At 62.6% G+C, this 112,482-nt stretch carries 105 protein-coding genes and 7 pseudogenes (2 of these 112 cut by a window edge); 61 read left to right on the top strand and 51 right to left on the bottom strand.

Features of this window, described 5'->3' with window-relative positions:
• On the bottom strand, positions 1–390 hold the 5' portion of the coding sequence (locus OKW41_RS19665; protein WP_429573678.1) for a UPF0182 family protein. 2,364 nt of this gene lie to the left of the window's left edge; the window shows 390 of its 2,754 coding nt (coding positions 1–390); the start codon lies at positions 388–390; its stop codon lies beyond the left edge, outside the window.
• 295 nt (positions 391–685) lie between these two features.
• On the opposite strand from OKW41_RS19665, the gene OKW41_RS19660 reads away from it, so the two are divergent.
• A complete protein-coding gene (locus tag OKW41_RS19660) occupies positions 686–1,273 on the top strand; it encodes a glutathione binding-like protein (protein WP_429573677.1) in 588 nt (195 codons plus the stop codon).
• Positions 1,274–1,332: 59 nt separating this feature from the next.
• On the opposite strand, the gene OKW41_RS19655 is transcribed toward OKW41_RS19660, so the two are convergent.
• Both OKW41_RS19655 and OKW41_RS19650 read right to left on the bottom strand, forming a co-directional pair.
• On the bottom strand, positions 1,333–2,265 hold the full coding sequence (locus OKW41_RS19655; protein ID WP_429573676.1) for a hypothetical protein: 933 nt from the start codon (positions 2,263–2,265) through the stop codon (positions 1,333–1,335).
• Between the two features lie 228 nt (positions 2,266–2,493).
• On the bottom strand, positions 2,494–3,537 hold the full coding sequence (locus OKW41_RS19650; RefSeq protein WP_429573675.1) for an AraC family transcriptional regulator: 1,044 nt from the start codon (positions 3,535–3,537) through the stop codon (positions 2,494–2,496).
• Between the two features lie 488 nt (positions 3,538–4,025).
• Between OKW41_RS19650 and OKW41_RS19645 the strand changes: the two genes are divergently transcribed.
• The 3 genes from OKW41_RS19645 to OKW41_RS19635 all read left to right on the top strand — a co-directional run bounded on the left by OKW41_RS19645 (position 4,026) and on the right by OKW41_RS19635 (position 6,096).
• Complete coding sequence (locus tag OKW41_RS19645) at positions 4,026–4,190, top strand: hypothetical protein (protein WP_167368794.1); 165 nt, start codon at positions 4,026–4,028, stop codon at positions 4,188–4,190.
• Between the two features lie 237 nt (positions 4,191–4,427).
• Positions 4,428–5,144, top strand: a complete 717-nt coding sequence (locus tag OKW41_RS19640; RefSeq protein WP_429573674.1) for a transposase — start codon at positions 4,428–4,430, stop codon at positions 5,142–5,144.
• Between the two features lie 364 nt (positions 5,145–5,508).
• Positions 5,509–6,096, top strand: coding sequence for a BPSL1445 family SYLF domain-containing lipoprotein (locus tag OKW41_RS19635; protein ID WP_429574345.1), 588 nt, complete (start codon positions 5,509–5,511; stop codon positions 6,094–6,096).
• An 86-nt stretch (positions 6,097–6,182) separates the two neighbouring features.
• On the opposite strand, the gene OKW41_RS19630 is transcribed toward OKW41_RS19635, so the two are convergent.
• From OKW41_RS19630 to OKW41_RS19615, 4 genes are all read right to left on the bottom strand, one after another.
• Entirely contained in the window at positions 6,183–7,406 is a 1,224-nt protein-coding gene (locus tag OKW41_RS19630; RefSeq protein WP_429573673.1) for a polysaccharide pyruvyl transferase family protein, read from the bottom strand.
• Positions 7,381–8,406 (bottom strand): lysylphosphatidylglycerol synthase domain-containing protein, encoded by a 1,026-nt coding sequence (locus tag OKW41_RS19625; protein WP_429573672.1) that lies wholly within the window; start codon positions 8,404–8,406, stop codon positions 7,381–7,383. The genes OKW41_RS19630 and OKW41_RS19625 overlap by 26 nt, the downstream gene beginning before the upstream one ends.
• 336 nt (positions 8,407–8,742) lie before the next feature.
• Positions 8,743–8,940: a hypothetical protein gene (locus OKW41_RS19620; protein ID WP_429573671.1), complete on the bottom strand. Its 198-nt coding sequence runs from the start codon at positions 8,938–8,940 to the stop codon at positions 8,743–8,745.
• 109 nt (positions 8,941–9,049) lie between these two features.
• Positions 9,050–9,592, bottom strand: coding sequence for a phasin family protein (locus OKW41_RS19615; RefSeq protein ID WP_429573670.1), 543 nt, complete (start codon positions 9,590–9,592; stop codon positions 9,050–9,052).
• A gap of 480 nt (positions 9,593–10,072) precedes the next feature.
• On the opposite strand from OKW41_RS19615, the gene OKW41_RS19610 reads away from it, so the two are divergent.
• A complete protein-coding gene (locus tag OKW41_RS19610; protein WP_429574344.1) occupies positions 10,073–10,837 on the top strand; it encodes a DUF3047 domain-containing protein in 765 nt (254 codons plus the stop codon).
• 147 nt (positions 10,838–10,984) lie between these two features.
• Here OKW41_RS19610 and OKW41_RS19605 read toward each other — a convergent pair.
• Together OKW41_RS19605 and OKW41_RS19600 are read right to left on the bottom strand one after the other, a co-directional pair.
• Positions 10,985–11,326 (bottom strand): annotated as a pseudogene (locus OKW41_RS19605) (NAD(P)/FAD-dependent oxidoreductase); the annotation flags it as partial.
• Between the two features lie 12 nt (positions 11,327–11,338).
• Complete coding sequence (locus OKW41_RS19600) at positions 11,339–11,674, bottom strand: hypothetical protein (RefSeq protein ID WP_429573669.1); 336 nt, start codon at positions 11,672–11,674, stop codon at positions 11,339–11,341.
• A 158-nt stretch (positions 11,675–11,832) separates the two neighbouring features.
• On the opposite strand from OKW41_RS19600, the gene OKW41_RS19595 reads away from it, so the two are divergent.
• Entirely contained in the window at positions 11,833–12,141 is a 309-nt protein-coding gene (locus tag OKW41_RS19595) for a hypothetical protein (RefSeq protein WP_429573668.1), read from the top strand.
• On the opposite strand, the gene OKW41_RS19590 is transcribed toward OKW41_RS19595, so the two are convergent.
• Together OKW41_RS19590 and OKW41_RS19585 are read right to left on the bottom strand one after the other, a co-directional pair.
• On the bottom strand, positions 12,138–12,794 hold the full coding sequence (locus tag OKW41_RS19590; protein ID WP_429573667.1) for a DUF2252 family protein: 657 nt from the start codon (positions 12,792–12,794) through the stop codon (positions 12,138–12,140). The genes OKW41_RS19595 and OKW41_RS19590 overlap by 4 nt on opposite strands.
• A 70-nt stretch (positions 12,795–12,864) precedes the next feature.
• A pseudogene (locus OKW41_RS19585) lies at positions 12,865–13,005 on the bottom strand (DUF2252 family protein); the annotation flags it as partial.
• A 526-nt stretch (positions 13,006–13,531) separates the two neighbouring features.
• Here OKW41_RS19585 and OKW41_RS19580 point away from each other — a divergent pair.
• On the top strand, positions 13,532–15,274 hold the full coding sequence (locus OKW41_RS19580) for an alpha/beta hydrolase (protein WP_429573666.1): 1,743 nt from the start codon (positions 13,532–13,534) through the stop codon (positions 15,272–15,274).
• 71 nt (positions 15,275–15,345) lie between these two features.
• Here OKW41_RS19580 and OKW41_RS19575 read toward each other — a convergent pair whose 3' ends face one another.
• Positions 15,346–16,074: a FadR/GntR family transcriptional regulator gene (locus OKW41_RS19575; RefSeq protein ID WP_429573665.1), complete on the bottom strand. Its 729-nt coding sequence runs from the start codon at positions 16,072–16,074 to the stop codon at positions 15,346–15,348.
• Positions 16,075–16,488: 414 nt separating this feature from the next.
• Here OKW41_RS19575 and OKW41_RS19570 point away from each other — a divergent pair, with 414 nt between their 5' ends.
• From OKW41_RS19570 to OKW41_RS19555, 4 genes are read left to right on the top strand one after another with little or no spacing between them, the layout of a single operon-like run.
• The gene (locus tag OKW41_RS19570; protein ID WP_429573664.1) at positions 16,489–17,616 is read left to right on the top strand and encodes a sugar ABC transporter substrate-binding protein; all 1,128 of its coding nucleotides are present in this window, start codon (positions 16,489–16,491) and stop codon (positions 17,614–17,616) included.
• Positions 17,617–17,651: 35 nt separating this feature from the next.
• Positions 17,652–19,202, top strand: a complete 1,551-nt coding sequence (locus OKW41_RS19565; RefSeq protein ID WP_429573663.1) for a sugar ABC transporter ATP-binding protein — start codon at positions 17,652–17,654, stop codon at positions 19,200–19,202.
• Positions 19,199–20,179 (top strand): ABC transporter permease, encoded by a 981-nt coding sequence (locus OKW41_RS19560; RefSeq protein ID WP_429573662.1) that lies wholly within the window; start codon positions 19,199–19,201, stop codon positions 20,177–20,179. The genes OKW41_RS19565 and OKW41_RS19560 overlap by 4 nt, the downstream gene beginning before the upstream one ends.
• Positions 20,176–21,162, top strand: coding sequence for an ABC transporter permease (locus OKW41_RS19555; RefSeq protein WP_429573661.1), 987 nt, complete (start codon positions 20,176–20,178; stop codon positions 21,160–21,162). Before OKW41_RS19560 ends, OKW41_RS19555 begins: the two co-directional genes overlap by 4 nt.
• 83 nt (positions 21,163–21,245) lie before the next feature.
• Here OKW41_RS19555 and OKW41_RS19550 read toward each other — a convergent pair whose 3' ends face one another.
• Positions 21,246–21,470, bottom strand: a complete 225-nt coding sequence (locus tag OKW41_RS19550) for a hypothetical protein (RefSeq protein ID WP_018422453.1) — start codon at positions 21,468–21,470, stop codon at positions 21,246–21,248.
• Between the two features lie 587 nt (positions 21,471–22,057).
• Between OKW41_RS19550 and OKW41_RS19545 the strand changes: the two genes are divergently transcribed.
• On the top strand, positions 22,058–23,389 hold the full coding sequence (locus OKW41_RS19545) for an NRAMP family divalent metal transporter (RefSeq protein WP_429573660.1): 1,332 nt from the start codon (positions 22,058–22,060) through the stop codon (positions 23,387–23,389).
• 39 nt (positions 23,390–23,428) lie between these two features.
• On the opposite strand, the gene argE is transcribed toward OKW41_RS19545, so the two are convergent.
• The 4 genes from argE to OKW41_RS19525 are packed head-to-tail and all read right to left on the bottom strand — an operon-like array spanning position 23,429 to position 27,062.
• Positions 23,429–24,592 carry an acetylornithine deacetylase gene (gene argE / locus OKW41_RS19540; protein WP_429573659.1) on the bottom strand — a complete coding sequence of 388 codons (1,164 nt, stop codon included), beginning with the start codon at positions 24,590–24,592 and terminating at the stop codon, positions 23,429–23,431.
• Positions 24,585–25,262 carry a DUF1028 domain-containing protein gene (locus OKW41_RS19535; RefSeq protein ID WP_184024164.1) on the bottom strand — a complete coding sequence of 226 codons (678 nt, stop codon included), beginning with the start codon at positions 25,260–25,262 and terminating at the stop codon, positions 24,585–24,587. Before OKW41_RS19535 ends, argE begins: the two co-directional genes overlap by 8 nt.
• Before the next feature lie 10 nt (positions 25,263–25,272).
• Positions 25,273–25,704 carry a RidA family protein gene (locus OKW41_RS19530; RefSeq protein ID WP_429573658.1) on the bottom strand — a complete coding sequence of 144 codons (432 nt, stop codon included), beginning with the start codon at positions 25,702–25,704 and terminating at the stop codon, positions 25,273–25,275.
• On the bottom strand, positions 25,704–27,062 hold the full coding sequence (locus tag OKW41_RS19525) for a flavin-containing monooxygenase (protein WP_429573657.1): 1,359 nt from the start codon (positions 27,060–27,062) through the stop codon (positions 25,704–25,706). Before OKW41_RS19525 ends, OKW41_RS19530 begins: the two co-directional genes overlap by 1 nt.
• A gap of 178 nt (positions 27,063–27,240) precedes the next feature.
• Here OKW41_RS19525 and OKW41_RS19520 point away from each other — a divergent pair, with 178 nt between their 5' ends.
• From OKW41_RS19520 to OKW41_RS19490, 7 genes are all read left to right on the top strand, one after another.
• Positions 27,241–28,164, top strand: coding sequence for a LysR family transcriptional regulator (locus tag OKW41_RS19520; protein ID WP_429573656.1), 924 nt, complete (start codon positions 27,241–27,243; stop codon positions 28,162–28,164).
• 124 nt (positions 28,165–28,288) lie between these two features.
• Positions 28,289–29,440 (top strand): SRPBCC family protein, encoded by a 1,152-nt coding sequence (locus OKW41_RS19515; RefSeq protein ID WP_429573655.1) that lies wholly within the window; start codon positions 28,289–28,291, stop codon positions 29,438–29,440.
• 43 nt (positions 29,441–29,483) lie between these two features.
• Positions 29,484–30,689 carry an ABC transporter ATP-binding protein gene (locus tag OKW41_RS19510; protein WP_429448400.1) on the top strand — a complete coding sequence of 402 codons (1,206 nt, stop codon included), beginning with the start codon at positions 29,484–29,486 and terminating at the stop codon, positions 30,687–30,689.
• 2 nt (positions 30,690–30,691) lie between these two features.
• A complete protein-coding gene (locus OKW41_RS19505) occupies positions 30,692–31,747 on the top strand; it encodes an ABC transporter substrate-binding protein (protein ID WP_429448402.1) in 1,056 nt (351 codons plus the stop codon).
• Between the two features lie 133 nt (positions 31,748–31,880).
• On the top strand, positions 31,881–33,044 hold the full coding sequence (locus tag OKW41_RS19500) for an ABC transporter permease (RefSeq protein ID WP_429573654.1): 1,164 nt from the start codon (positions 31,881–31,883) through the stop codon (positions 33,042–33,044).
• Between the two features lie 66 nt (positions 33,045–33,110).
• Positions 33,111–33,938 (top strand): ABC transporter permease, encoded by an 828-nt coding sequence (locus OKW41_RS19495; protein WP_429573653.1) that lies wholly within the window; start codon positions 33,111–33,113, stop codon positions 33,936–33,938.
• Positions 33,939–34,171: 233 nt separating this feature from the next.
• Complete coding sequence (locus OKW41_RS19490) at positions 34,172–34,621, top strand: SET domain-containing protein (RefSeq protein ID WP_429573652.1); 450 nt, start codon at positions 34,172–34,174, stop codon at positions 34,619–34,621.
• 157 nt (positions 34,622–34,778) lie between these two features.
• Here the strand turns inward: OKW41_RS19490 and OKW41_RS19485 are convergent, their stop codons facing one another.
• Positions 34,779–35,555 (bottom strand): maleate cis-trans isomerase family protein, encoded by a 777-nt coding sequence (locus tag OKW41_RS19485; RefSeq protein WP_429573651.1) that lies wholly within the window; start codon positions 35,553–35,555, stop codon positions 34,779–34,781.
• Positions 35,556–35,866: 311 nt separating this feature from the next.
• Here OKW41_RS19485 and OKW41_RS19480 point away from each other — a divergent pair, with 311 nt between their 5' ends.
• The 10 genes and pseudogenes from OKW41_RS19480 to OKW41_RS19435 all read left to right on the top strand — a co-directional run bounded on the left by OKW41_RS19480 (position 35,867) and on the right by OKW41_RS19435 (position 46,876).
• Positions 35,867–37,069, top strand: a complete 1,203-nt coding sequence (locus tag OKW41_RS19480; RefSeq protein WP_429573650.1) for a branched-chain amino acid ABC transporter substrate-binding protein — start codon at positions 35,867–35,869, stop codon at positions 37,067–37,069.
• Positions 37,070–37,094: 25 nt separating this feature from the next.
• Positions 37,095–37,994 carry a branched-chain amino acid ABC transporter permease gene (locus OKW41_RS19475; RefSeq protein ID WP_018422469.1) on the top strand — a complete coding sequence of 300 codons (900 nt, stop codon included), beginning with the start codon at positions 37,095–37,097 and terminating at the stop codon, positions 37,992–37,994.
• 3 nt (positions 37,995–37,997) lie between these two features.
• Positions 37,998–39,806: an ABC transporter permease subunit gene (locus OKW41_RS19470; RefSeq protein ID WP_429573649.1), complete on the top strand. Its 1,809-nt coding sequence runs from the start codon at positions 37,998–38,000 to the stop codon at positions 39,804–39,806.
• Positions 39,794–40,525, top strand: a complete 732-nt coding sequence (locus tag OKW41_RS19465) for an ABC transporter ATP-binding protein (RefSeq protein WP_429573648.1) — start codon at positions 39,794–39,796, stop codon at positions 40,523–40,525. The genes OKW41_RS19470 and OKW41_RS19465 overlap by 13 nt, the downstream gene beginning before the upstream one ends.
• Positions 40,526–40,693: 168 nt before the next feature.
• Positions 40,694–41,539, top strand: a complete 846-nt coding sequence (locus tag OKW41_RS19460) for an urea carboxylase-associated family protein (RefSeq protein ID WP_429573647.1) — start codon at positions 40,694–40,696, stop codon at positions 41,537–41,539.
• Positions 41,540–41,646: 107 nt separating this feature from the next.
• On the top strand, positions 41,647–42,891 hold the full coding sequence (locus OKW41_RS19455; RefSeq protein ID WP_429573646.1) for a D-amino acid dehydrogenase: 1,245 nt from the start codon (positions 41,647–41,649) through the stop codon (positions 42,889–42,891).
• Between the two features lie 559 nt (positions 42,892–43,450).
• A complete protein-coding gene (locus tag OKW41_RS19450) occupies positions 43,451–44,977 on the top strand; it encodes a glycosyltransferase family 39 protein (RefSeq protein WP_429573645.1) in 1,527 nt (508 codons plus the stop codon).
• Positions 44,974–45,321 (top strand): annotated as a pseudogene (locus tag OKW41_RS19445) (UbiA family prenyltransferase); the annotation flags it as partial. The gene OKW41_RS19450 and the pseudogene OKW41_RS19445, both read left to right, overlap by 4 nt.
• A 114-nt stretch (positions 45,322–45,435) precedes the next feature.
• Entirely contained in the window at positions 45,436–45,792 is a 357-nt protein-coding gene (locus tag OKW41_RS19440) for an STAS/SEC14 domain-containing protein (RefSeq protein ID WP_429573644.1), read from the top strand.
• A gap of 181 nt (positions 45,793–45,973) precedes the next feature.
• Positions 45,974–46,876: an NAD-dependent epimerase/dehydratase family protein gene (locus OKW41_RS19435; protein WP_429573643.1), complete on the top strand. Its 903-nt coding sequence runs from the start codon at positions 45,974–45,976 to the stop codon at positions 46,874–46,876.
• Positions 46,877–47,169: 293 nt separating this feature from the next.
• Here the strand turns inward: OKW41_RS19435 and flgM are convergent, their stop codons facing one another.
• Complete coding sequence (gene flgM / locus OKW41_RS19430) at positions 47,170–47,481, bottom strand: flagellar biosynthesis anti-sigma factor FlgM (protein WP_429448421.1); 312 nt, start codon at positions 47,479–47,481, stop codon at positions 47,170–47,172.
• Positions 47,482–48,331: 850 nt separating this feature from the next.
• Between flgM and OKW41_RS19425 the strand changes: the two genes are divergently transcribed.
• Positions 48,332–48,799, top strand: coding sequence for a CBS domain-containing protein (locus OKW41_RS19425; protein ID WP_429573642.1), 468 nt, complete (start codon positions 48,332–48,334; stop codon positions 48,797–48,799).
• A gap of 31 nt (positions 48,800–48,830) precedes the next feature.
• Complete coding sequence (locus tag OKW41_RS19420; protein WP_429573641.1) at positions 48,831–50,846, top strand: acyl CoA:acetate/3-ketoacid CoA transferase; 2,016 nt, start codon at positions 48,831–48,833, stop codon at positions 50,844–50,846.
• A gap of 72 nt (positions 50,847–50,918) precedes the next feature.
• Here OKW41_RS19420 and OKW41_RS19415 read toward each other — a convergent pair whose 3' ends face one another.
• On the bottom strand, positions 50,919–53,309 hold the full coding sequence (locus tag OKW41_RS19415) for a filamentous hemagglutinin N-terminal domain-containing protein (RefSeq protein ID WP_429573640.1): 2,391 nt from the start codon (positions 53,307–53,309) through the stop codon (positions 50,919–50,921).
• A 496-nt stretch (positions 53,310–53,805) separates the two neighbouring features.
• On the opposite strand from OKW41_RS19415, the gene OKW41_RS19410 reads away from it, so the two are divergent.
• Positions 53,806–55,029, top strand: coding sequence for a YeeE/YedE family protein (locus tag OKW41_RS19410; protein ID WP_429573639.1), 1,224 nt, complete (start codon positions 53,806–53,808; stop codon positions 55,027–55,029).
• A gap of 18 nt (positions 55,030–55,047) precedes the next feature.
• Here OKW41_RS19410 and OKW41_RS19405 read toward each other — a convergent pair whose 3' ends face one another.
• Entirely contained in the window at positions 55,048–55,221 is a 174-nt protein-coding gene (locus tag OKW41_RS19405; RefSeq protein WP_429448431.1) for a hypothetical protein, read from the bottom strand.
• A gap of 582 nt (positions 55,222–55,803) precedes the next feature.
• Here OKW41_RS19405 and OKW41_RS19400 point away from each other — a divergent pair.
• Positions 55,804–56,310 carry a Crp/Fnr family transcriptional regulator gene (locus tag OKW41_RS19400; protein WP_429573638.1) on the top strand — a complete coding sequence of 169 codons (507 nt, stop codon included), beginning with the start codon at positions 55,804–55,806 and terminating at the stop codon, positions 56,308–56,310.
• Between the two features lie 42 nt (positions 56,311–56,352).
• On the opposite strand, the gene OKW41_RS19395 is transcribed toward OKW41_RS19400, so the two are convergent.
• Together OKW41_RS19395 and OKW41_RS19390 are read right to left on the bottom strand one after the other, a co-directional pair.
• Positions 56,353–57,255: an ATP adenylyltransferase family protein gene (locus tag OKW41_RS19395; RefSeq protein WP_429573637.1), complete on the bottom strand. Its 903-nt coding sequence runs from the start codon at positions 57,253–57,255 to the stop codon at positions 56,353–56,355.
• 51 nt (positions 57,256–57,306) lie between these two features.
• A complete protein-coding gene (locus OKW41_RS19390) occupies positions 57,307–57,792 on the bottom strand; it encodes an adenosine-specific kinase (RefSeq protein WP_018422486.1) in 486 nt (161 codons plus the stop codon).
• 413 nt (positions 57,793–58,205) lie between these two features.
• Between OKW41_RS19390 and OKW41_RS19385 the strand changes: the two genes are divergently transcribed.
• The 3 genes from OKW41_RS19385 to OKW41_RS19375 all read left to right on the top strand — a co-directional run bounded on the left by OKW41_RS19385 (position 58,206) and on the right by OKW41_RS19375 (position 60,789).
• Positions 58,206–59,513 (top strand): tryptophan leader peptide, encoded by a 1,308-nt coding sequence (locus OKW41_RS19385; RefSeq protein ID WP_429573636.1) that lies wholly within the window; start codon positions 58,206–58,208, stop codon positions 59,511–59,513.
• Between the two features lie 67 nt (positions 59,514–59,580).
• A complete protein-coding gene (locus tag OKW41_RS19380; protein ID WP_429573635.1) occupies positions 59,581–59,910 on the top strand; it encodes a hypothetical protein in 330 nt (109 codons plus the stop codon).
• 33 nt (positions 59,911–59,943) lie between these two features.
• Positions 59,944–60,789, top strand: coding sequence for a GNAT family N-acetyltransferase (locus OKW41_RS19375; RefSeq protein ID WP_429573634.1), 846 nt, complete (start codon positions 59,944–59,946; stop codon positions 60,787–60,789).
• An 88-nt stretch (positions 60,790–60,877) separates the two neighbouring features.
• Here OKW41_RS19375 and OKW41_RS19370 read toward each other — a convergent pair.
• Both OKW41_RS19370 and OKW41_RS19365 read right to left on the bottom strand, forming a co-directional pair.
• Positions 60,878–61,247 (bottom strand): annotated as a pseudogene (locus OKW41_RS19370) (methyl-accepting chemotaxis protein); the annotation flags it as partial.
• Positions 61,248–61,351: 104 nt separating this feature from the next.
• Positions 61,352–62,248: a LysR substrate-binding domain-containing protein gene (locus OKW41_RS19365; RefSeq protein ID WP_429574343.1), complete on the bottom strand. Its 897-nt coding sequence runs from the start codon at positions 62,246–62,248 to the stop codon at positions 61,352–61,354.
• Positions 62,249–62,427: 179 nt separating this feature from the next.
• On the opposite strand from OKW41_RS19365, the gene OKW41_RS19360 reads away from it, so the two are divergent.
• From OKW41_RS19360 to OKW41_RS19350, 3 genes are all read left to right on the top strand, one after another.
• A complete protein-coding gene (locus OKW41_RS19360; RefSeq protein WP_429448442.1) occupies positions 62,428–63,594 on the top strand; it encodes a mandelate racemase/muconate lactonizing enzyme family protein in 1,167 nt (388 codons plus the stop codon).
• A gap of 146 nt (positions 63,595–63,740) precedes the next feature.
• Positions 63,741–65,111, top strand: a complete 1,371-nt coding sequence (gene dctA, locus OKW41_RS19355; RefSeq protein WP_429573633.1) for a C4-dicarboxylate transporter DctA — start codon at positions 63,741–63,743, stop codon at positions 65,109–65,111.
• Positions 65,112–65,172: 61 nt separating this feature from the next.
• Positions 65,173–66,720, top strand: a complete 1,548-nt coding sequence (locus tag OKW41_RS19350; protein WP_429448446.1) for a methyl-accepting chemotaxis protein — start codon at positions 65,173–65,175, stop codon at positions 66,718–66,720.
• A 34-nt stretch (positions 66,721–66,754) separates the two neighbouring features.
• Here the strand turns inward: OKW41_RS19350 and OKW41_RS19345 are convergent, their stop codons facing one another.
• The 4 genes from OKW41_RS19345 to OKW41_RS19330 form a co-directional block, all read right to left on the bottom strand.
• The gene (locus tag OKW41_RS19345) at positions 66,755–68,278 is read right to left on the bottom strand and encodes an ATP-binding cassette domain-containing protein (RefSeq protein ID WP_429573632.1); all 1,524 of its coding nucleotides are present in this window, start codon (positions 68,276–68,278) and stop codon (positions 66,755–66,757) included.
• Positions 68,275–69,201: a branched-chain amino acid ABC transporter permease gene (locus tag OKW41_RS19340; protein WP_429487546.1), complete on the bottom strand. Its 927-nt coding sequence runs from the start codon at positions 69,199–69,201 to the stop codon at positions 68,275–68,277. The genes OKW41_RS19345 and OKW41_RS19340 overlap by 4 nt, the downstream gene beginning before the upstream one ends.
• 23 nt (positions 69,202–69,224) lie before the next feature.
• Positions 69,225–70,100 (bottom strand): branched-chain amino acid ABC transporter permease, encoded by an 876-nt coding sequence (locus tag OKW41_RS19335; protein ID WP_429573631.1) that lies wholly within the window; start codon positions 70,098–70,100, stop codon positions 69,225–69,227.
• Between the two features lie 91 nt (positions 70,101–70,191).
• On the bottom strand, positions 70,192–71,457 hold the full coding sequence (locus OKW41_RS19330) for an ABC transporter substrate-binding protein (RefSeq protein ID WP_429448453.1): 1,266 nt from the start codon (positions 71,455–71,457) through the stop codon (positions 70,192–70,194).
• A 470-nt stretch (positions 71,458–71,927) separates the two neighbouring features.
• On the opposite strand from OKW41_RS19330, the pseudogene OKW41_RS19325 reads away from it, so the two are divergent.
• The 3 genes and pseudogenes from OKW41_RS19325 to OKW41_RS19315 form a co-directional block, all read left to right on the top strand.
• Positions 71,928–72,467, top strand: a pseudogene (locus OKW41_RS19325) (carbohydrate ABC transporter permease); the annotation flags it as partial.
• A pseudogene (locus OKW41_RS19320) lies at positions 72,467–73,319 on the top strand (carbohydrate ABC transporter permease). The pseudogenes OKW41_RS19325 and OKW41_RS19320, both read left to right, overlap by 1 nt.
• 181 nt (positions 73,320–73,500) lie before the next feature.
• The gene (locus OKW41_RS19315) at positions 73,501–74,187 is read left to right on the top strand and encodes a phosphatidylinositol-specific phospholipase C domain-containing protein (RefSeq protein WP_429573630.1); all 687 of its coding nucleotides are present in this window, start codon (positions 73,501–73,503) and stop codon (positions 74,185–74,187) included.
• A 914-nt stretch (positions 74,188–75,101) separates the two neighbouring features.
• Here OKW41_RS19315 and OKW41_RS19310 read toward each other — a convergent pair.
• Positions 75,102–75,656: a hypothetical protein gene (locus OKW41_RS19310; protein WP_429573629.1), complete on the bottom strand. Its 555-nt coding sequence runs from the start codon at positions 75,654–75,656 to the stop codon at positions 75,102–75,104.
• 46 nt (positions 75,657–75,702) lie between these two features.
• Here OKW41_RS19310 and phbB point away from each other — a divergent pair, with 46 nt between their 5' ends.
• The 4 genes from phbB to OKW41_RS19290 all read left to right on the top strand — a co-directional run bounded on the left by phbB (position 75,703) and on the right by OKW41_RS19290 (position 77,453).
• Positions 75,703–76,446 (top strand): acetoacetyl-CoA reductase, encoded by a 744-nt coding sequence (phbB, locus tag OKW41_RS19305; RefSeq protein WP_429448464.1) that lies wholly within the window; start codon positions 75,703–75,705, stop codon positions 76,444–76,446.
• Positions 76,447–76,541: 95 nt separating this feature from the next.
• A complete protein-coding gene (locus tag OKW41_RS19300) occupies positions 76,542–76,700 on the top strand; it encodes a hypothetical protein (protein ID WP_018436194.1) in 159 nt (52 codons plus the stop codon).
• Between the two features lie 122 nt (positions 76,701–76,822).
• On the top strand, positions 76,823–77,017 hold the full coding sequence (locus OKW41_RS19295; RefSeq protein ID WP_429448466.1) for a hypothetical protein: 195 nt from the start codon (positions 76,823–76,825) through the stop codon (positions 77,015–77,017).
• Between the two features lie 181 nt (positions 77,018–77,198).
• Positions 77,199–77,453 carry a hypothetical protein gene (locus OKW41_RS19290; RefSeq protein WP_429448467.1) on the top strand — a complete coding sequence of 85 codons (255 nt, stop codon included), beginning with the start codon at positions 77,199–77,201 and terminating at the stop codon, positions 77,451–77,453.
• 119 nt (positions 77,454–77,572) lie between these two features.
• Here the strand turns inward: OKW41_RS19290 and OKW41_RS19285 are convergent, their stop codons facing one another.
• Positions 77,573–77,950, bottom strand: a complete 378-nt coding sequence (locus OKW41_RS19285; protein WP_429448468.1) for a DUF3022 domain-containing protein — start codon at positions 77,948–77,950, stop codon at positions 77,573–77,575.
• Positions 77,951–78,175: 225 nt separating this feature from the next.
• On the opposite strand from OKW41_RS19285, the gene OKW41_RS19280 reads away from it, so the two are divergent.
• Together OKW41_RS19280 and OKW41_RS19275 are read left to right on the top strand one after the other, a co-directional pair.
• Positions 78,176–78,643, top strand: coding sequence for a hypothetical protein (locus OKW41_RS19280; RefSeq protein ID WP_429573628.1), 468 nt, complete (start codon positions 78,176–78,178; stop codon positions 78,641–78,643).
• A 48-nt stretch (positions 78,644–78,691) separates the two neighbouring features.
• Positions 78,692–78,961 carry a hypothetical protein gene (locus OKW41_RS19275; RefSeq protein WP_429448472.1) on the top strand — a complete coding sequence of 90 codons (270 nt, stop codon included), beginning with the start codon at positions 78,692–78,694 and terminating at the stop codon, positions 78,959–78,961.
• 104 nt (positions 78,962–79,065) lie between these two features.
• On the opposite strand, the gene OKW41_RS19270 is transcribed toward OKW41_RS19275, so the two are convergent.
• A complete protein-coding gene (locus OKW41_RS19270) occupies positions 79,066–79,929 on the bottom strand; it encodes an alpha/beta fold hydrolase (protein WP_429573627.1) in 864 nt (287 codons plus the stop codon).
• Positions 79,930–80,037: 108 nt separating this feature from the next.
• Between OKW41_RS19270 and OKW41_RS19265 the strand changes: the two genes are divergently transcribed.
• Positions 80,038–80,889 (top strand): LysR substrate-binding domain-containing protein, encoded by an 852-nt coding sequence (locus OKW41_RS19265; RefSeq protein ID WP_184069590.1) that lies wholly within the window; start codon positions 80,038–80,040, stop codon positions 80,887–80,889.
• Between the two features lie 186 nt (positions 80,890–81,075).
• Here OKW41_RS19265 and OKW41_RS19260 read toward each other — a convergent pair whose 3' ends face one another.
• Entirely contained in the window at positions 81,076–82,206 is a 1,131-nt protein-coding gene (locus tag OKW41_RS19260; RefSeq protein ID WP_429573626.1) for an MBL fold metallo-hydrolase, read from the bottom strand.
• A gap of 84 nt (positions 82,207–82,290) precedes the next feature.
• Here OKW41_RS19260 and OKW41_RS19255 point away from each other — a divergent pair, with 84 nt between their 5' ends.
• Entirely contained in the window at positions 82,291–82,905 is a 615-nt protein-coding gene (locus OKW41_RS19255) for a TetR/AcrR family transcriptional regulator (RefSeq protein WP_429448478.1), read from the top strand.
• Between the two features lie 542 nt (positions 82,906–83,447).
• On the opposite strand, the gene OKW41_RS19250 is transcribed toward OKW41_RS19255, so the two are convergent.
• Together OKW41_RS19250 and OKW41_RS19245 are read right to left on the bottom strand one after the other, a co-directional pair.
• Positions 83,448–84,431, bottom strand: a complete 984-nt coding sequence (locus tag OKW41_RS19250; RefSeq protein ID WP_429573625.1) for a hypothetical protein — start codon at positions 84,429–84,431, stop codon at positions 83,448–83,450.
• A gap of 185 nt (positions 84,432–84,616) precedes the next feature.
• A complete protein-coding gene (locus OKW41_RS19245) occupies positions 84,617–84,973 on the bottom strand; it encodes an STAS/SEC14 domain-containing protein (RefSeq protein WP_429573624.1) in 357 nt (118 codons plus the stop codon).
• Positions 84,974–85,486: 513 nt separating this feature from the next.
• On the opposite strand from OKW41_RS19245, the gene OKW41_RS19240 reads away from it, so the two are divergent.
• Positions 85,487–85,660 (top strand): hypothetical protein, encoded by a 174-nt coding sequence (locus OKW41_RS19240; protein WP_429448482.1) that lies wholly within the window; start codon positions 85,487–85,489, stop codon positions 85,658–85,660.
• A gap of 134 nt (positions 85,661–85,794) precedes the next feature.
• The gene (locus OKW41_RS19235) at positions 85,795–86,382 is read left to right on the top strand and encodes a winged helix DNA-binding protein (RefSeq protein ID WP_184023986.1); all 588 of its coding nucleotides are present in this window, start codon (positions 85,795–85,797) and stop codon (positions 86,380–86,382) included.
• A gap of 71 nt (positions 86,383–86,453) precedes the next feature.
• On the opposite strand, the gene OKW41_RS19230 is transcribed toward OKW41_RS19235, so the two are convergent.
• The 9 genes and pseudogenes from OKW41_RS19230 to OKW41_RS19190 all read right to left on the bottom strand — a co-directional run bounded on the left by OKW41_RS19230 (position 86,454) and on the right by OKW41_RS19190 (position 94,463).
• Positions 86,454–87,767 (bottom strand): Rieske 2Fe-2S domain-containing protein, encoded by a 1,314-nt coding sequence (locus OKW41_RS19230; RefSeq protein ID WP_429573623.1) that lies wholly within the window; start codon positions 87,765–87,767, stop codon positions 86,454–86,456.
• 119 nt (positions 87,768–87,886) lie between these two features.
• Positions 87,887–89,242: a purine-cytosine permease family protein gene (locus tag OKW41_RS19225; protein WP_429448486.1), complete on the bottom strand. Its 1,356-nt coding sequence runs from the start codon at positions 89,240–89,242 to the stop codon at positions 87,887–87,889.
• Positions 89,243–89,372: 130 nt separating this feature from the next.
• A pseudogene (locus OKW41_RS19220) lies at positions 89,373–89,717 on the bottom strand (methyl-accepting chemotaxis protein); the annotation flags it as partial.
• A gap of 170 nt (positions 89,718–89,887) precedes the next feature.
• On the bottom strand, positions 89,888–90,253 hold the full coding sequence (locus OKW41_RS19215) for a BON domain-containing protein (RefSeq protein WP_429448488.1): 366 nt from the start codon (positions 90,251–90,253) through the stop codon (positions 89,888–89,890).
• Between the two features lie 40 nt (positions 90,254–90,293).
• A complete protein-coding gene (locus OKW41_RS19210; protein WP_429448490.1) occupies positions 90,294–91,037 on the bottom strand; it encodes an SDR family NAD(P)-dependent oxidoreductase in 744 nt (247 codons plus the stop codon).
• Between the two features lie 20 nt (positions 91,038–91,057).
• The gene (locus OKW41_RS19205) at positions 91,058–91,657 is read right to left on the bottom strand and encodes a bacteriohemerythrin (RefSeq protein WP_429573622.1); all 600 of its coding nucleotides are present in this window, start codon (positions 91,655–91,657) and stop codon (positions 91,058–91,060) included.
• Complete coding sequence (locus OKW41_RS19200) at positions 91,582–92,127, bottom strand: cupin domain-containing protein (RefSeq protein ID WP_429448494.1); 546 nt, start codon at positions 92,125–92,127, stop codon at positions 91,582–91,584. Before OKW41_RS19200 ends, OKW41_RS19205 begins: the two co-directional genes overlap by 76 nt.
• 28 nt (positions 92,128–92,155) lie before the next feature.
• The gene (locus OKW41_RS19195; RefSeq protein ID WP_429573621.1) at positions 92,156–93,271 is read right to left on the bottom strand and encodes an alcohol dehydrogenase catalytic domain-containing protein; all 1,116 of its coding nucleotides are present in this window, start codon (positions 93,269–93,271) and stop codon (positions 92,156–92,158) included.
• A gap of 118 nt (positions 93,272–93,389) precedes the next feature.
• Complete coding sequence (locus OKW41_RS19190; RefSeq protein ID WP_429573620.1) at positions 93,390–94,463, bottom strand: porin; 1,074 nt, start codon at positions 94,461–94,463, stop codon at positions 93,390–93,392.
• Positions 94,464–94,938: 475 nt separating this feature from the next.
• Here OKW41_RS19190 and OKW41_RS19185 point away from each other — a divergent pair, with 475 nt between their 5' ends.
• Genes OKW41_RS19185 through OKW41_RS19170 form a run of 4 tightly spaced genes read left to right on the top strand, consistent with a single transcriptional unit; the run spans position 94,939 to position 100,113 of the window.
• On the top strand, positions 94,939–96,288 hold the full coding sequence (locus OKW41_RS19185) for a Rieske 2Fe-2S domain-containing protein (RefSeq protein WP_429573619.1): 1,350 nt from the start codon (positions 94,939–94,941) through the stop codon (positions 96,286–96,288).
• 25 nt (positions 96,289–96,313) lie between these two features.
• Positions 96,314–97,336 carry an FAD-binding oxidoreductase gene (locus OKW41_RS19180; protein ID WP_429573618.1) on the top strand — a complete coding sequence of 341 codons (1,023 nt, stop codon included), beginning with the start codon at positions 96,314–96,316 and terminating at the stop codon, positions 97,334–97,336.
• A gap of 34 nt (positions 97,337–97,370) precedes the next feature.
• Complete coding sequence (locus OKW41_RS19175) at positions 97,371–98,696, top strand: M20 family metallopeptidase (RefSeq protein WP_429573617.1); 1,326 nt, start codon at positions 97,371–97,373, stop codon at positions 98,694–98,696.
• 19 nt (positions 98,697–98,715) lie between these two features.
• Positions 98,716–100,113, top strand: a complete 1,398-nt coding sequence (locus OKW41_RS19170; protein ID WP_429573616.1) for an amidase — start codon at positions 98,716–98,718, stop codon at positions 100,111–100,113.
• 22 nt (positions 100,114–100,135) lie between these two features.
• Here OKW41_RS19170 and OKW41_RS19165 read toward each other — a convergent pair whose 3' ends face one another.
• The 4 genes from OKW41_RS19165 to OKW41_RS19150 all read right to left on the bottom strand — a co-directional run bounded on the left by OKW41_RS19165 (position 100,136) and on the right by OKW41_RS19150 (position 104,056).
• On the bottom strand, positions 100,136–100,708 hold the full coding sequence (locus OKW41_RS19165; protein ID WP_429573615.1) for a winged helix DNA-binding protein: 573 nt from the start codon (positions 100,706–100,708) through the stop codon (positions 100,136–100,138).
• A gap of 521 nt (positions 100,709–101,229) precedes the next feature.
• Positions 101,230–102,525 (bottom strand): RNA polymerase sigma factor, encoded by a 1,296-nt coding sequence (locus tag OKW41_RS19160; protein ID WP_429573614.1) that lies wholly within the window; start codon positions 102,523–102,525, stop codon positions 101,230–101,232.
• Positions 102,522–102,890, bottom strand: coding sequence for a YciI family protein (locus OKW41_RS19155; protein ID WP_429448509.1), 369 nt, complete (start codon positions 102,888–102,890; stop codon positions 102,522–102,524). The genes OKW41_RS19160 and OKW41_RS19155 overlap by 4 nt, the downstream gene beginning before the upstream one ends.
• Before the next feature lie 284 nt (positions 102,891–103,174).
• Positions 103,175–104,056 (bottom strand): LysR substrate-binding domain-containing protein, encoded by an 882-nt coding sequence (locus tag OKW41_RS19150; RefSeq protein WP_429574342.1) that lies wholly within the window; start codon positions 104,054–104,056, stop codon positions 103,175–103,177.
• On the opposite strand from OKW41_RS19150, the gene OKW41_RS19145 reads away from it, so the two are divergent.
• Complete coding sequence (locus tag OKW41_RS19145) at positions 103,952–104,200, top strand: hypothetical protein (RefSeq protein WP_429574388.1); 249 nt, start codon at positions 103,952–103,954, stop codon at positions 104,198–104,200. The genes OKW41_RS19150 and OKW41_RS19145 overlap by 105 nt on opposite strands.
• A gap of 11 nt (positions 104,201–104,211) precedes the next feature.
• On the top strand, positions 104,212–105,153 hold the full coding sequence (locus OKW41_RS19140) for an alpha/beta hydrolase fold domain-containing protein (protein ID WP_429573613.1): 942 nt from the start codon (positions 104,212–104,214) through the stop codon (positions 105,151–105,153).
• A gap of 142 nt (positions 105,154–105,295) precedes the next feature.
• Here the strand turns inward: OKW41_RS19140 and acnB are convergent, their stop codons facing one another.
• Entirely contained in the window at positions 105,296–107,881 is a 2,586-nt protein-coding gene (acnB, locus tag OKW41_RS19135; protein ID WP_429573612.1) for a bifunctional aconitate hydratase 2/2-methylisocitrate dehydratase, read from the bottom strand.
• Positions 107,882–108,226: 345 nt separating this feature from the next.
• Between acnB and OKW41_RS19130 the strand changes: the two genes are divergently transcribed.
• On the top strand, positions 108,227–108,829 hold the full coding sequence (locus tag OKW41_RS19130) for a DUF1326 domain-containing protein (protein WP_429573611.1): 603 nt from the start codon (positions 108,227–108,229) through the stop codon (positions 108,827–108,829).
• Between the two features lie 2 nt (positions 108,830–108,831).
• Positions 108,832–109,623 carry a DUF2182 domain-containing protein gene (locus OKW41_RS19125; protein ID WP_429448825.1) on the top strand — a complete coding sequence of 264 codons (792 nt, stop codon included), beginning with the start codon at positions 108,832–108,834 and terminating at the stop codon, positions 109,621–109,623.
• 34 nt (positions 109,624–109,657) lie between these two features.
• Here the strand turns inward: OKW41_RS19125 and OKW41_RS19120 are convergent, their stop codons facing one another.
• Together OKW41_RS19120 and OKW41_RS19115 are read right to left on the bottom strand one after the other, a co-directional pair.
• Positions 109,658–110,608 (bottom strand): alpha/beta fold hydrolase, encoded by a 951-nt coding sequence (locus OKW41_RS19120; RefSeq protein WP_429573610.1) that lies wholly within the window; start codon positions 110,606–110,608, stop codon positions 109,658–109,660.
• Positions 110,609–110,742: 134 nt separating this feature from the next.
• Positions 110,743–111,300 (bottom strand): TetR/AcrR family transcriptional regulator, encoded by a 558-nt coding sequence (locus tag OKW41_RS19115; protein ID WP_429573609.1) that lies wholly within the window; start codon positions 111,298–111,300, stop codon positions 110,743–110,745.
• Positions 111,301–111,559: 259 nt separating this feature from the next.
• On the opposite strand from OKW41_RS19115, the gene OKW41_RS19110 reads away from it, so the two are divergent.
• On the top strand, positions 111,560–112,482 hold the 5' portion of the coding sequence (locus tag OKW41_RS19110; RefSeq protein WP_429573608.1) for a CHAD domain-containing protein. It continues 607 nt past the right edge of the window; the window shows 923 of its 1,530 coding nt (coding positions 1–923); its start codon is at positions 111,560–111,562; its stop codon lies beyond the right edge, outside the window.

The raw sequence follows: 112,482 nt of genomic DNA, 5'->3' as shown, positions 1-112,482 counted from the left end.
AACCAACCCCAAGACGACCGCGGCGCAGGCAATACTGGAGCGCCAGGGAACGTGCGGCGCGATCAGTTCAGACAGTTCAACGGCAACTTCCGTCGGACCCGATGGATCAGCTGTTTGCGCTCGCAAGATATCGACGCGCCTCGCGTAACGATGCGCCAAAATCCCAGACAGCCATATCGCGCACGCCGAGACTGCGAACACCGCGGCAAACAGCAGCGCTCTCGCGGAAAGGATGGTCCAGAAAACGCCACCATAGCCGATCGAAGAGAGCCACAGCCAGTTGACCAGGATGCCGGTGATGCGTCCGACGACAAGCAGGCCGACGATGACGGCCGTCACCGTGATTGCATAACGTCTCAGGCGCACGCCGGACTTCACTTCCGACCGCATGGTCTCTCCTGTGCTGGCCGTCGCCCTGCCCTGCTGCGATTGCGATCCGGGTTCGGATGGCTACATTAATTCAAGCTATCTGAAGCCGATCCGCGAACCCTGACGAAAGACCCTTGTGGATGTGGCGCGAGTCAAAACGGACCGTGCCCGGCGCAGCGATGCGGCAATTATGCCAAAGTTCATCCATCGCAATCGACGCTCGACGTCGAACTCTCGTTCCAGGTGTCGACGGCGGCGGCACGCCCTTTGCTGCGTTGAAACGGTTCAGTTCATCTCACGAAAAGGGACCCCTATCATGAAGCTCTACTATTCGCCTGGTGCCTGCAGCCTCGCCGACCATATCGCAATGCATGAGGCCGATCTCACTTTCGAAAGGATTCGCGTCGACCTCAAGTCCAAGGAGACCGAGACTGGGGAGCAGTTCAATCGGATCAATCCAAAGAGTTACGTCCCAACCCTCGAAATGGATGATGGTCAACGGCTTACCGAGAATATCGCGATTCTTTCGTGGGTCGCACAGCGCAAGCCCGCCCTTGCGCCGAATAGCGAACCCGGCAGCCTGCGCCTGCTCGAGATGCTCGCGTTCATTTCGACGGAAATCCACAAACAGTTCGGCCGTGTTTTCAAACCCACTTCGGATGCTGAAGCAACGGCAGCGCGCGAGAAGCTCGGTCAACGCTTCCAGTTGATCGCCACCATGTTCAAGGGCGAATACCTGTTCGGCAGCGAAGCGGGTGTGGCGGACGCCTATCTGTTCACGATGCTGCTCTGGGCCAAAAAGGTAGGCATCGAAGTGCCGGAGAAATTGCGAAACTTTGCCGAACTGATGCGCGCGCGTCCGGCCGTCCAGCTTGCCATGAAGCACGAGGGACTCGACTGGTGAAACGCAGATCCTCGCCGCGCGCACCTTTAGCTGGATGATTCGTGCGCGTTCGGGCTCGCTCAATGCAGTGTGGCGAGTGCGGCCCGGATACGCATCCCCTGCTCTTCGGAGACGAGCCGATCGAGCACTTCCGCGAAATGGGGGTGATGCATACCGGAATGGAGGTACTGCCACCGGTAAGCATGGTGGAAATTGGCTTCGATCGACATGGCTTCTGCCTCGACGACGGCACGCCCGCAGTTCGCGATGAAATACCGCGAGTCCGCTGTCGCCTGCCCGCGCAAAATGCCATCGATCGCAATCATCAGTTCGATGAACTCGTTGACCGCGTTGTCGCGCGCCGCATCTGTCAGCGTAGCGTCGTGCCGCTTCCATTCCAGCTCATCGAGAATGGCGTGCTGACTTTCTTCCTTCCAGTGGTACAGAAATACATCCTTGAACAGCTCGGATAACTGATCGTCAGGATGAATGCTCTGGCGGTAGTGAATTTGCGAGAAGAGTTCAATATGCAGCGTCATGGCCAGCACCGCCCAGGTGCTCTTGCCGAGGACCACGGCGGCAAGCGCATCGGGATCGACGTCGAAGCGGTAACCCGCGGGCAGCGTTTCGCCGATCATTTTTTCGATGCGGCGAAACAGCGCCTGGTGTTTAAGCTCTTCGTCGCTGAAACGCACGAGCGCTTCGAGTGCCACCTGATCGCCGAGCCAGTAGTCGCGGCTCACTTCCAACACCTTGGCGTTAATGAAGCGCTCGACGAGCCCGAACACGTTCGCGTATGTGCGCCCCTGAATCTGGCTGACGAACCGCTTCTCAGCCTCCGAGAGCATGATGAAATCCGGCACCAGCGAGAGTCCGTCCGGCAAATACTTCTGGGACATGTCGAAGGTACGGCCTCCAATCACGTCACGGTCGATGTCCCAATTGACCATCTTCGAAGCGCGAATGCATCGGGCGTAGCGATCGCGATCGGACAGCCGCAATATTGCGTTCATGGAAGTTCTCCCAATATGGACCGCCACGCGGTCTAGCGTTGAGTGTCGATTCACCGGGCAGAGCCAGTCGAATGATCTGGCTTTCCGGCACGCTCAATTTACGATTGGGAGTCTTGAAGTTCTATGATCGAGTCGCCGGACGATATGACTGAAACGCCGTTTCGTCACGTTGGTCGCACAGGTCGACAATTGAGTGGGTAGAGACAGCGCGGCGCGTCACGGCAGGCATCACTGATCCCCCAGTGCGGCAACGCCACGCGCAGGTTGCGCGTGCTGCGCTGATGTGGCCACGCCGTTCGACTTTCCTTTGCTCTTGCGCCAGCCAGCCGGCGGCATGCCGAATTCGCGTCTGAACGCGCGACTGAATGCGGCTTCCGACTCATAGCCAATCTGTTCCGCAACAGCGTTGAGCGGCTTGCTACCGATCAGAAGTTCGTGCGCCGCAATCTGCATGCGCCATTTCGCGAGGTATTGCATGGGCGGCTGCCCCAGAAGATCGGTAAAGCGTTGCGCCAACGCGGAACGCGACAGGCCCACTTTGCGCGCAAGTTCCTCGACGGTCCACGCATGCGCCGCCTGCGCATGAAGCAGCGAGAGCGCGCGTCCAACGTAGCGGTCACGCACGCCGGCGAGCCACCCGGTCTGGTTATCAGGTAGCGCTTCAATACAGCTACGGATTGCTTCGACAAACAGCAGTTCCGATAGCCTGGCAAGCACGATCGTGCCGCCCGCGCGCGAGTCGGCCGCTTCAGCGGCAGCAAGTTCGAGAGACGACTCGAGCCATGCCGCACGCGGATCCTGGCGCATGTCGATCTTGAACAGTCGCGGCAGCGATGAGAGCAGCGGATTGTTCAAAGTATCGTCGCAGGCCAGAAAGCCGCACACGATGCGCGTCACAGCGCCCCCGCCGCCATAGGACAGCGTCATCACTTCACCGGGTGCTGTCGCCATCTGCCCCGCCAGTAGCGAGTCCGACGGCACAGGGGAAATATCGATCGCGCTGCCGATGATGTGCGTTTCACCCTGAGGCACCACGATCAGTTCGCCGGCATGGACGTGAATCGCCGAACCGGGATCGTCGGCCAGCTTCGTCCAGCAACTCCCCTCCATGATCAGATGATAAGAAACGACGCGCTCGGAAGGCGGCAAGTAAGCGCCGCAGAGCGATGCATCGGTGCGACCGATCAGACACCACGGCGCGGTGAATGTCCCGTTCAGAAACACGGCGCCGCTCAGACGAACAGCGCGCAGAACATCAGAGACTGCATCCATGGATAGCTCGCGTGAAATGCGATTTCCCGGGCGAGAAACCTGGCCGCCGTTCATTCTTCAGGATGGCCAAGGGCTCCATGTTATACCCGCAACCTCACTTGATGACAATTCCCTTACTGACGTTTTTCGCGAGGCTTATGAAACGCTTTGCGGGTCCGTTGAATACTCGCGTCTGGCAAAAAGCGCACCACGGAACGGGCGCTTCGTCAGGATGACAGGACGATCTTTGTGGACGCCCGCACTGCGCCCGCGAAGCATCGGCACGAAATGGACGATCGGTCAAGAAAGATCGACGCACGGACAGGACGGCCATGGCTTGCCGCGGGCAGAGTTCGTGACAGGAAGGAACATCACGGATCGGCGTCATCCGTACTTCGCAAACAAGCCTTCCTCGGACTCTGGAAACCTGGCGCATCACCCAACTTGCACGAATCGGTTCAAGTACAGCAACTGACCGCTTCGCGCAAACACAGTAGCGTGAGACACCGATGAAACGTCTGATAAGCCGTGCGATGTACCACCCGATCATTGCGCTATCCGTTTTCTATCTGGCCGACGTTATGCATCACGTCGATTACAGCATCGCTGGTGCATTGCTGGTTCTGACCGCGAAAACGATCTCGCGTGTTTCAAGTCTGTTCGACAAGGGATAGAGCTGCGATGCGAAGCGTTCGTCGATGAACTTCCGAGCGCGGCGCTGCAATTCAGCATTGGCATAAGAGACACTGGCTGCGATCGGCAAATCGACGAACAGAGGCCATAAAAAAGGCCTGTTCGTGATGCAAATGCACGAACATGATCGATAGAATTTCCTCTAGCACGTTTCACACGGTCCCGCGTCCGATATCTGTCGGACCGCTTTCTCACATCGGATCTCCGGTTAATTCAGCATGGCACGGCTTGCACGGCACTACGTCCCCGATCAACCGCAGCACGTTATCTTGCAAGGACTCGCGGGGCCCGCTTTCATGGACGAAGGAGACTACCTGTACTTCCTCGCCTGCGTGGCAGACGCAGCGCGCGTCGCCGATCTGGCGGTCCATGCGTGGGTGCTCATGCCTCATGCGGTACAGTTCCTCGTCACGCCTTCGTACGAGTCGAGCGTCGCCATGGCAATGCAGGCGGTTGGCCGTCGCTATGCCGAGACCTTCAACCGCCGCCATGGACGCCGCGGTGCGGTATGGCGTGGCGAGTACCGGGCGACCCTGATTGAGCCCGACCGGTATTTCCTGCTCGCGAGCCAGGTCATCGATCAGGCGCCGGTGCGCAATGGCCTGGCGGCCGAGCCGGGAAACTACCCGTGGTCGAGCTGCGCGCACCACATCGGGCTGCGTGTCGATAGGTTCATCAGGGACCATCCACTGTACCGGGCGCTCGGCAATACGCCGTTCGAGCGCCACCAGGCTTATCGCGATCTGGGCGCACAGCCTGTTGACGAACGCGAGATCAATAACCTGATGCAGTCGACGCTCAACGGCTGGGTGCTCGGCAGCCCCGCGTATTGCGAATGGGCGGCGCAGACAGCCAATCGGCGCTTCATGCCACTGCTGCTGCGCGACCGGCCGTCCACGGTTCGCACCACACGCTCGCTCGTACACGTGGACTAAGCAAAGGAAAAACAAGCGAGGAAACCTTGCTTGTTTGAGAGATGCTGCGGGCGCACTTCTTTGAAGTGCCGCTCCAGATGATGAATTCCGGGCGCGACCAGCGCATACATCAGCGTCTTCCACGAGACGTTCCAGACAAGCGGCTACGACACTTCATCTTCTGCGTACTTACTTCATGCATGCCGGCTACGTCGATTCGCAGATTGCGCGAATCGACGCAGGTCAACGCAAAACCAGTGCTGCCCCTTACATACAATAGCGCGGTCATCTTCTACGATCAAATGGTGACTGAATGCACGTTTCTTTGGGTCGTTCAACAATTGCAGCATCACGGGTTCGACCATGAACCACGATGGAGGCAACCATGCGCAGAAGAAACTTCTTACAAACAGGTGCCGCGGTTCTGGCGGTCGCGGGTGTTGCGCTGAGCGGGTCTGCGGCGACGATGAATGACGCCGTTGCCGGCGAGTCCAACGCATCGAAGCGGCAGGTAATCGATGCCGAGGTCAACGAGACCCTGTCGCGGCTGTTCGAGACGGTCAAAGGTTCAAGAGAACTCGTCGACAAGGCGAACGGCGTACTCGTGTTCCCGTCCGTGATCAAGGTTGGCTTCATCGCGGGCGGCCAATACGGTGAAGGCGCTCTGCGGGTGGGCGGGAAATCGGTTGGCTACTTCAAGACGATCTCGGGGTCATTCGGCTTGCAGGCAGGTGGACAGTCGAAGGCCATGATCTTTCTGTTCATGACGCAGCACGCGCTCGACAGCTTTCGCAAATCCAACGGTTGGTCGGTCGGTGGCGAAGGTTCGGTCGCGCTCGTGAAGGTCGGAGCAAACGGAACGATCGATACGACAACGGCCACTGAACCCGTCCAGGCGATCGTGCTGACAAATGCAGGTCTGATGGGTGACGTGTCACTTGCCGGCACAAAGGTTTCCCGACTGAAAATCTGACGACATTGCTAGCAGGGTTTGTCTGATAGGGCTTCGCGAGATTACGCGACCGCGCCGACACCGCTCGTCGCGCGAGGCCCTGCATTTCACGCAGAACACATTGCCGCTCGCGTCTGCGCGAATCCCTCGCGATAGCGAGCGGTGAGGTGTGTGGCCGTCCGCCACAGCAACGTCCGGTCGATCGTCAGGGCATGGAGCATTGCCTGCGAAAGTGCCTCGATCCCGACGCTGCCCGGCACGCACGCTGGCTCCCACGTCGCGGCAAACGCGGACTGTTTCGTCGTGTCGTTCGCGCGCGCCGGATGGAAGAAGTTCACCCGCGGCAAGCCGAACGCCAGCGCGACGATCCGTCCGTGCAGGCTGCTTCCCGCGTAGGCCCTGGCATCTGCGATCAGTGCGCAGATGTCCCATATCTCCAGCGAACGGAAGAGTTGCGTACGTGAGACCTTCATCCGTGCCGCAATCCGCTCGTAGCAGGCCATATCGTCATGCCAGGGCGCCGCACCCGCTCGAAAGAAAACAATACCAAGCCCGCTCTCGTTCGACACGCGATCGAGCTCGCGCGCAAGCACACCGAGCGTTCCGTCGTCGCCGAAATCCGCACTGAACTGCACGGCGACATACCCGTCGGGAAACGCGCTTTGCAAATCCGCCACGCCGCTTCGTTCCTTGCACGCACGAATGTTCGCGCCGAACAGCTCCGTCACCATCACCGCCGGATCCGGCACCAGCCGCGCGAGAATGCCTGCTGCGGCGAGCCCGTTCTGGGTGTGGATGTCACGCACGCTGACGTCGTCGGCTTGCGCGAGCTTCGACAGGACTTCTGCTCGCATCCCGGGATCCAGTCGCTCCACATCGACGCCGCCGGCCGCTTGATAGGTGACGCTCGACGCACAGGGAAACATCTCGCGAGACGTCATGTAGGGGGCAAGCGCATCGAGACCCGTCAGCGCACGTGCCCACGCGCGTCGCTCGTCGTTGTGCGTTTCAAGTCGCGCGACGACCTTCTGTGCCTGGTCCCACGGCAGCAGCATCACCGCCGCCTCCCAGTCGCCGCAAGTCAGGATCTCGCCGCCTGCGTGCACGATATGCACACGGTCCTTGCCGCGTTCGGCGGCCAGTTGCGCGAGCGCCTGAACAGCGTGGCCGCCATGGACGCGCAGGTCGCGCTTCGCGAGCCCGGCGAAGATCACGTCGTCGCACGCAAGCAGTTTTGCGACGACGTGAGGGAACAGCAGGTCACCCAGGTTGTGGCGATCGAAGGCGCCGAACACCACGACCGCATCATGTTTTCCTGTGTCTCGCGTCATGATTCGGGCCCCGACCTCCCTCGGTACGAACTCGCCGCTGGTCGCGCCACTCCTCCACCTGCCAGGCGATGAGTCCAGGCAGAAAGACGATGATGTCACGAATACGGCGCGCACCCGCGAGCGCGAGGCAAAGCTGCGGATGGAAACCAAGCACCGTGCCGATCAGCAGAAATCCACCTTCCTGAACGCCGAGTGCGCCAGGCACAAAGAACGCGACGCTACTGAGCGCCTGGATGAGCGACTCGAGTACGACTGCCTGCAGGAAACCTGCTTTTGCCGACAGAAAATAGAGCGCGAGCCATAGCTCGAGCGCCGTCGCGATGCATTGGAGTGATTGCCAGATGAGCAGGTAACGGATGATGACGCCGGGCCGATGCCAGAGGTCACTGATCGATTGATCGATGTGCACCGACTCGCCGACGAGCGAGCGGAACTTGCCGCTCGTGATGCGATTGAAAAGTTTCGTGAGCCGCGCGAACGGACTCGCTCGCTGCACGAACGAAAACGCCAGGAGCAGAACCGCCAGAATGGCGATGCCGCCTCCGAGCCTGGCTGCGAGGTGCAACGCCCTGGAGCCGGCATGGGCGATCAGATAGCCGATGGCCGCGATGGCGAACAGCATTTCGCTGATGAGCGTGAGCTGGAGGTCGACGACGAGGCTCGCCATGGCTGGGGCAGGCTCCATGCCCCATTTGCGCATCATGCGAAACGTCACGACTTCACCGCCCACTCGGGCAACGGGCAACATGCCGTTCACGGACTCCCGAATCCAGACGAGACGCAGTACCGCGAACAGCTTCGGGCGTATCGCGCCGCGCATCAGCATTTGCCAATTCCTTGCGTTGGCGAGCATCGGCAGAACGTGGACCATCCCTGCAAGCGCGAGCCCGGCGCCGGCCGCGCGCATCAAACCGAGCACCTTCTGCGCGTCGACGTGCCAGACGAGCCAGACCGCGATGGCCAGGCCAGCAAGTGCGGCAGCCCGGGCGAGATATTTCATAAGCTGGCGCGAGCGTAGTGTCAGTCGCTTTGAAGCGGCAGCAATAGACTTTTGCGTCCACTTCGGAGATTGAGCCGCAGCTGCGGACTCTCCCGATAACTTTTCACCGAGAATCTGGCATATCGCACCTCCGGCCTCTATTCGAGGTGTCGCATAACTCGTTCCCCGCGCGGGGAGAATGGTGTGTGATTAGCGACCGTGACGAAGTCCCCGCTGCGCGCTGCGGTGCTCAGCGACAGTCACCGGCGAAGCTGTTCGTGCACACGATTGCCGAGCGACGGCGAAGGCGGCCCACCCAACGTGTATAGGTCGTCAGATACGTTGTCTGCGCACCGGTCAGCGGACCCGTGCGAACGCACGCAGCACGGCGTCGCCGCGCGGCGTCACGCGAGGTAACCGGAAGCCCGGCCCAGCTGGCTCATTCGCAATCAACTGCAGATCGCGGAGCGCGCCAAGCTCTGCCCGATCCGAATCAATTCGTTCAGGCGCATCCTTCAACAGCAACAACGTGGCCACTTCGTGCGGGCTCAACATGTCGTTTACCTCACGGCGGGAACGAAGAACGGGCGACCAGATCCGGCCACGGCTGCATCGGCAGCACGCGAATACCGGACCCGGCAGGATATTGGTGGAAGCCTGTCGCCTATCGGGTTGACGAGCGACGTGCGCGAGGCGGACCTCGTCGTTCCGCCGTGTCAGGCGTCGCCTTTTCGACGCGCTCGAGAAAGGCGCGGACCATTTCTCCCACCTGTGCCTCGGCAACGGACTCGCCGTCCGGCTGCACTTCCGGCGCCACGGCCGCGCGCGTCATCGCGTCGACGCCCGTTGCGCAGGCCGGCAGGCCAGCGGGCATGGTGTCCTCGTGGAGCTCACGTCCGTCGTCGTGATCGTCGCCGGCGTGGCACGGTCTGATTGTTTCAGACGCGATGTCCATCCAGCCGCGGGTGTATCCGGCGAACTGCAGGGTGAGCCAAGGCATCACATCCGCTTGACGTCTGATGAACTGTTCAGGCGTCTGGGCGCGCAATACGCTTTCCCAGTGCAGCGCGGCACCCGTGACTGCGGATCTGCACGTATCCACGTTCAGCCGTATCAGCGCGCAATAACCGGCGAGGAACTGGTTGGGCAGTTGCGACACGTCGGTCGGAACGGATAGGGTAAATGGCATCTGTTTTGGGCTGCTCACGGAATATCTCTCAGGTTCTCGCGGGCACGGCGATCGCTGCCACTGCGATTCGTGAAGGTCGTTCCCACACCGGGCCGTTGGCCAGGCAGACGGTCTGAAGCCGTCTTAGAGCAGCAATTCTAACTTCGTTAAGTCGGATTACGATTTTTACCAGCCAGGGAGTTTCCCCAATATGTGGGAAATTGACACTGTGATGTGTGGGCTACACGCGAGGGACTCGAGCGCATGCCTCGACTGGGGTCGCGGCGGCGGCTGGGGCGGTGGTCACTTCATGAGTGGCGGCGACCATGGTCATTGATAGCGACCCCTTCGCGCGCCGCACGACGTGACGGGAATACCGCGCGGCGCGTTGCCATCCTCGCCATGCAAACGCTACGACGCAGCAAACAGAACCTCAACCGTCGGCGTGAAAGCTCCGCTGAAATGTCGCCAGAGGAGCCCATTACAATGACGCTATCCAAAATACGAATGCGATCTTCCATGCATCTTCCCTCGCGCCGTCGAGCGCAAAAACGAACAGCCCCGTCAGCCTGGATCGCCGCATGCGTCGCGCTTCTTTTGTTGTCGCCACCCATCCTTGCCCAGGACGAAAAGCCCGGTATCGCCTTTTCCTCGATCGAGCCCGGCGCATCGCTGCCCGCGGGCTGGAAGAACCTGCCGGTCGTGCGCGGCAAGCCCATCACGCAATACACGCTCGTTCACGACGACCACACCACTGTGCTGCAGGCGGACGCGAACCGCTCTGCTTCCGCGCTGATGCACGAGGGTGATATCGACCTCGCTCGCACACCCGTCGTGGCATGGCGCTGGAAAGCGGATAGACCGATCGAAGGCGCCGATAACCGCCTGGCGTCGAAGGAAGACGCGCCAGCGCGGCTGGTGTTCATGTTTGCCGGAGACAAGAGCAAGCTGTCGCTTTTCGACCGGGCGAAGATGGGACTGGCCAAGCAACTGAGTGGCGAACATCTGCCCTATGCCACGTTGATGTACGTGTGGTCGACCACCGCCGCGCCGGGTACCGTCATTGCCAACCCTCGCACGAACCGCGTACAGATGATCGTGGTCTCCGGTCTGCCTGGCGATGCGGGTCAGTGGCAAAGCCTGCGCCGCAATATCGTGCAAGACTATGAGCGGGTCTTTCACGAACCGCCAGGACGAATCACAGGGCTGCTGACCGATACCGACAATACCGGTGCCACGACACACGCCTGGTACGGAGACGTCCAGTTCCTTCCCGGGCCTTGATAACCGGGTGCCATCGAGTTGATCGAGCCCGTCGGCGCGGCGTGGCCGGCTGAGTGTCCCGCGCGCTTTCGTAAGCGGAGATGACGCGCCTTGCCGATCACCGGCTTGCTTTGGGGCGCAGCCATCGACCCTTCATTCCTCAGGCGCTCAGATGAGTTCCCGCAGTTTGTAGTACCACATGCCCAGAATCAAAGCCTGGGTGCGCAGCATCTTGCCGCCCGGGAACCGTCGATGCCTGATGCGGCTGAACACGTCGAATCGAGAAGCGTCGCCACCGATCGCGTTCGCGAGAATTTTGCCGGCCATTCCCGCGAGCACCAGCCCATGTCCGGAGAAGCCTTGCACATAGTAGAGGTTGTCGCCGGTACGGCCAGGATCCGGCGCGCGGTTCATCGTGACGTCGACAAAGCCGCCCCATGCATAGTCGATGTTCACGCCGTCGAGCTGCGGAAAAACGCCCGTCATGCGCCTGCGCATGCGGCCGATGACTTGCCCGCATCGCTACCGAATCCGGTGCCGATGCGCGTCCGCAGGCCAATGCCGTTCATGTGTACCCCATCGTGGTTCCGCCGGCTGCATGCCCTCTTCCACGAACGCGTCGACGGACCACGTATCGACGAACTCGTTTCGCGCCTTGCGGCGTTTGGCGATCTGGAAGTCCCGTTCCGCCACCTGAATCGCCTTGATGTTCAGCCGGTGCGCGAGCGCCGCGTCACGAAGATCGGGGGAATGGCCACGAGCGCAGCCGCGCTGCGGGCCGAGACGATGGTTGCCGCGCGGGAACGCGCGTTGCTCGATGTGCATCGTCAATACGAAATGCATAACGGAGACACCCATGGGCTGCGCGTTTTTCGCGGCCGAACGGCGCGACCAGCGGGGCGAGCGTCTATGTCCCGGTCGCGGACGAGATCGACTATCCCGCCGATCTGGAGGCCGCGCGCAACCGCCGGCAAAGCAGACGTACGTGGCAAGCGTTCAGTTGTGGGAGAAAAGCGATGTCCATTCAGGAATATGCGCCGTATCGCGGCTGCAATATCGAGGTGAACGTTACGCTATCGAAGACGCATTGGCTCGGTGGCAAATATCGCCGTTATCGCGTGTCATGGACCGTGACGTTGCCCGGCAATCCGGATCAGGAACTGCTGAGTTTTCCGGAACAGTTCGATTTTCTGACCGAGCATGAAGCGTTCAAGTATGGAGAAAATCGGGCGCACACCTTTGTCGATTCGATGTTCTCGACGCCTTCTCAAAGGCGCAGGCTCCGCGACGCGGTCGCTCGGCCCGCAACGCGCCAGGAGGTTTAATGGCTCGCGCCGGCGCGCGCCCTTTCGGAGCGGTATGGCGCGTCGCCGCGTTTGCCTATGATCCCTTCGAGCTTCGTGCGGCAGACAGAAGCGACCGGAGACACCGGGTCTTCCGGGAAGTCTTCCGACAATCGCAACACCATCTCCTTGATGTCGACAAGGCAGGGTGGCCCGCCAGCAGAACATTCTCCATCGATGTCCAGCAGTACGGCGTACCGGCGCCGCCCCAAGGAACTGCACCCCTTCACCCAGAAAGCCGCGTCCAGCACCTCGATTCTCGTGTCGCCTGTCGTCGCCGGGCCCAGCACCCCGCGCATATCCAGACCCGATTGCGGCTCAAAGAGGGAGCAGACAGCCTTCGCTTCGTCTTCTAATAGCGGCCAGAAACGCTCACCGAGAGGAATGCGCGGCACCACGCCCTCGATCGTCTGCCGGTCCAGTTTGCGCCGAGACTGGTGTTGCGCTTTTTTCATCGCGACTTGCACGACCGCCGGGCGTTGCGTCCTTTTCGTTTCGTTGGTGCGGGCGTCGTCGAATGCGTGTTCGTACCCGTCGACGAGCGCTTCCGCCATACGGCTGGTGATCACGCCCGGCAAGTCCGCGCTGCGCGCCGCGGTGGCCAGCGACCGTCCCAGCCGAAGCAGATCGTGCACAGGATTGCCCGATCACGCATTGATCCAGATCCCTGATCTGGACTGCCAGGTGGCCCGCTGCATCCGCGACCGGGCCGAGGTTCCCGAGATGGCAGTCGCCGCAAATCCACACGGGCGGGCCATCGGGCAACGCGCCGGGAGCCTGGCTGTCAAGCCACGCATAAAAGCGCCTCGCGCTTCCACGTACGTAGGCGTGCGCCGATCGAGCCATTTTGTGCCGGCGAAGCGCTGCCAGAAGGGGCGCCCGGTGGTCAGGAACCGGCAGATTTTTTAGGGACGCTTTTTTCACGACGGTATTCCTTGCTACAACGGCCATCTGCCACAACGGCGTAGCTAAAATCGTGCGGCGCTCGTCTTGACCGGGTCGCAGTAGCGCTGGCTCCGTAAAGCCACTCGCTCGGGCGACGTCGCCACCGACAGGCCGGTTCATCGATGTTTGAACACGATGCGCGCAGAGCGACGATGTTGTTCGGGGGACAGAAAGGTAAATACAATGCGACGCATGGCCGGTTTATCGTTGACGTTTTTTCGACGCAGGAGAAACATCGCACGAGATCGGAGCAGCCCCGTCCATTCCGCTGCCCCCATGTGTCGTGCTGCGCGCGGTAATCAGGAAAACATCGTCGTGGCTGATCATGCGGCGGCATCTTCCATTACTGCCCTCCTGGTGGAGTCTGAATCAAGGCTGGTCGCGTCATCAACTCCTTTGCGGGTGACCCGCGGAAACGAGGTGCGAGTTGTGCCAATCCGAGCGAGCACGCATGCGGGACTCCCATGAGCCGGTAGCCGCCGGGCTTCGAAGCACGTCCTGGACGCCGACGCTCAGCGGCTCGCTGCTCGCGCTCGTGTTCTGGTGGCAGTCACTGACGCCGACACTGATTCCGCGGTCGTGGGGAACGCAAACCGTGGTCGGCGCGTTCTGTCTGGCCATCGGCTATGGGATAGGCACATTGATCGGCCGCGGCGTGCATCGGCTACTGGAGCGATGGGGGCGCGTGGCCGGCAGCGAGATCCGACGGCGCAGCTGGATCGTTCTGGCAGCGGCGTGGCTCATTGCACTATTCGTTGGCTCGAAGCTATGGCTCGGCTGGCAGAACGAGCAGCGTAGTTTCATGGGGATGGCGCCGATCGCCTGGTTCGACGCCGTGCTGGTGATCGTCCTGTCGCCGTTCAGCGCGGTGTTGCTGGTAGTCATCGGGCGATTGACGGCGCGCGGTGTCGCCGCAGTCAAGCGGGTCATCGAGGGCCACGTGCCCCCGATCGTTTCGGTGCCGGCAACAGCGCTGCTCATCATCGTGATTGGCATGGCGCTCGGTCGCGGAGTGGCCTTTCCCGCCCTCACCACGGTCTCCAACTTCGTCCACGGGCGGGTGAACGAGAACACGACCGAGGGAATCGTGGCCCCCACGTCGCCGGCGGTGTCCGGCAGCGGCACGTCGTTCGTCGCATGGGACACCTTGGGCCGCATGGGGCGCGGCTTCGTGGCGACAGCGACAAACACGCAAGAGCTTGCGAAGTTCCACGGGACTGATGCGAGACTGGTCGATCCGGTGAGGGTCTACGTGGGAGTGCGTTCCGCGGACTCCCTCGAGCAGCGTGCGCAGATTGCGGTCCGCGAGCTCGAGCGCGCGGGCGGGTTCGAGCGGAAAGTGCTGGTCGTGTGGATACCCACCGGCACGGGCTGGATAGTCCCCAAAGCCGCGGCTTCGCTGGAGCAACTGCACCGTGGCGACACGGCGATCGTGGCGATCCAATACTCGTTCCTGCCTAGCCGACTCGCCATTTTCATGGATGCTGGTCTCGCGAACGAGGCGGGTATCACGCTCTTCAACGCGGTTCGCGCACGATGGTCGATGCTCCCGCCGAAACGACGGCCAAAGCTCGTTCTGTTCGGCAAAAGTCTCGGCGCCGCAGGGGTGGAAGCGCCTTTCGTTGGGAAAGACGCCTCTGCCTCGGTGGCCAACATGATGGCCCGAACGGATGGCGTGCTGATCGTCGGCGCCAAACAAAGCAACCCGATCCATTCGCAACTCACTCACGAGCGCGATAGCGGGTCGCCCTTCTGGCAGCCGATCTTCAATGGGGGGCGTTCGGTACGGTTCTTGAACCGCGATCCGCATCAGGTGGCATTGCACGCCGACTGGCCGGCCCCGCGAATCGTGTACCTTCAGCATCCGGCAGATCCGGCCGTGTTCTGGAGTGCCAGTGCGTTCTGGTGGCCGCCCGAATGGATGGCTCGGCCACGTGGCTTCGACGTGCCTGACGCCATGCATTGGTTTCCCATCGTTTCGGGCGTGCAGGCGGTGGGTGATCTGATTCACCAACTCGGCGTGCCGGCGGGTTTTGGTCACAACTACTCGTCGGAGGACTACGTCAACGGTTGGGCCAGCGTGGTGCCTCCCGAGGGCTGGACGCACGCCGATACCGAACGACTGGCCCGGTTCCTCGACCAGATTGCCGGCGATGAATCAGAGCCGTGACCGAGCTGAAGGCGAACGGATTGGGGCAGTGCCGTTGCAGCTTGCGGCGCGCACCGCAGAACATGGTCCAGCTAACGCCAGGCTCGTGTGAACTCGCCAACCACGCGCGCCAGATGCGCCTGCATCGCCGTGCGCGCGGCGGTCGCATCTCGCGCCATGATGGCCGCAAAGATGCGCTGATGGTCATCCTGTGACGCCGCCCGCAATGCGGGCGTATGAAAGTGCTCCTCGATCTTTTTCCACAACGGGTCGGCACGGGAGTTGTCCCACATCGCTGTCACCACGAGCCGGAGCATTTCGTTTCCCGTCGCCCGCGCGATCGCCAGATGGAAATCACGGTCAGCGGCCTCGTTCGCAGCCTTGTCGTCCATGTTTTCGCGCATCGCGCGCAACGCGGCGAAGAGCCGGTCGAGGTCTGAATCTTTGCGCTCGGTAGCGGCTAAGGCCGCGATCCCGCTTTCGATCACCGCCCGCGCGCGCAGCGTCTCGATCGGGCCCAGTCCGCGCGGCAGTTTAAACATGGCGGCGCGCGCCTCCGGCGCTTCTGCCACATAGATGCCCGAGCCGACACGGACCTCGACCACGCCCTGCACTTCCAGCGCGATGATCGCTTCCCTCACCTGCGTGCGGCTCACGCCAAAACGCTCGGCCAGCGTGCGCTCGGAAGGCAGGCGCTCACGCGGCCCGACGTCGCCGGCGACGATCAGATCGTAGATCTGCTTCGCGAGCCCGACATAGGAACGGTCGGTCGCGTCCTCATCGGCGGCGCGGCCGGTTGGCGTGTGCGAAAGATCGGCCATTCAGGATTCCAGAAAGCTTCGAAGCCGCCCAAGGATTGGCTCGAGTTCGCCAAAATGGTACACCAATTGCCGGTGTCAGCCTGCATCGGCCTGACGCCGCGCTTGCCGCCCATCGAACCAGTACAGCAGCAGTTTCAGACTACTCGAATCCGCCCGCGGCGCCGTGGTAAACCACTATCGCGCGCGGATTGGTATGCCAGTACTGTCAGACGTGACTGCGTTCGCGCCGGACCTTCGTTTTGCTTCGAGGGGGCGCCGTTGAAGAGGTCATCGCGCTGCTTCGGCGAGTCCGAGTCAGCCCCGCTGCAGCACATTCCGCAAGATTCCCTGCTTCACGCACAGAATTCGGCGGCGATCCATGGCCGCCATGTTCGCCGGCAATCGGCAAGTTCAATCCAACAAAAAGGAGACGACATGCTTTCAGGAATCCAGGTGCTTCGAGCGGCGGCGACCGCGGCATTCACGCTGTGCGCAAGCGCGGCTTTCGCGCAGGCATCGATCGTTTCAGGACCGTCCAGTGAACCAACCTGCATGGTCCCCTGGAAGAGCGACACGAAGTTCATCAAGTATCCGAAGAAGAACGGGCCCTACCGGATCGCACTCGTGAACGGCTATATCGCGAACACCTGGCGTATCCAGATGATCAAGACAGCCAAGGCCTATACGGCGCAGCCTGCCGTCGCCGCCAAGCTCAAGGAATTCAAGGTCGTCTCGACCGGCGAGGACGTGCCGGCGCAGATCTCGGCCGTCAACAACTTCATCGATGCCGGCTATGACGCGGTCATCGTGGACGCGCAAAATCCCGCCTCATTCGGCCCCGCGATCCGCCGCGCGAAGAAAGCCGGCGTCGTGCTGATCGCGTTCGACAACATCCTCGACAGCGAAGACGCGATCAACGTCAACGTCGACCAGTACGGGCTCGGCGTGCTGTGGGCCAAGTGGCTCGCGAGCCACCTGTCGAACGGAGGCAAGGTGCTCGAGGTTCGCGGGGTGGCGGGCACGTCGGTCGACACGGACCGGCACAATGGTTTCCTGAAAACGTTGGACGACACCGGCAAGAAGTGGAACGTCGTCCAGGTCTACGGCAAGTGGGACGACGGGGTCGCGCAAAAGGCCACCGCCGACGCGATTGCCGTGCAGGGCCATTTCGATGGAATTTCGGCGCAAGGCGGCGACACGGGAGTCGTGCGCGCGATGATCGATGCGAAACATCCGTTCGTGCCTTTCGGCGGCGAGACCGAGAACGGCTTTCGCAAATTCTGCGCGCAGTATGGGAGCGAGGGCCTGAAGTGTACGTCGGCTGGCACCGGTCCCGCGCAGGTGGCCGTGGCGATCAAGACGGCGCTCGCCGCGCTGGACGGCCAGACGATCCCGGTCTCGATCAAGCTGCCTCTCGACGTCACCGACGATTCGAAGCTGAAGGCGGGCGTCAACTATTTCCCGAACGACTCCGACAACTTTTTCGTCGGCAACTCGTTTCCGACTTGCGGCATCAATTTCTCTGCGCAGGAAATCATGAAGCAGAGCCAGGGCAACCAGTGATCGGATGATGGCCGGGATGTGACGGGAGACGAAGCATGCTGCAGGATGCAGAGCAGCCGTTCTTTCAGATGTCTGGCGTGTCGAAAAGCTACGGCGGCGCCGTCGCGCTGGATCACGCTGAGCTCACGGTGCGCCGGGGCCGCATTCACGCAATCCTCGGCGAGAACGGCGCGGGCAAGTCCACGTTGCTGAAGGTGATGTCCGGCGTCGTACAGCCGGACGAGGGCACGATGCACTTCGATGGCCGGCAGGTCTCGTTCGCGTCGCCGGCCGAGGCGAACGCGGCCGGCATCGTCTGCGTCTATCAGGAGCTGTCGCTGATCCCCGACTTGAGCGTGGCGGACAACATCTTCGCTTCGCACCCGCCGCGACGTTTCGGCATGATCGACCGCCGGGCCCAGCGCCGCCAGGCCGAGGAGGCGCTCGCCCGGGCGGGCGCCGCCGACATCAATCCGCTTGCGAAGGTCCGGGACCTGCCGCTGTCGCGCCAGCAGATGGTCGAGCTCGCGAAGGGGCTGGCACACGCGCCGCGCATTCTGATCCTCGACGAAGCCACCTCGGCGCTGACCGCGGCCGACGTCGCGCGCGTGATCGAGGTGCTCAAGCGCCTGCGCGAAGAGGGGCTCGCGCTGCTGTTCATCTCGCACCGGATGCACGAGGTGAAGGCGCTCGCGGACGAATGCACGGTCTACCGGAACGGCCGTCATGTGATGAGCTTCGAGGCAGGCACGCGCTCCGACAACGAGGTCGTCGAAATGATGATCGGCCGGAAGTACCAGCATGCGTTTCCGGCCAAACCCGCCCGCGACCGCAGTGCCGCTCCGGTTCTCGCCTGCCGGGATCTCGCGTGGAACGACACGCTGCAAGGCATCAGCTTTTCGTTGCAGCCCGGTGAAATCCTCGGACTGGGCGGCCTCGACGGACAAGGCCAGCGCGAACTGCTGCTGGCGCTGTTCGGCGTGTTGCGCGGGTGCGCGGGCAAGATCGAGATCGACGGCAAAGCCGTGTCGATCGGCAGTCCGTTGGCCGCGCGTGCCAACGGCATCGGTATGGCGCTGATACCGGAGGACCGCAAGACCGAAGGCTTGATGCTGCCGATGTCGGTACGCGAGAACCTGTCGTTTGCCGCGCTCGATCGCATGTCCACCGCCGGCGTAATCGATCGCGACCGCCAGCAGTCGCTCGTCGACCGGATGATGGAACTGCTTGCGATCAAGTCGTTCAGCGTCGACGCGCCCGTGAGCTCGCTGTCGGGCGGCAACCAGCAGAAGGTGGTCATCGCGAAGTGGCTGATCCGGCAGCCGAGGATCCTGCTGCTCAGCGACCCGACGCGCGGTATCGACGTCGGCACCAAGCAGGAGCTCTATCAGTTGCTCAGGCGCCTCGCCGACGAAGGCGCCGCGATCGTGTTCTATTCGACCGACTACGACGAGCTGATCGGCTGCTGTGACCGCGTGCTCGTGCTGTACGAAGGCAGAATCAAGAAGGAACTCGTCGGCTCGGCGATCACCGAGCAGAACCTGATTGCCAGTGCACTGGACCTGCCCGTCGGACAGATTTCGCCTTCCACGGGAGTCGCGCTATGAGCGGGCTGCGTTACTGGTATGCGGAGAATCGCGGGGCCGTATTCGCGTTCGGCCTGTTCGTGCTGATGTTCGCGATCTACCTGGTCAACTATCCGTCGGCGTTGTCGGCCAACGTGTTTCAGACGGCAGCGAACAAGGCGGTGCTGCTCGCGCTCGTCTCGATGGGGCAGGCGCTCGTCGTGCTGACGGCCGGCATCGACCTGTCGATCGGCATGACACTGGTGCTGACGAATTGCATCGGCTCGTGGATCGTCACGGGTGACACGCTGCACAGCGCGCTCGGCATCGCCGGCGTGCTCGCGGCGGGCGCGCTGTGCGGCGCGCTGAATGCCATGATCATCATTTTCGGCCGGCTGCAGCCGATCGTGACGACGATCGCGACGGGCGCCGTCTACTACGGCCTGGCGCTGCTGCTGCGCCCCGTGCCCGGCGGCTCGATCAACGAGGACCTCGCCGACGCACTGACCGGCAAGGTCGCCGGCGTCCTGCCGGCGAGCTTGCTGATTCTGCTCGCGGCGACGCTGATCGTCTGGATTCCTTTCAAACGCTCGGCGGTCGGGCGCGCGGCGTACGCGACCGGTTCGTCCGAACCCGCGGCTTTTCTGTCCGGCATGCCGATCCGCCGCGCGAAGTTCGCCAGCTATACGCTGGCCGGCCTGCTCACTGCGATCGGCGGCCTATTCCTGACGTTCTTCACCGACACCGGCGAAGCGAGCCTCGGCAGCGCCAACTCGTACACGCTGTTTTCGATCGCCGCGGTGGTGATAGGCGGCGTGTCGCTGCTCGGCGGCAAGGGCAGCGCGATTGGCGCGATCTTCGGCGCATTCGCGTTCCGCTCGATCGGCGACCTGCTGTTCGTGTTCAACGTCGATGCGCTGTGGCAGCCGCTATTCCAGGGTGTGATTCTTCTGCTCGCTGTCGCGATCGGCGCATGCGGGCTGTTCAGGGTACGCAACCGTCTGGAGTGGTTTCAATGAGCCACGTTTCAGCAAACAGCCGGACCACGTTCGTGTCGAGGCTCGCGCGCGGAATCGACAAACCGATCTTGATCGCGTTCGCGTGCATCGTCGCGCTGCTGCTCGTCGGCGGGATGTATTCGCGCAACTTCACGTCGCCGGAGTACATCCTGCTGCAACTGAAGGTCGGCGCGTTCCTCGGCATCATCGCGACCGGCCTGATGATGGTGATCCTGCTCGGCCACATCGACCTGTCGCTGCCGTGGACCATCACCGTCGGCGCAATGATGGCGTGCGCGGTAGCGGGGCACGGCGAACTCGGACGGATCCTCGCGATACCGGTCGGGATTGCTTGCGGCGTGCTGATTGGCGTCGTCAACGGCATCCTCGTTGCGCTGCTGCGCATTCCGTCGATGATCGCCACACTCGCGACCAATGCGGTCGCACAGGGCATCATGATCGTCTATACCGGCGGATCGTCGCCGCAGGATTCCGCGCCACAGGTGATGCGATGGCTCGCGGCGGGCTGGCTCGTACCGGGCGTGCCGAATGCCGTCGCCCTATGGCTCGTGATCGGCGGCGCCACGGTGTTCCTGTTGTCGCGTACGACCTTCGGCCGCACGCTGTACGCGATCGGCAATACCGAACGCGCGGCGTATCTGTCCGGCATCAATACGCGGCTCGTGATCGTGGCCGCATTCGCCGTGTGCAGCGCCTTCGCGGCGTTCGGCGGCGTATTGCTCGCCGGTTATGCGTCGAAGGCAGCGCAGTCGATGGGCGATGCCTACCTGTTGCCGGCGATCGCGGCAGTCGTGCTCGGCGGCACATCGATTCTGGGTGGACGAGGTTCATACCTCGGCACCGTGGCTGGCGCGATCCTCATCACGCTGCTGCAGTCGATCCTTTCAGTCGCGCAGATGCCCGAGGCGGGACGTCAGATCATCTACGGCGTGGTGATAGCGGCAATGTTGCTGCTGTATGGGCGCAGTAAGCGGGAAGCGTAGTTTGAGTCGATCCGCTGGCGCGTCCTCCCGGCCCACCAACGGCAACGGCTCCAAGCCTCTCGACTACCCTGCCAAGCGCAAGCTCATCCATGAGCATCCACCCACGCGCGCGCCCAGTCCAGGCCTGCATGGTGGGCTTCCTCCTCGCTATCGAATAGTCCCAGAATGCCTGATGCCTCGATCAGCTTTCCGCCTCGCGTAATGGTTCCGCTCGCCGCATAGCGCTCCGGTTGCAGGATGCCTTCGCCTTCCTGCTGAAGGATGGCATGCCCCCACAACGTGTACCCGTCGTAGTCGATCGTTTCCATTAGCGCACGACCCTGACGGATGCGGCGCGAGTCGTCACTCGAAGCATGTTCGCGCGTGCCTCTGGTGGATTCCAGACCTCAGCGTAGTCCGATGCGTGCGCGCCCGTGCAACGCGTCATGATCAGAACCGTGAATCCTGTCTTTTTCAAGATTGCTCCTTTCCAGCGATTTTCTTCAGCGGCTCGTCGCAACTCTCACTTTGTCCGGCACATCCAGCATCCCTACCGAAGCAGGTCCGGAATTCAGGCAAACAGAACTAGTCAGCGGCGGTGCAGTATGGCCGAGTGTGTCATTCACCGCTTTGAATCCGTTTCGATCGCCGCAGCGCGGAAAAGACGCCTGGGCATTGAGACCTCACTTGCGGGGAGCTATCGCGGAGACTGGTCGTTCGCTCGCCGCGGTCGACGAGCGTTTCGCGCTGGTCGGCGCGGGTTGAAGATGTGACATTGTATCGTCAGCCTGAGGGAGTCCTGATAGTCGCCCCCGATAGCGTCACATCCGCTGAATATGTAAGCCGCGAAGCGAGTCGACGAAGGAACGTTTCGTGCGAGCGCTACAGCATCCCTGGTTTCCCGACGGTCAGGCGAATGCACTCTTCCCCCGACAGGGGCACCGCGCCCCGCGCCGCACAAGGTAGTACGCACGCTGCCTCGTCGCAGCCCGCCCGCTCGTGGGCCGCCGATCTCGGGCCGGGGCTGGCAAGTCTCGGCTGCGATAACGATCCCAGCGGTATCGCCACATATTCACTCGCGGGCGCGTGGTATGGCTATGACCTGCTGTGGACCTGCGTGCTGTCGTATCCGTCGATGGTCGCGTTGCAGCTGGTCTCGGCGCGTGTCGCCGCCGTCACTGGACATGGCCTGACCGCGAACATGCGCGCCCACTATTCGCCGGTGTTCTTCTATTTGGCGGTGGCGCGGTTCGTGATTGCGAACACGCTGAATATCGCCGTCAATGTGATGGCGATGGCCGCGGTCGTGCAACGCTTCACTCATGGGCCGCTTTGGTTGCTTGCCCTCGCATGCGGTTGCACGTCGATTGCGTTGCAGTGGTTCATTCCCTATGCGCGCTATGCGCAGGTGCTCAAATGGTTGATGCTGCCGATGCTCGCGTATGCCAGCGTGCTGCTGATCGTCGATGTGCCGTGGCACACGGTCGTGCTGCGCTCGTTCGTGCCGCACGTCGAGTGGAAAGAAGATTTCGTCACGATGCTGATGGCCGTGCTCGGTACGACGATGAGTCCCTATCTGCTTTTTTCGCAGGCCGAGCAGGAAGCACAGGAAGAACATCGACAGCACGAACAGCACGCGGCGCGGGGCGATCGACGTTCGTCAGAGCAGCTTCGCCGGTTGCGCATGCAGACCTTGACGCGCACCGCGCTATCGAGCGTGGCCGCATTGTGCATGATGATTGCGGCTGCGGCGACGCTGCATGGTGCACAGACGCGGCCCGGCGAGCCCATGGAGCTTTCCAGGGTGCTCGAACCGCTAGTGGATGGCTACGCCGGCACACTGCTTGGGCTTGCACTGATCAGCTCGGCGCTACTCGCACTACCTTCGCTTGCGGGTTCCGCTGCGCAAGCGGTCGCGAGTTCGTTCGACTGGCCCCACGGCCAACGGCGTGATCGGCGCATTGCTGTTCTGCTCGTTGCGCTCGCGGGGCTCGGGACGCTGCTTGGCGTTGCGCTCTGCCTATGGCACGTCGACCCTGTCAAGGCGCTGTACTGGAGCGCCATCGTCAACGGTATGACGATTACGCCCGTGCTGGTGCTTCTGGTGCTGCTGAGTGCGAAACGAGAAGCGGTCGGCGAAATCGTCGCGCACTGGTCGTTACGCGCGCTCTGCTGGCTCGCGACCCTGATCACCGGTGTGGTCGTGGTCGCGCACTTCGTGCTCGAAGTGGCGGAGCGCGTGTCCTGATGAACCCCTCACGCCCGATTTGCACCGCAGACGCGCAGGCTACCTCACGCTTTTGAGATGTTCAGCGAGGCGAGCGAACATCGCGTCACACCGGTTCAGTTGTTCGATCGTGATGAACTCATCCGGCTTGTGGCCCTGATCCATGCTGCCAGGTCCACAGACCACGGTCGGAATGCCCACCTGCGCGAACAGGCCGCCTTCGGTGCCAAAGGCGACCGTTTCGTATTGCTTCGATCCGCTCAACATCTCGACCAGGCGTGCCGCGTCGCTATCGGGTGAAGTCGCCAGCCCAGGATAGGCATTCAGCATCTGCACACTGACATCGGTATCGGGCTGCACCGCGCGCATCTTCGGCAGCAATTCGGCTGCTGCATAGCTTCGCAGTTGCTCCACCACCCGGTTGGGATCAAAGCCCGGCACGCCGCGCACTTCGAAATCGAACTCGCATTCGGCGGGAACGATATTCAGCGCGCGTCCGCCCTTGATGACGCCTGTCTGCACCGTCGAGAACGGTGGATCGAAACGCGCGTCGTGATGTTCCGGCCGCGCGAGTTCGTCGCCAATCTCTTCCAGTCGGTTGATCAGCCGCGCCGCGTATTGAATCGCATTGACACCGTGCGGCGCGTACGCGGAATGACATGGCGCGCCTTTCACGTGACAGCGCATCGCAAGCTTGCTCTTGTGTCCCAGCACAGGCTTCAACCCGGTCGGTTCGCCAATCAGACACATGCGCGGCTTATGCGCGCGCTTTTCGAGTTCGGCCAGCATCGGCCGCACGCCGAGACAGCCTACCTCCTCGTCATATGAAAACGCGAGATGCACCGGCACTTCGAGCTTCGGCTTCAGGAAAGCCGGCACTGCCGCCAACACGGACGCGATGTAGCCTTTCATATCGGCTGTGCCGCGTCCGTACAGTCGCCCTTCTTTTTCGGTGAGACGAAACGGGTCGACGGTCCAAGCCTGACCGTCGACGGGCACCACATCGGTATGCCCGGACAGCACGATGCCACCACGGTCTCGCGGACCGATCGTGGCGAACAGGTTAGCCTTGGTACGCTCGGCGTTATAGAACAGCTCGCTGTCCACACCTAGATCCGCGAGGTATTGCTGCACGAAGCCGATCAGTTCCAGATTGGAGTCGCGGCTGACAGTCGCAAAACCGATCAGCCGTTCGAGCAGCGCACGGCTCGACAACTCACTCATCGCCGGGCACTCCGTAGCTCGGCGCCGCGGTTGGATTCAACGCGCGTGCGATGTAGTCCCGCATCTGCGGCCGATACGCTTGCCATAGCGCGGCAAGTTTGCCGATCGGATCGTCGTCGGCCCAATCGACACGCAGATCGACGATCGGCCAGACGTGTGTATCGACGATCTTCAGAGCCGCCGAATGCACGGGCCCTGCTTCTCCGCCAGCTTCGGCGGCCGCATGCATCGCGTGTAGCAGACGATCGGCGAGCGCGCCTTGTGCGCTCTCGAACGCTTTCACCATCGCGTCGATCACCGGCTTGCCGGCGAGCAGATTGCCCGCTGCCACACACTGATTTCCCGCGACGGCATGATGCACGCCGAGTGCTTCCTTGCCGGTGAACATCGCGGTTCGCCCCTCACTGTCGACCACCGTCACCTGCCGGTATTCGCTCCATTCGCTCGCGCCTAGCGCCCGTTCGAGCGCCGTATCCGCCGCGATACGCCCGCTTTCCAGCAGATCGAGAATCTGCGGCCCGAGCGCGGGCTGCGTCACGTTCTGCGTCGCCACCGCACCGACGCCCGCGCGCGCCCACGGACACCTCGCACCCACCGCAATGCTCGACGAACTGATCGCGATACCGAGCTGACCGGTCTTGCCACAACGTCCAACGATCGAGAATGTCATGGGTAGATCCTCACGCCTGAGATGGCTTCCAGTTGTCCGGAATCACGGCGATCACGTCGATTTCCATCAGCCATTGCGGCTGGCCGAGCGCGCTGACGCACAGCCCCGTCGAAATCGGATACACGCCCTTCAGCCACTTGCCGAGTTCCTGATACACCGGCTCGCGATAACGAGGATCAGTGATGTAAGTCGTCGTCTTGACGATATGCGACAGGTCGCTGCCCGCTTCCTCGAGAAGTTGCTTGACGTTCTTCATCGCCTGCTCGGCCTGCGCGCGCGGATCGCCGAGACCGACCAGCTTGCCGTCGAAATCCGTACCGACCTGGCCGCGCACATAGACCGTATTGCCCGCGCGAACCGCCTGGCAAAGATCGTTATCGAGCGACTGGTTCGGGTACGTATCCTTCGTATTGAACATGCGGATGCGGGTATGCGTAGGCATCAGTTCACTCCCACTTCTTTGGTCTTCGGCGCGGGCGATTCGTCGCACGCGGTATCGGTTGGATTCGCGCCGTGCACGCCGCGCGCGTCCTGCCGACGCTGCGACGCGTCGCGATACGCGAGGTATTTGCGCTGCGTGACGATGTGATCGGCGATGTGCTTTGCGTCGTGCCAGACGCCCCAGATAAACGACGACGCGCGCCGCGACAACCACGGCAAGCCGAGGAAATACACACCCGGTTCCTTCGATACACCGCGCTGATGCTGCGGCTTGCCCTTATCGTCGAATGCGTTCACGTGCAGCCAGCTGAAATCGACGGCATAGCCGGTGGCCCAAATGATCGTGCTCACCCCCGCCTTCTTCAGATCCAGTTCCGGGAGCGGATGCGTCACGCACGCCGGGTCTGGTGGAATCAGGCGTGCGTCGGGGTCTTCCGGCAGGTCCACGCCGTTGCGCTCGACGTAGTCGTCGGCCGCGTCCAGTAGCGACATCAGGTTTTCGTCGCCACGCTTCAGATTGGCGGCGAGGTCCTGTTCGAAGGTCGCGACGCCATTCGCGAACGATCTCGTCGTGCCGACCAGCGTCATGCCCTGATGAGCGAGCCTGCGAAAATCGATGGTCTGGCCGCCGTACGCGCCGCTGACGGCAATGGTCACATGCTCGCGTCCCGGCACGGCGACTTCCTTGTCCCATTCGCCGAGTACACCCAGCCACCAGCAGAAATCGCGACCGCGATAGGCGCGCGGCGGACGGTCATGCGCACCGACGGACAGATAAACCTTGCGGCCCGCGCGTTGCAGTTCGTCCGCGATCTGCACGCCGGACGACCCCGCGCCAACCACGAGCACCGCGCCTTCGGGCAACTGCGCCGGGTTCCGATAGTGGGCCGAATGAAGCTGCGTGAGCTCGACGCCCTGTGGCGCGATGGGGGGAATGACGGGACGCTGGAACGGCCCCGTCGCAACGACCACGCGACGGGCTTCGATCGTGCCATCGGACGTTGCGACCGTAAATCCTGCCCGGCCCTTCAGACGCTCGACGCTCGTGACTTCGACGCCCGTGCGGATCGGCGCATCGAACTTGCGCGCATAGGCCTCGAAGTAATCGGCGACCTGATCCTTGGCGGCGAACCCATCAGGATCGAGTCCTTCGAACTCCATATTGGGGAAGCGGTCGTGCCAGGCGGGACCATTGGCGACCAGTGAATCCCAGCGGCAGGTACGCCAGCGTTCGGCAATGCGGTCGCGCTCCAGCACGAGATGGGGTACGCCGAGTTTGCTCAGGTGTTCGCTCATTGCCACGCCAGCCTGACCCGCGCCTATGACCAGCGTGTCGATCGACAATTTTTCAGCCGACATGGCCTTCTCCTTCTGAAAAGCGCTCTGGATTCAGGTCACTCTCTCTCTTCGGTCGGACAGAATGTACGCCGCGTGGCGGGCAACAAAAACTATATTTTAAAAATGCTTTGCATCGTTTTTCGCTATGCAATCGACAATTGGCGAGCGACAATCGGTTCGACCGAACACGGAGCAACTGATGGACGGCAACTCGATACGCTACTCGTTGCGTCAGCTCAGGTATTTTGTCGTCACGGCCGAGACGCTTTCGTTCACCGCCGCGGCAAAGCGTCTGCACATTTCGCAGCCGTCTATCTCGACGTCGCTCGCGGATCTGGAGGAATCGTTCGGCGTCCAACTGTTCATCCGCCATCACGCCAGCGGGCTGTCGCTCACGCAACCGGGCCGCGATCTGCTCGGCCACGCTCGCAATCTGCTTCAGAACGCCGAAGAATTGCAGTTGACCGCGAAGGAAATCGACGGCGGCATGTCGGGCTCCATCTCGCTGGGCTGCATGGTGTCGCTGGCCCCGCCGCTGATGCCAGGCATCATCAGCCGCTTCGTGCAGGACTATCCGGCGGTCACCTTCCGTACGACGGAAGCGCATCAGGACACGCTTTTGAGCGGCCTGCGCGACGGCTCGCTCGATATCGCGCTGACCTACAGCCTCGATATCACCGATGGAATCGCGTTTACCCCGCTGCTTTCGCTGCCACCGTATGTCATCCTGCCTAAAACACACAGGCTTGCACGGGCCCGCAAAGTGTCGCTGGCCGATCTGCTGCCCGAGCCCTATGTGATGCTGGACCTTCCGCATAGCCGCGAGTACTTCTCCGCGCTGTTCGACGCAGTCGGCAGCCGCCCTACCGCGGCTTTCCGGTCGTCACAGCCTGAAGTGGTGCGTGGCATGGTCGCCAACGGCCTAGGTTACAGCATACTCAACTTCCCGCTGAAGTCGACCCGAACAGTGGACGGCGAAGACTTCGTGATTAAACATTTCAAGGAAAGCGTCAATGCGACGACGCTTGGCATCGCACTATCGGGCACCGTCAAGCCGCGCGAGGTTGTGAAGCGCTTCTCGGCATTCTGTGAAACGTACATTCGGCGCCTCCACATCGGTTAGCGGCCCGGAAAGCCTCTCGGCATAGGCATGAGCTATGCACTGCATGCAAAAACAATATTTTACCTAGCAATTTGGATTGTTAGATTGGTGCTCATCGGATGCACACACTGATGGGGGGCCCCCTATGTCAGCCATTCTTCAGTCGACGGACACTGAGCTCGACATCGTTCGCGCCCTGCGCGAGAACTGCGAGCGTCCGTTCGGGCATGCACACGCAATGCCGCCGGCCGTCTACACGTCGGAGGCGTTTCTCGCGCTCGAACGGCGCGACGTGTTTCGCAACGAGTGGTTGTGCGTGGGCCGCGCGAGCGCGCTCGCACAGAGCGGCGACTATCTGACCGCGCAAATCGACGACCAGCCGGTGTTCGTGCTGCGCGATGCGAGCGGTGCGTTGCGCGCATTCTCGAATGTTTGCCTGCACCGGATGTCGGTATTGCTTGAAGGGCGCGGCAACGTGCGCCGGATCGTGTGCCCCTATCACGCATGGAACTACACGCTCGATGGTTCGCTCGCGGGCGCGCCGTTGATGGATCGGCAGCCGGGCTTTTGCAAGGAACAATACAAGCTGCCTGCCGTGCGCTGCGAGACGTGGCAAGGCTGGATCTACGTAACGCTCAACGCGCACGCGCCTTCGGTGGAATCACATTTGTCCGGGCTGACGAAGCTGATCGAGCCGTACGGCATGAGCAACTACGTCGAGACCTTCCACGAAGAGCACGTGTGGGACACCAACTGGAAGATCCTCGCGGAAAATTTCATGGAGAGCTACCATTTGCCGATGCTGCATCGCGCAACGGTCGGGCCGCACTCGAAGCTCGAAGAAATGGAATGTCCGCCGGGCTGGCCTGCGTTCAACTATCACTGGATCACCAAGGAAGCGTCGCTGCCGATCGGCAACGCGCATCCCAGCAATACACGTCTGCAAGGGCACTGGCGCCGTACCACCGCGCTGCTGGCGATCTACCCGACACACCTGATCACGCTGACGCCCGGCTACTTCTGGTATCTGATCCTGCAGCCGCGGGGCGTCGGCCGCGTGCATATCCGCTTCGGCGGCGGCCTCGCACCGGATTTCGTCGACGATCCGCGGGCCGCCGATTACATGGCTACGCTGAAGACGCTGCTCGACGAAGTCAACGCCGAGGACCGGCGCGGCGTCGAGGCCGTGTTTCGCGGCGTGCACGCGCCACTCGCGAAGCCTGGCCATCTGAGCCCTCTGGAACGGCCGAATTACGACTTCGCCCGCTATCTGGCGGGACGCCTGGGCGCGAAGTGATTTGCCGCCCCACGTGGACCGCCAACACTCTGCCGAGTTACCCATGTCAAGCCAACCATTTATTTCGTTCGACGGCGTCAGCAAGTCATACGACGGCGTGCATAGCGTCGTCGAGGGACTCGATCTCGATGTCGCGCACGGTGAATTCGTTTCGCTGCTCGGTCCGTCCGGTTCCGGCAAGACCACGACACTGATGATGCTCGCGGGATTCGAAGCGCCGACGCGCGGCGAGATCCGCCTCGCCGGCAAGCGTCTGGACGACAAGCCGCCGCATCGGCGCGATATCGGCATGGTGTTTCAGAACTATGCGCTGTTCCCGCACATGACGATTGCCGAAAACGTCGCGTTTCCGCTGTCGGTGCGCAAGATAAGCCGTAGCGAACAGAAAACGCGCGTGACGCGCGTGCTGGACATGGTGGAGTTATCGCATCTGGCGGCACGGCGTCCGTCGCAACTGTCCGGTGGCCAGCAGCAGCGCGTTGCGCTTGCCCGCGCGCTGGTTTTCGAGCCGAGCGTGGTGCTGATGGACGAGCCGCTTGGCGCTCTCGACAAACGCCTGCGTGAAACCATGCAATACGAAATCATGCGGCTGCATCGCGAACTGTCGCTGACGATCGTCTACGTGACCCACGACCAGAACGAAGCGTTGACGATGTCGGACCGCGTCGCCGTGTTTTCCGATGGACGCATCCAGCAGGCCGCCGCACCGACCGAACTCTACGAAAACGCGGCGAATGCGTTCGTTGCCAATTTCGTCGGCGAGAACAATGGACTGACCGGTCGCGTCAATTCCGACGGCGGAGAATGGGCCGCGATGCAGTTGGCCGATGGCAGCACTGTGCGCGGACGCCCAGGCGCCGGGCTCGCGTCGGGCGACACGGCGGTGCTGGCGCTGCGTCCCGAGCGCGCGCACATCGCGGCGACGCCGGACGCCGTGCAGGAAGCGACACGGCAGAACATGAACGTCGTGCACGCGCTCGTCGAGGAACTCGTCTACTGCGGCGATCATCATCGCGTGCATTTGAAGCTCGGTCATGGCGAAAGCATGGTGGTCAAGGTGCCGAACACACAGCACCATGATCTGCCCGCACTGGGCCGTCAGACCGCCGTGACCTGGCGGCGTGACGACTGCAAGGTGCTGCCCGTCATGGCGCCCGCGCCGCATTCCGCCGCCGCGTCCGGCGGCGCCGACTATTCCACTGTTGCCGTTCCCTCGTCCGCCTCGCCACTTATCGCAGGAGCCAACTAGAAATGAAGACCAAGTTCTCGTCATTCCGGACCACCCTCACGGCTTGCGCACTCGGGGTGTTTGCCACCGCCACGGTTCACGCGGCCGATACGATTTCCGTCGTCACCTTTGGCGGTGCGTACGAAGCCGCCGCCAAAAAAGCCTGGTTCGAACCGTTCACCGCGAAAACCGGCGACCAGTTCTCCACCGAGTCCTACGATGGCGGCCTTGCCAAGCTGCAAGCGATGGAACAGTCGAAGAACCCGACCTGGGATCTGATCGACCTCGAAACCAACGACGCGATCACCGCATGCGACGAAGGCCTCATCGCCAAGTTCGACAAAAAGGCGCTCGGCAACACCAGCGATTTCCTGCCCGGGTCGATCAGTGATTGCGCCGTCAGCGCGATGGTGTGGTCCACCGTCTATGCGTATGACACCAGCAAACTGAAATCCGCGCCTACTACCATCAACGACTTCTTCGACCTCAACAAGTACCCGGGCAAGCGCGGCATGCGCAAATCGCCGAAGGTCGCGATGGAATGGGCGTTGATAGCCGATGGCGTGGCGCCCAAGGACGTCTACAAGACGCTCTCCACGCCGGCTGGCGTCGATCGCGCGTTCAAGAAGCTCGACACCATCAAGCCGAGCATCGTCTGGTGGGAGGCGGGTGCGCAGGCGCCGCAACTGCTCGCCGACGGCGCGGTCGTGATGACGCAGGCGTACAACGGCCGCATCGACGACGCCGTGCACAAGGACAAGAAGCCCTTCAAGATCGTCTGGGATGCACAGGTGTACGACTACGAATGGTGGGCCGTGGTCAACGGCGCGAAGCATGCCGACGCGGCACGGAAGTTCATCGTCGCATCCTCGACACCGCAGGCCTATGCGGACCTGTCGAAGTACATCGCGTACGCGCCGCCCCGCAAGGACGCCATTCCGCTGATCGACAAGGCGCGTCTGAACGATCTGCCGACAGCGCCGGAGAACTTCAAACGCCCGCTGCAAATCAACGCGACGTTCTGGGCCGACAACGCGGATGCGATCAACAAGCGGTTCCAGAACTGGCTGACGCAGTAGCGCCAGATCGAACGAACGTCACCCGAGAGATCGAGCACGATGAACACGCAGCTGCCATCCACCGCCCCATTTTGGCCGCGGCCCGCAGGCCGCGAACCGCGAGTCGTTTCGCGCCGCGCGCCGCAAGGCCGCGATGCGCGCGTTGCTGCTGGCTTTGCCGTTGCTCATCTTTCTGCTGGTGACGTTCGTCGCGCCGATCGCGAGCCTGCTCGCGCGCAGCATGCGAAACCCTGAAGTGCGCGCCGGCATGCCGCAATTGAGCACGGCGCTGGCCGGATGGGACGGTGCGGGCGTACCCGGCGAACCGGCCTTTGCCGCACTCGCGCACGACCTGAAGGACGCCAGCGAATCCGGCCAGCTCGGCAATATCGCGCGACGCATGAACTTCTATCGACCAGAGTTCCGCAGCCTGCTGTTCAAGACGGCGCGTGCCACACGTTCGCAAACGCCCGCGCAATGGAAGCCCGCCCTGATCGATCTGGATGAACGCTGGAACACACCGGAAACCTGGCGGCTCCTCAAGCGTGCGTCGATCTCGCCCACGCCCGACTATTTGCTGAACGCCGTCGACGCGCAAGTCGCGCCCGATGACTCGGTGACGTCCGTCGCGGCGGACAGCGCCATCTTCCGCGCGGCCTTCGGACGCACGATCACGATCAGTGCGACGGTCACGCTGCTGTGCCTGGTGCTGGGTTATCCCGTGGCGTATCTGCTCGCGACATTGCCGGAGAACCAGAGCAACCGGCTGATCCTCTTCGTGATCGTACCGTTCTGGACATCGCTGCTGGTGCGGACCACCGCGTGGTATGTGCTGCTGCAACCAGGTGGTGTGATCAACAGCGCGTTGCTCCGCTTTGGGCTCATCAATCATCCGTTGCCGCTGATTTTCAATCGCACGGGTGTGTTGATCGGCATGACGCACATCCTGCTGCCATACATGATCCTCGCGATCTTTTCGGTGATGAAAGGTGTCCCGCCCGTGTACATGCGCGCGGCGAAATCCCTCGGCGCGCATCCGGCTGTGGCCTTCGTGCGAGTGTATATTCCGCAAACGCTGCCGGGTGTCGGCGCGGGATGTTTTCTCGTGTTCGTGCTCGCGCTCGGTTATTACATCACCCCCGCCCTGCTAGGCGGCGCCGGCGACGAAATGATCAGCCAGCTGATCGCGTCGCAGACCAACGATCGGCTCAACTGGGGACTCGCGGGTGCGTTGTCGTGCTATCTGATCGCATTCACGGCGGTGTTCTATTTCATCTTCAACCGGCTGGTCGGTATCGACCGCTTGCGCTTCGGCTAACGCGCCGCGCAATCGACGCTAATGGGTTGTCGCTCCTTCGTATGGTTGATCAACAGGCAGACTCAGATGAAAGACGGACGAACCCGGCTACTCTCGGAACGCATCGCGGGCGCGGGACTACGTGTGCATTGCGCGCTCATTTTCTTTTTCCTCGTCGCGCCGATCCTCGCGATCGTGCCGCTGTCGTTCAACTCCGGCTCATTCTTCTCGTACCCGATGCAGGGCTTCTCGCTGCGCTGGTACGCGCAGGCGCTGAGTTCGCCGGACTGGCAACGCGCGTTGGCGAACAGCATCGGCATTGGCGCGGCGTCGACGCTGATCGCGACGGTGCTCGGCACGCTCGCCGCGCTCGGCTTGAGCCGCACGCAGTTTCCTTACCGCTCGATCATCATGCCGATCATCGTGTCGCCGATGATCGTGCCTATCGTTGTCGTCGCGGCAGGGTTTTATCTGGTCTTTTCGCCGCTAGGCCTGGTCAATTCGTATCTCGGCGTCGTGCTTGCGCATGCCGCGCTCGGTACGCCCTTCGTGGTGATCACCGTGACGGCTTCGCTGCTGTCGTTCGATCAAAGCCTGCTTCGCGCTGCGTCGGGGCTGGGCGCGCAGCCGTGGGTCGCGTTTCGTCGCGTCACGCTCCCGCTGATCACGCCCGCCGTCGCAACGGGCAGTGTGTTCGCATTCGCGACGTCGTTCGACGAAGTGATCGTCATTCTGTTCATTGGCGGCCCCGAGCAGCGCACCGTGCCGCGGCAGATGTGGAGTGGCATCCGTGACCAGATCGACCCGTCGATCCTTGCCGTGGCCACACTGCTGATGGCGTTCGCCATCGCCCTGTTCGCCTGCATGAACTGGTTGCGCAAGCGCGCAGCGGCGGCCAGCCGCTCGTTTGCCTGAGCCGACTGTTGTGCCAGCGTGATGCCGTGGACATGCGACTTGATAGCCTCCCTGTAATGGTCGACCGTTGCCAGCCTCGTTGCGGCAAAGCCGGAACCCTTGGCGCGGCCCGTCCTTGGCCGTTAGTTGCGCTTTTAAAAAGAAAAATATTGAGCGCCTGAGTGTGTGGCGATATGCTTCGCATCGCCGCTAAACCACATGCAACGACCGAGGGTCGCGAAGGAAACGACAAAATGCGATTGCGACGCATCACCGCACGACGCTCACCAGTGCATGGCATGGGACTGTTCGCCCTGCAGCCGATCGCCCCGGGCGAACGGGTGATCGAGTACAAGGGGGAAGTGACCAGCTGGCGGCGCGCCGCCGCCCGTCAGCGAGCCGACGCGGGCCACACGTTCGTGTTTGGGCTGTCCAGCGGACGAGTGATCGACGGCAGCCGCGGCGGCAACAGCGCCCGCTTTCTGAACCATGCGTGCGCCCCCAACTGCGAGGCCATCGAGACCGGCGACCGGGTGTTCATTCATGCGCTCGCCACGATCGCACCCGGGGAGGAGCTTTTCATCAATTACGGTCTGTCAGTGGACGGCCCGGTCACCGACGACATTCGCGCCCAGTACACGTGTCATTGCGGCGCGCCGGCATGTCGTCGAACCATGCTGGGAAATGACGGACAGTCGTCGTAGTCCTGCCGCCGCACAGACGCTTCGATGAGCGATTCCTGCGGCGGTTCATCCGACGCGCCTGCCGCGTCTGTGGTGCGCGTCGATGTCTGGAACATGGCCTCGGGTCGATCGCTGCATGGTCGCCCCGACGCGCTGCGTCGCGTTTCAAGGTACAACGTCACAGCGCAAACAGCCGCCCAAGATGAGCCTCGCAATCTCCCACGCCGGCGAGCCGCAACGCGTGCCACGCCATCGCGTAGTTGCTCGATATCACCGGCTTACCGATCGCCGCCTCTAGCTCCGGAATCAAGCCGGCGATGCGCAAGCTCGTGCACGATACGAAAATCGCCTCCACGTCACGATTGCGCGCAAGTCGCTCAACACCAGTTCGCAACGACGCCGCATCGATCCGCGCCACTTCGTTATCGTTCGCATGCTCGAACGACGCCATGCGCGTAATGCCGTGACCACGCGACTCGATATAGTCGCGCATGTATTCGTTGATCGAACGCACATAGGGAGTAAGCAGGGCCGTACGTTGGACGCCTAGTGCGCGAAGCGCCGCCAGCGCCGCGGTGATCGGCGTAGTGCACGCGGCGTCCGCACGCGCTTCGCGAATCCGCGCGAACACCTTTTCCTCCCCAATCACCATCGACGCGGACGTGCAGCCAAACGCCACCACATCGATACGCTCGGCCGGACGGATCAGCGCGACCGCCGGTGCAATACGGTCCTCCATTTCCGCTAGCCGTTCGGGCGTGATGTCCGCCGAGTTATACACACGGCTTTCGTAGAACGCCACGCCGTCCTGCGTCAGCAAGCCCCGCCACTCATGCTCGATCGTATGATCGGTGGCGAGCACCACGAGCCCAATCGCGGCACGACGGCCGATGCCGTCGTCCAGCGTGAAATCGAGCTTCGTGTACACGTCGTCATGCTGTGCAATCGCACTCATTTCGGAGTCGTCCTGTCATGTCGCGTTCGGGCTCGCGAGTCTCTGTCGTCACTGCCTCTTAAAGGTAGAGGATTGCCGGCGCCTTTGTGTAATGGTTTATACGCAAATACCCTATACCGTCCCAACGCACACCGGCTTCTATCATGAAAGAAGCGCTTTAGTGTCAGCGCTCCGGTGAAACCAGCAGTCACGCCGTTGACCTGGTGGGTATGAATCACACGCAATCGCCCCATTTCCGTCCGCTTTCCGATGTCACCGGTATACCCGTGTGGCGGATCGTCCGATCCCTCTCACAATAAGGAGTCGCTAACATGTTTGCTCAGACGATTGGCTGGTCCGGTGCAAAGCGGGGCTCGCGGCAAACGGCCTTTGCGGGCATGGCGGCCGCCGTGGCCCTGCTTGTCGGCATGGCTCCCGGTTCGGCGCTAAGCCAGGGCGCCACCATCAAGATCGGCGTGCCCGTTCCGCTGTCGGGCAGCAGTGCCAATGCCGGCACGGATATTGTCAATGGCGCGAAGCTCGCCGCCGCCAGAATCAACGCGGCCGGTGGCGTGCTCGGCAAGCAGATCGAGCTGGTGCCCGAGGACGACGCCTGTGATGCGCAGACCGCGGTGCAGGCGGCACAGAAACTCGTCGATGCGGGCGTTGTCGCGGTAGCGGGCGGATATTGCTCAAGCGCGGCGCTGCCGGAATCGACAACCTTTCATCGCGCCGGGATTCCCTACGTGCTGGATGCATCGACGAATCCGCAACTGACCGAGATGGGGTACGACAACGTGTTCCGCACGATCGGCCGCGACGACCAGCAGGGCCCATTCGCGGCAAGCTTCATGAAAGACGTTCTGCACGCGAAGCACGTGGCGGTGATCGACGACAACACGACCTATTCCAAAGGCCTCGCCCAGAACACCGTGCAAGCCCTGAAGAAGGACGGTGTCGATGTCGTGTACGCCAATTCGATCACGCCCGGACAGATGGACTATTCACCGACGCTCACGCGGGTCTCCTCACTGAAGCCTGACGTGATCTACTACACAGGCTATTTCTCCGAAGCCGGCCTGCTGGTCAAGGAGGCGCGGCAACTGGGTCTGAAAATGACCTTCATGGGCGGCGACGCCACCAATGACCCCACCCTGATGAAGACGGCCGGTCCCGCCGCCGACGGCATGATCATCACGACGGCACCGCTCGCGCAGTTCCTGAGCGGCGCGCACGCCTACGTCGATGACTATACGAAGGCTTACGGGCAAGGGCCGGGACCGTACTCGGTCTATGAATACGATGCTGTGGGGGTCACGGCGAAAGCCATCGCGGACGCGAAATCGGCACAGCCTGCCGCGATCACGGCTGCTCTGCACAAGATCTCGAACTACCCGGGCGCGACCGGAACGATTGCCTTCAATCCGAAGGGGGACCGCAGCAAAGCCGTGTACATCACCATCATCGTGCACAACGACAACTTCGAGCCCTACCAGAGGCAGGATGCGAGCGGACATTGGGCGGCGATGAAGTAGGCGCAATTGCGCGCCCCGCGCCGTCATGAGCGACTTCTTCCAGTTCGTCATCGAAGGGCTGACGACCGGCTCGTTCTACGCGCTCGTCGCCCTCGGCTACACGATGGTCTACGGAATCATCCGGCTGATCAACTTCGCTCATGGCGACCTGTTCATGGTCGGCGCGTTCATCGGCTGGACCGGTCTGATGGTTCTTGCATCCGCGCATCTGCCGCTCGCCCTGGCGCTGCTGATCGCCCTTGTGGCCGCCATGACGGTCACAGGCGCGCTCGGCCTGCTGATCGAGCGGCTCGCGTATCAGCCGTTGCTGCGCGCGCCGCGGCTGTCGATTCTGATTACGGCGCTGGGCGTCTCGCTGGCGCTGCAAAATGGGGTGCTGCTGATCTACGGCGCGGGCTTTCGCACCTATCCGCACGTGCTGAGCCAGGCCGGATTCGAACTCCACGGCGTGCAGATCACCTTCGCGCAGATCGGCATCATCGTGACGAGCCTGGCCCTGATGCTGGCACTGTATTTCTTCGTTCACCACACTTTCCTTGGCACCGCGATGCGCGCGCTGGCAATCGATCAGGACGCCGCGCGTCTGATGGGCATCGACGTCGAACGCCTGATCCAGCTCACCTTTCTGCTGGGGTCGGTGCTGGCCGCCGTGGCGGGCGTCATGGAGGGTCTTTACTACACGCAGATCAATTTCTTCATGGGCTTCGTGCTAGGCCTGCGCGCGTTCACCGCCGCCGTGCTCGGCGGCATCGGCAACATCCCGGGCGCGATGGCGGGCGGCATCCTGATTGGCCTGCTCGAAGCCTTCGGCGCGGGCTATGTCTCTTCGCAATGGACCGACGTGTTCGTCTTCGGCGTGCTGATCGCCGTGCTCGTGATCAAGCCGACCGGGCTGTTCGGCGAACGCGTTGTCGAGAGAATGTAGTCCATGAGCGCCAGTCAGGCTTCCGCGCGTTGGGCCAAGCCTCTCGGCGGTACGCTGCTGGCCGCCGCCGTGGCGCTGCCCGCTGTCGTCAGCAACTATGTCGTCGATGTCGGCCTGACCATCGTCACCTATTCGATCCTGGGTCTTGGGCTGAACATCGTAGTCGGTTATGCCGGATTGCTCGATCTGGGCTACGCGGCCTTCTTCGCGATCGGCGCGTACACGACGGCGTTGCTGGAAACCCTGCTGCACTTCTCGTTCTGGGAGACGCTGCCGTTCAGTCTGGCGTTCGCCGGGGTATCGGGCATCGTCATCGGCTATCCCACCCTGCGCCTGCGCAGCGACTATCTGGCGATCGTCACGCTGGGGTTCGGCGAAATCACGCGTATCGTCGCCACCAACCTCGACATCACGGGCGGCCCGAACGGCATCTTCGGCATCGCGAGCCCGAGCCTGTTCGGTTTCGAGATCAGTTCGCCGCTAGCGCTCTACGAACTGGGCATGGCGTTCCTCGTGCTGGTGCTGGTGTTCGCCATCCGGCTCGGCCAGTCGCGGCTGGGCCGCGCCTGGACCAGCATCCGCGAGGACGAGGCAGCTGCCGAGGCTGTCGGCGTGCCGACGCTGCGCGTCAAGCTGCTCGCCTATGTGATGGGCGCGCTGATCGGCGGGCTGGGCGGCAGCCTGTTCGCCGCCCGCTTCGGCACCATCGATCCGACCGGCTTCACCTATCTGCAGTCCGTCACGATCCTGATTGTCGTCGTGCTCGGCGGCCGGGGCAGCATTCCCGGTGTGCTCCTCGGCGCCATCATCGTCGCCGGCCTGCCGGAGATTCTGCGTTTTCTCAACCTCTGGCGCATCTTCGCTTTCGCGATCGGGCTCGTGATCCTGATGCTGTTAAGGCCGCAGGGGTTGTGGCCCGCGCCGTTGCGCCGCGTCGCGCCGGCGCGCAAGGGCGCTGATGCCGATCGCGTCGCTGTGCCCGATCACGCCGTCACCGATGAGATCCTGCTGGAGGTGCGCGACATGCAGCGCCGCTTCGGTGGCGTGCTGGCGGTCGGCGGTGTCAGCTTCATGGTGCGGAGCGGCGAGATCGTGAGCCTGATCGGTCCGAACGGCGCCGGCAAGACCACCGTGTTCAATTGCCTGACCGGTGTCATCCGCCCGACTGGCGGCCAGATCGTCTGGTGCGGGGAACGGCTTGCCGGCGGCGCGCCTCATCGCATCGTCCATCAAGGCATGGCGCGCACCTTCCAGGGCATCCGCCTGTTCGGCCACATGACGGCCTTCGAAAACGTCCTGACCGGCATGGACCATCGGCTTCGGACACCGCTCGCAGCCGAGCTTCTGGCGTTGCCGTCCGCGCGCGCCGAGGCGACGGACCATTCCACCGAAGGCCTGCGCTGGCTCGCCTTCGTCGGACTTGCCGGCAGGGCGGGCGAGCGCGCCGCCGATCTGCCCTACGGCGACCAACGCAGGCTGGAGATCGCCCGTGCGCTCGCCAGCAGCCCTCGCCTGCTGCTGCTCGATGAGCCGGCTGCAGGCATGAACCCGACCGAGAAACGCGCGCTGATGGAACTGATCCGGCGCATCCGGGATCATGGCGTGACGGTGCTGCTGATCGAGCACGACATGATGCTGGTGATGGGCGTGTCGGACCGGATCATCGTGATGGACCACGGCGTCATCATCGCCGAGGGCCAGCCCGCCGCGATCCAGGCGGACCCGCGGGTGATCGATGCCTATCTCGGCACAGCCGAAAAGGACGAGGCGAGCGACGATACTGCCGGGGAGAAATCGCTGTGGGACTCCTAGAAATCCGCGATCTGCGCGTGAGCTATGGGACTGTCGAAGTGCTGCACGGCATCTCGCTGGACGTCGCGGAAGGCGAGATCGTCGCGTTGCTCGGCAGCAATGGCGCGGGAAAAACGACCACGCTGCGGGCGATTTCCGGATTGATCCGGCCGCGCGCGGGCGACATTGCGATGGCTGGCCAGCGCCTGACGGGCTTGCGCGCACATCAGATCGTGGCGCTGGGTCTGGGTCACGTGCCAGAGGGGCGGCGCATTTTCGGCGCGCTGACGGTGGAGGAAAATCTGCATCTCGGCGGCTATCTGATCCGGCGCGACAGTGCGGCATTGCAACAGCGAAGGGATCAGCTCTATGCGACTTTCCCCCGGCTCGGCGAGCGACGCAGCCAGCTGGCTGGCACGCTCAGCGGTGGCGAACAGCAGATGCTGGCGATTGCCCGAGCCCTGATGCTGCGCCCGCGTATCGTGGTGCTGGACGAACCGTCGATGGGACTCGCGCCGAAGCTGGTCCGCGCGATCTTCGGCATGATCGCCGACATCTGCCGCGAAGGCACCTCGATTCTCCTCGTCGAGCAGAACGCCCGCCAGGCGCTGCGGATCGCTCATCGGGCTTACGTGCTGGAAAGTGGGCACATTGCGCTCGCGGGGTCCGCCCGCGAGCTGGCTCAGGATAGCCGGGTCCGCGCTGCCTATCTGGGCGGCAGTGCAATCTCGGCAGAGTAACCCGCCAACTGGGTAATCGACCTTGGCTGAAACGGGTCAGACGTAATGGAGGCAAAACATGTCAGAGATCGATAAGGAAAAGGTCGTTGCAGTGCTGCGTCGCCCGAGCGATGACGACGCCGCCTCGTCGCGGCACGGCGCCGGCCTGAGTTCGACGGAGAATGCATCATGCTGAATTATCCTGCTGCCTATCAGTCCACCAAAGGCTCAGCGCTCGACGTCGACAAGACGTTCTATCAGCGCATCGCCTCACAGCACGACACCCGCACGCTGGTCGAATCGATCGTCGTGCCGATCCGCTCGGGGCAAGCGTGGACCGTGCCGGCCGGCCACGTGTTTCGCATTGTCACGATCGAAGGCCCGCAGGTTGCCGACCTGAACATGTGGAACCGGCACAACCCGCGCGAGCGCATGTGGGCATCGCGCACGCGCCAGTTGCAGCAGGCGCACGTGAGCACGTTCGACCGTCTGTGGTCGACGCTGCCATTCCTGCGTCCGATGGTGACCATCACGGACGACAGTCTCGCAGGCTACGGTGTCGACGAGCACGGCGGGCGTGTCCACGATTTGCTCGGCACGCGCTGCGACCCCTACGTGAACCGCATGCTGACCGGCGAGGATTTTCATTTTCACTGCCACTCCAACCTGACGCGTGCCATCGCCCCGTATGGATTGACTGAGTACGACGTCCACGACGTGCTCAACGTGTTCCAGTGCACCGGCCTGAATCTCGAAGACAAATACTTCATGAAGGCGTGTCCGGCAAAGAAAGGCGATTACCTCGAATTCTTCGCGGAGATCGACTTGCTGTGCGCGCTGTCGACCTGTCCGGGCGGCGATCTGTCAGTGCCGATGTGGGGACCCGACGCGCGCGATCCACTGGAAGTCTGCCGGCCGCTTGGCATCGAGGTCTGGCAACTCGCGCCACAGATGCTGGATGGGTGGACGCCGCCGGCTGTGGCTGCCTACAAAGGGCAGCACGGAATGGTGCTGAATCCGCCGCAATGGAAGTGAGACTGGTGCCTCCTGTCCAGCAGGAATCGATGGTGGCGCAGCACAAAAGCCGGAGCGAGACCGCGCTGCCTTGAATGCCCGCCGGCCCCCTTGTATCTGAGGACATCATGAAAGTTGTCGTGCTCGGTGGCGGGGTAGTCGGTGTGACAACCGCGTACCAGTTGCAGAAGGATGGCCATGAGGTCGTGATCGTCGAGCGGCAGCCTTTAGTCGCATCGGAAACCAGTTGGGGTAACGCGGGCATGATCGCGCCCGGGCATTCCTTTGTCTGGTCCTCGCCCAAAGCGCCGATGATTCTGCTCAAATCGCTGGTGCTGAAAGATCAGGCGTTGCGCTTCAAGTTCTCGGCGGATCCCAGGCTTTACAGCTGGTCGTGGCGTTTCCTGATGGAATGCACATCAGAGAAGGCACGCCGCAATACCCTGCTCAAGCATCGGCTTGCCGCGTACTCGCAACGCGTACTACAGAATGTGATCGCTGAGGACGCCATTGAATACGATCGAAATGACCGCGGAATTCTGTATTTTCATCGGACGCAGGAAGCCCAGGATCGCGGAGTCGAACACATGAAGCTGCTGGAATCCGATGGGCAGGTCATCATGGTTCTCAGCCGCGATCAGGTCGTCGCACTCGACCCGTCGCTGGCTTCGGCAAAAGACAGGATAGCGGGTGCCATCTACTGCCCGACCGATGAGACCGGAGACCCTGCGAAGTTCACCCGGGCCCTTGCGGAAAAGATTGTCGCGCGTGGCGGTACGCTTCTGACGGACACCACCATCGACGGCTTCGAAACCGCTGGGCAGGACGTGGTGGGCATAAGAACGAGTCGCGGCCTTGTAAAAGCCGACGCGTATGTGCTCGCCCTTGGCCCCTATAGTCCGGTTCTTGGCCGACAGATCGGCATCGATCTTCCGATCTATCCGATCAAGGGATACTCCCTCACGATTCCGATCGATGGCCGGCCCTTGCCACCCTCGGTCGCAGTGGTCGACGAGCACAACCTGGTCGCAATCTCGCGCTTCGGCGACCGGATCCGGGTCACCGCAACGGCGGAGTTTGCTGGCTACGACACGAGCCATAAGCCTTCTGATTTTGCGTTTATGAAGAGCGTGACACAAGAACTCTACCCGGCCGGCGCCAACTACGATCGCGCCGAAATGTGGGCCGGTCTCAGGCCGATGACGCCGACGAACTTGCCGTTTCTTGGGCGCAAGAAGTATCGCAATCTTTATCTGAATACCGGTCACGGTCATATCGGCTGGACCATGTCGCACGGATCGGCTCGAATCACGGCCGACCTGATCGCGGGACGAATCCCGGCGATTCCGATGGTGGGGCTGCTTTGCGACTGATGGCGACGCGTTTTGCAGCCAAAACATGGGGCCCCAGCCGAACGATGCCAGCAAACTATTGCATCGACCGGTCGAATCCGCCGCGCATGGCCCGTCGGTACACGTCGCGCTCAAAGAATTGCGACTTCGAGACGCGCTATCGCGCGTCACGCGCAGCTTTTCGCCATCAGATCCACTGGAACACTGGCGACGGTTGCGCGGCTTGTGTCAGGGTTGCTACGATCCACGCCCAGCGCAGAGCTTCCTCAAGCGCATCTGCAATTGCTCGGCGCTTTCTCGATATCAACCGGAAGCGTGGAGTCGATTGCTTCCAGCATGCAGCCGGCAAAGGTGTTGTTTGCGGCCGAGTTGAGCGCCGCGTCAAGAGAATCGGCTCTCCGGCTTGACCTCACGGGTCAATTTTCGCCGCGAACGTCCTTCATCAAGGCCTTTTTAATCTGATCGGGCGCCATGGGTTGCCGGGCAGTCTGTCAGGATCGCACTCCCCCTACGTAAGCTCATATTACAATGCCGGGCTCAAACGCTGCCCGGTACGGCGGCACACAGACCCAAAGGTTCAATGTCGACCCAGCTTTCGAATCCCACGTCGCTCGCCTCAGCCTCCGACAAACCTGCCGCCGCGCGCATCGCATCACTCGGTTGGCTGCTCCCCTTCCACGCGCTGGTCTGGACGCTGGCCGCCTGGCTCGCGCGCGGCAATCTCGACATCCAGGGCGACATGGTCGAGACCTATGTCTGGGGCCTCGAGTGGCAGGCCGGTTACGCGAAGCACCCGCCGCTTTCGTCGTGGGTCGCAGCGGCCTGGTTCAGCGTGTTCCCGCACACCGATCTCGCGTATTTCGCGCTGTCGGCGGTAAACGTGCTGGTCGGCCTGGCCGGGATCGTCGCGCTCGCCGGGCGCTTCGTGCCGCGCCAGATCGCGATCATCGCCGGGCTTGCGATGGCGGTCTCGCCGCTTTACTCGAATCTCGCCATCAAATTCAATCCGAACGCGATCCTGCTGTCGGTCTGGCCGTGGACCGCCTACTTTTTCGTCCGCTACGTGCAGCCGGGCAGCCGCCTTGCGCGCAGCGGCGCGGCGCTCGGTCTCGGGGCGTGCGCGGCGCTTGCCGTGCTGGGCAAGTACTTCACGATCGTGCTGCTGCTCGGGCTGTTGCTGGCATTGCTCGCGCGGCCCGCATGGCGTGCGCGCCTCGTCAGCGTCGATTCGCTGCTCGCGGTGGCGGCGGGTGTCGCCGTGCTGGCCCCGCACGTGCACTGGATGATGGTTAATCATTTCCCGACGCTCGAGTATGCCGCGCAACGCACCGGCGGCACGCTTCTCGCCGCGGTCGGGCGCTTTGGCATCTACACGCTCGCGCAGATCGGCTATCTCGCGCTCAGTTTCGTTTTCGTGCTGTTGATGGTGCGCACGCGCGGGGCTGCGCGGCTCATGGCGCTGAGCGTTGTTCGGAGCGCGGCGTACCCGGATCTCTGGTGGCTCGCGCTGGGGCCACTGTTCGCGGTGGGCGTGCTGTCCGTGATCGGCAAGACGCAGATGGCCTCGGTCTGGGGCATGGCGCAGTGGTTCGCAATGGTGCCGCTCTGGCTTGCCGTGCTCGTGCAGGCCCGCTTCGAGTTCGCGCCGCAGCGTGCCATACGCGTCATGGCGGTGTACTGGGCGCTGGTGCTCGCGGTATCGGCAGTGGTCGGCTACACGGGGGCGCGGCACAATTCCGACGATGCGGCCGAGCCGCGCGCGGAACTCGCGGCAGCCGCGCAGGCGGTGTGGCACGAACGCACCAGCCAGCCGCTGTCGATCGTGGCGGGCTCGACGCATGAGGCCGCTTCGATGGTGTTCTATGACGGCGGCCGCGCCCGCTTCTGGGATCTCGACTGGCCGGCGGCAACGCCCTGGCTCACATCCGCCGATTTCGCGCGCCAGGGCTCGCTGATTGTGTGCCGTGGCGACGACTCGGGCTGCATCGCGACGGCATCGTCGCTAAGCCATGCAGCGCCGATTGCGCTCGAGGTGAGCAAGACCGCATGGGGACGGGAGTTGCCTGCGCGCCCCTACCAACTGTTCGTGATTGTGCCGCAGTCGTGAGCCACGCGACCATCACGCCGTATCGCGGCCGGCCGCTCGTCGTCGATCTCGACGGCACGCTGTTGCGCTCCGACGTTCTGATCGAGTGCGTGTGGGCCTTTCTGAAAGCCTCGCCGCTGCGCTGCTGGCAACTGCTGGTCTGGCTGCTGCATGGTGGCAAAGCGGGCCTGAAGGCGCGGCTCGCGGCCGGCCGTGCGCTCGTGCTTGCAACCGCCACGCACCAGCGTTATGCGCAGGCCATCGCGGATCATCCGGGCTGCTTCGACGAGGTCCATGCGACCGAGGGTGAGGTCAACCTGTCGGCAAGGCGCAAGCGTGATGGCCTCGACTGCCTCTCAGGGGAAGATCGGCTCGTAACCTAACCGGGCGAGTGGAAAGAGGTACCATGAAGTACGCCGTCGAACGCCAGGCTCATCCGTGCCTGAGCGTATAACGTCTCTCTGGTCAGGGGTCCTGCCATGATCCTGTATCACACCGTCCCCGATTCGTCGGTCATCGAAATATCCGTCGAAGGCAAAATCACCGACCACGAACTGCGCGAAGCCATCGAGCGCATGCGTGGTGATCTTGAACTGAACGGTAAGACCCGCGTGCTCGAACGCATCGAGCATTTCAGCGGCATCGAGCCGAAGGCGCTATGGACCGACCTGACGCTCGGCGTCTCCGTCGCCCGCAAGGTCACGCGCGCCGCCGTGGTGGCCGACGCGGGCTGGATTCGCGCCTCGATGCATTTGGCCCGGTTCTTTATGAAGGCTGAAATCAAGGCGTTCCACGTCAACGAGCTGGAACAGGCGCGAGCCTGGATCAACGCCTGAACGTCGTCTCCAGCCGGCCGCATCGGGCGGAGGCCGGCCAGTTGGAGCCGCACGACTCAACATCAGAACTGTTACTGCCGAATCAAGGACACGGAGCGCAACGATCCTATGATGGAATGAGGCCGCGCGACACGCGCGGAAAAGCGCTAAAACATGTAGGAAAACAGGAGAAGAGGAGCACATGACGAAGCGAGTGATCGTGACCGGCGGCAGCGGCCTGGCCGGAAAATGGGTGGTCGAGAACCTGGTCGAGCACGGCTACGAGGTGATGAATCTTGATCGCGTGCCGATGGCGGCGCGCACGGCGCGCACGTTGATTACGGACATCACCGATGCGGGCCAGGTATTCAATGCGCTGGCATCGAGCACCGCGCCGGGAGAATTCGCCGACGACCTCGAACCAAAGCCGATCGACGCGATTGTGCATTTTGCGGCGATCCCTCGCATCATGATCACGCCCGACAACGAGGTCTACCGGATCAACGTGATGGGCACGTACAACATCCTCGACGCAGCGTCGAAGCTTGGCATCCGCAAGGTGATCGTGGCATCGAGCGAAACCACATACGGTATGGTGTTCGCGCACCGGGATCGCAGTCCAGAGTACTTCCCGCTCGACGAGGAATACCCGGTGAACCCGATGGACAGCTACGCGACGTCGAAGGTTATCAACGAAGTGACAGCGAAGGCGTTCCACGCGCGCACGGGCTCTGACATTTACTGCTTTCGTATTGGCAACGTGCTCGAACCCAACGACTACGCGAAGTTTCCGGCGTGGCTCAAGGATCCAGCACTGCGCAAGAGGATTGCGTGGAGCTATATCGACGGCCGCGATCTCGCGAGCGCGTGCCGGCTTGCCATCGAAAAGGACGGCCTCGGCTTTCAGGTGATGAACGTCGCGGCCGACGACGTGTCGTCCGACGTACCTACCGCGGAACTGCTCCGACGCTACTACCCCGGCGTGCCGCTCAAAAAGCAACTCGGCGAGTTCGAGACCCTGCTCAGCAACGAGAAGCTCAAGCGCCTTCTTGGGTGGAACCAGCAACACTACTGGCGCGACGAAGCGAAAAAGATCGTCCAGTAAGCATGGCGGGCCGGCCCCCGGGCCGGCCAATCACGCCGTGCGAGTCTTCATGGACTGCCTTGCAACGACGCAGACCGGCGCAATGGCGTCGTTCCCGCAGTCGGGTGGTGGGTCTTGGGAAAAATTTTCGAACAAGCCCGCAGCGAAAATTCTCCCTGCGATGCACTGCATTGCAGGCGTGCCGCCACCTCGAACGCGGACCGACAATGAAGCCAATGGCTCGCCTTCACGGCTGTCAGCGCTGGCGCCTCCGTCGCTTATCCGCCGTCGGTATTGCTACGTTCAGCCGCCGGTCAGCGAGTAGTCGTTTGCAGCAGGTCCCGCGCGGTGCTTAGCATGCCGTCGGCGATCTTTCCGGAATCGACCTTGTAGCTGCCGTCACGCAGGGCGGCCTTGATCGACTCGACCTTCGCCGTGTCGCTATCCGAATCGCTGGACGTGTGCATTGCGGACACTGATGAGAGATTAACCGTCGAATTCTGCGCGGCGGCAGCGCTGACTTGGTGCGCGGACTCGACGGCATCCTTCGCATCGCTGTTGATCGTTGCGCGTTGCGGACCGTTCTGCGAAGCCGCGAGCGGAAAATTGCTGGATTCAATCTTCATGGTGTGTGTTCCCCACTGGTTGAGTCCTTTAACGGATCAGCGTTTGAAATCTTCACCCTGCTGTGGGAAGCGGAACCGTATCCACGTTTCGCCGTGAGCCGATAAGCCTTGCCGGGCGGGCACTCTAGCCGCCTGCAGCAAATTGCAACAAAGTGTGAGCAATACCACACAACGGCTATAAGCTGATCGAAGCGTCTACCCACTCCGAATCAAAGGCGCAGGTATGCTTGAGAACACGACGCCGCACCCCATTTTGCTTGCTGTGAACAAACGTACCCGCCGCCCCTTGCAGCCTCGATGGCCCTTTCCGCCAAGTCGCGATGTCGCTGGTCGCGCCTTTGGCGATCTCGTCGCGCTTCAATATTGCGGCGCGGACGTGTGGCTCTGGCGATGCCGATGCGGCGGCCATGTGACTTCCGCCCTGAAGACGGTAGAGCGCGGTGCAGTGCGTGATTGCGGCTGCCGTGAGCAGCGTCGCGTGTGGCGGTCGCGACCGGGTTCACCTGCGCTGAAGAGCGGCGAGGTTTTCGGCCAGCTGACGACCGAGCGGTACGCTGGCGATGGATTGTGGGTTTGCCGGTGCGACTGCGGTGGTGAGGCGACAGTTAGCGCCGGACGGTTGCGAATGGGCAAGGCGCGCTCGTGCGGCAGGTGCCTCGTCGCTTCGACTCACCGAGTGGCGTAGCGCCGGAACGGAAAATGTTCGTTCGACTCAGGGCAAGCGATCTACACTGCAATTCAACGAATAAGAAAAGATCGCCAGCCTTGGCTGGGTCTGGAAGATCGTATTCCGATTTCGCTTTGATCAAGCGTAGTCCGTACATGCTCCCCTTTCTGTCTGGAGGCGGTCATGAAAAAGGAGAGGAAGACAGCACGGCAAATTCTGTCCGGGAACCCTCGGGAGGTTATCTCAGTGGGCCCCGACGACACGGTGCTGAACGCGTTGCAGTTGATGGCCGACAAGGACCTGACGACGGTGCTGGTGCTGCAGGGCAGCAATCTGGTTGGCGTGCTGTCTCAGCGCGACTACGCCCGCAAGGTCGAGGTGCTTGGCCGCAACGCCGCGAACACCAGGGTTGGCGACATCATGACCACCCAGGTGCTTTATGTGACGCCCGAGCATACCTGCGACCAATGCCTCGCGTCGATGCATACCCGGCGGATCCGGCACCTGCCTGTGATCGAATCCGGGCGCGTCATCGGCGTGCTTTCCGACAGTGACGTGCTGGAGGAACTCCTGCAGGAGGACGAGCATTTCATCAGGATTCTCGAGGACGACATGCTCCATCTGACCATTGATACCGGTGGCGCCTATTAGCCAGTCGCGCTCGAATCAGGCGAGGTGAAACGTGAGCACGCAATCAACCGCGGGGGCCCTTTCACCGGCCATCCTTTCCCGCTCGTCCGGCAAAGTGACGTCGGCGCGCGATGCCGTGCGCCTGATCCGCGACGGCGATACGGTCGCGACGGGTGGCTTCGTGGGCATCGGCTTCGCCGAAGACATCGCCATTGCCATCGAGGAACTCTGTACGGCGCATGACGAGGATACGTTAGTCACCCTCCCAAAGCCCGCCAACCTCACGCTAGTCTATGCGGCCGGCCAGGGAGACGGCAAGGAACGCGGACTGAACCACCTGGCGACGCCGGGACTCGTCAAGCGCGTCATCGGCGGACACTGGGGCCTCGTGCCGAAGCTACAGCAGCTTGCGGTGGATAACCAGATCGAAGCGTATAACCTGCCGCAGGGCGTGATCAGCCACCTGTTTCGCGACATTGCGGCCGGAAAGCCAGGCCATCTCTCCCGGGTCGGCCTCGGCACCTTCGTCGATCCGCGCTTCGGTGGTGGCAAACTGAACGAGCGCACCACCGAGAATCTGGTCGAGTTGATGCGGATAGGCGACGAGGAATATCTGTTCTACAAGGCCTTCCCGATCAACGTCGCGATCGTGCGCGGCACCACTGCCGACCCGGAAGGCAATGTGACGATGGAGCGCGAAGCCCTGACACTGGAGGCTCTCGCGATCGCCATGGCCGCGCACAACTGCCACGGCCTCGTGATCGTCCAGGTGGAGCGCATCGCCGAAAGCGGCTCGCTCAATCCGCGACAGGTCAAGATCCCCGGCGTGCTGGTCGATTGCGTCGTGCTGGCGCCGCCCGAGAACCACCAGCAGACCTTTGCCACACCATACAGTCCGGCGTACGCCGGCGAAATTCGGGTCCCCGCGAGCAGTGTGGCGCCGATGCCGATGAGTGAGCGCAAGGTGGTCGCGCGACGCGCGGCAATGGAACTCCAGCCAAACAGCGTGGTGAATCTCGGGATCGGCATGCCCGAAGGCATCGCCAGCGTCGCCAACGAGGAAAGGATCCTCGACCTGCTGACGCTGACCACCGAGCCCGGCGTCATCGGCGGCATTCCAGCGGGAGGCTTGAACTTCGGCGCGGCGACCAATGCGCAGGCGGTCATCGATCAGCCCGCCCAGTTCGATTTCTATGACGGCGGCGGGCTCGACGTCGCCTTTCTTGGCCTCGCGCAGGCCGATCGCATGGGAAACCTCAATGTGTCGAGATTCGGGCCGCGCCTGGCCGGCGCCGGAGGCTTCATCAACATCAGCCAGAATGCCAGGAAAGTCGTGTTCGTCGGCACTTTCATGGCGGGCCACAGCCAGATTTCAGTCGTCGACGGCAAGCTGCGTATCCACCGTGACGGCACGGCCAGGAAATTCATCGAGGAAGTCGAGCATCGCACGTTCTCTGGCCCGTATGCGGCGGCAATGGGCAAGCCGGTCCTCTACATCACCGAGCGTTGCGTGTTCGAGCTGGGCGCCGAGGGCATGGAACTCATCGAGATTGCACCGGGCGTCGATCTGGAGCGCGATATTCTGGCCAGGATGGACTTCGCACCGATCCTGCGTTCGCCGACGCAGATGGACGAGCGGATTTTCCTGCCTGAACCGATGGGCCTGCGCTCGAATGTTTTGCGACTGCCGCTGGAAGCGCGCTTCATTTACGACGACGACAAGAACATCATGTTTCTCGATTTCGCGCGCCTCGAGGTGAAGCGTCCCGACGACATCGCGGCGATCCGGACTCAGGTATGCCGCGTCTGCGAACCACTGGACCACAAGGTCTATGCAGTGGTGAACTACGAGGGTTTCGTGTTGGACCCCGCGCTGGAGGACGCGTACGTCGAAATGGTCGAGGATATGGTGCAGCGCTACTATCTCGGCGTAACGCGCTTCACTACCAGCGCTTTCATGCGCGCCAAGCTGGGTGGCGCCCTTACGCGGCGCGGGCTGTCACCTTATGTCTATGAGACGGAGGCGGAAGCGCAGGCCTACCTGCGCGAACAGTCGTCAAACCGCTGAATCCGGCTTGCATCGTGATCGCGGCACCGAAGGCCGAGTGCGCCCGCGCCGGGTTCTGTCGGACCCTCGATGTCAGTGCCCTGCCAGCCAGCGCAACTGAGGCCCCGGATATCCCGCGACCCACGTGCCGTTCGCGCTGAAATCCCACGTCGGACCGAAGCTCGCCGGCTCGAGCAACTGGGTGTCCGTGAGTCCGCTCGAACTGGCCACCGCCGTGCCCGAACCGACACCCGCCGCCGCCCCCGACGATTGGCTGTTCCAGAACACGTTCGTCGCGATCCGGCCGCTGTTCGTGCCCGCGATACCGCCCTTCGTCGAGTTCGCGCCCGCCGTGAGTCTGGACGCGGCATACGACTCGCGGATGAAGCCCGTATTGATGCCGACAAGTCCGCCGACAGTCGCGCCGCCGTTCAGGAATTCGTAGGCATACGATCGGCCGATGACGCCATGGTTCGTGCCGACGAGTCCGCCGACCGTGCTTTGCGCACCGGCCGATGCGCGGCCGATCGCGAAAGACTGATCGACGCGACCGTCGTTCAGCCCGACCAGCCCACCGATCTGGCCCACGCCGATGATGTTGACGCCCGCCCACGAGCGCTCGATGCGCCCAAAGTTCTCGCCGACCAGACCGCCGGCCACTGTGCTCGGGTTGCCCGGGGCACCGATGGCGCCCGTCGCGCCGACGTTCACCATGTATCCGTAGTTGATGCCGGCCAGCAAGCCGACCGTTTCTCCCGAGGACGTCGCGGTGCCGTCCGCGAGCGTGAAATTGCGCACGACGCCGCTCTTGCCGATCACGCCGAAGAGTCCGGTATCGGCCGCGCTTGAGAGACGCAGATCCGCGGGGAGATGCCCCATGCCGTCGAACTGACCGGTGAACGGATTCGCGGCGGTGCCGATGCCGCCGAACTCCGGCGCACCCGCGAATTCCAGCCCCCTTCTGCCCAATGCATAGTTGCCGGAGAGGTTGTTATTCACCGCGCTCAGGTCCGTCATGGAGTTGACGAGCTGATAGGCCGTGAACTGCGTGACGAGCCCAGTAAACGGCGCGGGGTGCCACGATACGTTGGTGTACACCGTGCCGGGTGTATAGCTGCCGTTCATGTCGTACAGGCCGCTGACGATGCCCATGCTTCGCGACCAGTCGATCGTGCCCTGGTTGGTCAGACTGCCGCCGTTGTCGAAACCATAGGTGTCGGCGGACAGCGTGAGCGAGCCTGTGCCCCTATTGGCGATGGTCGCCTGCGGTGCAATCGTCAGCGAGTGCGCCGCGTCGAGCGTCAGGGAGGAGGCTCCGTGCCAGCGCACGCTCGCTTCGATCGCGATGTCTCCCTCGCCGGTCGCCCCGAGCTTGCCGTCCGCGCCGTTCGCAAGCACGGAGATGGACGCGCCGTTGCTCAGACTTGCGCCGAGCGTGTTGGCGGTCGGGACGTCCGCGGTGAAGTCCCCAGTAGTGATGTTCCATGCTTTCGCCCGCACATCCGCGCCGCCGACCTTGACGTCCTTGCCGGACATGTCGAGCGTGCCGCCGCTGCCGTCGGCGTTACGCGCGCTGATCTGCGCCCCGCGCGCATCGACGTTGCCGGAGTTGACGACGACCCCGTTGACGGTGGTGTTCGCGACGAGCCAGACGTGGCCGTCGCGCGTCGCGGTGCCGGTGGCGCGCAGGGCGCCCGAATGACCCGCGAGCGCGAAGATATTGCCGTCGGCCGCTTGCACGTTGATGATCGCCGCCTGTACCGTGCCTGAGTTCGTCACTGTGCCGCCGCTTCCCACGTCCACGAAGACTTGTTGAAAGTTGCCGTCGAAGAGCCGGACCTGACGGCCTGCGACGAGTTCGGCATTGCCGTTCGGCGCATCGATCGTCCCTGCGTTCGTGACCTTGCTGGCCGATATCAGGAACACGTCCCCACCCGACGAACTGATCTTGCCGAGATTGACTACATCCGCCGTGGAACTGCCTGTGTAAGCCGAGCCACCGAACACGGGCGGGTTGAGAAAGACATCGTTGGGGACGTCGAGCGTCGACGCGACGAAACGCCCTCCCGTCGACACCACGCCGCCTGGCCCGATGAGCACGCCATGCGGATTGACGAGGTAGATGCTGCCGGTGCCCTTCAGCGTGCCGTAGATCGCCGACACATCGTTACCCGTCACGCGATTGAGTGTCGCGCCCGTGCCGTTGTTGATCGACACCGTGCGGCACGATCCGATCGAAAAACTGTTCCATTCGATGATGCCGCGCGAGCCCGCTTGCGTGATGCTCAGGCCGGCATCGTTCTGAGTGATGCTTCCCGAGCCGGCGACGAAATGCCCGCCTTGCGGCAGGGTACCCGCCGCGTACGCGACGTGCGTCGTGCAAAGTCCGGTCAGCGAAATGGCGATGGCAAATGAAATTCGCACGCTTGCATGACGGCGTTGCGATGGACGTTGCCGCAGCAGAGATGGCCTTCGAGTGCTCATACATCCCCCCCTTCCACGCTCGCGCGAAACGGCTGCCAACGACCCGTGGAGCCGACCGGAAACGCGTGAGTCGCCGCGTATGAAGATTAGCAGTTCGCTTCGTCGCCACTTAACGACTGTGGCTGATTTGGTCGATATTTCGGCCCGAAATGCTGTTGCGCGACTGGACGGGATTACCGTCGCCTTCCATCTTGATAACGAATTCAATCCAAGTTTGAAATACCGTTATTACGGGAGGTTATTAAGTCACTGGTTTCAAGCGCGGTCGACCACCGCCAAGCCCCCGTGCGGCGGGCCTTGCAGCCTGGCGGCACCGTGCGCGCCCGGATTTGCCATCGAGCAGGGCGAACCTTGCCGGGCAACAGCCGCAACGCGACATTTCGGTATACTTGCGAGCTTTCCCAAAAACGATTATTCGCGGCCCTCCTCCCGAGCAGCGACCGCCGTTTCATAGGCGTGCCGCCCTCGCGCGACAAGCGCGTCCGCCCCGCTCATCATGTCCGATCTCTCCACGCCGTTCAGCGCGCCCCGCCGTCTCGTCAACATCAATCCGAAGCCGCTCGCCGTCGCGCTCGCGCTGGTCGTGCTCGGCGCGATCTATCTTGCGCAGACCGTCAGCGTGAAACAGGCCGCGCTGTACGTCCTCGGCGCGCTGCTCGGCGTCACGCTCTATCACGCCGCGTTCGGCTTCACGTCCGCATGGCGCGTGTTCATCGCCGACGGCCGCGGCGCCGGCCTGCGCGCGCAGATGCTGATGCTCGCGATCGGCGTGCTGCTGTTCTTCCCGGCGCTTTCCGCCGGCACGCTATTCGGTCATCCGGTCGTCGGCGAAGTGTCGCCCGTCGGCACGTCGGTCGTGATCGGCGCGTTCTTGTTCGGCATCGGCATGCAGCTCGGCGGCGGCTGCGCCTCCGGCACGCTGTATACGGTCGGCGGCGGCAGCACACGGATGGTGGTCACGCTGATCGCGTTCATCATCGGCTCGGTGATCGGCACCGCGCACATGCCGTTCTGGTCCGCGCTGCCGCATCTGCCGCCGATCTCGCTCGTGCAGAAGCTCGGCGTCGGCCCGGCGATCGCGCTGAACCTCGTGGTGTTCGCGGCCATCGCCGCGCTGACCGTGCTGATCGAAAAGCGCCGTCACGGCCGTCTCGTCAGCGACGTGGATCGCGCCCCGAACGCATCGCCGTGGCTGCACGGCCCGTGGCCGCTCCTCACCGGCGGCGTCGTGCTCGCGATCCTCAACTTCGTGACGCTCGCGCTGTCGGGCCATCCGTGGGGCATCACGTCGGCGTTCGCACTATGGGGCGCGAAGGCGTTCTCCGCGATGGGCGTCGACGTTGCGAGCTGGCATGTGTGGAGCACCGGCCCGAACGCGGCCGCCCTTGCCGCACCGATCAGCCACGACGTGAAGTCGGTAATGGACATCGGCATCGTGATCGGCGCGATGGTTGCCGCTTCGCTGGCCGGCCGCTATGCGCCGGTGTGGCGTCTGCCGCTGCGCTCGCTGATCGCGGCGATCGTCGGCGGACTGATTCTCGGCTACGGCGCGCGCCTCGCGTACGGCTGCAATATCGGCGCGTACTTCAGCGGCATCGTATCGGGCAGCCTGCACGGCTGGCTGTGGCTCGTCTCGGCATTTTTCGGCAACGTGGTCGGCACGAAGCTGCGTCCGGTGTTCGGCCTCGCGGTCGAGCGCGTCAAGCGGACGGGCTGCTGAGCGGGCGGCTTCGGCCGCCTATCGGGCGGGGGCTGCGCTGCCGGCCTCCCTTGCACCCGTCTGAAGCCGTCGCGCGAGTTCGTCAGCGATCTGCTCCGCGCTTTTCCTGACCGCCGTCTTTTCATCGCGGCCGGACAGAACGACCTTCGCAGCGATCACGTACGGGTTGAGCTTGATCACGGCGCCCGGCATATCCCTGCTCGCCCCTCTTCAACAGTTTCATAGAGCGGCGGTAACTCCGGCGTAGCCAGGTTATCGCAGGAAACCGCGACCTGAAACTGGCTTTGAGATCGCCCAGGATGCCTCGCGCGCGGTGGCCTGGCCCGCTGTCAGGGGCGATGTTCGCGGCGTCGAGATCGAAATCGGAGACATAGACGACCGGCGGCGCGACAGGAGCCGCGAGCGCTGCCGACGAATCCGCGGCCAGACATCCTTGTGCGCTGGCACACAGGTACGTCGCCAGACATACCATTCGCACCCATCGCAACACCATTGCGCACCTCCACGCTGATCGCCTGGTACTAGTTGCATGGCAGCGACGAAATACGGCATTCATATCGCGGCCGTTCATCCAGCTTAGGTCTTTCAGAAGCGCACCCATGGCTCGATCGTCTGCATCGCGATCTGAAAATCCTATACTGGGTCGGTGCGGTTGCTGCCTTCGCGCCTTGTCTGCACATCCGTTGGCGCGAGTCCAATCGTCCGACATGACGCCGCTGAAACGCGGTGGACCGCGCGTTGCGTGATCTGCCTGACAGAACGGAAAACCAAGCCATGCTGACGATCGACGACATCCGCGCCGTGCCGCTGTTCTCGACCCTCCCCGACAGCGAACTGGAAATCCTCGTGCACGCGTGCGCCGACCTGCATCTATGCGCGGGCGAGTTCGCGGTCCATGAAGGCTGCGAGCGCGCGTTATACGCCGTGCTGTCGGGCAAGATGGAAGTCATCAAGACGTTTGACGGCATCGAGCGAACCTTGGGCTGGCGTCTGCCCGGCGCGATTTTCGGCGAAGTGCCGCTCGCGCTGAGCTCACCGTTTCCGGGCGCGTATCGAGCGGCCGAGCCTTCGCGCGTGATGCGGGTCGACGCGCCGCAATACTATGCGCTCGCGGCGGCGTCGCCCGACGTGGCGTTCAAGATGGGCGCGCTCGCGCGCGAACGCATCGGCGGGCTGCAAAGCCTTTCCGCCGAGCCGCCAAAAGCGCGTGTGACGATCGTCGGCGAGGGCAGCATGGCGATTGCTTTCGCGCACAGGTATTTGCAGTCGGACGGAGCTTGAGTTCGTCGCGTGAGTCTGCTGCGCGGTCGGGTTGCACGGCCGCTATGTATTCGCAGGCAGCGCGACGCGTTCCAATACCGTCATCGGGCCGAGCCTTTCGATCACATCCAGTTGAGCCGCATCGCGCACGAACAGCGAACCCGCAAAGCCGAGCGCGTTGACCGACACGCCTTCGACTCGCTCTTGCGATCTCGGCACGAGCAACATCCAGCGCCGCGTGACCAGCAGGTTGTAGGGCGTCGCATGACAGCAGGCACGGCCGATTTCGAGCGCGCCGATATCCGCCGCTTCGAGCAGCGTGCGATAGCGGGAAAGCGCCAGCTTCGGCGCATCCGCGCGAGCCAGATCATCGGCGTGAAAGCGTGCGAACGCATGCCGAAACGGCAGATCCGGCATGCCGTTCTCCGCACCGAGCAAGGGCTCGACAGGCACGGACGGATCGGCTTCCCCGAGCGGCAGCGGCACGATCTGCAGGTGCTTGTGCGGCTGGCTCGCGCCCGCCTGCGTGCCGGCGTTGTAAAAGCCGATGCCGTCGAATTCGGCCATGCACGCGAGCAGCGCTTCGAAATCGGCAAGATCGAGCAGCGCTTCCTGCGGTTCGAATTCGCGCGTGACGATCAGCAGATGATGATCGATCACGTTGAACTTGTTCAGCAACGCGAGGTGAGTATCGGAGATGTCGGCGACGAACAGATCCGGCTCATAGGGAAGAAATGGGTTCGCCTGAGGGTGCTTTGCCGTCTGCAGCTTTCGCGCTTGCTCGCGTTGCTGTTCCTTGCGCGTCAGGCTCGACACCTGACGAACGAGAAAGCGGATGCCGCCGCTGTCGATCACGGACTGTTGCGTGTCGATCGGTCGCAGCGCGCCGCAGCTCAGCGCATGTCCGGTCTGTCGCACAATGGCGGGCCACAGCGTGCCCGGAATCAGGCGTCGTTGTCGTTCCATAGGAGGTCGGCAGGCGTGGCGGCGCGCGTGAAGCGGGTGAACGCGCAGCCGCTACAGCTTGTAGCCTATCGTGCGCAAAAGATCCTTGCGCCATTGAATGTCCTCCGCGCTTTCCGTGCCGACAGGCGAAAAACCATCGACCACGCCGACGATGCCTCGCCCCTGATCTGTTTCAGCGATCAGCACTTCGACGGGATTCGCCGTTGCGCAGAAGATGCGGCAGACCTCCGGCACGGCCTTGATCGTGTTCAGCACGTTGACGGGGAAAAAGCCGTCGCCCAGAAACACGAAGAAACTATGGCCCGCGCCGACGTTGGTTGCGTTCTGGCATGCCATCTCGACGAGGCTTTCGTCGGTGCCGGAGCGCCGCACGAGGCGCTTGCCGGAAGCCTCGCAAAACGCGAGACCGAACTTGATGCCGGGCACCGTGCCGACCATCGCTTCGTGAATATCCTCGACAGATTTGATGAAGTGGCTTTGCCCGAGAATGAAGTTGGTCGCTTCGGGCTTGACGACCTTGACGGCGGACAATTGCATGGTGGACCTCGCTCCATTGCGGCAACACGCCGATGAAAACACGTCGAACACGGGCCAACGCGACCGTGGATGGTTCGCGTGTCAGCCGGTCTTCGTCGATCCGGCTTCTAGCCTAGTACTAACCGCGCGTGAGCGAAACCTCGACCGACCACGAGCCGCGGGATTCGAATGCGCCCGGACACCGCTTCCGAGTCGCGCCAGTCCAGGATCGAGCAGGCCGAGAAAGCCTGACTTATGGCGACACTGATCGACCAAGAGCCGATCCATCCTCATAGCGTTTTGACCCGCTTTAAACCCCATCGCACCGCGGCAACCTCTCCGGGTCAACAAGGTCAACCGCCGGTTTACGCCCCCGACCGAGTGTGCAAGTATCTTCACCAAGCCGCATCCCGCACACTCTTGCGAGGTTCACGATGGCCTGGAAACTTTGGAAGACCGAGAAGCGGTACGACGAGACGCGAAGCTGGCCGAGCGGCACGCATGAGTCGTTGAAGCAGCTTCTGGATATGTACCTGGGCAGCGACTCGCCACCGTTTGCGAACTGGGCCGCGCCTGGAATTACTTTTTCGCCCGAAGTCGAAACGCTCGCGCGAAACGGAGTCCGGGGGTATCAGCTTGCCCTCTGGTTGTGGCTTTTCGCCGAGAAGCACGGCACGATCGCGGCAAAAATGGTGCGTGAGTCCTTGTGCCTGCTCGCCGACGCGATGCAACCGTCGTCCGGCGACAAGATCGACTCGCTCCTCGACCTCGAAAACCGCCTCGCGCATTCTGTCGAGGACCTTTCCGCTCAACAGCGCACCTTCCGACTGGAGGGTCTGTCCGTCGAGCTACCCATGGAGTTTTTCCTCGCTACTGCCTTCCTCCGGCTCGCACCGGACTCGCCTTATGCCGGGAACGAAGGCACCTACCTGCAAGGCAACGACTTCAAACTGGCCGACTGTTTTCACCATGCAACCGAAGAGGGGCTGGCGGTATTCCGGCCCATGATAGACGCGGTCGACTTCGACGCGAAATCGCTGCCCAACTGGAGATGGAGCGCTCATCCCGGCGCCGCCGAGCGACACCTGCAACGCCGCCACAAGAATCCCCTTTTCGCCCTTCATCGCCAGATGGTGACGGCTCATGAGGTCTATGAGGCACGGCTTGCCGACGCTCGGGCCATCGAGGACATCAGGACCGAGCTCAATGAGACTAGCCGGTCGTTCTCCGAGACGACCGAATTGCCCTTGAACTGGCAGCCCTTCCTCGAAGGATACCGGGACCACGTCGACAGGCTTGACGAACGCCGGCTCGTCGTTGGCGGACAGAGCACGTCGCTCGGCAATGCAATTGCAGCGTTGCGCGCCGACATACTTGCGACCTGGCGCGCTTCGATTCACAAGAACCGGCACAGTCTCGCGACTCTGGAGCAGGAAGAAGCGAAACGGGCTGAGCGACGGACGCTGCTGTATGGATGCGAGTGGACGGCCCAGCTTTTGAGCCACGGGTCGCTGATCCCGCCGGAAGAGGTGGTTCCCGCCCTGCTAAGCGAGCCCCCCTCCGAGCTGGAAAAGGTGGTGACCGGTCTGCGGGGCGAACCGCGACTGCATGAGACGCTTGCGCAGTGTTGTGCAACTGCGCATCGGCTTGTGAACGAGCTTCGCGCGGCTGGTCATCAGCTTCCCGACATCGACGACAAGCTTCGCATTCTGGATGGTGCGCCCGGCCAGTTGCCGGTCTGATCGTCTTCCAGGTGTGCCATGTCGTGTTACCTATCTGGATGCCACGCCCGACCCACAAAGACCACTTATGACCTCTTCCTCTCGTGACCCGCTCGATGTAGCGACCGAGGCGGTATCTACGCTTTCAGGGTACCTGGAGCTTTCGCTAGACAAAGGAAAGAGCCTGATTTTTGTGCTCTCTCAAGGCGAAAATAGCGAAGTCTACCTTGGTGATCCTGGCGAGCCAGACGCGGACTGGATAAGCTGCGCGGCCATTCCGAACAAGCTGGTCCGCGCGCTTCTGGAGACCACGCGGTCAGGATTCAACCAGTTGGTCATTGAAGGACAGGCCTACCGCTTCGCTCGGACCTTCGCGCAAGTTGCCGAGCAGGGCGCTGTCGTCTTCACGCCTGCGTAGACGTTGTAGCCAATCACGTTGATGCATTTGATCATGGATGATCGTGACGATTTCCTTGTGCGCAACATGTCGTTCCGCGAGGTCGATCTGGCGGTCGAATGGGCTGCGGCAGAGGGGTGGAATCCGGGCCTCGACGACGCGAGGTGCTTCTGGAATGCGGACCCCAATGGCTTTTTCGTCGGTACCTGGCGCGGGGAGCCGGTGGCATGTATCTCGGCAGTCGCCTACGATGAGCGCTTCGGTTTCATTGGCCTCTACATCGTCAAGCCGGCGTTTCGCGCCAGGGGTTTCGGTCTGCGCACCTGGCAGCACGCGATGCGCTATCTGGGAGATCGTACGATCGGCCTCGATGGTGTCGTTGCCCAGCAGCAGAACTATAAAAAATCCGGCTTCCAGCCCGCCTATCGCAACATCCGCTTCCAGGGCGTCGTGCAAGCGGCGTCGACGCCAAACCTGACGAACGCGCGGGAGGTACCCTTCGCGCAACTGGTTGCCTACGACAGCGCATGTTTTTCGACCGCCCGTCCCCGCTTCCTGGCGGACTGGATCGCGCAACCACAGGCGCTGGCCCTGGCGGATGTGCGCAACGCTCAGATAAGGGGGTACGGCGTGCTGCGCCGTTGCGGGACCGGCTACAAGATCGGTCCGCTCTTTGCCGACGACTCACGGATTGCCAACGATCTGTTCGACGGACTGGTCGCGAGCGTCGCAGGCGAAGTCATCGCGTTCGACGTCCCGGAGGTCAACGCGGCCGCCGTAGCGCTCGCTGAACGCTACGGCATGGTTAGCGCGTTCGAAACGGCGCGAATGTACACTCGCGCCCCGCCGGCCATTCCCGTGCAACGCGTGTTCGGGGTGAGTTCGTTCGAACTAGGTTGACTGCAAAGATCGAGCCGCTGGAAAAAAACCGGCGGTGATGCGCTAAACCTCCACTACGATCCGAGCGGTCCGCCCCGAATGGGAGCGATCATCGAGCGACCGTAAGCGACGACTCACGCTGACCGGCGATAGTAAAAAGGCGCACGGTCTCATCGAGCACATGAGCGGAGTCGATCAGCCGTTGCGCGGTGGCCGTCGCTTGCATTGGAGACATCGTCGATGATGGTCAGTACGCGTCTGACCGTCTCGTCGATCACTTTCATCTGCGACGCGGTGCGGTCGATCAGTTCCGTTCCTTGCGAGACTTCCGCGACGGTCAGATCCACCACGGACTTGATTTGCCGGGCAGACTCCGCGCAACGTTGCGCCAGCATGCGCACTTCGGTGGCGACGACCGCGAACGAACGGCCGGCGTCGCCAGCACGGGCGGCTTCGACCGCCGCGTTCAATGCATGAATTATTGATGGTTATCTGACTAGCTTAGTCGGGTATTCGAAAGCTTGTTCCCATCAAATACGATCCACCTGTGATTGAGTCGCAGCGACGCCTCGCGACATCAACGTCACTTTCGCGAGACCCACTTCTTCCTTTCCGGAACTTCGACGATGGCGTCGACCGGTGTGAACGGTGCGTGAAAATGATCGACGAGGAAGTCGATGAAGGCGCGCGCCCGCGCGGTCTGATTGCGCTGCCTGGGGTAATAGACGAACAGGTCCGCGGACGGCAGCACGGTATTCGGCAGCACGAGCTTAAGACGCCCGCTCTGTACATACTTGGCCAGATCCCATTCAGAGCGAATCAGAATCCCATGACCGTCGAGCGCCCACCGAAGGGCAATGTCGCCGTCATTGCTCGATAGCGCGCCTTTGACCTTGATCGCCTCGATGTGGTCGTTCACGATGTAGCGCCACACGCCATAAGCGTCATCGTTCTGCCGATGAATGATGCAGCGATGCTGGTGCAGGTCCTCCACCCGCTCGGGCGTTCCAAAACGTTCCAGATATTTCGGGGACGCGCAAAGAAAACGGCGATTGCTCATGATGCGCCTCGCGCTCAGGCGACTGTCGGGTAGCTCGCCGAACCGTATCGCCATGTCGAAGGCCCCTTCGACGAGATCGACCGGCCGGTCTGTCACCACGAACTGAACTTCGACATTCGGAAAGCGCTTTGCGAAGTCGGAGACGAGCGGCGCGATGGTCGTCCTGCCAAAACCGAGCGTCGCGTTGATGCGCAACGGCCCATGCGGATCGCGTCTGGCGCCGGTTATGGCCTCCTCCATCTCGCGGACCTGCCCGACGATCTGGGACGCGTAGCGCAGATAGGTCTCGCCCTCGGGCGTCAGGCTGACGCTGCGCGTGGTCCGGTTGACCAGACGCGCGCCGAGCCGCTGCTCGATGATCCCCAGCCGCTTGGTCGCCGCTGGCGGACTCAGATCGAGCGCCCGGGCGGCGCCGGACATGCTCCTGAGTTTCGCCAGGAGAATGAAGAACTCAAAGTCGGATGCGGGGGCAGTACTCACTTTTGGTGAAATATGTAGTGAACGTAAGTGAATTCTAGCAAGCTCTTTCGCGGCTAAGCTATGCACCACATTGAAGCCGGGGTGGCTCAATAACTGTTCAAATCTCTGGAGACAGTGGCGTGAGAATCGTTGAAATCCGCGAAAAAACCGTTCCGATCAGTTCCCCGATCCGGAACGCCTACATCGACTTCAGCAAAATGACCTTGAGTCTCGTCGCGGTCGTCACGGACGTCATTCGCGACGGCAAGCCGGTGATCGGCTACGGCTTCAACTCGAACGGCCGTTACGGCCAGGGCAAGCTGATGCGCGAGCGCTTCATTCCGCGCCTGCTCGAGGCCGCCCCTGCCTCGCTGGTCGACGACTCCGGCGACAACCTCGATCCCCACAAGATCTGGGCGACGATGTTCATCAACGAGAAGCCCGGTGGCCACGGTGAGCGGTCCGTCGCCATCGGCACGATCGACATGGCCGTCTGGGACGCGGTGGCGAAAATCGCGGGCAAACCGCTGTTTCAGCTCCTCGCGGAACGACACGGCAATGGCGAGGCCAACCGCAAGATCTTCGTCTACGCGGCGGGCGGCTACTACTATCCGGGCCAGGACCACGAAAAGCTCAAGGATGAGATGCGCAGCTACATCGACCGGGGCTACACGGTCGTGAAGAAGAAAATCGGCGGTGCCTCGCTCGACGAAGACCTGCGACGCATCGATTCGATCCTCAGCGTGCTGCAGGACGGCCAGAAGCTCGCGGTCGATGCCAATGGCCGCTTCGACCTCGATACGGCGATCAGGTATGCGAAGGCCCTGTCGCAGTACGACCTGTTCTGGTACGAAGAGGCGGGCGACCCGCTCGACTTCGAGTTGCAGGCGACGCTGCGCAACTACTATGACAAGCCGATGGCAACTGGCGAAAACCTGTTCTCGATGCAGGATGCTCGCAACCTGATCCGCTACGGCGGCATGCGCCCCGATCGCGACTGGCTGCAATTCGATTGCGCGTTGAGCTACGGCCTCGTTGAATATCTGCGAACGCTCGACATGCTGCATCAGCATGGCTGGTCGCGCAGCCGTTGTATTCCCCACGGCGGGCACCAGATGTCGCTGAACATCGCGGCGGGCCTCGGACTTGGCGGCAACGAATCGTACCCGGACCTGTTCCAGCCATACGGCGGCTTCCCCGACGGCGTTCGCGTCGAGAACGGATATATCACGATGCCGGAGCTGCCCGGCATCGGCTTCGAAGGCAAATCCGACCTCATCGCCGAGATGCGCAAGTTGGCTGAATAACGCGTGCTCGCAACGGCACCGACCAATATTCCCGGTTGAATGGCTCATATAAAGACGGAACGAAGCCGGCTCAATGCGGCCCTCCCACGCTGCTGCGTGGGAGGGCCGCATTTTCCCTTTGAAGACGCCACGCACAGGAGACAGACATGCCAGTATCGAAAGTAAGAAGAGCACTTTCCAAGCTGTACGTTCAGGTCCTCATCGGGATCGTGGCCGGGGTCCTACTCGGCCACTTCTACCCCGAGCTCGCCTCGCAGATGAAACCGCTGGGCGACCTGTTCATCAAGCTGATCCGGATGCTGCTTGCACCGATCATCTTTGCGTCGGTCGTGGTCGGGATTGCGCGCATGAACGACCTTCATCAAGCCGGCCGGGTTGGCGTGAAAGCCCTCCTGTATTTCGAACTGGCGTCGACCATTGCGCTGATAGCGGGAATGGTAGTCGTCAATGTCATCAAACCCGGCAGCGGAATGAACATCGATCCCTCGCAGATCGATGCCGCTGCGATTTCGACCTACACGCACGCGGCGCAGCAACACGGCATGCTCGACTTCTTCATGAGCATCGTTCCGAATAGCATCGTCGGGGCATTCGCCAATGGCGAGATGCTTCCCATCATTTTCTTTTCAGTCCTGCTCGCCATCTCGCTGGCAAAGCTCGGACCTCGTGCCGCGCCATTCGTCGACATGCTCGACATGTTCCTTCAAGGAATGTTCGGCGTCGTGCGAATCGTCATGTACGTTGCTCCGATCGGCGCGTTCGGGGGCATGGCCTTCACCATCGGCAAATACGGCATCGGCACGTTGGCATCGTTCGGCGAATTGATGCTTTGTCTGTATCTGACTTCGTTTTTCTTCGTGTTCTTCGTGCTCGGCCTCGTCATGAAAATGTGCGGGCTATCGCTGTGGAAGTTTCTCCGCTACATCAGGGACGAGATTCTGATTACGCTCGGCACGGCGTCGACTGAAGCGGTGTTGCCGCAGATGCTGATCAAGATGGAGGCGATGGGCTGCGCTCGCCCGGTGGTCGGCATGGTCTTGCCCACCGGCTACACGTTCAATGCCGACGGAACGGCGATTTATCTGACGATGGCGGCCTTGTTCATCGCCCAGGCGATGAACGTCCACCTGAGCATCTGGGGCCAGTTGCTCGTGCTCGGCGTACTGCTGCTCACGTCGAAGGGTTCTGCGGGTGTGGCCGGGGCGGGATTCGTCGCACTGGCCGCGACGCTCGCCTCGATGCACAAGATTCCCGTGGAAGGCCTCGTGCTGCTGCTCGGCGTGGACCGCTTTCTCAACGAGGCGCGCGCAGTCACGAACCTGATCGGCAATGGCGTTGCCACCGTCGTCGTCGCTCGCTGGGAGGGGCAACTCGACAGGAACCTGGCGCGCGCGGTGCTGGATCGCGACAATACGCCTCACTTCCACACACCTGTTCCTGCCGAGCAACCGGCGATCCCGCCGGCACCGACGACCGAAGCCGCCGCGGTTCTCGACGGCTCGCCGAATCATCGCTAGAACTGAACTTTTCCGGGTGGGTGCCGTTAATGCAGAGACATCTCACTCCACCGAATTCAGCATGAAACTGACCATCAAGTTCCGTCTTCTCGCCACACTCGCCTTGCTCGGGTTCCTGCTGACGGTGACCGGCGTGCTGGGGATCGCCGGCATGCGTGGTTCAAACCATGCCGTTGCGCAGGCGTACACGAACGACGTGGCTGCCGCAACCGCGCTCGGCAAGTCCAACCTGAACCTGACGGTAGTGCGTACCACGCTCGACCGCGTGCTGCTGCACCCGGAAGCAGCGGACAGAGCCGCGCTCATCGATAAGGCGCGCAACTATCTTGCGGTCTCCGACAAGGCCTGGAAAGAGTACCGCGCACTGCCCGTTTCCGAGGCCGAGGCGGCCTTGTCGAAGGCCGTGGCCGACGCCCGTGAAGCGATGCTCCATGGCGCACTCGAGCCGATGATGGACGCGATGAGCCGTGGCGATCATGAAGCCGCCGACCATGATGCGATGGTCTTGATGCCACCGCTGTCGGCGGCTCTCACGCAGAAAACCGCGGATCTGGACAAGTTTCGCAACGAGCAGGGCAATGTGCGTTACAAGACGGCACAGGACCGGTATGACACCCTCGTGACAATTACCGGAATCGCGATCGCCGTCGGTCTTCTGACCTGCGTCACCTGCGGTTTCACGCTGCTTCGCGCAATCGCGCGCCCGATCGATATGACGGTGCGCCATGTCGAGCGACTCGCTCAGGGTGACATGTCGCAGCAATTGCGCTTCGACAGTGATGACGAAATGGGTCGCCTCGTCAGAAGCGTCGGGCAGATGCAGATGGACATCGGCACGATGATCGAACAGATCGCGCGCGGCAGCGAGTCGATCGCATCCGCGACCCAGCAGATCTCGGCCGGCAACGCGGACCTGTCGGCGCGCACCGAGACGCAGGCGGCGTCCATCGAGGAAACGGCGGCGAGCATGGAGCAACTCACCAATGCCGTCACGGAGAACGCCGCGCACGCGCGTGAAGCGCGCGAGCTGGCCGACGCGACGAAGACCACGGCTGGTGCGGGTGCGGACGTGGTGCGTCAGGTCATCGCCGCGATGAGCGACATTCACGACGGAGCGAAGAGGATGGGCGAGATCATTGGCGTGATCGAAGGCATCGCCTTTCAAACCAACATCCTTGCGTTGAATGCGGCTGTCGAGGCTGCTCGCGCCGGAGAGGAAGGACGTGGCTTTGCCGTCGTCGCTGGCGAGGTGCGCAATCTCGCCCAGCGCTCAGCGACAGCGGCGAAGGAAATCAAGGAGCTTATCGACGCCTCGACAGCCCGCGTCGCGGACGGTTCGCGCCTGGTCGGTCGGGCCGGTGAGACCATGGGCGAAGTACAGACGGCCGTCAGCCGCGTCACGTCGATCATGAGCGACATCGCGACGGCCTCGGCCGAACAGAGCGATGGCATCGAGGAAGTCAATCGGGCGATTACGCAGATGGACCAGATGTCGCAGCAAAATGCCGCGCTGGTCGAGCAGGCAGCCGCCGCGGCCGCGTCGCTGACCGAGCAGACCGGTCTGTTGACGAAGGCGGCGGGTCGATTTCGCTTTGCGTCCCTGTCCTGATGCCGCGCTATGGGATCGCCTGCCGCTGCGGGCCTTAGCTGCGCGCGTCGCCGGAGGTCGTGGCGTCAGGCTCACCGGTAGGCGCCGCCTCGAGAAAGCCGCGCCCCATCTCAGCCTCGAAGCGCGAAGCGCTGCCCTCCCAGATGATGCGTGCATGTTCGAGCACGTAGACACGGTCCGCATGCGGCAGCGCAAACCTGACGTTCTGCTCGCCCAGCAGTACGGTAATGGGCGTGGACTTTTGCAGCGAATCCAGCGCTTTCGACAATTGCTCGAGAATCACGGGGGCGAGCCCCAGTGTCGGTTCGTCGAGAATCAGCAGCTTCGGCTGGGTCATCAGCGCGCGCGCGATCGCGAGCATTTGCTGCTCGCCGCCGGAAAGCGTGCGCGCGGTTTGGCCCTGGCGCGATTTGAGGATCGGAAAGAGATCGAACAGCCACGACAGCTGTTTGGCGCGCACCGTATCGGCGAGATGATATCCGCCGAGTTCGAGATTCTCGCGTACCGTCATGTCGCCGAATAGCTCGCGCGTTTCCGGGCATTGCACGAGGCCGGCGCGCGAGATCGCGGCACCGCTGCTACCGCGCAGATCGCGCCCGTCGAAGCGAATCGTCCCCTTGTACGGCACGAGGCCCGAGAGCGCGTTGAAAAGCGTCGTCTTGCCCGCACCGTTCAGACCGACAACCGATACGAACTCGCCCTCGCGCACCCGCAGACTGACGTCGTCGAGTGCGCACGCCTTGTCGTAAAGCACACGCACACCGGTCACCTCGAGGATCGTGGGCCTGGCAATGCCCGCGGCTCCGGTGCGCTGGCGCAACTCCAGCTTGCTGCCCAGATAGACCCGGCGCACTGTCTCGTTCTGCATCACTTGTTCGGCGGTGCCCTCGGCGACGTGCTCGCCAAGGTACATCGCGAGCACGCGGTCGGCGAGCGCGGACAGACTTTTGACGTTGTGATCGACCAGCAGCACCGCGCGGCCTTCGGCGCGAAAGCCGCGAATCAGCTCGGAAAACGCCTCCGATTCCGCCACCGTCAGTCCCGCGAACGGCTCGTCCACCAGCACGACCTGCGGGTCGCGCGCAATCGCTTTGGCCATCTCCATGCGGCGCAGATCCGCAAATGGCAGTGTCGCGGGATGCCGATGCATGACGGCGGCAAGGCCCACACGCGAGGCAATTTCCTGCGCGCGCTGGTGCACGTGCGGTTCGGCGGCCAGCTTGACGAGCGAATCAGGAAGCAGCGCGAGCTTGATGTGTTCCAGCACCGTCTGCCGATGGAGCGGCCGCGAATGCTGAAACACGATGCCCACGCCCCCGCGCGCGATCCGGTGCGGCGCCCAGCCGGCCATCTCCACGCCATTCACCTTGACCGACCCCGCGTTGGGCCGCTCGATGCCCATGATCAGCTTCATGACGGTGGACTTGCCCGAGCCGTTTGGTCCGATCAGGCCAAGAATCTCGCCGGGCCGGATGTCGAAGCCGATATCCCTGACGGCGACGAGACCGCCGAAGCGCTTGGTCAGTCCGCGTACGGAAAGCAGCGGCGTGTCGTTCATTGGCGCTCCCTCGCACGCAGCAGATTGCCGAGCAGACCGTCTGGAAAGAACAGCAGCGCCGCCAGTGCGACCGCCGCGACGACGAATGTGTTGAGCTGGCCGAGCGGGCGCAGAAACTCGCCGGCGACGATCAGGAAGATCGAGCCGAGCACAGCGCCGAGTATCGTGCGGCGTCCGCCGAGCACGGCCGCGATGATGATCTGTACTCCCACGCTGAGATCCACCACCGTGCTCACGGAGGCCGTGCCCTGGTAGAACACCAGCATCGCGCCGGCCACGCCGGAGAAAACGGCGCTGATGCAAAAGGCCACGAGCTTGTGTCGCGTGACATTGAAACCCAGCGCCTGCGCGCCGGTCGCGTCCTGGCCGCTTGCCTGCAGGATCAGACCGACTGCCGAACGCGACAGGCCGAACAGCAGGACAGCGCAAACGATCAGGAACGCGAGCGCGATCCAGTAGTTATGGTTCGCATCGACCGACATCACGTCCGGCACCATCATGCCGATCTCGCCGCCAGTTATGCCCGCAAAGATCACGATGGCGTTCTGCAGCAGCAGCACGGCCACGAGCGTAACCAGCCCGAAGTAAGGACCGCGCAACCGCAGCGCGGGCACCGCCAGCAGCAGGCCGCCCACCAGCGCGACGCCACCGCCAGCGAGCACGCAAACGGGTATGGGCAGACCCCATCTGGCGTCGAGGATCGCGGCCGAATAGGCGCCGAGTCCGATCAGGAACGTCGGCCCGAAGTTGACCTCGCCGGCAAAGCCGAACAACAGGTCCCACGACATGGCGAACACGCCGAAGTAATACGCAACCGTGAGCACGCCAAGGATGTAGCCCGAAAGCCACCACGGCAACGTCGCCGCCATCGCGGCGAGCGCAACGGCGATCCATGCGCCACGCGAACGGAGAAGAACGGACATGGGGGTACGCTCCATTCGCACTGTTAGCGGCGTCCCAGGAAGCCCTGGGGTCTTACATACACCACGAGCACCAGCAGCAGCAACGCGGGCAGCGGCCGCAGGGTCGGCGCGATCAGATAGGCCGTCATGGTTTCCAGATAACCGACGACATACGCGGCCATCAGCGAACCGGACACGCTGCCGAGCCCGCCCAGCACCACAATGGAGAATGCGCTGGCCGTGAGCTGCCCCGCATTGTTGGTGCTCACGCCGAGGAACGAAGCGAGCAGCACGCCCGCGATACCGGCCAGCACCCCATAGATGCTCCACGCGAGAAGATAGATTCGGGAGAGTTCGAAACCGAGCAGCGTGAGACCACGAGGGTTCATCGAAGCCGCGAGCAGCGCCTTGCCTGCGCGCGTGCGGTTCACGAACAGCCACAACATGGCGATCACGGCCCAGCAGACCACCGCGATCATGATTTCGTTGAGCGGCACGCGCACGCTGCCGATCATCGCCACACCGCTGATCAGCGGGCGCATCGTCACCGGGTTGTCGGTGAAGAGCCACGCCATGCCCTGCTGGATCATGATGCCCCACAGCAGCGTGCCGGTGAGCACGAAGATTTCCTTCTCTTCACCGGGAATCGCGGCCGAGCGTTGAATGGGCCGCACCACCATCAGGTAGGTGGCGAAGGCCGTCACGAGACCCGCCAACACGCCGAGCAGCGTGCCGAGATAGGTGCCAAGTCCCGCCTCGCCCGCGAGCATCCAGCCCATCAGCGCCGCGACCAGCATCACGCCGCCGTGCGCGAGATTCAAGATGCCGGAGACGCCGAAGATCAACGTGAAACCGATCGCGCCCAGCGCGTAAAGCGAACTGATTGCAAAGCCGTCGACGAGAATCTGCAGTAGCAACATGCCCGGCCTTTCATGTTGGTTAAGGTGTCGATGCGTGCGCTGTCCGGGCCTTCGCTATGCGCGGCTCCGGACAGTCGCGATCGTCGCGCTGCTAGTTTGCGCTTGCCTGCTGCACTTTGATGAAGGTCGGGAATTTGACCACGCCGTTGGCAATCGACTTGGGCCAGATCGCAACCTGCTTGCCGTTTTGCCATTGCAGGTCGATGCCCGTGATATAGCCGGGCCCGTACTTCAGCGCGTGCGTGAACTGATCGCTCTTGCCGTAGAACTGCCAGCGTCCGATCGTGCCCACGTAGTCGGTTTTCTCGAGTGCGTCGACCATCTGGTCCGGATCGGTCGAGCCCTTGTTGCGCTTGATCGCGTCCGCGACGATGTAGACGAGGTCGTAGCTCGTGAAGCCGCAATACGCCGGAGAGACGCCGAACTTCTTCTGATACTCATCCGTAAAAGGTACCGTTTTCGACGTGATCGCCACGCCCGGCGCCGCGGCCGAGGCCGTGATCACGCCTTCCGTCGCGCCGTTCGTGTCCTTCCAGAAGCTCGTCGTCGTGGCCTGCGAGCTTTGGCCCGACATCGGGATCGGCACCTGCTGGTCGTGCCATTGCACGGTCGGCTGCACGCCAACGTGGCTGATGCCGGTGGTGATCGTGTCGGGGTGCTTCGCCTCGATCTGGTTGAAGATCGGCGTGAAGTCGGAAGTGTCAGGATTGAAGCGGATGTGATCGAGCACCTGAAGTCCCGCTTTGGGCAGGCATTCGAGGTAGCGTTCGTCGAGCGGCTTGGTCCACGCCGCGTCCTCGCTCATGACGACCGTCGTTTTCATCTTGAACTGGCCGACCAGAACGTCGTGTGAGAAGTCGCAGATGGACTGTGCGATGAACGCCGAGGTCATCCAGCCGTGGAACGTGTACTTGTAGTGGTCGTAGTCGTCGTGAACGTGCTTCGAAATGTCGTTGCTAGCCGCGCCGGGAGTGATGAAAGGCACCTTCAGGCGTCCCGACCACGGTTCCATCGCGAGCGCCACTTCGCTGATGTAGCTGCCGATCACAGCGACCACCTTGTCCTGAGTCGCCGCGCGCTGGAAGGCGCGCACGCCGTCCGAAGCCGATGAATGGTCGTCGTACGCGACGATCTGGATGGGCCGGCCATCGACGCCACCGCTGGCGTTGATCTGGTCCGCGGCGAGTTGCGCCGCCTTGCTGATCGAAGCGCCCGCCACCGAGGATTCTTCGCTGATCACGCCGATCTTGATCGGCTCTGCCGCCGCATGGGCGCCTGCCGGCAGACCCAGGCCCGCCGCTACCATCCCCGTCGCGACGACGCAATGAAAGTTTCGCCACACACTGTTACTGGACATCATGCATCTCCGATTCGAAAGGATCGTTGAGCAACATTTGCCCGCCACATCGCAGCATTTGAAGAATGCGCACACAACAATATTCACGGGCCTCGCAGCGCTCAATCGGTACAAACGATGACCGGGTCCCTACGGATTTCATGGTGCAGAGCGGAAAAAATTTTGCCGCCCGCGCCGCCGGACGCGGTTTGTCCACCGTGAGAGCGATGGCTATGGACCGCGAGATTAGCGGCCTTCGTCCTCTCGCTCATTCGTCGTCCGAAGCATTGTGGCCGCATCGCTTTGCGGGGTTGGTGCGGCGGTTCAATGGACCGACCCGCGCCATGATCAGCTGAGGGCGGTCGCGGCGCGGAAACGGACCACGCGGCGAGCGTGCCTGCGTGCGGGTCCGAACACTGCGCGGCAACCCTGCTTGCTGACACATGTACGTCATGATAGGTTGCTGCAATTCCCGCTGCCGCATCTGGCATCTATTTTTCGCAACGCTCGTGTGCTCCGCCATCTGGCGCAATTGGCTCAATTACCGCGGCTTCCTGAATGCGCTGCTGACGGCGGCTGGTCTGCCGGCGGTGCCCTGGTTATCCGATCCGCACCTCGCGCTCTGGTCGCTGATGTTGGTCGATGTCTGGCAATGGACGCCGATGGCATTCCTGATCATTCTCGCGGGGCTGCAGTCGATTTCGCCTGAAATCGCCGAGGCGGCCCGCACCGACGGCGCGAACGAATGGCAGTGCCTGCGATACATCACGCTGCCGCTCGTTGCACCCCACGTCGCCCTCGCGATGCTGCTGCGCTCGATCGACACCTTCAAGCTGTTCGACAAGGTGTACGCATTGACGGGCGGCGGTCCGGGCAATGCCACGCAAACGCTGTCGACGCACATCTACGACACGGGTTTCCGGTTCTTCAACGTAGGACCCGCCAGCGCGGCTTCGGTACTGATGCTGCTCACGTGCGCGGTGCTGGTCTCGGGATACATATGGAAATCGGCCGTCAAGCGCGACCGTTGATGCCACTCGCACGCTTGCAGGGTTTAGCGCGACGCTCGTCCGCTGCCGCGGTACGAGGGCTGTTGCGGATCGCTGCGCTGGCGGTGTTGCTGCTGCCGTGCATATGGATGGCTGGCGCGGCCTTCACGCCGACGCTGGAACGCCTCGCCCATCCGCTCGCGTTGTGGCCTTCGGCGCCCACGTTCGAGCATTTCGCGGCGGGTGTGGGAAAGCGGCATGGCCCAGTCGGTGCTGAACTCCGTGTGGGTCGCGCCAGGCGCCACGTTGCTCGCGCTCGCGCTGGCTTTTCCGGCCGCTTATGCACTCGCGCGGCTTGCGTTTCCCGCGCGCCTCGATCTGCTGTTCCTGCTGCTCGTGCTGGCACTGAAGCTGATGCCGCCGATTACGGTGGCCGTACCGCTGTTTTCGCTGGCCAAGTGGCTCCATCTGCTCGATTCGCTGTTTGGGCTGATACTCGCCTATCAGCTGTACGCGCTGCCGATGGCGATCTGGATGTTGCTGCCGTTCGTGCGCGACGTGCCGATCGAATTCGAGGAGGCCGCGGCGCTCGACGGCGCGAACCTCGCGCAGCGCATCGTCTTCATCGTCGTGCCGCTGTGCGCGCCAGGTCTCGTTGCCACCGCCATCTTCGTGTTCATCATCGCGTGGAACGAGTTTCTGCTGGCGCTGTTGTTCGTCTCGTCGCCGAGTCATTTCACGCTGCCGCTCGCCATGGCGGGTTATGTGACCGAGAACGGCATCGACTGGGGCGAACTGATGAGCGCGGGGCTGATTTCGTCGGTGCCGACGCTTCTGCTCGCGGGCTATGTCCAGCGCTATCTGCTGCAGGGCTTTTCGGGCGGGTTGAAGTAGGGGGCTCCGACTTCACGCCGCCGCTGCGGCAGACGCTTTGCTTATCCAGAGGTTCTCTTGCGCCCTGCCCTGACTGATCACACCGTTTCGCCGGCTGACTGGATGTCGGCCGTCGATGGCAGCCGCTTGCTGTCCGTACTGACCTTGCCGGGTAGCCACGACACCTGCGCCTACACGATCGATGACCGGCTCGCGCGCGCAGCATGCCACGCTCGACGATCAGTTGCACCATGGCGTGCGGGTCCTCGACATCCGCTGCCGCCATGTGCGTGATCGCTTCGCGATTCATCACGGCGGCATCTCGCTGGGTCTGACTTTCGACGATGTGGTGCGGACATGCGCTCAGTTTCTCACGCTTCACCGCGGCGAATGTATTGTCATGTCCGTCAAGGACGAATGGCCCGCGCGTGAGTGCGCCCGCGCGTTTGCCGCGACCTTCGAATGGTATGTGGAAAGACATGCGGATGTGCGCTGGCACCTTGCTTCCGGGCGGCCGCTGCTGGAGGCGGTACGCGGGAGCATCGTGCTACTGCGGCGCTTCGCAAGTGAAGGGCCGCTCGGCATCGACCTGACAGTCTGGCCCGAGAACGCGACGTTCGATATCGACGTCGTGCCGGCGCCGTTCACCATTCAGGACGAGTTTCGCGTGCCGGTGCCGACATCGATCGCTTACAAATGGCGCGCCATCGATTCACTGTTGAACCTCGCCCCCGCTCTGTGCGGCGAGCGGTGGGTCGTCAACTTTTGCAGCGGCACGGGATGGCGGCGCCGCCGGTCGTCGTGGCGTGTGGCGATACACGGCATCGCGGCATTCACGAGCAACTTGCGGAGCGACTCGCGGCTCGTCCGGAACCAGGCGGCACAATGATGCTCGACTTTTGCGACTGGCAGGACTGGCGCCTCGTTGATGCGTTGATCGACTGCAACTGGAGCCGATAAGGTTTCGCTGCGGGTATGACGTTGCCCGCGAACGTCAGCGTGGTTCCTTGTTTGCCTGAGGCTGCCGCGGTGGCGGCTTCGATTCTTGTCCGCGTTGCGCCGGTTCACGCGCACAGGCGTCCGGCGGCGTGACATAAGGAACGTCGTCGCGGCAACACGCATAGATCGGAAACCCATACGCGTTCGTGCCGACGATGGTCGTTGGCCCGTGCAGTGGGCACACCGTCTTCATGGCGCCCCCTTGAAACTCATCGATCAATCGCTTCCATCTTACGCTCGCGTGCGAACGGTGTTCTATGCGCCTACGTTGCCCTTCGAAACCCGGTCCCGTTCACCGCCGCCGACACGCATTCGCTATGCGTGCCGCGCCGCAGCGTTCGCCATTCTCTACAGCACGCGTCGCGCTCGAGCGACGCTACCTGGGCAGCCGCCCCCTCGTGCAGCAAGCCGGCCGGGCTCACGCCGGAGTGCCTCACAGGGTCGGCTGAATTGACATTTTCTTGCATAACATGCAATGATGCATCCGGTGGTGCTCACTGCAGTGTCCTGTCATTTCGGCCATTTTGGTGACATTGTTGGGGTGCTCTGCGAAGCAATCGGAGAGCGCACTCATCATCGCTGGCCATTGACGTCTTTCGTTCGGACGTTCAAACGTCGACTTAGCGCGACTACGCCCCTGACAGCCGACCTTTCTGAATAGGGGTATTCACCTAGCCTTTCGTCCCAAAAATTTAACATTTCGAAGTTAGAATTAACCCTCTAAAAACGATTGTTATGTCATTTCATGACAGTTGAAATAGAGGGCGAAGCATCCGGTCAGTGACACGGCAGGACTGACGAGGGTTATGGCCAACCGATCGGCCACGACCCGATGATGGACACCGTGTCGTCATTCGACTGTTGAATACCCACGATCAGAAGTGCGATCCGGGCCGAACTGGTTTTGTGGTGTTTATTTAGTCTTACTAATAACACTTTTGCTCCGGAATCCTCTCGACCGACATTCAGCACATTCATCGCGCATGTCGTCTCCGGGGCAAGCGGGTTCGAAATCAATTCAGGGAGAAGCAATGAAAGACCTCTCGTCCGAAGATTTGCTGAAACTCTGCCGAACGAATGCGTCAATTTTTCTTTCGCTCGCCAGCGAAGCGTTTGAAGGGCACAGAAACTCGCCGGCCTGAACCGGCTGGCGAGAAACGCCATTCGGGGCATCTGGAATCTTTGAGCAGTGCGCCGGCGCGGCATATCGCGGCGAGCTGGCGCACCCGGCTCCATTCGCGCAATACCACAAGCCAATAAAAACCCGCGCGGTTCAATCAATGCCGCAGCCGTTCTCCCACGACGCGGGAGGAGCAGCGCATTGTGGCAAAGGAATGGCTGGTTGTGCGAGACGGCCATTGGGTATTCACGATCCTCGCAGATATGACGATCACGGATGGAAAGGATGACGAAACGAATCGTAGTAGTAACAGGCGGCATGGGCGGCCTGGGAGAAGCGATCAGTACGAAACTGCACGACGCAGGGTATGCGGTGGTAGTCACGCACTCGCCGAACAACACCGGTGCGGACAAATGGCTGGCTGACATGGAAACTCAGGGCCGGAGCTTCCGCGCTTACCCGGTCGATGTGGCCGACTACGACTCATGCCAGCGTTGCGCGGACAAGATTCGGGCGGAGGTCGGCCCGGTCGACATCCTGGTCAACAACGCGGGGATCACCCAGGACATGACTCTCAGGAAGATGGACAAGGTGAACTGGGATGCGGTCATTCGCACGAACCTCGATTCGGTCTTCAACATGACCAAGCCGCTGTGCGAAGAGATGGTCGCACGAGGCTGGGGGCGCATCGTCAATATTTCGTCCGTCAACGGTTCAAAAGGCTCGGTCGGCCAGACCAACTACGCCGCGGCCAAGGCTGGCATGCACGGTTTCAGCAAGTCGCTAGCACTGGAAGTGGCGCGCAAAGGGGTCACCGTCAACACGATTTCGCCGGGCTACCTGGCCACCAAGATGGTCACCGCGATTCCGCAGGAGATCCTCGATACGAAGGTCCTGCCGCATATCCCGATGGGACGTCTCGGCAAGCCCGAGGAAGTCGCGGCGCTCGTGCTCTATCTATGCTCGGACGATGCCGGCTTCGTGACCGGCTCCAATATCGCGATCAACGGTGGCCAGCACATGCAGTAACGCGACACACCGCGCCGGTACGCCCCGGAACATCGGACGAAGACGGCGTGAACCATTCACGCAACACCCCTGTGCTTCCATGAGAGGAACGTGTCATGAGTGAGACCTGGATGGGCCTGATCATTGGGGGCTCGGCCCTCAGCATCGCAATGCTGATGGTGATTGATCACTATCGCCGTGAGCGCAGACGGGCACGACTGCTACGACATCTGGATCATCACGAGTGGTGGCATCAACCGCGCGGGCGAATGTAGGCGCATCGTCCGTGCCAATAACAGATCAGATACTTCGAGAGGGCTGAAGAATGACACCGGAAACCACCGGACAACTAAAGGCCACAGGCCATCAGATTACGGTTCGTACGAGGCGCGGCGGCATGCGGGTCGCCGCAGTGTGGCAGGTATTGATGCCGGTCGCGGATGCCATCGAGGACGTACGGATTACGAGCAACCGCAAACGCGACGTCGAAGACATGACGATCGCGTTTGCCGACAGGTTCTCCGGATCGCTGCACACCGTTCTCAGGCAGTTCGAGACGATGCCGTGGGTGGCCGCCGCGGAACTTTGCTGAACACCGGGGCCGTGCCGCTTGCAATGGGTCGCGTCGCCACGCCACCCCGCGCGCGTCATGCTACCTGGCCCGCCAGGTAGCTGGCGGGCGCGCGCCCCGCATGGGTTGTTTGGCACGAACCGGCCAATTGAAGTCGGACGCATACGACCGGACCTAGCCGGTCACCACCTGAGAGAAGTGGATGAAAACAACAAGCAAGAAAGGGCCCCCGGACAGGGAGAGCCCCTATACACCCCTGACCGCTGGAGATGCGATTTCCCATCTCGAACGGATCCTGTCCTCCGATGGCGCGGATTCGTTGTTCAGCCGGACCTACTGGCGCGCGCGTGTTCAGCAGGTGAGCGCTACTCAAGGACTGACTCCGCGGCAGCAGGCAAGGCTTGTGAAGTTGCTCGAGTCGCTCCCGCCCCCGGTCCCGAGCGAAGAATCGTGCTAGGGCCTGTTCACTTTTCGACCTCGCTACATCGTGGAGATTCGGGCGCAACTCGATTGGCAGGCGGCCGCCGGCTCGGACAGCCAATCGCCAAGCCGCAGACGTACGCCGTCCGCGATGGATCAGAGCTGGTCGTCTACATCCAGCAGCCGATCCTCCACATGCAGATCTTCGGCGCACTCTCCCCGCAAGGGCAGCTCACCGCCTTCCGCTCGGAGTCGATCGCGGACCATTTGGCCGAGGCGTTCGCGCACGAGGATACGTTGTGCCGTGTCCATCCGCGCGTAACGCTGAATCTGCGAATCCGAAAAGTGGAGTGTGAGCACGCATCGCGCATCCAGCGTCGTGTCGCCATGTGACTCGACGACCCAGGAGGCCCGGATGAAGAACGTCCGGCCGTCGTCGTAGCTGCTGATCGCGGGCGCCTTCGGCGACTCGAATAGCGTGGAAAGAGCCAGTTCGATTTCTTCGACGCGCTGGTTCAGATCGATGTCTTTCATTGAAAGTCCTCCTTGTGGTCGAGGGCCCGGTTGCGTGGCATCGGGCGTCGTCGTGACCGCGGGTTCGCTCGACGCTGCGCCCGAGTCGCCCGCTGGCACGACGGCGCTCGCGTGTCCGCACTATGCGTGCCGGCATTGCGCCTGGCCCCGCCGAATTGATGAATCGATGAATACGCGAGCAAGAACTGTGACCGGCTGCCTCTGGCCGCCCAATGAAGAGGCAGCGTGCTTCGGCTGAAGCCGTCGAAATCGCTGGCGCGTCCGGAAGTGTGCGCGCGGCTCGTGAAGAAAAGCGCGGACTACGACCGTGCCGTCGAACAGATCGTCGGGTTGCAAGCCGAAGGCCTCCGTAGTCAGGCTATCCAAACCCTGAACAAGGAGCTGCTGCCGATCTACATCGGTTACACGGCGACACTCGAGGACATCAACCAGTTTCAGGTCGCCGGGACAACGAAGGCCACCGCCGCCATCACGGACATCGCCCAGAAGAGCTATTTGATATTGGCCTGCCTGGGCGCGGCGGTCCTTGCCATGAGCGTTGGTTTCGGATGGGTGATCACACGCAGCATCACCCGCCCGCTCGCGGAAGCCGTCAACATTGCGTCGACCGTAGCGAAGAGCAACCTGACCCAGAAGTTCGAGGTCACCAGCAGAGACGAACGGGCCATCTGCTCAACGCTCTCAAGGACATGAACGACAGGCAAGGACGTCACCGCATTCAAGCCTCACCGGCGCGCGCTGATGCTCAATCCCAAGGTGCTGCTGCTCGACGAGCCGCTCGAGGGCCTCGCGCCGATTATCGTGCAGGACTTGATGCGCATCCTCTCGGAGATCATCCGCGACGAAGGCCTCTCAGTGATTCTGGTCGAGCAGAACGCGCGCAAGGCGCTGGGCATCACGCACAACGCCGTGGTGCTCGAGCGCGGCTCGGTTGTTCATTCGAGTACGGTGGTCGAGTTGCTGGCCGAGGATCACAAGATCGATACCTTGCTGGCCGTGTCTCAACATTAAGAGGCGCGCGATGCGCGGGGCTGCCCCCTTTGGGCTCCGCAGGCGCATCGCGTGCTGGCCGGGAAAACCAGCGTGCACGCCGGAGCACTCTGCCGCCAACCGGGCTACACCGCGAAAGTCGCTACCGCCCTGTTGAACGCATCCGGTCTCGCGACATTCATCCCATGCGACGCACCCTCGATCGTTTCGCGTTCGGCAAACTCGATCCACTGTTCGAGCTTGTCGACCGTATTGCGGAACATACGGGGACTTTTCTGGCCATCGATCAACAACGTACGGCACTTGATATCGCGCGCGGATTCCGGCGTATAGGCGGGAAGCGGATCGAGCAACTGCTTTGGCAGCGTGAGCGCGTTGTCGAGCGCCATGCGACGAAAGCTCTCCGGGCTTTTGTTCCAGAACCCCGGCATGCTCACCGAGTCGACGAACATCGACAAGCCGGCGTCGAACTCGCCCCGCTCGATCAGTTCCGCGACCCGTGCGCGCAACACGTTGGTCGCTGGCGGCATGAACGCGGGCTGCCCCCTCGGTTCGGTTTGCAGCGGGCCGCCGGGATCGGCTAGCGTCAGCGTTTTCACGAGGCGCGGAAATTCGCGCGCGAGATGGAAAGCCACGCACCCACCCCGCGAGTGACCGACCAGATGAACGGGAGCAAGGTCGAGCGCCGTGATGAATCCGGCAATTTCCTCGACGTGCGCCTCCCAACTGAAGTCGCTGTATCCAAACGCATCGATCTCGGGCCAGTAATGGCTCAAGCTCGGCGCGAAGCAGCGAAACCGGCCAGACAGAGAGGCCATCTGGGCGTCCCAATAGCGATAGTCGCAAAGCGAGCCGTGCACGAACACCATCGGCTCGCCGCGCCCGGACTCGACATACGGTATCGCAAGACTCGATGCGGTGGTCACAAACGATGGCGCGGACGCGCCAAAGGCCGCGGCCAGAATCGATGGGCTGCTACGTGCATTCATCACAGGGCTCCTTTGGCGCCACTATCGAGGGTGTGCTCGCAAAAGAAAATCGCATAATATTGATGGAATCGATCTACTTTTCTGATATCAACCATCATGGCAACGGAAATGAAAGCGCTCGATCTGGACGTGCTGTCCATGATCATCGCGGTCGCGGACGCCGGCACGATCAGTCGCGCGGCGCAGGTCGTGCATCGTTCGCAATCGGCGGTGAGCATGCAAATCAAGACGCTCGAGACGGCGCTCGGCAAGGCGCTTTTCGTGCGCAAGCCTCGCAGCGTGGTGCCGACGCAGGACGGCGAAATGCTGTTGACCTACGCGCGGCGGATGATCGCCCTGCGCGACGAAGCGTGGGCAGCGGTGGTACGGCCCGACGTGACCGGACGCGTGGTGATCGGCGTGCCTGACGACTATGCGACGTCACTGTTCCCGCCGATCCTCAAGAAATTCTCGGCGACCTATCCGAAGGTGGAGATTCAGGTAGTGGGCCTGCCAAGCGTCGCTCTCGAGCCCATGTTGAAGGACGGCACGGTCGATCTCGTCTGCGCGACGCGCGTGAAAGGATTGCACGGCGAGTTCCTGCGTCATGAACCGATGGTCTGGGCCGCCGCGCCAGGCGCGACCGAGATCTGGCGTGAAAGGCCCTTGCCCATCGCCGTGTTTTTGCCCGGCAGCGTCGCGCGGGAGAAAGCCATCCGGAGCCTGGAGCGCGCGCGCATCACGTATCGAACCTCGTATGAAAGTCCGAGTCTGCTGGGTCTGCTGACGATGGCCGAGGCCGGACTCGCGGTGACTCCTTTGGCCAAGTGCGCGGTACCGGCTCACTTCTCGCTGCTGGGAACCGCGAATGGCCTGCCGGAAATCGGCACACTTGAAGTCGTGCTGGCGCGAAGTGCCGCTTCGAAACGGCCTGTGTGCGATTTTCTCGCGGAACGCATTCTCGCCGACCTGAAGAATTAACCCGCAGATCGACGGTTGCGTATCACGCCACGGCGGACAGTTCCAACGGAGCGTACTTCGAGGTCGCGAGCGCTTCGGCGGGAACGGCAACGTGCGCGCGCCGCACCAGCGCGCCGCCGGGAAACCCGGGAAACAGTCCGCTCGGGCGCTCTCGTCCGCCGCAAAGACGTGGCGGTGCCAACGACCTCAGGACGACTCCCCCTCCTCGACCCCGCGCGACGCGCACATCCGCCACGAAGCCTTCGGCACGGCAGCGGTTTGCGCAACGTCGCGCCACCAGCGTTCGCCGCGATGCACCGCAGTCAGATCGAGCCGCTCGCCCATGCGCGGTGTCGACAGCGCGACGCCTCGCGCAAGCGCCAGCCCCGTCACCCTTTCGAACGGCTCCTGCCAGCGATGCATCGCGAGGTCGAAGGTGCCGTTATGGATCGGCACGAGCCAGCGGCCGCGCAGGTCGATATGCGCCTGCACGGTTTCTTCGGGCTGCATATGGACATATGGCCACATCGCGTCGTACGCGCCGGTCTCGATCAACGTGACGTCGAATGGTCCGAGGCGCTCGCCGATCGCGCTGAAACCCTTGAAGTAACCGGTGTCGCCGCTGAAAAACACACGCAAATCGTGATCGACGATCACCCACGACGCCCACAACGTCCGGTTGCCGTCGAACAGGCTGCGCCCGGAGAAGTGCTGCGCGGGCGTCGCGGTGAACTCGATGCCCTCGACCTCCGTGCCCTGCCACCAGTCGAACTGCCGGACCTTCGCCGCGTCGATACCCCATTCGATGAGCCGGTCGCCGACCCCAAGCGGCGTCAAAAACACCTCGGTGCGCTGCGCCAGTATCAGCACGGTTTCGCGGTCGAGATGGTCGTAGTGATCGTGCGACAGGATCACGCCGCGCAGCGGCGGCAAATCGTGGAGTGAGATCGGCGGCGCATGAAAGCGCTTCGGACCGAGATTGCGGAACGGAGACGCCCGCTCGGCGAACACGGGATCGGTCAGCCAGAACTTGCCGCGCAACTTCAGCAGCATCGTCGAATGACCGAGCCGGTACAGGCTGCGGTCGGGCGCCGCGTCGAGTTGCGCGCGCGTCAGCGTTTCGACCGGCAATGCGTCGGCCGGCACGGTGCCGCTCGGCTTGTTGAACAACACCGTCCACGCGAGCCCGAGCGTTTTGCGCAGGCTTTCCGCCGGACGCGGCTTGACGTTGCGGAAGCGCTCGCCGTCGTGCTGCGGCGACTGGCTGAACCTCGCGCGGCTGCGCTGTGCGGCGTTCACGCCGAGCATTCGGCGGACAAAGGCGGGAAGCGACGTCATGAAGTTGACCTTCCGAAGAAAATTTACACTCGGCAGTGTAGTTTATTTTCAAGAAAAGTAAACTGGCCAGTGTAAAATCGTTGGATGGAATCCTGTGCCCGCCCCCAACGTCTGACTGACCGAAAGCGCGTCGCGATCGTCGCCGCCGCGATCGAGGAATTCCTCGCGGCCGGCTACGACGCTACCAGCATGGATCGCATCGCCGCCCGCGCGAACGTCTCGAAGCGCACGGTCTATAACCATTTCCCGAGCAAGGAAGCGCTTTTCGCGGCGATTCTCCATCAGCTGTGGGACGCGAGCCATGACGGCGATGCACCCTCTTATCGTGCTGGCCAACCGTTGCGCGCGCAGTTGCTCGATCTGCTGGAGCGCAAGCTGCGGTTGCTTCACGACGAGTCCTTTTTGTCGCTTGCCCGGGTGGCGATCGCGGCTGGCATACATTCACCGGAGCGCGCGCGGGACATGGTCGCTCGCATGGGGGAACGCGAGGAAGATCTGACGGCGTGGGTCCGGGCGGCCGCCGCGGACGGCCGCATCAAGACCGATGACCCCGTCTTCGCGGCACTGCAGTTGCAGGGGCTCGTGAAGGCTTTTGCCTTCTGGCCGCAAGTGGCAATGGGGCAAGTGCCGCTCGATGCCAAGGAGCAGAAGCGCATCGCGGAAGCGGCGGCGGATATGTTTCTCGCGCGGTATGCGTGAGTCGGTTTGCCGGGTTGGGGCGTCACGTCGATCGCGACTGGAGGGTTGATCTGCGTCGAGTCTCTGTCGTCCGTCGAGCACTACCGATGGCTGGAATTGCTCTTCATCCTCCTTGAATCGACTTTAATTCATCAATGGTTGCAGCAACTACGTCATCCAGTGGGCTTCTAGCCCACCGTCCGGCAGCGGCTCCAGCCGGACTTTTTCTCCGAACCACCCGGGCAGGAAGACGCGCGCCTCGAACGACTCGACCACCTGCCGCCGTGGCGCGTGGCGTATTGCCCGCCGCTTACGTTTAGACGCCAATACAGTCGTAGAAATAACGCCGCGCGAAACCAACGCGAGCCCGAACGTGTGAAAACTTGACGGCTCCCACCTAAGGCCAGCGGGCTATGGTGATGACAAAGTCCAGACCCAGAACAGACGATTTTTCGTCTGGCGGCCAAAGCCGAAGAGGTACGGAAAACCGGCAACAGGGCAATCTGTTCGAGGGTTCGCAGTCCGCGCCTTCCGCGACTGATCAATCTCGCGCCGGCACGGACTCACTTGCCGCGGATGATCAGCCAGCGCGAGCGGATGCCCTCCGTGAGCGACTGCACGTTGTCGCCCAGTTTGTATTTTCCCCGCAGCATTTCCTTGCCCGACGAGATGCCGCGGTGGCAGGCCTCGATCAGCTTCTTGCGCATCGAAGCCGAGAACCCGATCCCATTGCCGAAGCAGAGTTCGATCAGCGAGTCGACCAGCGCGGTCGCGACCTCGTCGCGCTCGCGCCGCGCGCCCGGGGCAAGGATGCGGCCGGGCCAGAGGGCGTACTCGACGCCTAAGTTCTTGTTGGTGGCCTCCAGGTCCTCGATGGTGCGGTTCAGGTCGGACCAGGGGCCGGCGCCGTCGTAGGTATCCAGGCCTACGGCCGTGAACTTCCCGTACTTGATCTGGAAAAAGATGTTCTGGTCGCCGAGGATCGAGCCGCGCGGATACTTTTCACCGGAGTTCACTTCGCGAAAGCGGTCTCCGTTGCCGATGAAGAAGTCGACCGCCAGTATCTCGCCAAGACCGAAGGGCACGTCGGTATTGCCGCGCACCAGCGCGTCGCCGAGTAGCTTCTTCTGCTCCAGATCCTTGCCGATACCGTGCAGGTTTGCCAGCTCCTCGACGAAGCTAACCTTGATGGCGGTCTTGACCGTTCGGTCAGCGGTATGGAGCAGGTCGTCGAGCTTCTGCAACCATTGCGTCTGCGTGAGCGGCGGGGTGGCTTTGACCTTGGCCGGGTCGCAGCGCTTGAGTTCGTCGATTTCCTTCAGTGAGAGCTTGGCGGTTTCGAAGGGCAGGCCACGCAGCCTGGAGAAGGCGGTGGCATGGAACTCCAGCATGGCGCCGACGTTGTTGCGCCCGGCGCCGTCCTCGGACTTCACCACCAGCGGGCGCGAAGCATTGCGCTGGCTAATGAGCAGCACCACGTTCTTGTTGTTGGCCTCGACCGGCTGGATCGACGAGATCTCGCCGGCGGCGATATCCATGAACGGCATCAGACTCTCCTTGGGGATCAGGAAATCAGAACGACCTTTCGGCCAGACTCGGGACTCGGGGTCAGGTAGCCAGGCATCCAATGGGCATATGACTGAAACGCGACGAGTTTCAGCCACATGTCTGCGTCGAGCGAGCGTCGCTTCATGGCCGGCCTCTGCCCGATGCGCTCGGCTGGAGACGACGTTCAGGCGTTGATCCAGGCTCGCGCCTGTTCCAGCTCGTCCACGTGGAACGCCTTGATTTCAGCCTTTGTGAAGAACCGCGCCAAATGCATCGAGGCGTGAATCCAGCCCGCGTCAGCCACCACGGCGGCGCGCTTGACCTTGCGGGCGACGGAGACGCCGAGCGTCAGGTCGGTCCACAGCGCCTTCGGCTCGATGCCACTGAAATGCTCAATGCGTTCGAGCACGCGGGTCTTACCGTTCAGTTCAAGATCACCACGCATACGCTCGATGGTTTCGCGCAGTTCGTGGTCGGTGATCTTGCCTTCAACGGCTATTTCGATGACCGACGAATCGGGTGCGGTGTGATAACGGATCATGGCAAGCCCCCAGGCCAGGGAGATGCTACACGTTCAGGCACGGATGAGCCTGGCGTTCGATGGCTTGCTCATGGTACCCCTTTCCACGCGCCCGGTAAGCGCTACGAGCAGCGCGTTTCGTTCTGATGCCCGTCGGTGCTCGTGCGTTGCGAACGACCCTTGCACATAATCCAGCGGACGTTCGGTTCCACACGTCGAGCGTCGCGTCATGGTCGAGAGCACCAGTTCCGCGAACCTACTCCGGAGCTGACGTCGGGGTCTTCAATGGCCGCTTTCCGGCGAGGGGGAAGAATGCGTACTGCCCGCCATGAACGGTCTTCCGATAGCCGCTCCACCGCGACATTCGACCGGTTGAATCCGCCTCGAGAAGCGGTCTTTCGAACGCCATCGTCCGGGAGAAATCCTTTCTCGCGAGACGTTGCGCGGCGCGAGCGTACCTGAGTGATACGCAATACCGTGGAGTTGGACTACGCAAAGCGTTCGCCTGCGCCTGACCTGTGTCCGGAACTTTGCATGGACTTTCAGCTGTGCGGTGATGCGACCGCCGAGCAAGAGAACGAAATTCGCCCGATCCAGACCCAACCTGACATTCAGGTTACGCAACCAACGCCAAGCCCCCGGACTTCGGCGGAAAATTTTCCAAAAATTGGTAGATTATCCAGTGTCATTCAACATATTGTCGATTGATAATTGATTTCACGCACCCGCCGCGGCAAGTACACACCGACTTGAAATTGTCTCGCGATGCCGGTGCTGGACGGCAGCCGGACCAGCCGGGGCCGCACGCCCCTGTCGACAATCTTTGATAAGCGAGTCAAGCAATGGAACCGAGGTTTTACCGATCGTGGCATCTCGCAAAATCTGACGCCGAGTTCAAGATCGCGGAGTTCGAGTGGTCACTGATTCGTTTTTACGAGTCCTTCACCCGCTTCGTTCTGGCAACAGGCGTCGTTACGATCACAGCGAACGTCGAACTCAAACATCAGGAGCACGTGATCCTTCACGTCATTCGTATGCAGGACCGTCCCAAGACCAGCGCAATGATCGGACGATTGATGAACCGCGACGATATTCCCAACATCCAGTACAGCCTGAGAAAGCTGGAAGCCGCCGGGTTGATCGAAAAGCTACAGGACACGAGCAGCAAGACCTACCTGTATTGCGCGAGCGATCTGGGGATCCGATTGACGGACGAGTACTACAAGGTCCGAAAAGAGATACTGGTTCAGCGCCTCGGGGAAATCAGCGACACAGAGGAGAAGTTCGAGCGCTACGCGCGCTTCATGTCTCTGCTTACTGGGATTTACGATGAGGCTGCTCGCGACGCCGCCACCATCACACCGCAGACTGAAAAAAGTGCGACAGCCACCGGATCGGCGCAAAGCGTGACACAGCAAAAGGAACCCTGAATCGGGTCTGATGCGGCGAAAACAACCCCTCCCCCGGCGCAAAGTCCGAGGAGAGAGGTAGCAGGGGCGGATCAGTCTTCGATCTGCTCGGTCTTGTAGGTCATCCGCTTGCCGTCCGCAGCGCGCTTGAAGCGCAGGCTGCTGTCCTTTCGCGCGCCCGGCACGCCGCGCCCCGGTTTCGCGATGCCGCGATTCCAGCGCGAAGCAACCTTGCGCCAGGTGATGGCCGAGATGTCCGTTGCGACCATCTGCTCGCTCTCCCATCCGGTGCCGTCACCGTAGAAGTCTTCCATCGACTCGCGTGCATAGATATCGCAGTCGTTGAAGCCATGCAGTGCCAGCGGCTCATAGACACGCTCGTAGCGATATTTGTGCGCCTCCAGTTCCTCCGGCGTGTTGCAGATGCGCACGATCACCTCCCAATACTCATGCGTGTCGTCGGTAATCGGCACGAACCACTCCAACTGGGTCATATGTTCGCCCGGCCAGTTCTCGACCGCCACGAGTCCGGGCAACACGATCGAAGTCCGATAGGGGCGGCCTACGAGTCCAGGCACTTTCAGTCCCAGTTCCTTGTTTTCCAGCACCGGTTGCCACTTGTCAGTGCCGAGCCACTGCAGCATGCCCTTGGGACCGTCAGAGTCTTCGAGGGTCTCGACGCAGTCTTCGCCGCTCGGCAGCAGGCCAAGCGGAAGGACCCATTCCATCGCGTGAATGATGCTGTTGTCCTTGTGCAGCAGCAGATGAGCGTTGTCGATGCCGTTCTCGCACGCGATGCGCCAGTTCGTGAAGCCGATGCGATGAATGCCCATCGCCACCGCGTTCTCGTCGAGCAGACTGGGCACGGCCGGCCACAGCGGGTGCGGGTAGCGGTCGCTTTGCTTCGGAAAGCGCACCGGCAGATCCTGTTCGAGCGACGGAACGTCCTCAAGCGGGAAATCGTCGTCGCGCACGAAGACGAAGATCATGCCCGCGACTTCGTGCACCGGATAGCTCGTAATGCCGACCGTGCCGATCAGCTTGTCCTCGGGGTTCGCGATGATGGTCGCAAGCTTGCCCGTTTCAAGGTCGAACGTGAAGCCGTGATACCAGCACGATATCGTCTTCTTGTTGAAGCACATCGGCTTTTCCGAAAGGCGAACGCCACGGTGCAGACATTGATCCTTGAGTGCATGAACCTTGCCGTTCGCGCGCCTCAATACAATCGGAATCCCGCATATCTGCACGCCTTCCACTTGGTCCTCCGTCAGTTCGTGGCTGAAAAGCGCCGGATACCAGTGATTGACGAAGCCCCACGCAGCGTCCTTATAGGGCTGGTATTGACTCGATGTACCACTATTGCCGCCACTCACCGTGCGGCGGCGGACGATCGTCGGGTCTGACATTACTTCGCTCCATGATGAAATCGGGCGCCGCGGACTTGCCGTTCGCACGGCCCCGTTGACCAAATCAGTGCGTGGGCCAGCCTGCAATGCCTGGCCGTTATCGAAGCCAAATAGGTGAATTACGTCGTGACGGAGATGGAGCGCTTGCCATGCATCGACACCATCAGGTACGCGGCGACCGAAACCACAAACGTTGCCGGCGCGGAAAACGTGTGGACCGATTCCGGTCCGCTCATCACGCCAATGCCCGCCGCGACGCCGACAAACCACGAAATCAGTCCGCCGGCGTTGAAGGTCGGCACGTTGCGCAACGTCGATTCAAGAGCGTCGTCGGAAGTCCGCTCCGACTTGTGCGACAGGATATGGGCGAGCGCCACCGCCACCCACGCGACGACGAACACTCCTTGATAGGCGAGTGCGAGGAGCAGCTTCGAGAAGATGCCGGACAGCATCAGCGCGTACACGATCACGCCGACGACGATCGTCCAGACAAATTTCGGCAGCTTCAGACCGAGGCCTGCTTCGAACAGTGCCTGCGTATTGATGGTCGCGAGATAGTAGTTGGCGGTGTTGATGCGAGTCTGCGTGACGACGAGGAAGCCGAGTCCCCAGAGTCCCATCAACTTGAGCAGCGCGAGCACGACCGATACCTCGGACAGCGCGCCTTGTCCGGGGATCGTGCTGACGAGATAAATCCCGATCACGCCGTTGACGATAAACGTAACAAACCAGAACGGCATGCCGAAGTTGATCACGCTGTGATAGCGGACGTCCTGCTTCTTGCCGAAGCGCGCGAAGTCGAAAGCGGCGAGCATGAACAGCCACACGCCCATGTAGTAGACGAAGCAGTCCCACCAGCCGTTCGACACGACTGCCCCCTTAGTCTCGCCGAAATGCATCCAGGCCGGGCTATAGCCGTGCGTGGACGTCGCCACTACCACAGCCGCGATCAGGCCGGCCGCGTAGAACGGCAGAAGCACGCCGTTGAGCTTGTCGAGCCAGTTCTGCACGCTGCCGAAAACGAGCGGCACGCTATAGGCGACCACGATCAGGCAAGCCAGTGGATAGGAAACAGATGGAAAAAGACTGTTCAGCGCGACCGCGATAACGGAACTCTCGAAGACGGCATAGTAGATGACGGTTGCCGCGAATATCAGCGTTGCCAATGCGGCGCCCGCACTGCCGAACAGCACGCGGGAGAAAAGCGACACGGAAAGACCCGTGCGGATCGCATAGTTCGTCAGCACGTAGTTCACGGCCGAATAAACGACCACGGACATCACCATCCCGATCAGCGCATTGGTCGTGCCGTAATAAAGCGCCAGCGTCGCGCCGATGATCAGATACACCATCGCGCTGCAGAGCCCCCACCAGGCCATGGTGAGCGCGAACTTAGGCATGCGCGAACTCTCCGGCACCCTGATGGTCGAGACATCGACTTCATCTTCCTGCGTCAATTCAATCGTGCTAGGCATGACTCTCTCCAAACGTTTCGCCATTCGGCGGACAATTAGTTAGCAAAGCCAACTGAAGTACATGAGGCTGATTCAACTTCGCTTTGGCCCCTCCGCCGAAGGGCTTTCTCCGACGCCGTCAAGCGTCAACTCAAACCGCCGCCGGCGCTTCCACGCTGAATGCAGACACAACCCGGGCCAGATGGCCGGCCTCGTCGCGTAGCGCGTTCGCGGCGTTCGCGGCGGCCGCGGCCTCTTCCACCATCGCGGAGTTCTGCTGCACCGCTTCGTCCATCTGCATGACCGCGCGATTGATCTGGTCGATGCCCGCCGACTGCTCCTGGCTCGCCGCCGAAATCTCGCGCACGATGGACGCGACCCGGTGGACGCTCGCGACCACATCGGTCATCGTCGCGCCCGCTTCGTCGACGAGCCTGCTGCCCGCGGCGACCTTCGACACTGAGTCGTCGATCAAGAGCTTGATTTCCTTCGCGGCAATTCGGATCGGGCCCTGGTTCATCTCCTGCAGCGCCGCCTGCAAACGCCCCGTTTCATCGCGCAATTTCACGTCGATCGTCTGCGTCAGTTCTTTTTGCTGATTCCGTATTGATTCGTCGTCCCGGGCGTGATCGTTCAACGTCCAATTGCTCGCGCCGGGACGACGTCTCATTGCCCCACCGGTCGTATGGTCAACTGGTTGTTCACCGACACGACACCGGGCACACCTTGGGCCGTGCGCAACGCAAGCTGGAGTTGGGACTGCTCCGGCACCCACCCCTGCAAAGTGAGCGCGCCGTCATTCGCGCGTACTGCAATGCCCGACGCGTTGAGGCCCTTGGTGTGAGCCAGCGCGCGGCGCACTTTCTTCTGCAGTTGCCGGTTCGCCGCGCGCGTCGCGCTTTTGCTCTGGTCCGAAGCCGCGCTCGCAGCCGGCGTCGAAGCCGTTGCACCGCCGCCCTGAGCATTCGCACCGAAGGCAATCAGCGCGATAAGCGCGCCGCCGATATACCGTGCTGCACGATTCGATCTCATCGTTCCTTCTCCTTGTGTCCCGTGAGCCTGAAATGGTCGTTCAGGTTGTCATGCCGCCGTCGACGGAAAGGGTGGTGCCAGTCACATAGGCCGCCTTGTCGGACAGCAGCCAGAGCACCGCGTCGGCGACTTCATGAGGCTGGCCGATGCGGCGCATCGGAATCATGTCATCGAGCAGGTGCACGTCGCCGTCGGTCGAGCGCATGTAGTTCGGCGTCTCGGTTGCGCCCGGACACACGGCGTTAATGCGGATACCGCTACCGGCATATTCCTTCGCGACCGCACGCGTGAGGCCGACTACCGCGTGCTTGCTTGCAACGTAGTGAGCGATGCCGTTCATGCCGCGTAAGCCGAAGATGGACGCGTTGTTGACGATCGCGCCGCCGCCCGCGCGCAGCATCGCTTCAACCTGATACTTGACGCCGTAATAGACGCCCTTGAAGTTCAGATCGATCACCCATTCCGACTCTTCGACCGGTGTCTGATCAATGGGCTTAAAGTCCGCGTGGCCGCCCGCGTTATTGAATGCGAAATCGAGCCTGCCGAAGCGCGACTCGACGAACGCGACGAGCGCCTCGTTATCCTCGCGACGCGATACGTCGGCCGAGCGGATTTCCGCCCGTCCTCCGGCTCGCTGGATTTCGTCGCGCACGGTCGCAAGCTTTTCTTCACCGCGTCCAGCGAGCACGACGATCGCGCCCTCGCGCGCCAGCGCAAGCGCCGCCGCGCGCCCCATGCCCGAGCCGCCGCCCGTTACGAGTCCCACCTTGTCCTTCATGATCATGTTTAGCTCCGTCACTTCGTTCAGGCCGCCTCAGCCACTTGCAGATCGCGTCGCAACACGACGGGTGCGCCGCCATACATCTTCTTGTTGATCCACGCCGACAATGCCGAATCCATATAGTCGGCGTGACCTGGAAACCAGTCGGCCAATGCCTGTGCGAGATGCTTGACGTCCTGCAGGCCGACCTGGCCAATGGCTGCGAGTGCGTTCACCTTTTGCACGGCCTCCATCACCCGTTGGTGCTCGTCGAGATGGCATTCGGCGGCGGGAAAATCGGTCTTTTCCATCCATTCCTGCTCGACTGCGAAGTGGGACAGCAGATGCGCCTCCACCGCCTGCAAGCAGGTCAGCGCCGTATGCTGCGTACAACCGGCGAGCGCCGTCACCACTTCGACAAACTCTTCATGCGCGGCGTCGATCGGCGCGTGACCGAGCAACATCGCGTCGCTCCATTCCAGCGTTTCGGCGCGTGGTGCCCTGGGCGGCCCGTCGTGGGGATGTTCTGCTTGCTGACTCATCGTTTGCTCTCTCACTTCGTTTGCCGTTACCGCGCCGCCTGCGTCTCGGCGCCGATCAATACCGCCACCATCACCGCCGGCATCGTGCTGCGATTGCGCCATGCGTGACGCGTGCCATTCTGGATCACGATGTCGCCTGCCTTCAGATGGCGAATCTCACCGTCGTCGAGTTCGAGCCACAGTTCGCCGGAAACGATGATGTCGTAGTCGACCGACGCGGTACGGTGCATGCCTGAACCATCGGGTTCGAACGCCTGGGCGAGGCCAGGCAGATGCGCTTCGTATTCCGCGCCAGCCGCAACCGGGTCGAAGTCCGCGGAATCGAGCGAGCTGTCCGGCGGGAACTGCACGACGAGCAGGCGTGTGCCATGCGGATCGGGCACCACCGACTGGATGCCGACCACCGGGTCCTTGCCGTCATGCGGCAGGGGCGCCATGCCCTGCAGCGTCGCCCATGCGAGCGTGGTCTGGAAGCCGGGCACGGCTGCGTAGTCGTGTGTATTGGCGACGGGGCCATCGGAGACGATGACCGACTTGCCGTCTTTCTCGCCTGTCACGACGCGTCTTACCATGATGTTCTCCTGTTCGATTCGGGCTGTTTCATTGAACGATGACGACGTTGACGAAGCCGCCAGCGCGCTTTTCTGCTTCCGAGAGTGCTTCGTCGGCCTGATCGAGCGTGTAGCGGTGGTGTTCGAACACACCGAGATCGAGCGTGCCGGCCGCAGCCATCTTCGCCAGGTCCTGGCCTTCGGCAACCGAGAACCAGAGCGAGCCGATCACGCTGATCTGCGCGCACATCATCTCGTGCAGGTTCAGCGGCAGCGGGTCGGTCATCGCGCCAATTTCGACGAGCCGGCCACCACGCCTCAGTGCCGCCATGCTGTCGAGCGTGACCTGATGCGAGGCGCCCGGCGCGATCGCGTCGATGACCGCGTCGACGCCCACACCGTCCGTCTGCTCGCGGGCCCAGTCGGCCAGCGAGCCGGTGCCGTACGAAAACGTGCGGATACGCTGCGGATCGAGTGCACGCACACGGGCGAGCAGCGCTTCGTTGCGCGCGACGCACAGGATGCGAGTCGCGCCCATCGCGCGTGCGATCTGCACGGCGCCCAGACCCAGCGTGCCGCTTGCGCCCACGATCAGCACGGTCCGGCCCGCGCCGACGCCTGCCTTGCGCAGACCAGAATACGCGGTGCCGAGGTAGCCGAAACGCGCGGCCTGCTCGAAGCTCACTGCTTCAGGCAGCTTGACGAGGCCGTCGGCGGGCGCCGTTGCGAACTCGCTGAAGCCGCCGTATGGGTATTGCCGGTACATCGCCTTCGATTGCGGGCCAAAGCCGAAGTAGCCCTGAAACGTGAAGGCCACGCAGTTGATCGACTGACCTGTCCGGCACGCGTCGCACGATCCGCACGAGCGGCCCGGATTGATATAGACACGATCGCCCGGCACGAGGCCGGTCACGGCGCTGCCCACCTCGGCAACCACGCCGGCCGCATCCAGCCCGTAGATAGCGGGCAGATCCGGCACGGTGAGGTAAGCACGCTCGCCGTAATTGCTCATTACGTTGCGCAGATTCGGCACGACGCCGGACGCCTTCACGTCGACGAGGACGTCGGTCGGCCGCAGCAGTTCAGGGCGCGGGATCGTGTCGAGCACGAAGCGCCCGCCGGGTTCGTGTACACGCATCGCGCGCATGGTGGAGTGGTTGCTCATGGTGGTATCTCCTGTATGTATTTGGTGGTGGGTCGTGACTGGCTTGCGCCAGTCGAGAAGCGCGGTGCCACAGCCTCGGTGTGTTGAGCGACGGGTTCCGCGTGGTCAGGTCATATCGTCAGAACACGTGCTGCAGACCGATGTCGACCGCCGTCTGCCGGCCGCCCGACGAGGGTCCCGGCACAAGCGAAATCCAGGCGGGACCGCCCGAGGCCTGCTGCAGCGCCAGCGTTGAGTAGATGCTCGTGCGTTTGGAGAGCGAATACAGGACCGACAACGTCTCCTGACTGGCCTTCTGGCCTTTCAAGACGTCGTTGCCTTTCATGTACTGGTAAGCGAGATTCGCGTGCAGGAACGGGGAGACCGTCCACGTCACGTCGGCTTCGTAGACACCGACACGCGCGCCGTTCTGCGTGTTCTGCGTGCTCGTGTACATCGCGGCGAGCTCGGTCGGCCCCACGACCCACGAAGCGGCCAGACCCATGTTGCGGATACCGTCATTGCCGTTGTTCAACTCGGGATACTTGATGTATGTGTACGCGCCATTCAGCGCGACGGCGCCGATGTGATAATTCAGGCCGAAGCTCTGCCCGCTATCCTGACCGAACGAACCAGCCTGTCCGCCGAAGCTGTACTGCGCGCCCATCGAGAGGCCGCCGACTGTCGGGCTCATGTACTTGACCGAGTTCGCGATCGGAGCGCCGAGCGTGCGGTCGAAGTCGAACGAACCGTTGCCCGGTGGCCCGGGAATATTCAGGCCCGAAAACGAGCCTTGCCGCAACCCCAGAGAATTGACGAACGGGAAGGCCGGGCCCCAGTGATCGACCACGAGCGAATAGAACATGAAGTCGATCTGATTGCCGGCGGTCAGCGTGCCCCAACGGTCGTCACGCAATCCCACATAGGTTTCGTGCCCGAACAGCCCGTTGGTGGATTCGCCGTTGTTCAGGCTGAACATGCCTTCGAGCTTGAATATCGCCTTCAGGCCATTGCCGAGATCTTCGGTTCCGCGAAAGCCGAACAAATTCGGCGCCATCGTGTCGGGGTCGGCCAGCCAGTTACTGTGACCGCCCACGTTCGACACATACATCACGCCCGTATCGATGATCCCGTAGATTTCGACGCTGCTTTGCGCATGGGCGTTAGCGACCAGCGCGAGGCCGATCAGTAGTGCAGACTTCTTTATTTTCACCGCGTTCTCCTCTTCCTTTCGTCAAAAGCCTTTGCTGCGCCCGCTGACCGGGCGAGTTGCCAGGCGGCGGCTTTTCAGCACACGTTTCGTGTTGTTTCTTTTGCCCTGCGCGTCGCTCTGCTCGGGTACCGGGTTCTCGTCCGGGACGCATTCTGGGCGGGAGCATCGCTAGGGACAACCCTGGGAAGATCGTCCACAGCGGCACCCGCCTCCAACCAGCACATTGCCCGCTCAGCGCCTTCCCACGGGCGTTCGCCGATTTTTATCGCGTTATGTTCAATCGATTTACGATCAACGTACGACGGAAGATTGATTGAAATTTAATTGACTGTCAATTTCTGTTTCCGTAGTCTTCACTCACAGCATCGGATGAGACGCGCACGGCGAAGCGCATCGAGCCGCGACAAGCTGTACAGAAATCAGCGCTCGTGAGCAGTCACGAGACGCGCCCCAGCCCACACATCAGGAGCACTCCATGAGCGACACGCCCATCGTCCGCCGGCGCAGCACCGGTCAGCGACTCAACGAGATCAGCGATGCCCGCGTCAACGACGCGAAAGTCCAGAGCCAGTACCAGCCGTACAAGGACGCGGCATGGGGCTTTATCAACCACTGGTATCCGGCGCTCTTCAGCCATGAATTGCCGGAAGATGCCGTAGAAGGCATCCAGATCTGCGGGGTTCAGATCGTGTTGCGCCGCGTGAAGGGCAAGATCTACGCGCTGAAGGACCAGTGCATTCACCGCGGCGTGCGGCTCTCCGCCAAGCCGATGTGTCTTACCGAGGACACGATCAGCTGCTGGTACCACGGGTTCACGTTCGACCTGGAAAGCGGCAAGCTCGCGACCATCGCCGGCAATCCGGATGACAAGCTGATCGGCACGACAGGTATCACGACCTATCCGGTCGAGGAAGTCGCGGGCATGATCTTCGTCTTCGTGCGCGAAGACGACTATCCGGATGAAGACGTGCCACCGCTCGCGCACGACCTGCCCATCCGCTTCCCGGAGAACGACGAGCGCTTCCCGCATCCGCTGTGGCCGTCAGCGCCGAGCCTGCTGGACAAGGACGTCGTCGCGTACGGCATGCACCGCACGGGTTTCGCGAACTGGCGCATTGCCTGCGAAAACGGCTTCGATAACGCGCACATCCTCGTGCACAAGGACAACGCGATCATTCACGCGAAGGACTGGGTGCTGCCGCTTGGCATCGTGCCGACCGCGGACGACTGCATCGCGCCGGTCGAAGACGAGAACGGTCCCAAGGGCCTCGTGCAATGGCTCTTCACGGAGAAGTGGAACCCCGTCCTCGAGAACGAGAGAGTCGACCTCAAGGTCGAGAACGTCAATGCCCGCCCGTACCGCACCTCCGTGTTCATGCCTGGCGTGCTGATGGTCGAGAACTGGCCGGAAGAGCATGTCGTCCAGTTCGAATGGTATGTGCCGATCACTGACGACACCTACGAGTACTGGGAAATCCTCGCGCGGGTGTGCCCGACCGACAAGGAGCGCAAGGACTTCAAGTATCGCTACGACTATCTGTTCAAGCCGCTGTGCCTGCATGGCTTCAACAACTGCGACCTGTACGCACGCGAAGCGATGCAGGATTTTTATGCCGATGGCACCGGCTGGGACAACGAACAACTCGTTGCAACCGACGTATCGCCGATCACCTGGCGCAAGATTGCTTCGCGCTGGAATCGAGGCATCGCCAAGCCAGGCAATGGTATCGACGGCACCATCAAGGCGTCGAGCATCCGCATGAAGCGAACCGCAGACGGCAAACGTCCTTCGTACTTCGTCGAGAAGATCGAAGAGGATCATTAATCACAGCAGTACTGAAGGTATCCGTATGTCTTCCGTTAAAAACGTCACATTGAGCTTTCGCGACGGGAAAGCGACATCGGTTGCCGTGCAGCAGGGCGAGAGCGTGCTGGACGCTGCTCTCGCCGCAGGTATCCCGGTCATCCACCAGTGCCGGTCGGGATCCTGTTCGAGCTGTATGGCGAAGCTTGTCGGGGGCCGCGCGGGCATGCGCGCGGGTGCCAGCTCGACGCTTCTGCGCAGCGAATACGAGGCCGGCGACCGGCTGCTGTGCCTGACCGAACCTGAAACCAACTGCACGTTCACGCTGAACTATGCGAGCGATGCGGCCGACGTGCAGGCGGTCAAGGCGCACGCATTCGTCGACAGCGTCGAGAAGGTGGCGTCGAACGTCGTGCGCCTGCGGCTCGAACTTGCCGAAGGCGCGTGGCTCGACTTCAAGCCGGGGCAGTTCATTCAGGTACGCGTGCCGGGGACGAATGTCACGCGCAGCTATTCGCCCGCCAGCACGGCGGCCGATCTGCCGAAGCTCGAACTACTGATTCGTGTGCTTGAAGATGGCGTGATGTCGAAGTGGCTGGAGCAGGAGGCGAAACCCGATGACGTTCTCGAAATCGAAGGTCCGTTCGGCAGTTTCTTCCTGCGTGAGAAGGTGCCTGCGCCGCACATCATGGTGGCGGGCGGGACCGGCCTCGCACCCATCCTGTCGATGATCGACGCCCTGCGTCGCCAGCCCGGACGCAAGCCGCCGATCCTGCTGAGCTTTGGCTGTGCAACGCCCGAGCAGCTTTTCTGCCTCGACGATCTGGAGCTGCGTCGGCAATGGCTGCCGAATCTCAAAACGCGCATCTCGGTAGACCACCACGCGAGCGGCGAACTGCTCGCCGGCAATCCCGTCGATGCGATCGGCCAGGCCGACGTGACGCACGAAAGCGCCGTCGCCTATCTGTGCGGTCCGCCGCGCATGATCGAGGCGGCCACGAAAAAGCTCGTCAATCTCGGCCTGCGCCCGGAAAACATCTACGCCGAACAGTTCGCGCCGTCGAACTGACCACGCATCGCAACGCAATCTGGAGGTATCCATCGTGATCAGCACCACGCCACTGCCCTTTTCTTCCGAGCAACAGGCCTGGTACGACCGGGCCTGCGCAAAGCTCGACGCGCGGCGGCTGCAACAGCTGCTGTTCAAACTCACGGACATTCACAGCCCGACCGGCGCCGCGCGCGACGCGAGCCAGTTCATGGTCGGGCATCTGGCGAGCGTCGGCCTGAGCGCAAGCTATCGGCCCATGAACGAGCACACCGGCAACGTCGTCGCCGAGAAACGCGGCAGCGGCGGCGGTGCCGCGCTGATGCTCTACGCGCCCATCGACACCCATCTCGAGGGCGACGAAAGCGACGACCCGTGGATCGGTCCGCCCGATTTCGCGGACCTCAAGCCGCGCGCACGTATGGAAGGTGACTGGGTCTACGGCCTTGGCGCGTCGAACCCCAAAGGGATGATCGCCACGCTGACCGAAGTCGCGACCGCTCTGATCGAGGCCGACGTGCCGCTGGCCGGCGACCTGATCGTCGCGATGGCGGATGGCGGCATGCCCGTCGATCTCGCCGCGCGCGACCACGCGGGCATGTCCGCAGGCGTCACGCACCTGTTGAGCCGAGGCGTAGCGCCCGACTTCGCGATCGTGATGAAGCCCTGGAACTGGGTCTATCACGAAGAACCCGGCATGGGTTGGTTCAAGCTGAAGGTCAAGGGCACACTCGGTTATGCGGGCGTGCCGCGCGACACGCCGGGCTTTCGCAGCTCGGTCGTGCCGGCCGCGCACGTGATACTCGAACTCGAGCAATGGCTGATCGAGTACGCCGAGCGCAATACGTCCGGCGCGGTCAAGCCGCACGGCTGGATCTCGGGCGTGCGGGCGGGCTGGCCTGAACGGCCGGCGTTTCCTTCGGCCGTCACCGAGATTTTCTTCGACGTGCGCATCAATCCCCGTACCTCACCGGGCGAAGTGAAGGCGCAGTTCGCCGCATTCGTCGCGGCACTATGGGAGCGTCATCCCGATTTCGATCTCGACTGGGAAATGTATGGCTCCGTGCCCGGCGGCACGACGTCCCCGTCGAACTGGATCGTGCAGTCCGCGCGGCGCGGCTGGGAGCATATCGAGCAGCGTGCGCATCCGACGCCCGACCTGCTCGGCGGCCAGACCGACGGTGCCGCGCTGCGCCGCTTCGGCATTCCGACCGCGCGCATCGGCTGGCCATGGCCCGCCGAAGGCTCGCCGGTGCCGGTGGCCGAGGGGCTGGGCGGCATGGGCGCGACCTACATTCCCGACCTGATGCCTTGCGCGCACAAGATCATGTACGCCGTGATCGATACGCTCACGCGGCAGCGCGCAGAGCTCGGACTTTGAGTACGGAGGCAGATTGACCATGTCCCATTCCGGACTGCACTACATGGAGGTGCGCGAGTTGGCGCGCCTGATCGCCACGCGCGAGATCTCCCCCGTGGAAGTCACGACCGCGATGCTGGAACGCATCGAGCGGCTCGACCCCACGCTGCACAGCTACGCGCTCGTAATGCGTGACGAGGCGCTCGCATCCGCGCGCGAAGCCGAACGAAAAGTGCTGAATGGTGAGGCGCTCGGGCCGCTGCACGGCGTACCGCTGGCGGTAAAGGACCTGTACTGGTGCGCGGGTTCGCCGACTGCCGCCGGCACGACCATTCATCGCAACTTCGTGCCGACCGAAGACGCGACCGCCGTCAAGCGGCTGCGCGATGCCGGCGCGATCGTGCTCGGCAAACTTCAGCTCACGGAGGGCGCATTCGCAACGCATCACCCCGAGATCGCCGAGCCGGTCAATCCGTGGCATCCGGGGCACTGGGCGGGCGCGTCGTCGAGTGGCTCCGGCGTCGCGACGGCGGCGGGGCTATGCTACGCGTCGCTCGGTACCGATACGGGCGGCTCGATCCGTTTTCCCTCTGCAGCCAACGGTCTCACCGGCATCAAGCCGACGTGGGGACGCGTGAGCCGTCACGGTGTGTTCGCACTCGGCGCCAGTCTCGATCATCCGGGCCCCATGGCGCGCAGTGCAGCCGATGCCTCGCTGCTGCTTGGTGCGATTGCCGGGCACGATCCACTCGACCCAACCTCGTTGCCCGAGGCCAGACTCGTGTTGCCCGACGACGCGCACGATCTGGGCGGACTGCGAATCGGCATCGATGCCGAGTGGAACAGCAATGGCACCGACGACGTCATCGTGCACGCGCTCGCGCGGGTCGTGGAAGTGGTGAAGTCGCTCGGCGCTCAGGTGGAAGAAGTGCGCGTTCCCGATGTGCGCACGGTAGTCGACGAGTGGCAGGTCAACTGCGGTGTGGAAGTGGCGGTGGCCCATGCCGACACCTATCCGCGGCTCGCGGCGCACTATGGGCCAGCGCTTACACGCCTGATCGAGATTGGTCGCGAAACCAGTGGGATGGCGTATCAGCAGGTCCTGTTGAACCGTGCCGCGCTACGCGGAAAGATCAACCGGCTCATGAGCGGGATCGATCTGCTGATCGTGCCGATGCAGCCGTTCGCCGCGCCCACACATGAACAGCTTGGCGCGCTCGCGCAGGACCCGGAACTCAATGCGCGCCTGATCCAGTTCACGGCACCGTTCAACTCCAGCGGCCATCCCGCGATCGCTCTGCCATGCGGGCTCACGCAGGGCGGCCTGCCAATTGGCTTCCAGTTCGTTTCGGCGCATGGCGCCGAAGCCCTGCTGTGCCGCGCCGGCATGGCGTACCAGAAGGCTAGCGACTGGCACAGGTTGCATCCGGCGCTGTGACTCGCGCGGCTGCGGTTGCCGATTAAGCGGACTTGCGCGAAGCCTTGGGCTTCGGCGGCGGCTCGTCGGTTTGGGGCGTGATGGTCGCCGAATCGCGAGCCGCTTCCTCATAAATGCCGGTCAGGAGAGACATGAAGCGCGCGCCGCGCTCGAACTTCTCGTCGACGTCGCTGATCTCCTCGAAACGCTTGACCAGAATCTCCTGCCGGACCTTGTTGTATTCGTCGGTCAGCCTGACGCCAAGCTCGCTCGCCGTATACGAGTAGGTCTTGCTGTTCTTGTCCTTGAGCTTTTCGATCAGGCCGGCCGATTCCAGCTTGCGCAAGCTGTATTGAATGTTCGGGATGTCATCCCGATTCATCAGCCGCGCGATGGTCGCGCTGTTCTTCGGACGATCCTGCATGCGGATCACGTGCAGGATCACATGCTCCTGATACTTGATATCAACGTCGGCCGCGATCGTGATCATGCCCGTGGTCAGCACAAAACGCGAAAACGACTCGTAAAAGCGGATCAACGCCCACTCGAACTCCGTAGCCTTGTACTCCGTGTCCGATTTGGCCAGGTGCCAGCCGCGGTAAAACTTGGGTTCCATACTTCGCTCAACCTTCCATGGTTTCAACAGCCAGTGCCGCCCGGCAAGGCTGGGAACGCTCCAATACGCGTCAATGTGCTGTGTGCGGCTCCGACAGCGGGCCACGGCCTAACTGCCCGCCACCAAACGCGAAAGATTGGCTGTCGATCTTTTATCAACTACCAATTGGTTTTGAAGCGATAGTATACCAACCCTCGGTTCGGCATGCCGGGGCGTCTGTCGTTACGCGCCTGCATGCGGGGACTCACTGGAGCGGGCAGTTTCGCTGACTCATCGACGAACTCCGCCCAGAGCAAGTGACGACTCTATCCCGGAAACCGCCATCGCAATGGGCGAGGTCCAAATATAGACCTGCTCAGCTAGCGCCTACAGCACCGATCCAGCGCCTGTTTATGAAGAAGGCCCCCCGGAACAGATCTTTGGCAATCCGACGCGCGACAGAACGCGCGCGTTCCTCAAGAGCATTCGGGAAGCCAAGCGTATCTGACCGATATCGCCAAGCCGCTCCATTCAGGCGTCTCTTATGGGGGCTCCGCACCGCGCGTGAAGGTCCCGCTCGTCGATGCAAGCTCCATTCGCTTGCGCTGCAGGAACCGGCGCACGGCCGGATCACGCTCCAGACCGATTGCCAGATCGTACGCGTCGAGTGCTTGCGCAGTCGCGCCGACGCGCGCGAGCAGATTGGCGCGTGCGGCCCAGTAGGGCTGGTAGTCGGCCAGCCGCGGGTCGTCCGCATACGGCGCAAGCGCGTCGAGCGCCGCCTGCGGGCCGTCGCGTTCGGCCACGGCAAGCGCGCGGTTCACAGCCACTACCGGCGACGCAGCAATGGCGAACAGCCCATCGTAGAGCTGCACGATCTCGTCCCAGTTCGGGCGACGCGTGCGGCAGCGATCCACATGCGCCGACTGCAGCGCGGCCTCGAGCTGAAAGCGCCCGATTGCGTTGAGCGCGTTCGCGCGCCGCAGCAGTGCGTTCGCCGCGTCGATCATCGGCGCGTTCCACGTTGCAGGATCCTGGGCCGACAGCGGCACGTAGTCGCCAGCCGCATCGCGTCGCGCATCACGTCGCGCCTGTGCAAACAGCATCAGCGCGAGCAGGCCCAACGTCTCGGGTTCGTCAGGGAGCAGCTCGACGAGCAGTTGCGCGAGATACAGCGCCTCGTCCGCAAGGTCGCGCCGCTCGGTATCGCCGCCGACCGGGTCCGTCCAACCCTCCGCATACGCTGCATAGACCGCTTCGAGCACCGCGTCGAGCCGGCCCGGCAGCTCCTCGCGCTCGGGCACGCTGAACGGAATGCCCGCTTCGCGGATCTTGGTCTTCGCCCGCACGAGGCGTTTGCTCATCGCGGCGGGCGACATCAGGAACGCGGACGCAATCGTCTTCGCTTCCAGCCCCAACACCACTTGCAGCATCAGCGGCGTACGAATCGCGGCCTCGAGCGCAGGGTGCGTGCACGCGAACAGCAGCGCAAGCCGCCGGTCGGGCAACGCGCCTGCCTCACTCTCGTCAATCTCGTCGGCGAGGATCATCAACTGGTTCGCCACGTCGTCGCCAACCTGGCGATGACGCGCGCCGTCGATCGCCCGGCGACGCGCAACCGTCATCAGCCACGCTTCAGGACTCGCGGGACAGCCGTGCTCCGGCCAGTCCGCGAGCGCGGCCGCGAATGCGTCGGCGAGCGCGTCCTCGGCTGCGGCGACGTCGCGCGTGCGCATTGCCAGCAGCGCGACGAGCTTGCCGTAGCTGCGGCGAGCGACCGCCTCGGCAATCGAACGCGCGGCGCCGTCATCGCCAAGGGCGCCGCCGGACGCACTCATGCAGTGGGTGCCTCGTAAGGGGCGGTCCAGACCGGGCGCACCTCCATGACGCCGTGCGCCGCGCCGGGACAACGCGACGCCCACGACATCGCCGCGTCGAGGTTCGGCACGTCGATCAGGTAGTAGCCGGCGAGTTGCTCCTTCGAATCGGAATACGGTCCATCGAGCACCTGCGGCTTGCCGTCGACGAGCCGCACCGTGGTGGCCGTGTTCGTGTGCTGCAGCCGGTTGGCCCCCACCAGGACCCCCGCTTTCTTCAACGATTCGGTGTACGCGTGATAGGCGGCAACGCCTTGCTGCCGCTCGCTGTCGGTCATCTTGTTCCAGCCGTTTTCTTCCGAGTAGATCATCAACAGGTATTCCATTTGAGCCTCCGTCATGGGGTTGAGGCGGATGAATTGCATCGGCCGCCATCACAATGACGCGCGGGCCGCATGCTGACGGACAGCGGGCGTCAAAAAAATCGCGGACGACCGCCTGGGACCCACGCTGCATTGGAAAAAGACGCTGGGATCGCAGCCCGTTCGACCGTGTTTCGCAAAGCATTGTCGGACGGGTCAAGTGCCTTGTCGACCGGGGATTGGCTGCGGCGCGGTAAGGCCGGACCGCGATCCCTGTTCGGCATGATCCGGTGTCGGCGGAATACTCGCTAGGTCCTGACCGGGACAAAGGCCGGACCGGGATCAGACGTGAGAATTTCCGAAACGAAATCGATAAATACGCGGGTCTTGGTCGGCAATCGTCGGCCGGAAGGATGAACGGCGTGAATGGGCATCGGCGCCGGCGCAAAATCCGGCAACAGGCTGACGACCGCACCGCTCGCGATCTCCGGCGCAAAGAGCCACGCCGGCGCTTGAACCAGTCCCATATGGGCGAGCACGGCAGCGCGAATCTGTTCCGCGTCGCCGGTGTGAAAATTGCTGGACGGGACGTGCAAGCCGGGACCGTCGACGTTTTCGAAGCGCCACGCCCGCGGCTCGCGCAGCGGTGCGAAAACGACGCAGGCATGTCGAGCGAGATCCTGTGGCCGTTCGGGGCGCCCGTGTTTTTCGAGGTAATCCGGCGTTGCGACGACAACGACTGGGCTCGATGCCACTTGCCTTGCAATCATCGAAGAGTCGGCAAGCCGCCCGCTTTTGATCGAAAGGTCGAAGCCCTCCTCGACCAGATTGACGGTTCGCTCGGTTGCCGACAGGTCCACGGACACGTTCGGATACCTGGCGAAAAATGCCGGCAGGCGCGGCACCACATGCAGCCGGCCAAAAACCGGCGCCACGGTGACCCGGACCATCCCGGCCGGCGAAACCTGACCGCGCCCTACGAACGATTCGAGCTCCGTGAAATCTCCAATGATGCGCAAACCCGCTTCATAGACCGATTGTCCCGTCTCGGTCAGCGTCATGCTGCGCGACGTGCGCCTGACCAGTTGCGCGCCAAGATGGCGTTCGAGCGATGCGATCTGCTTGCTGACCGCGGGCTGGCCCACGCCTATTTCGCGCGCCGCCGCAGCGAAACTCCCGCTCTCGACGATGCGGACGAAAAGTTTGAGCGCATCCAGACGGTCCACCCCTTGCCTCGCAAAACTTCCAGAATGGAATTGATTGTATTCCGTTCGGCCTTCTTCTGGACGCTGCGTGGAATCGATATCGTCTGCCCATCGACCACCGCTAACTGATGGAGCAAATGATGAGCGTCGTACAGCAGTCCAACCTGATCGAGATGCGGCACCCCTTGAGTGACGACGACCGCGAGGCGGCGATAGCGGTGCTCGATCGTACTCAGCGACTCTTTGCGGAATTCGGCGGAGCCTCGCGTGAGGCCTACGACGCGATGACGGCGCAAACGCCTATAGCGGATGGCGTCGATCTTGAAAGAGTCGAGAGCGCGGACGTAAAAGGTTGGTGGATTCGGCCCGAATCGGCCGTGGCCGGCCGCGCGATCCTCTTTCTGCACGGAGGCGCGTTCGTACTCGGGTCTGCGACCGGTTATCGCGGCCTGGCGAGTCAGATCGCCGTGCGTGCCGGCATCGACACCTTCGTTCTCGACTATCCGCTTGCGCCCGAGCATCCGTTTCCCGCGGCATACGATGCCGTGATCGAAGCGCTGCGGTGGATGGCGACGTCAGGCATTCGCGGCATCGCGTTGGTTGGCGACTCGGCAGGCGGCGGGCTCGCGCTTGCGGCGCTGGGCGCTGATGGAGGCCGGTCGATGAACGTTACTTGTGTGGCCACTTTTTCGCCGTGGCTCGATCTTGCGTTGACGGGCCCGTCGTCGCGCAGTGAAGAGACCCGCGACCCGGTCTTGACACGGCCCATACTCGCCGATGCCGCCGCCGCGTACCTTGGGTCAGCCGATCCCGCGGACCGACGCGCGTCGCCGCTGTACCACGTTCCCGCACATCTGCCGCCGATCGCCATTCAGGTCGGCACGGACGAACTGCTGCTCGACGACGCCCGGCGCTACGCGGCTGCCGCTGCGCAGCGAGGAAACACGGTGCAGTTGGAAATCTACGAGGGACTCCATCACGTGTTCCAGCGCTCGACCGACGAGCTTGCAAGCGCCCGATACGCGTTGGACCAGGTCGCGGGGTTTGTCTTGCGATGCGGATCGGCTATCGCCAGGCCCTGAGATTCATCTGCGATCCCGGCGAGGCTGCCGCGCGCGGACCTCGACTCGAACGCCGCAAAAAAATGGCGCCGCAGGCATTCAGCCCACGGCGCCATTTCGTGGCGCTACGACGCGAACCACACGCCGTAGTCCGACAGCACACTTACATCGTCACGGCGTCGGCGACTTCCTTGAAGTCCTCGATCTGGTCGAAGTTCATGTATTGATAGATCTTGTCGCCGTTGGCGTTGAGCACGCTCATGTCGGCCATGTACTCTTCCTTGGTCGGGATCTTGCCCAGGCGCGAGCAGATCGCCGCCAGTTCCGCCGAGCCGAGGTACACGTTCGTGTTCTTGCCGAGGCGGTTCGGGAAGTTACGGGTCGACGTCGACATGACCGTCGCGCCTTCGCGCACCTGTGCCTGGTTGCCCATGCACAGCGAGCAGCCCGGCATTTCGGTACGCGCACCAGCCGTGCCGAAGACGCCGTAATGGCCTTCCTCGGTCAGTTGCTTCTGGTCCATCTTGGTCGGCGGGGCCACCCACAGCTTGACCGGGATGTCGCGCTTACCTTCCAGCAGCTTCGACGCGGCGCGGAAGTGACCGATGTTGGTCATGCACGAGCCGATGAACACTTCGTCAATCTTCGCGCCCGCTACGTCGGACAGCGTCTTCACGTCGTCCGGATCGTTCGGGCAGGCCACGATCGGCTCGTGGATGTCGGCGAGATCGATCTCGATGACGGCTGCGTATTCGGCGTCGGCATCCGGCGACAGCAGTTGCGGATCGGCCAGCCACTGCTCCATCGCCTTGATGCGGCGCTGCAGGCTGCGCGGATCCTGGTAGCCCTGAGCGATCATCCACTTCAGCAGCGTGACGTTGCTGTTCAGGTATTCGATGATCGGTGCCTTGTTCAGGTGCACCGTGCAACCAGCGGCCGAGCGCTCGGCGGAAGCATCCGACAGTTCGAACGCTTGCTCGACCTTCAGATCGGGCAGGCCTTCGATTTCGAGAATGCGGCCGGAGAAGATGTTCTTCTTGCCTTGCTTGGCAACCGTCAGCGTGCCTTGCTTGATCGCGTACAGCGGAATCGCGTTGACGAGGTCACGCAGGGTCACGCCCGGCTGCATCTTGCCCTTGAAGCGGACCAGCACCGATTCCGGCATGTCCAGCGGCATCGTGCCGGTGGCGGCCGCGAAGGCGACCAGACCCGAACCGGCCGGGAAGCTGATGCCGATCGGGAAGCGCGTGTGCGAGTCGCCGCCGGTGCCCACGGTGTCGGGCAACAGCATGCGGTTCAGCCACGAGTGGATCACGCCGTCGCCCGGGCGCAGCGCGATGCCGCCACGGTTGCTGATGAAGTTCGGCAGCGTCTGGTGGGTCTTGACGTCCACCGGCTTCGGGTAAGCGGCGGTGTGGCAGAACGACTGCATGACGAGATCGGCCGAGAAGCCGAGGCACGCCAGGTCCTTCAGTTCGTCGCGGGTCATCGGGCCCGTGGTGTCCTGCGAGCCGACCGAGGTCATCTTCGGTTCGCAGTACGTGCCCGGACGGACGCCCTGGCCTTCCGGCAGACCGCAAGCGCGGCCGACCATCTTCTGCGCCAGCGAGAAGCCCTTGCCGCTATTGGCGGGCTGCTGCGGCAGGCGGAACAGCGTAGACGGGGCGAGGCCCAGCGCTTCGCGTGCCTTGGCGGTCAGGCCGCGGCCGATGATCAGCGGAATGCGGCCGCCGGCGCGCACTTCATCGAACAGCACGTCGGACTTGACCTGAAACTCGGCGATCACCGCGCCGTTCTTCAGGGCTTTGCCTTCGTACGGGCGCAGTTCGACCACGTCGCCCATTTCCATCTGCGACACGTCGAGTTCGATCGGCAGAGCGCCGGCGTCTTCCATCGTGTTGTAGAAGATCGGGGCGATCTTGCCGCCGAGGCACACGCCGCCGAAGCGCTTGTTCGGGATGAAGGGGATGTCTTCGCCCGTGAACCACAGCACCGAGTTGGTGGCCGACTTGCGCGAGGAGCCGGTGCCGACCACGTCGCCCACGTACGCGACCAGGTGGCCCTTTTCCTTCAGCGACTCGATGAACTTGACCGGGCCGCGCTTGCCGTCCTCTTCCGGGGTGATACCGGGACGCGCGTTCTTCAGCATTGCCAGTGCGTGCAGCGGGATGTCCGGACGGGTGGTCGCATCCGGGGCCGGCGACAGGTCGTCGGTGTTGGTTTCGCCCGTCACCTTGAAGACGGTGATGGTCATGCTTTGCGGCACTTCCGGACGGCTCGTGAACCATTCGGCGTCGGCCCAGCTCTGCATCACGGCCTTCGCATTGGCGTTGCCCTTGTCGGCCAGTTCCTTGACGTCGTGGAACTGGTCGAACATCAGCAGGGTTTTCTTCAGCGCGTCGGCGGCCACGGTGCCCACTTCGGCGTCGGACAGCAGTTCGATCAGCGGCTGGATGTTGTAGCCGCCCAGCATCGTGCCGAGCAGTTCGGTGGCACGGGCGCGCGAGATCAGCGCGCAGGCGCTCTGGCCTTTGGCCACAGCGGCGAGGAAGCCTGCCTTCACGCGGGCGGCTTCGTCCACACCGGCGGGCACGCGGTTGGTGATCAGGTCGAGCAGCGTCTGCTCTTCGCCAGTGGGCGGGTTCGTCAGGAGTTCGACCAGCTCGGCGGTCTGCTGAGCCGTCAGCGGCAGGGGAGGAATGCCGAGCGCGGCGCGTGCGGCCACGTGAGCACGAAAGTTTTCAAGCATGGGGGACCTGCTGGTATTTGCGTTTCAGGGAAAGGCTTTTAAGGCACTCCAAGCTGTGCCGGGCACTGCTTCGATCGCGATTTTAATTGCATTACCCATGCAAGGTCAAATGTCTTATGTCTTATATAAGAGTTGTCCCGCGAAAATCGTCGATGCGCCACGCGCTTCAGGACCGCCAATCTGACTCCGCGGCCCCCTCCTGCACCGCAAAAGCACCGACTGTGTAAGCCGCTTCAATCATTCCCAGTGCCCGGAACGCTTTGATTCCTGCCCGCTTAACGGCTACAACAGAGGATGTCCGGCGATCTTCTTCCCGGCCGGATCCAACCGGCAGCGGAGGCGTGAATGAGCTATCAACTGATGGGCAGCATCCTCGAAGTGTGTGAATGCAAGGTGCTGTGTCCGTGCTGGATCGGAGAAGATCCCGATAACGGCATTTGCCGCAGCGCGCTTGCATACCACTACGAGCAAGGCATGATCGACGGCGTCGATGTATCGGGCCTGACGATCGCGTTCGCGGCATTCATTCCCGGCAACGTGCTCAAAGGCGGGTGGCGCGTCGCGATGTTCGTCGACGAGCGCGCGAGCGACGCGCAATTCGACGCCCTGGTTAGCGTGCACCGTGGCGAGCGCGGTGGCCCCCTCGCGGATCTCGCGCAGTTGATCGGCGAAGTCGTGTCCGTGGAACGCGCGCCGATCGAATACGCGGTCGTCGACGGCAAGGGCAGGATGAAAGTCGGCGAAGCCATCGAGGCCGAGTTGGAGCCCTATCGCGGCCCGACCGGCGAGCCGACCAAACTGGTCGAAAGCATCTTTTCGACGATACCCGGCTCCCCTGCTTTCGTCGGCAAGGCGAACGCATTCCGCCTGCGGCACGAAAAGCTCGATCTCGACCTCGCCTTGACCGGACATAACGCCATTCAGGGATTGTTCAGCTTCGCGTCGTGAAGATGCTCGCACGCTCGCGGCTGTTCGCGCCGCTCTTCGTCGCATTGACGGGCAGCGCGTGGATCGCGTTATGGATATGGGACGCGGGGCCCTATGCGCGTTTTCTGCGTCATGCGAGTTGGGCCGAACTGCCGCTCGTCGGCGCGATATGCCGTGAGGTGCCCGGCGCGAGCCTCACGATTGCGGCATTGCTGCACAGCGTCGCATGGCTGCTGATGATCGCGGCGATGATGCTGCCGACCGCCTTCCCGCTCTTCGACACGTTCCGGCGGATGACCGTCGCGCGCGCCAACCGGCGCACGCTGATGGCGCTTCTGATCGTCGGTTATGCGACGACGTGGGCGCTGTTCGGCGTGCTCGCGCACGGCTTCGACGCGGCGCTCCATCTGGTCGCGGACCAGTCTCCGAGCTTGCTTGCAAACGGCTGGCTGATCGGCGCCGCGATCGTCGCGCTCGCGGGCCTTTATCAGTTCAGCAGCCTCAAGCACCGATGTCTCGACAAATGCCGCTCGCCGCTGATGTTCATCACCGAGCATTGGCGCGGCAGGAGCGCGCGCCGCGAGAGCTTTGTGCTCGGCATCGGTCACGGCGTTTTCTGCATCGGCTGCTGTTGGGCCCTGATGCTGCTGATGTTCGCGGTCGGCACTGGCAGCGTCGGCTGGATGCTGGCGCTCGGCGCGATCATGTCGGCCGAGAAGAATTTCCGCTGGGGCAGCTCCATCGGCAAGCCGCTCGGCATTGCGTTGCTTGTGTGGTCCGCATGGATCGTCGTACAGCACGCCGGCATCGCCTGAGCCATGCGCGGCATGTTGCGCCCACGCAGCCCCGTTACCCCTCTTCGCTTCCAAAGAAAGCAGTGAGTTCGTCGGCGACCGCGCGCGGTTGTTCTTCTGGAATGAAGTGCCCGCAGTGACTGATGGTGCGGCCTTTGACGTCGGTGAAAAAGGCTCTCAAAGGTGTTGCCATATCGGCGATGGAACCTTGATCGGAACCGAGCGTCAGCAGTGGCAGGTCGAGCATGCCTCGTTGCTTCAGTTCTGCATTCTGTTGGGCGGACACATGCGCGGCCCGGTAATACGCAAGGCCCGCGCGTAAGCCGCCGTCTTTCTTGAGAATGCGTAGATATTCATCGATATCGGCGTCAGTGAAAGTATCGGGATTGGCCGCCTTTCGCCGCAAAAACCAGTCGAGGTATTCACGTTCCTTGCCGGCGAGCAGCACTTCCGGCAGGTCCGGTAGCCCGTGAAATGCGAAATGCCAGGTGCGCCATGCACGCTCGGGCGCGCTCGGCAACGCATCAGGCAACGTCACGCCGGGGATCCCCGCATCCAGCAGCGCGAGTCGCCGGACCTCGTCGCCGAACATTACGGCGTAAGGAAAAGCCACCCACGCTCCAATGTCGTGTGCAGCAAGAAAGTACCGGGTCATCCCCAGTTGCTGGAGCAAACCATGAACATGGCTCGCAAGGGTTTGTGTGTCGTAGCCGTCTATCGGACGATCCGAATCACCTTGTCCGGGAAGGTCCAGTGCGACGACTCGGTAGGTCTTTGCAAGCAGTCCCATCACTTTGCGCCAGGCGAACCAGCTCTCGGGAAAGCCCGCGAGCAACACGACCACGTCGCCCTGTGGGTTTCCACCGGTGACGTAGTGCAGCCTCAGTCCGTCTACGGTTGCGAACTTGTGCTCGAATCCTGCTAGCCCCACCACGGGCCTTGCTACTGGCAACGTGCTTACGATTCCGGAACTCCCTGATGGCATGGGCGAGTGATGTATTTTCACGAACGAAACTCCTCTGGGTTGGGGGATGACACCGTTGAGCGGCTTTTCTCATTGGCGGATCATGTTAGGAAATGGACATTTCCTAATAGGGTGAGCGGCACGCGGAGGTCATGCGATGCTATGTCTTGCTGTGCTTAGTCCAGCAGACGCATGGCCTGATCCGCCGCCGCCATCATGTGTGCCCGGGATCGCCCGACTTTGCCGACGACCCTGAAACCTTGCGTCAGACTCAGCAGTGCGCGGCCGGTAGCGTCCGGATCCACGGCGGACGCGATCGAACCGTCTGTCTGGCCCACTCGGACCAAACGACACAACAGACGCTCCGTTCGCTGCAAAGACGCGACCACGTGACTCGCGACCTCATCATCGAAGGCCAGCAGGTCGACTGCACTTCCGACTATGAGACAGCCTCGCTTGCCCTCTTCGCCAATTGCAGACTCAGCATAAAACCGCAGAATGGCCCGTACCTTGTCGCGGCCGGTCTGCTTCACGTCGAGCAGGCTCTGCAACTGGCCATTTCGTAGGTGGATGTAGCGCTCGAGCGCGGCAAGGAATACCGCTCGCTTATCGGCGAACGCCTTGTAGATACTGCCGGCCGTGAGCCCCATCGCGGACCCAAGGTCGCCAAGAGACGTCCCTTGATAACCGCGCTCGCGAAAAATCTGGATTGCGCCGTCCAGCGCGACGTCCATTTCGAATTCGCGTGGACGACCTGGAGGGCGTGGCTGTCTGGCAGCATGGTTGCGTGTAGTCATACGGCGATTATAGGAAATGATCATTTCCTAATCAAGATGTCCCAACGTGTACAGGCATTCGCGCCAGGCTCGTCCACCGTCTCATCCATTTTTTCCGTGTGCAACTTTTATCTGAAACCACTGGGGACGATCGGCCGTGACGCGGTCCAGCCAATCCGGTGTAGTCTGACAGTCTGGTGCTCATTTCGGAGGCGGCATGGAACGGGAGCTGAAGCTGCGCGTTGCGAACGAAGATCTCGTCAAATTGCGTAACGCGTCGATACTTGCGCAATCAGAAGCCACAGCGGGAACGCCTCACCTGCTGACGAGCACCTATTTCGACACGCCCGATTTTTCATTTCACTGGTGCGGGGCTTCGCTGCGGGTGCGCACCGTCGGCAACGACAAAATCCAGACGCTGAAGCGCGAAGGATCGGCCAAGGCGGGGTTGTTCGACCGGGACGAGTTCGAGATGCCCGTGAATAGCGACGCGCCCGATCTGACGCTGCTGTACGACCAGATCCCCGACGACAGCGACTGCGGAAAACTGATTCGCGACGAGACCGTTGCGGCCCAACTGAAGCCGGTGTTCGTCACGCGGATCAACCGATCAGCGTTTGTGCTGCGCCAGCCGTCCGGAGACGAACTCGAGCTTGCTCTCGACGAAGGAAGCGTCGAGGCGGATTCGGGTTCAGTGCAGATCGCCGCGGTGGAACTGGAACTGAAACAGGGCAATCCGGATGTGCTGTACCGCGTCGCGCTGGAAATGCTCGAAACTGTGCCGCTGCGTATCGATCATCGCAGCAAGGCAGATATCGGGTATGCACTGCTCATTGACGAGCACAGCGAGGCGGTGAAAGCGCAACCAGTGCGACTGAACAAACGCGATTCGGTCGAGGATGCGTTCTGCGTGATTGTGCGCAACTGTCTGGACCAGGTCCACGCGAATGAACGGGGCGTCGTGTCGGGCCACGATCCATCGAGCGTCCATCAGATGCGCGTGGGACTTCGCCGCTTGCGTTCGGCTCTCGACCTGTTTGCGAAGGTCATCCCCGCCTCGTCCGGATTCGACGAGGAGTTGCGCTGGATTGCCTCGGAGCTCGGCGCCGCGCGCGACTGGGAAGTGCTTGCGGCATCGAC

The organism is Paraburkholderia sp. UCT70, from assembly GCF_050434085.1.
Taxonomy (GTDB): Bacteria; Pseudomonadota; Gammaproteobacteria; order Burkholderiales; family Burkholderiaceae; genus Paraburkholderia; species Paraburkholderia tuberum.
The sequence above is the reverse complement of the archived record's forward strand: the minus strand, read 5'-3'. Positions and strand labels throughout refer to the sequence as shown.

Excerpts from the sequence above, each read along its gene's own strand:
- OKW41_RS19660 (WP_429573677.1), top strand. The coding sequence starts at position 686 with ATGAAGCTCTACTATTCGCCTGGTGCCTGCAGCCTCGCCGACCATATC.
- OKW41_RS19655 (WP_429573676.1), bottom strand. The coding sequence starts at position 2,265 with ATGAACGCAATATTGCGGCTGTCCGATCGCGATCGCTACGCCCGATGC.
- OKW41_RS19650 (WP_429573675.1), bottom strand. The coding sequence starts at position 3,537 with ATGGATGCAGTCTCTGATGTTCTGCGCGCTGTTCGTCTGAGCGGCGCC.
- OKW41_RS19645 (WP_167368794.1), top strand. The coding sequence starts at position 4,026 with ATGAAACGTCTGATAAGCCGTGCGATGTACCACCCGATCATTGCGCTA.
- OKW41_RS19640 (WP_429573674.1), top strand. The coding sequence starts at position 4,428 with ATGGCACGGCTTGCACGGCACTACGTCCCCGATCAACCGCAGCACGTT.
- OKW41_RS19635 (WP_429574345.1), top strand. The coding sequence starts at position 5,509 with ATGCGCAGAAGAAACTTCTTACAAACAGGTGCCGCGGTTCTGGCGGTC.
- OKW41_RS19630 (WP_429573673.1), bottom strand. The coding sequence starts at position 7,406 with ATGACGCGAGACACAGGAAAACATGATGCGGTCGTGGTGTTCGGCGCC.
- OKW41_RS19625 (WP_429573672.1), bottom strand. The coding sequence starts at position 8,406 with ATGAAATATCTCGCCCGGGCTGCCGCACTTGCTGGCCTGGCCATCGCG.
- OKW41_RS19620 (WP_429573671.1), bottom strand. The coding sequence starts at position 8,940 with ATGTTGAGCCCGCACGAAGTGGCCACGTTGTTGCTGTTGAAGGATGCG.
- OKW41_RS19610 (WP_429574344.1), top strand. The coding sequence starts at position 10,073 with ATGCATCTTCCCTCGCGCCGTCGAGCGCAAAAACGAACAGCCCCGTCA.
- OKW41_RS19600 (WP_429573669.1), bottom strand. The coding sequence starts at position 11,674 with ATGGGTGTCTCCGTTATGCATTTCGTATTGACGATGCACATCGAGCAA.
- OKW41_RS19595 (WP_429573668.1), top strand. The coding sequence starts at position 11,833 with ATGTCCATTCAGGAATATGCGCCGTATCGCGGCTGCAATATCGAGGTG.
- OKW41_RS19575 (WP_429573665.1), bottom strand. The coding sequence starts at position 16,074 with ATGGCCGATCTTTCGCACACGCCAACCGGCCGCGCCGCCGATGAGGAC.
- OKW41_RS19570 (WP_429573664.1), top strand. The coding sequence starts at position 16,489 with ATGCTTTCAGGAATCCAGGTGCTTCGAGCGGCGGCGACCGCGGCATTC.
- OKW41_RS19565 (WP_429573663.1), top strand. The coding sequence starts at position 17,652 with ATGCTGCAGGATGCAGAGCAGCCGTTCTTTCAGATGTCTGGCGTGTCG.
- OKW41_RS19560 (WP_429573662.1), top strand. The coding sequence starts at position 19,199 with ATGAGCGGGCTGCGTTACTGGTATGCGGAGAATCGCGGGGCCGTATTC.
- OKW41_RS19555 (WP_429573661.1), top strand. The coding sequence starts at position 20,176 with ATGAGCCACGTTTCAGCAAACAGCCGGACCACGTTCGTGTCGAGGCTC.
- OKW41_RS19550 (WP_018422453.1), bottom strand. The coding sequence starts at position 21,470 with ATGGAAACGATCGACTACGACGGGTACACGTTGTGGGGGCATGCCATC.
- OKW41_RS19545 (WP_429573660.1), top strand. The coding sequence starts at position 22,058 with ATGCACTCTTCCCCCGACAGGGGCACCGCGCCCCGCGCCGCACAAGGT.
- argE (WP_429573659.1), bottom strand. The coding sequence starts at position 24,592 with ATGAGTGAGTTGTCGAGCCGTGCGCTGCTCGAACGGCTGATCGGTTTT.
- OKW41_RS19535 (WP_184024164.1), bottom strand. The coding sequence starts at position 25,262 with ATGACATTCTCGATCGTTGGACGTTGTGGCAAGACCGGTCAGCTCGGT.
- OKW41_RS19530 (WP_429573658.1), bottom strand. The coding sequence starts at position 25,704 with ATGCCTACGCATACCCGCATCCGCATGTTCAATACGAAGGATACGTAC.
- OKW41_RS19525 (WP_429573657.1), bottom strand. The coding sequence starts at position 27,062 with ATGTCGGCTGAAAAATTGTCGATCGACACGCTGGTCATAGGCGCGGGT.
- OKW41_RS19520 (WP_429573656.1), top strand. The coding sequence starts at position 27,241 with ATGGACGGCAACTCGATACGCTACTCGTTGCGTCAGCTCAGGTATTTT.
- OKW41_RS19515 (WP_429573655.1), top strand. The coding sequence starts at position 28,289 with ATGTCAGCCATTCTTCAGTCGACGGACACTGAGCTCGACATCGTTCGC.
- OKW41_RS19510 (WP_429448400.1), top strand. The coding sequence starts at position 29,484 with ATGTCAAGCCAACCATTTATTTCGTTCGACGGCGTCAGCAAGTCATAC.
- OKW41_RS19505 (WP_429448402.1), top strand. The coding sequence starts at position 30,692 with ATGAAGACCAAGTTCTCGTCATTCCGGACCACCCTCACGGCTTGCGCA.
- OKW41_RS19500 (WP_429573654.1), top strand. The coding sequence starts at position 31,881 with ATGCGCGCGTTGCTGCTGGCTTTGCCGTTGCTCATCTTTCTGCTGGTG.
- OKW41_RS19495 (WP_429573653.1), top strand. The coding sequence starts at position 33,111 with ATGAAAGACGGACGAACCCGGCTACTCTCGGAACGCATCGCGGGCGCG.
- OKW41_RS19490 (WP_429573652.1), top strand. The coding sequence starts at position 34,172 with ATGCGATTGCGACGCATCACCGCACGACGCTCACCAGTGCATGGCATG.
- OKW41_RS19485 (WP_429573651.1), bottom strand. The coding sequence starts at position 35,555 with ATGAGTGCGATTGCACAGCATGACGACGTGTACACGAAGCTCGATTTC.
- OKW41_RS19480 (WP_429573650.1), top strand. The coding sequence starts at position 35,867 with ATGTTTGCTCAGACGATTGGCTGGTCCGGTGCAAAGCGGGGCTCGCGG.
- OKW41_RS19475 (WP_018422469.1), top strand. The coding sequence starts at position 37,095 with ATGAGCGACTTCTTCCAGTTCGTCATCGAAGGGCTGACGACCGGCTCG.
- OKW41_RS19470 (WP_429573649.1), top strand. The coding sequence starts at position 37,998 with ATGAGCGCCAGTCAGGCTTCCGCGCGTTGGGCCAAGCCTCTCGGCGGT.
- OKW41_RS19460 (WP_429573647.1), top strand. The coding sequence starts at position 40,694 with ATGCTGAATTATCCTGCTGCCTATCAGTCCACCAAAGGCTCAGCGCTC.
- OKW41_RS19455 (WP_429573646.1), top strand. The coding sequence starts at position 41,647 with ATGAAAGTTGTCGTGCTCGGTGGCGGGGTAGTCGGTGTGACAACCGCG.
- OKW41_RS19450 (WP_429573645.1), top strand. The coding sequence starts at position 43,451 with ATGTCGACCCAGCTTTCGAATCCCACGTCGCTCGCCTCAGCCTCCGAC.
- OKW41_RS19440 (WP_429573644.1), top strand. The coding sequence starts at position 45,436 with ATGATCCTGTATCACACCGTCCCCGATTCGTCGGTCATCGAAATATCC.
- OKW41_RS19435 (WP_429573643.1), top strand. The coding sequence starts at position 45,974 with ATGACGAAGCGAGTGATCGTGACCGGCGGCAGCGGCCTGGCCGGAAAA.
- flgM (WP_429448421.1), bottom strand. The coding sequence starts at position 47,481 with ATGAAGATTGAATCCAGCAATTTTCCGCTCGCGGCTTCGCAGAACGGT.
- OKW41_RS19425 (WP_429573642.1), top strand. The coding sequence starts at position 48,332 with ATGAAAAAGGAGAGGAAGACAGCACGGCAAATTCTGTCCGGGAACCCT.
- OKW41_RS19415 (WP_429573640.1), bottom strand. The coding sequence starts at position 53,309 with ATGAGCACTCGAAGGCCATCTCTGCTGCGGCAACGTCCATCGCAACGC.
- OKW41_RS19410 (WP_429573639.1), top strand. The coding sequence starts at position 53,806 with ATGTCCGATCTCTCCACGCCGTTCAGCGCGCCCCGCCGTCTCGTCAAC.
- OKW41_RS19405 (WP_429448431.1), bottom strand. The coding sequence starts at position 55,221 with ATGCCGGGCGCCGTGATCAAGCTCAACCCGTACGTGATCGCTGCGAAG.
- OKW41_RS19400 (WP_429573638.1), top strand. The coding sequence starts at position 55,804 with ATGCTGACGATCGACGACATCCGCGCCGTGCCGCTGTTCTCGACCCTC.
- OKW41_RS19395 (WP_429573637.1), bottom strand. The coding sequence starts at position 57,255 with ATGGAACGACAACGACGCCTGATTCCGGGCACGCTGTGGCCCGCCATT.
- OKW41_RS19390 (WP_018422486.1), bottom strand. The coding sequence starts at position 57,792 with ATGCAATTGTCCGCCGTCAAGGTCGTCAAGCCCGAAGCGACCAACTTC.
- OKW41_RS19385 (WP_429573636.1), top strand. The coding sequence starts at position 58,206 with ATGGCCTGGAAACTTTGGAAGACCGAGAAGCGGTACGACGAGACGCGA.
- OKW41_RS19380 (WP_429573635.1), top strand. The coding sequence starts at position 59,581 with ATGACCTCTTCCTCTCGTGACCCGCTCGATGTAGCGACCGAGGCGGTA.
- OKW41_RS19375 (WP_429573634.1), top strand. The coding sequence starts at position 59,944 with ATGGATGATCGTGACGATTTCCTTGTGCGCAACATGTCGTTCCGCGAG.
- OKW41_RS19365 (WP_429574343.1), bottom strand. The coding sequence starts at position 62,248 with ATGTCCGGCGCCGCCCGGGCGCTCGATCTGAGTCCGCCAGCGGCGACC.
- dctA (WP_429573633.1), top strand. The coding sequence starts at position 63,741 with ATGCCAGTATCGAAAGTAAGAAGAGCACTTTCCAAGCTGTACGTTCAG.
- OKW41_RS19350 (WP_429448446.1), top strand. The coding sequence starts at position 65,173 with ATGAAACTGACCATCAAGTTCCGTCTTCTCGCCACACTCGCCTTGCTC.
- OKW41_RS19345 (WP_429573632.1), bottom strand. The coding sequence starts at position 68,278 with ATGAACGACACGCCGCTGCTTTCCGTACGCGGACTGACCAAGCGCTTC.
- OKW41_RS19340 (WP_429487546.1), bottom strand. The coding sequence starts at position 69,201 with ATGTCCGTTCTTCTCCGTTCGCGTGGCGCATGGATCGCCGTTGCGCTC.
- OKW41_RS19335 (WP_429573631.1), bottom strand. The coding sequence starts at position 70,100 with ATGTTGCTACTGCAGATTCTCGTCGACGGCTTTGCAATCAGTTCGCTT.
- OKW41_RS19330 (WP_429448453.1), bottom strand. The coding sequence starts at position 71,457 with ATGTCCAGTAACAGTGTGTGGCGAAACTTTCATTGCGTCGTCGCGACG.
- OKW41_RS19315 (WP_429573630.1), top strand. The coding sequence starts at position 73,501 with ATGACCGGCTCGCGCGCGCAGCATGCCACGCTCGACGATCAGTTGCAC.
- OKW41_RS19310 (WP_429573629.1), bottom strand. The coding sequence starts at position 75,656 with ATGGCCGTCTCGCACAACCAGCCATTCCTTTGCCACAATGCGCTGCTC.
- phbB (WP_429448464.1), top strand. The coding sequence starts at position 75,703 with ATGACGAAACGAATCGTAGTAGTAACAGGCGGCATGGGCGGCCTGGGA.
- OKW41_RS19300 (WP_018436194.1), top strand. The coding sequence starts at position 76,542 with ATGAGTGAGACCTGGATGGGCCTGATCATTGGGGGCTCGGCCCTCAGC.
- OKW41_RS19295 (WP_429448466.1), top strand. The coding sequence starts at position 76,823 with ATGCGGGTCGCCGCAGTGTGGCAGGTATTGATGCCGGTCGCGGATGCC.
- OKW41_RS19290 (WP_429448467.1), top strand. The coding sequence starts at position 77,199 with ATGAAAACAACAAGCAAGAAAGGGCCCCCGGACAGGGAGAGCCCCTAT.
- OKW41_RS19285 (WP_429448468.1), bottom strand. The coding sequence starts at position 77,950 with ATGAAAGACATCGATCTGAACCAGCGCGTCGAAGAAATCGAACTGGCT.
- OKW41_RS19275 (WP_429448472.1), top strand. The coding sequence starts at position 78,692 with ATGCTCAATCCCAAGGTGCTGCTGCTCGACGAGCCGCTCGAGGGCCTC.
- OKW41_RS19270 (WP_429573627.1), bottom strand. The coding sequence starts at position 79,929 with ATGAATGCACGTAGCAGCCCATCGATTCTGGCCGCGGCCTTTGGCGCG.
- OKW41_RS19265 (WP_184069590.1), top strand. The coding sequence starts at position 80,038 with ATGAAAGCGCTCGATCTGGACGTGCTGTCCATGATCATCGCGGTCGCG.
- OKW41_RS19260 (WP_429573626.1), bottom strand. The coding sequence starts at position 82,206 with ATGACGTCGCTTCCCGCCTTTGTCCGCCGAATGCTCGGCGTGAACGCC.
- OKW41_RS19255 (WP_429448478.1), top strand. The coding sequence starts at position 82,291 with ATGGAATCCTGTGCCCGCCCCCAACGTCTGACTGACCGAAAGCGCGTC.
- OKW41_RS19250 (WP_429573625.1), bottom strand. The coding sequence starts at position 84,431 with ATGCCGTTCATGGATATCGCCGCCGGCGAGATCTCGTCGATCCAGCCG.
- OKW41_RS19245 (WP_429573624.1), bottom strand. The coding sequence starts at position 84,973 with ATGATCCGTTATCACACCGCACCCGATTCGTCGGTCATCGAAATAGCC.
- OKW41_RS19240 (WP_429448482.1), top strand. The coding sequence starts at position 85,487 with ATGGACTTTCAGCTGTGCGGTGATGCGACCGCCGAGCAAGAGAACGAA.
- OKW41_RS19235 (WP_184023986.1), top strand. The coding sequence starts at position 85,795 with ATGGAACCGAGGTTTTACCGATCGTGGCATCTCGCAAAATCTGACGCC.
- OKW41_RS19230 (WP_429573623.1), bottom strand. The coding sequence starts at position 87,767 with ATGTCAGACCCGACGATCGTCCGCCGCCGCACGGTGAGTGGCGGCAAT.
- OKW41_RS19225 (WP_429448486.1), bottom strand. The coding sequence starts at position 89,242 with ATGCCTAGCACGATTGAATTGACGCAGGAAGATGAAGTCGATGTCTCG.
- OKW41_RS19215 (WP_429448488.1), bottom strand. The coding sequence starts at position 90,253 with ATGAGATCGAATCGTGCAGCACGGTATATCGGCGGCGCGCTTATCGCG.
- OKW41_RS19210 (WP_429448490.1), bottom strand. The coding sequence starts at position 91,037 with ATGATCATGAAGGACAAGGTGGGACTCGTAACGGGCGGCGGCTCGGGC.
- OKW41_RS19205 (WP_429573622.1), bottom strand. The coding sequence starts at position 91,657 with ATGGCGCAATCGCAGCACGATGCCGGCGGTGATGGTGGCGGTATTGAT.
- OKW41_RS19200 (WP_429448494.1), bottom strand. The coding sequence starts at position 92,127 with ATGGTAAGACGCGTCGTGACAGGCGAGAAAGACGGCAAGTCGGTCATC.
- OKW41_RS19195 (WP_429573621.1), bottom strand. The coding sequence starts at position 93,271 with ATGAGCAACCACTCCACCATGCGCGCGATGCGTGTACACGAACCCGGC.
- OKW41_RS19185 (WP_429573619.1), top strand. The coding sequence starts at position 94,939 with ATGAGCGACACGCCCATCGTCCGCCGGCGCAGCACCGGTCAGCGACTC.
- OKW41_RS19180 (WP_429573618.1), top strand. The coding sequence starts at position 96,314 with ATGTCTTCCGTTAAAAACGTCACATTGAGCTTTCGCGACGGGAAAGCG.
- OKW41_RS19170 (WP_429573616.1), top strand. The coding sequence starts at position 98,716 with ATGTCCCATTCCGGACTGCACTACATGGAGGTGCGCGAGTTGGCGCGC.
- OKW41_RS19165 (WP_429573615.1), bottom strand. The coding sequence starts at position 100,708 with ATGGAACCCAAGTTTTACCGCGGCTGGCACCTGGCCAAATCGGACACG.
- OKW41_RS19160 (WP_429573614.1), bottom strand. The coding sequence starts at position 102,525 with ATGAGTGCGTCCGGCGGCGCCCTTGGCGATGACGGCGCCGCGCGTTCG.
- OKW41_RS19155 (WP_429448509.1), bottom strand. The coding sequence starts at position 102,890 with ATGGAATACCTGTTGATGATCTACTCGGAAGAAAACGGCTGGAACAAG.
- OKW41_RS19140 (WP_429573613.1), top strand. The coding sequence starts at position 104,212 with ATGAGCGTCGTACAGCAGTCCAACCTGATCGAGATGCGGCACCCCTTG.
- acnB (WP_429573612.1), bottom strand. The coding sequence starts at position 107,881 with ATGCTTGAAAACTTTCGTGCTCACGTGGCCGCACGCGCCGCGCTCGGC.
- OKW41_RS19130 (WP_429573611.1), top strand. The coding sequence starts at position 108,227 with ATGAGCTATCAACTGATGGGCAGCATCCTCGAAGTGTGTGAATGCAAG.
- OKW41_RS19125 (WP_429448825.1), top strand. The coding sequence starts at position 108,832 with ATGCTCGCACGCTCGCGGCTGTTCGCGCCGCTCTTCGTCGCATTGACG.
- OKW41_RS19115 (WP_429573609.1), bottom strand. The coding sequence starts at position 111,300 with ATGGACGTCGCGCTGGACGGCGCAATCCAGATTTTTCGCGAGCGCGGT.